This is a genomic window from Mesorhizobium sp. M0816, from assembly GCF_040320005.1.
GTDB lineage: Bacteria > Pseudomonadota > Alphaproteobacteria > Rhizobiales > Rhizobiaceae > Mesorhizobium.
The window spans coordinates 227,558-341,208 of the sequence record NZ_JAMYOT010000006.1 but is presented as its reverse complement, the minus strand read 5'-3'; the positions used below and the strand labels follow the sequence as shown (position 1 = coordinate 341,208).

The 113,651-nt window shown below is 62.4% G+C and carries 105 protein-coding genes, 2 tRNA genes and 3 pseudogenes (1 of these 110 cut by a window edge); 70 read left to right on the top strand and 40 right to left on the bottom strand.

Features of this window, described 5'->3' with window-relative positions:
• The 3 genes in view from NKI17_RS12140 to NKI17_RS12130 are tightly spaced (at most 3 nt apart) and all read left to right on the top strand, a layout consistent with a single transcriptional unit that may run on beyond the window.
• A protein-coding gene (locus NKI17_RS12140) for a DUF58 domain-containing protein (protein WP_352456454.1) crosses the window boundary here: on the top strand, positions 1-324 show its final stretch. 591 nt of this gene lie to the left of the window's left edge; only the last 324 of its 915 coding nucleotides appear in the window; the start codon falls outside the window, past its left edge; its stop codon occupies positions 322-324.
• Positions 321-3,143, top strand: a complete 2,823-nt coding sequence (locus tag NKI17_RS12135; protein WP_023679496.1) for a DUF4159 domain-containing protein — start codon at positions 321-323, stop codon at positions 3,141-3,143. The genes NKI17_RS12140 and NKI17_RS12135 overlap by 4 nt, the downstream gene beginning before the upstream one ends.
• A gap of 3 nt (positions 3,144-3,146) precedes the next feature.
• Positions 3,147-5,234 (top strand): hypothetical protein, encoded by a 2,088-nt coding sequence (locus tag NKI17_RS12130; protein ID WP_352690606.1) that lies wholly within the window; start codon positions 3,147-3,149, stop codon positions 5,232-5,234.
• Between the two features lie 172 nt (positions 5,235-5,406).
• On the opposite strand, the gene clpS is transcribed toward NKI17_RS12130, so the two are convergent.
• The 3 genes from clpS to NKI17_RS12115 form a co-directional block, all read right to left on the bottom strand.
• Positions 5,407-5,712 carry an ATP-dependent Clp protease adapter ClpS gene (gene clpS, locus NKI17_RS12125; RefSeq protein ID WP_023679498.1) on the bottom strand — a complete coding sequence of 102 codons (306 nt, stop codon included), beginning with the start codon at positions 5,710-5,712 and terminating at the stop codon, positions 5,407-5,409.
• Between the two features lie 257 nt (positions 5,713-5,969).
• Positions 5,970-6,185, bottom strand: coding sequence for a hypothetical protein (locus NKI17_RS12120; RefSeq protein ID WP_352450529.1), 216 nt, complete (start codon positions 6,183-6,185; stop codon positions 5,970-5,972).
• A gap of 36 nt (positions 6,186-6,221) precedes the next feature.
• The gene (locus NKI17_RS12115) at positions 6,222-6,566 is read right to left on the bottom strand and encodes a hypothetical protein (RefSeq protein ID WP_352469825.1); all 345 of its coding nucleotides are present in this window, start codon (positions 6,564-6,566) and stop codon (positions 6,222-6,224) included.
• Between the two features lie 237 nt (positions 6,567-6,803).
• On the opposite strand from NKI17_RS12115, the gene NKI17_RS12110 reads away from it, so the two are divergent.
• Both NKI17_RS12110 and NKI17_RS12105 read left to right on the top strand, forming a co-directional pair.
• Positions 6,804-7,520 carry a response regulator gene (locus NKI17_RS12110; RefSeq protein WP_352690602.1) on the top strand — a complete coding sequence of 239 codons (717 nt, stop codon included), beginning with the start codon at positions 6,804-6,806 and terminating at the stop codon, positions 7,518-7,520.
• Positions 7,517-8,926, top strand: a complete 1,410-nt coding sequence (locus NKI17_RS12105) for an ATP-binding protein (RefSeq protein ID WP_352575764.1) — start codon at positions 7,517-7,519, stop codon at positions 8,924-8,926. Before NKI17_RS12110 ends, NKI17_RS12105 begins: the two co-directional genes overlap by 4 nt.
• 236 nt (positions 8,927-9,162) lie before the next feature.
• On the opposite strand, the gene choV is transcribed toward NKI17_RS12105, so the two are convergent.
• The 3 genes from choV to NKI17_RS12090 form a co-directional block, all read right to left on the bottom strand.
• A complete protein-coding gene (gene choV, locus NKI17_RS12100) occupies positions 9,163-10,344 on the bottom strand; it encodes a choline ABC transporter ATP-binding protein (protein ID WP_023679503.1) in 1,182 nt (393 codons plus the stop codon).
• Positions 10,341-11,195 (bottom strand): choline ABC transporter permease subunit, encoded by an 855-nt coding sequence (gene choW / locus NKI17_RS12095; RefSeq protein ID WP_254819158.1) that lies wholly within the window; start codon positions 11,193-11,195, stop codon positions 10,341-10,343. The genes choV and choW overlap by 4 nt, the downstream gene beginning before the upstream one ends.
• Positions 11,196-11,313: 118 nt before the next feature.
• Complete coding sequence (locus NKI17_RS12090; RefSeq protein WP_023679505.1) at positions 11,314-12,249, bottom strand: choline ABC transporter substrate-binding protein; 936 nt, start codon at positions 12,247-12,249, stop codon at positions 11,314-11,316.
• 237 nt (positions 12,250-12,486) lie between these two features.
• Here NKI17_RS12090 and NKI17_RS12085 point away from each other — a divergent pair, with 237 nt between their 5' ends.
• The 8 genes from NKI17_RS12085 (at position 12,487) to NKI17_RS12050 (ending at position 22,659) form a co-directional block, all read left to right on the top strand.
• Positions 12,487-13,098 (top strand): thymidine kinase, encoded by a 612-nt coding sequence (locus tag NKI17_RS12085; protein WP_023679506.1) that lies wholly within the window; start codon positions 12,487-12,489, stop codon positions 13,096-13,098.
• Between the two features lie 127 nt (positions 13,099-13,225).
• Complete coding sequence (locus tag NKI17_RS12080; RefSeq protein ID WP_023679507.1) at positions 13,226-13,615, top strand: c-type cytochrome; 390 nt, start codon at positions 13,226-13,228, stop codon at positions 13,613-13,615.
• Positions 13,616-13,830: 215 nt separating this feature from the next.
• A complete protein-coding gene (locus tag NKI17_RS12075) occupies positions 13,831-14,919 on the top strand; it encodes a hypothetical protein (RefSeq protein ID WP_023679508.1) in 1,089 nt (362 codons plus the stop codon).
• Between the two features lie 35 nt (positions 14,920-14,954).
• A complete protein-coding gene (locus NKI17_RS12070) occupies positions 14,955-16,100 on the top strand; it encodes a hypothetical protein (protein WP_023679509.1) in 1,146 nt (381 codons plus the stop codon).
• 24 nt (positions 16,101-16,124) lie between these two features.
• A complete protein-coding gene (locus NKI17_RS12065) occupies positions 16,125-18,035 on the top strand; it encodes an AAA family ATPase (RefSeq protein WP_023679510.1) in 1,911 nt (636 codons plus the stop codon).
• 198 nt (positions 18,036-18,233) lie between these two features.
• On the top strand, positions 18,234-19,532 hold the full coding sequence (locus tag NKI17_RS12060) for a DUF6638 family protein (protein ID WP_031212593.1): 1,299 nt from the start codon (positions 18,234-18,236) through the stop codon (positions 19,530-19,532).
• Between the two features lie 15 nt (positions 19,533-19,547).
• Positions 19,548-20,672 carry a DUF2333 family protein gene (locus NKI17_RS12055; RefSeq protein WP_023679513.1) on the top strand — a complete coding sequence of 375 codons (1,125 nt, stop codon included), beginning with the start codon at positions 19,548-19,550 and terminating at the stop codon, positions 20,670-20,672.
• Positions 20,673-20,979: 307 nt separating this feature from the next.
• On the top strand, positions 20,980-22,659 hold the full coding sequence (locus NKI17_RS12050) for a formate--tetrahydrofolate ligase (RefSeq protein ID WP_352797240.1): 1,680 nt from the start codon (positions 20,980-20,982) through the stop codon (positions 22,657-22,659).
• Positions 22,660-22,736: 77 nt separating this feature from the next.
• Here the strand turns inward: NKI17_RS12050 and NKI17_RS12045 are convergent, their stop codons facing one another.
• Entirely contained in the window at positions 22,737-23,384 is a 648-nt protein-coding gene (locus tag NKI17_RS12045; protein WP_023679515.1) for a cysteine hydrolase family protein, read from the bottom strand.
• Between the two features lie 127 nt (positions 23,385-23,511).
• Between NKI17_RS12045 and NKI17_RS12040 the strand changes: the two genes are divergently transcribed.
• From NKI17_RS12040 to NKI17_RS12030, 3 genes are all read left to right on the top strand, one after another.
• Positions 23,512-24,501 carry a helix-turn-helix domain-containing protein gene (locus NKI17_RS12040; protein ID WP_352690594.1) on the top strand — a complete coding sequence of 330 codons (990 nt, stop codon included), beginning with the start codon at positions 23,512-23,514 and terminating at the stop codon, positions 24,499-24,501.
• A 187-nt stretch (positions 24,502-24,688) separates the two neighbouring features.
• Positions 24,689-25,168 (top strand): type II RES/Xre toxin-antitoxin system antitoxin, encoded by a 480-nt coding sequence (parS, locus tag NKI17_RS12035; RefSeq protein WP_352638288.1) that lies wholly within the window; start codon positions 24,689-24,691, stop codon positions 25,166-25,168.
• Positions 25,165-25,674: an RES family NAD+ phosphorylase gene (locus tag NKI17_RS12030; RefSeq protein ID WP_023679518.1), complete on the top strand. Its 510-nt coding sequence runs from the start codon at positions 25,165-25,167 to the stop codon at positions 25,672-25,674. The genes parS and NKI17_RS12030 overlap by 4 nt, the downstream gene beginning before the upstream one ends.
• Before the next feature lie 58 nt (positions 25,675-25,732).
• Here the strand turns inward: NKI17_RS12030 and NKI17_RS12025 are convergent, their stop codons facing one another.
• A complete protein-coding gene (locus NKI17_RS12025) occupies positions 25,733-26,290 on the bottom strand; it encodes a sugar O-acetyltransferase (protein WP_023679519.1) in 558 nt (185 codons plus the stop codon).
• A gap of 147 nt (positions 26,291-26,437) precedes the next feature.
• Between NKI17_RS12025 and NKI17_RS12020 the strand changes: the two genes are divergently transcribed.
• The 3 genes from NKI17_RS12020 (at position 26,438) to NKI17_RS12010 (ending at position 29,423) form a co-directional block, all read left to right on the top strand.
• The gene (locus NKI17_RS12020; protein WP_023679520.1) at positions 26,438-26,899 is read left to right on the top strand and encodes a membrane protein; all 462 of its coding nucleotides are present in this window, start codon (positions 26,438-26,440) and stop codon (positions 26,897-26,899) included.
• On the top strand, positions 26,896-28,272 hold the full coding sequence (locus NKI17_RS12015) for an FAD-containing oxidoreductase (RefSeq protein ID WP_352568029.1): 1,377 nt from the start codon (positions 26,896-26,898) through the stop codon (positions 28,270-28,272). Before NKI17_RS12020 ends, NKI17_RS12015 begins: the two co-directional genes overlap by 4 nt.
• Positions 28,273-28,373: 101 nt before the next feature.
• Positions 28,374-29,423: a M14 family metallopeptidase gene (locus tag NKI17_RS12010; protein WP_352568030.1), complete on the top strand. Its 1,050-nt coding sequence runs from the start codon at positions 28,374-28,376 to the stop codon at positions 29,421-29,423.
• Positions 29,424-29,437: 14 nt separating this feature from the next.
• On the opposite strand, the gene NKI17_RS12005 is transcribed toward NKI17_RS12010, so the two are convergent.
• Positions 29,438-30,208, bottom strand: a complete 771-nt coding sequence (locus NKI17_RS12005; RefSeq protein WP_352568032.1) for an isocitrate lyase/PEP mutase family protein — start codon at positions 30,206-30,208, stop codon at positions 29,438-29,440.
• 320 nt (positions 30,209-30,528) lie between these two features.
• Between NKI17_RS12005 and NKI17_RS12000 the strand changes: the two genes are divergently transcribed.
• On the top strand, positions 30,529-32,718 hold the full coding sequence (locus tag NKI17_RS12000) for an anthranilate synthase (RefSeq protein ID WP_352568033.1): 2,190 nt from the start codon (positions 30,529-30,531) through the stop codon (positions 32,716-32,718).
• Between the two features lie 32 nt (positions 32,719-32,750).
• A complete protein-coding gene (locus tag NKI17_RS11995; protein ID WP_502894484.1) occupies positions 32,751-33,680 on the top strand; it encodes a cation diffusion facilitator family transporter in 930 nt (309 codons plus the stop codon).
• A gap of 230 nt (positions 33,681-33,910) precedes the next feature.
• Here NKI17_RS11995 and NKI17_RS11990 read toward each other — a convergent pair whose 3' ends face one another.
• Complete coding sequence (locus NKI17_RS11990) at positions 33,911-34,993, bottom strand: hypothetical protein (protein WP_352568034.1); 1,083 nt, start codon at positions 34,991-34,993, stop codon at positions 33,911-33,913.
• Between the two features lie 101 nt (positions 34,994-35,094).
• Between NKI17_RS11990 and NKI17_RS11985 the strand changes: the two genes are divergently transcribed.
• The 6 genes from NKI17_RS11985 (at position 35,095) to NKI17_RS11960 (ending at position 41,729) form a co-directional block, all read left to right on the top strand.
• On the top strand, positions 35,095-35,553 hold the full coding sequence (locus NKI17_RS11985; RefSeq protein WP_352456435.1) for a DsrE family protein: 459 nt from the start codon (positions 35,095-35,097) through the stop codon (positions 35,551-35,553).
• A 171-nt stretch (positions 35,554-35,724) separates the two neighbouring features.
• A complete protein-coding gene (locus tag NKI17_RS11980) occupies positions 35,725-36,522 on the top strand; it encodes an SDR family NAD(P)-dependent oxidoreductase (RefSeq protein WP_352568035.1) in 798 nt (265 codons plus the stop codon).
• 49 nt (positions 36,523-36,571) lie between these two features.
• Complete coding sequence (locus NKI17_RS11975; protein ID WP_352450553.1) at positions 36,572-36,880, top strand: putative quinol monooxygenase; 309 nt, start codon at positions 36,572-36,574, stop codon at positions 36,878-36,880.
• A gap of 272 nt (positions 36,881-37,152) precedes the next feature.
• A complete protein-coding gene (locus NKI17_RS11970) occupies positions 37,153-38,241 on the top strand; it encodes an AbrB family transcriptional regulator (protein WP_352905996.1) in 1,089 nt (362 codons plus the stop codon).
• Positions 38,242-38,427: 186 nt separating this feature from the next.
• On the top strand, positions 38,428-40,515 hold the full coding sequence (locus tag NKI17_RS11965) for a TonB-dependent siderophore receptor (RefSeq protein WP_352568037.1): 2,088 nt from the start codon (positions 38,428-38,430) through the stop codon (positions 40,513-40,515).
• Positions 40,515-41,729, top strand: a complete 1,215-nt coding sequence (locus NKI17_RS11960; protein ID WP_352568038.1) for an MFS transporter — start codon at positions 40,515-40,517, stop codon at positions 41,727-41,729. The genes NKI17_RS11965 and NKI17_RS11960 overlap by 1 nt, the downstream gene beginning before the upstream one ends.
• A gap of 257 nt (positions 41,730-41,986) precedes the next feature.
• On the opposite strand, the gene NKI17_RS11955 is transcribed toward NKI17_RS11960, so the two are convergent.
• The gene (locus tag NKI17_RS11955) at positions 41,987-43,063 is read right to left on the bottom strand and encodes a siderophore-interacting protein (protein WP_352568039.1); all 1,077 of its coding nucleotides are present in this window, start codon (positions 43,061-43,063) and stop codon (positions 41,987-41,989) included.
• A gap of 204 nt (positions 43,064-43,267) precedes the next feature.
• Positions 43,268-43,353, bottom strand: a tRNA-OTHER gene (locus NKI17_RS11950).
• A gap of 78 nt (positions 43,354-43,431) precedes the next feature.
• Between NKI17_RS11950 and NKI17_RS11945 the strand changes: the two are divergent.
• Positions 43,432-43,551: pseudogene (locus NKI17_RS11945) on the top strand (IS5/IS1182 family transposase); the annotation flags it as partial.
• A 30-nt stretch (positions 43,552-43,581) separates the two neighbouring features.
• Here NKI17_RS11945 and NKI17_RS11940 read toward each other — a convergent pair.
• Both NKI17_RS11940 and NKI17_RS11935 read right to left on the bottom strand, forming a co-directional pair.
• Complete coding sequence (locus NKI17_RS11940) at positions 43,582-44,358, bottom strand: esterase family protein (protein ID WP_352568040.1); 777 nt, start codon at positions 44,356-44,358, stop codon at positions 43,582-43,584.
• A 4-nt stretch (positions 44,359-44,362) separates the two neighbouring features.
• Positions 44,363-45,529, bottom strand: a complete 1,167-nt coding sequence (locus NKI17_RS11935) for an ATP-grasp domain-containing protein (RefSeq protein WP_352905994.1) — start codon at positions 45,527-45,529, stop codon at positions 44,363-44,365.
• 810 nt (positions 45,530-46,339) lie between these two features.
• Here NKI17_RS11935 and leuA point away from each other — a divergent pair.
• The 4 genes from leuA (at position 46,340) to NKI17_RS11915 (ending at position 51,788) form a co-directional block, all read left to right on the top strand.
• Positions 46,340-48,076, top strand: a complete 1,737-nt coding sequence (gene leuA, locus NKI17_RS11930) for a 2-isopropylmalate synthase (RefSeq protein WP_352568042.1) — start codon at positions 46,340-46,342, stop codon at positions 48,074-48,076.
• A 142-nt stretch (positions 48,077-48,218) separates the two neighbouring features.
• A complete protein-coding gene (locus NKI17_RS11925) occupies positions 48,219-50,006 on the top strand; it encodes a tetratricopeptide repeat protein (RefSeq protein WP_352645101.1) in 1,788 nt (595 codons plus the stop codon).
• A 226-nt stretch (positions 50,007-50,232) separates the two neighbouring features.
• Entirely contained in the window at positions 50,233-51,036 is an 804-nt protein-coding gene (locus NKI17_RS11920) for an alpha/beta fold hydrolase (protein ID WP_352620486.1), read from the top strand.
• A 134-nt stretch (positions 51,037-51,170) separates the two neighbouring features.
• A complete protein-coding gene (locus NKI17_RS11915; RefSeq protein WP_352620484.1) occupies positions 51,171-51,788 on the top strand; it encodes a hypothetical protein in 618 nt (205 codons plus the stop codon).
• 76 nt (positions 51,789-51,864) lie between these two features.
• Here NKI17_RS11915 and NKI17_RS11910 read toward each other — a convergent pair whose 3' ends face one another.
• The gene (locus NKI17_RS11910; protein WP_352645246.1) at positions 51,865-52,809 is read right to left on the bottom strand and encodes a metallophosphoesterase family protein; all 945 of its coding nucleotides are present in this window, start codon (positions 52,807-52,809) and stop codon (positions 51,865-51,867) included.
• A gap of 53 nt (positions 52,810-52,862) precedes the next feature.
• Between NKI17_RS11910 and NKI17_RS11905 the strand changes: the two genes are divergently transcribed.
• Positions 52,863-53,363: an NUDIX domain-containing protein gene (locus tag NKI17_RS11905; RefSeq protein ID WP_352568046.1), complete on the top strand. Its 501-nt coding sequence runs from the start codon at positions 52,863-52,865 to the stop codon at positions 53,361-53,363.
• A gap of 91 nt (positions 53,364-53,454) precedes the next feature.
• Positions 53,455-53,928: a hypothetical protein gene (locus NKI17_RS11900; RefSeq protein ID WP_352645103.1), complete on the top strand. Its 474-nt coding sequence runs from the start codon at positions 53,455-53,457 to the stop codon at positions 53,926-53,928.
• A 10-nt stretch (positions 53,929-53,938) separates the two neighbouring features.
• Here NKI17_RS11900 and NKI17_RS11895 read toward each other — a convergent pair whose 3' ends face one another.
• A complete protein-coding gene (locus tag NKI17_RS11895) occupies positions 53,939-54,928 on the bottom strand; it encodes a glutathione S-transferase family protein (protein WP_352757403.1) in 990 nt (329 codons plus the stop codon).
• A gap of 280 nt (positions 54,929-55,208) precedes the next feature.
• Between NKI17_RS11895 and NKI17_RS11890 the strand changes: the two genes are divergently transcribed.
• From NKI17_RS11890 to NKI17_RS11875, 4 genes are all read left to right on the top strand, one after another.
• Positions 55,209-55,763, top strand: a complete 555-nt coding sequence (locus NKI17_RS11890; protein ID WP_352575718.1) for a GNAT family N-acetyltransferase — start codon at positions 55,209-55,211, stop codon at positions 55,761-55,763.
• A gap of 63 nt (positions 55,764-55,826) precedes the next feature.
• On the top strand, positions 55,827-56,588 hold the full coding sequence (locus NKI17_RS11885; protein WP_352645107.1) for an SDR family NAD(P)-dependent oxidoreductase: 762 nt from the start codon (positions 55,827-55,829) through the stop codon (positions 56,586-56,588).
• Between the two features lie 16 nt (positions 56,589-56,604).
• Entirely contained in the window at positions 56,605-57,366 is a 762-nt protein-coding gene (locus tag NKI17_RS11880) for a HugZ family pyridoxamine 5'-phosphate oxidase (protein WP_352645109.1), read from the top strand.
• 173 nt (positions 57,367-57,539) lie between these two features.
• The gene (locus NKI17_RS11875; RefSeq protein WP_023679553.1) at positions 57,540-57,878 is read left to right on the top strand and encodes an ArsR/SmtB family transcription factor; all 339 of its coding nucleotides are present in this window, start codon (positions 57,540-57,542) and stop codon (positions 57,876-57,878) included.
• Positions 57,879-57,949: 71 nt separating this feature from the next.
• On the opposite strand, the gene NKI17_RS11870 is transcribed toward NKI17_RS11875, so the two are convergent.
• Positions 57,950-58,954: a L,D-transpeptidase gene (locus NKI17_RS11870; RefSeq protein WP_352645111.1), complete on the bottom strand. Its 1,005-nt coding sequence runs from the start codon at positions 58,952-58,954 to the stop codon at positions 57,950-57,952.
• 311 nt (positions 58,955-59,265) lie between these two features.
• On the opposite strand from NKI17_RS11870, the gene NKI17_RS11865 reads away from it, so the two are divergent.
• Positions 59,266-60,063, top strand: a complete 798-nt coding sequence (locus NKI17_RS11865; protein ID WP_352568052.1) for a TrmH family RNA methyltransferase — start codon at positions 59,266-59,268, stop codon at positions 60,061-60,063.
• Between the two features lie 33 nt (positions 60,064-60,096).
• Here NKI17_RS11865 and NKI17_RS11860 read toward each other — a convergent pair whose 3' ends face one another.
• Entirely contained in the window at positions 60,097-61,260 is a 1,164-nt protein-coding gene (locus tag NKI17_RS11860; protein ID WP_352905991.1) for a coiled-coil domain-containing protein, read from the bottom strand.
• Positions 61,261-61,407: 147 nt separating this feature from the next.
• Complete coding sequence (locus NKI17_RS11855; protein WP_023679557.1) at positions 61,408-61,989, bottom strand: DUF1134 domain-containing protein; 582 nt, start codon at positions 61,987-61,989, stop codon at positions 61,408-61,410.
• Positions 61,990-62,328: 339 nt separating this feature from the next.
• Here NKI17_RS11855 and chpT point away from each other — a divergent pair, with 339 nt between their 5' ends.
• Entirely contained in the window at positions 62,329-62,958 is a 630-nt protein-coding gene (chpT, locus tag NKI17_RS11850) for a histidine phosphotransferase ChpT (protein ID WP_023679558.1), read from the top strand.
• A gap of 240 nt (positions 62,959-63,198) precedes the next feature.
• Positions 63,199-63,567: a response regulator gene (locus tag NKI17_RS11845; RefSeq protein ID WP_023679559.1), complete on the top strand. Its 369-nt coding sequence runs from the start codon at positions 63,199-63,201 to the stop codon at positions 63,565-63,567.
• Positions 63,568-63,671: 104 nt separating this feature from the next.
• Here NKI17_RS11845 and ctrA read toward each other — a convergent pair whose 3' ends face one another.
• Positions 63,672-64,367: a response regulator transcription factor CtrA gene (gene ctrA, locus NKI17_RS11840; protein ID WP_006203583.1), complete on the bottom strand. Its 696-nt coding sequence runs from the start codon at positions 64,365-64,367 to the stop codon at positions 63,672-63,674.
• Between the two features lie 451 nt (positions 64,368-64,818).
• Between ctrA and NKI17_RS11835 the strand changes: the two genes are divergently transcribed.
• Positions 64,819-65,196, top strand: a complete 378-nt coding sequence (locus tag NKI17_RS11835; protein ID WP_023719275.1) for a flagellar export protein FliJ — start codon at positions 64,819-64,821, stop codon at positions 65,194-65,196.
• Positions 65,197-65,258: 62 nt separating this feature from the next.
• Here the strand turns inward: NKI17_RS11835 and NKI17_RS11830 are convergent, their stop codons facing one another.
• The gene (locus NKI17_RS11830; RefSeq protein ID WP_352568054.1) at positions 65,259-65,654 is read right to left on the bottom strand and encodes a winged helix-turn-helix transcriptional regulator; all 396 of its coding nucleotides are present in this window, start codon (positions 65,652-65,654) and stop codon (positions 65,259-65,261) included.
• A 93-nt stretch (positions 65,655-65,747) separates the two neighbouring features.
• Here NKI17_RS11830 and NKI17_RS11825 point away from each other — a divergent pair, with 93 nt between their 5' ends.
• Positions 65,748-66,674 (top strand): NADP-dependent oxidoreductase, encoded by a 927-nt coding sequence (locus NKI17_RS11825; protein WP_352568055.1) that lies wholly within the window; start codon positions 65,748-65,750, stop codon positions 66,672-66,674.
• 57 nt (positions 66,675-66,731) lie between these two features.
• Here NKI17_RS11825 and sciP read toward each other — a convergent pair whose 3' ends face one another.
• A complete protein-coding gene (gene sciP / locus NKI17_RS11820) occupies positions 66,732-67,007 on the bottom strand; it encodes a CtrA inhibitor SciP (RefSeq protein ID WP_023679563.1) in 276 nt (91 codons plus the stop codon).
• 261 nt (positions 67,008-67,268) lie between these two features.
• Between sciP and mnmA the strand changes: the two genes are divergently transcribed.
• Positions 67,269-68,459: a tRNA 2-thiouridine(34) synthase MnmA gene (mnmA, locus tag NKI17_RS11815; RefSeq protein WP_023679564.1), complete on the top strand. Its 1,191-nt coding sequence runs from the start codon at positions 67,269-67,271 to the stop codon at positions 68,457-68,459.
• Positions 68,460-68,472: 13 nt separating this feature from the next.
• On the opposite strand, the gene NKI17_RS11810 is transcribed toward mnmA, so the two are convergent.
• Positions 68,473-69,447 carry a Gfo/Idh/MocA family protein gene (locus tag NKI17_RS11810; protein WP_352452922.1) on the bottom strand — a complete coding sequence of 325 codons (975 nt, stop codon included), beginning with the start codon at positions 69,445-69,447 and terminating at the stop codon, positions 68,473-68,475.
• Between the two features lie 236 nt (positions 69,448-69,683).
• On the opposite strand from NKI17_RS11810, the gene NKI17_RS11805 reads away from it, so the two are divergent.
• Positions 69,684-69,760, top strand: a tRNA-Met gene (locus NKI17_RS11805).
• Here the strand turns inward: NKI17_RS11805 and NKI17_RS11800 are convergent.
• Positions 69,755-70,225: a hypothetical protein gene (locus NKI17_RS11800; protein ID WP_352568056.1), complete on the bottom strand. Its 471-nt coding sequence runs from the start codon at positions 70,223-70,225 to the stop codon at positions 69,755-69,757. The two genes, NKI17_RS11805 and NKI17_RS11800, sit on opposite strands and share 6 nt — an antisense overlap.
• Positions 70,226-70,434: 209 nt before the next feature.
• On the opposite strand from NKI17_RS11800, the gene NKI17_RS11795 reads away from it, so the two are divergent.
• The 7 genes from NKI17_RS11795 to NKI17_RS11765 are packed head-to-tail and all read left to right on the top strand — an operon-like array spanning position 70,435 to position 77,912.
• On the top strand, positions 70,435-70,749 hold the full coding sequence (locus NKI17_RS11795; protein WP_023675522.1) for a helix-turn-helix domain-containing protein: 315 nt from the start codon (positions 70,435-70,437) through the stop codon (positions 70,747-70,749).
• Positions 70,746-72,767 (top strand): hydrogenase 4 subunit B, encoded by a 2,022-nt coding sequence (hyfB, locus tag NKI17_RS11790; RefSeq protein WP_502894482.1) that lies wholly within the window; start codon positions 70,746-70,748, stop codon positions 72,765-72,767. The genes NKI17_RS11795 and hyfB overlap by 4 nt, the downstream gene beginning before the upstream one ends.
• Positions 72,758-73,714 carry a respiratory chain complex I subunit 1 family protein gene (locus tag NKI17_RS11785; protein WP_352568057.1) on the top strand — a complete coding sequence of 319 codons (957 nt, stop codon included), beginning with the start codon at positions 72,758-72,760 and terminating at the stop codon, positions 73,712-73,714. Before hyfB ends, NKI17_RS11785 begins: the two co-directional genes overlap by 10 nt.
• A complete protein-coding gene (locus tag NKI17_RS11780; protein WP_023675519.1) occupies positions 73,714-74,376 on the top strand; it encodes a hydrogenase-4 component E in 663 nt (220 codons plus the stop codon). Before NKI17_RS11785 ends, NKI17_RS11780 begins: the two co-directional genes overlap by 1 nt.
• A complete protein-coding gene (locus tag NKI17_RS11775) occupies positions 74,373-75,824 on the top strand; it encodes a hydrogenase 4 subunit F (RefSeq protein ID WP_023675518.1) in 1,452 nt (483 codons plus the stop codon). Before NKI17_RS11780 ends, NKI17_RS11775 begins: the two co-directional genes overlap by 4 nt.
• 18 nt (positions 75,825-75,842) lie before the next feature.
• On the top strand, positions 75,843-77,360 hold the full coding sequence (locus NKI17_RS11770) for a hydrogenase large subunit (protein ID WP_352568058.1): 1,518 nt from the start codon (positions 75,843-75,845) through the stop codon (positions 77,358-77,360).
• Between the two features lie 12 nt (positions 77,361-77,372).
• The gene (locus tag NKI17_RS11765; protein ID WP_023675516.1) at positions 77,373-77,912 is read left to right on the top strand and encodes an NADH-quinone oxidoreductase subunit B family protein; all 540 of its coding nucleotides are present in this window, start codon (positions 77,373-77,375) and stop codon (positions 77,910-77,912) included.
• Here NKI17_RS11765 and NKI17_RS11760 read toward each other — a convergent pair whose 3' ends face one another.
• The 3 genes and pseudogenes from NKI17_RS11760 to NKI17_RS11750 form a co-directional block, all read right to left on the bottom strand.
• Positions 77,913-78,479: a hypothetical protein gene (locus NKI17_RS11760; protein WP_352754954.1), complete on the bottom strand. Its 567-nt coding sequence runs from the start codon at positions 78,477-78,479 to the stop codon at positions 77,913-77,915.
• A gap of 198 nt (positions 78,480-78,677) precedes the next feature.
• Positions 78,678-78,932, bottom strand: a pseudogene (locus NKI17_RS11755) (FAD-dependent oxidoreductase); the annotation flags it as partial.
• Positions 78,933-79,029: 97 nt separating this feature from the next.
• A complete protein-coding gene (locus tag NKI17_RS11750; RefSeq protein ID WP_352568060.1) occupies positions 79,030-80,361 on the bottom strand; it encodes a PQQ-dependent sugar dehydrogenase in 1,332 nt (443 codons plus the stop codon).
• 398 nt (positions 80,362-80,759) lie between these two features.
• Between NKI17_RS11750 and NKI17_RS11745 the strand changes: the two are divergent.
• A pseudogene (locus NKI17_RS11745) lies at positions 80,760-81,701 on the top strand (DMT family transporter); the annotation flags it as partial.
• 86 nt (positions 81,702-81,787) lie between these two features.
• Here NKI17_RS11745 and NKI17_RS11740 read toward each other — a convergent pair.
• A complete protein-coding gene (locus tag NKI17_RS11740) occupies positions 81,788-82,984 on the bottom strand; it encodes an ROK family transcriptional regulator (protein WP_352448122.1) in 1,197 nt (398 codons plus the stop codon).
• A 143-nt stretch (positions 82,985-83,127) separates the two neighbouring features.
• Here NKI17_RS11740 and NKI17_RS11735 point away from each other — a divergent pair, with 143 nt between their 5' ends.
• The 12 genes from NKI17_RS11735 to NKI17_RS11680 all read left to right on the top strand — a co-directional run bounded on the left by NKI17_RS11735 (position 83,128) and on the right by NKI17_RS11680 (position 95,668).
• Positions 83,128-84,393: an ABC transporter substrate-binding protein gene (locus tag NKI17_RS11735; RefSeq protein ID WP_023675509.1), complete on the top strand. Its 1,266-nt coding sequence runs from the start codon at positions 83,128-83,130 to the stop codon at positions 84,391-84,393.
• 57 nt (positions 84,394-84,450) lie between these two features.
• On the top strand, positions 84,451-85,389 hold the full coding sequence (locus NKI17_RS11730; protein WP_352586669.1) for a carbohydrate ABC transporter permease: 939 nt from the start codon (positions 84,451-84,453) through the stop codon (positions 85,387-85,389).
• Positions 85,382-86,284: a carbohydrate ABC transporter permease gene (locus NKI17_RS11725; protein WP_292660005.1), complete on the top strand. Its 903-nt coding sequence runs from the start codon at positions 85,382-85,384 to the stop codon at positions 86,282-86,284. Before NKI17_RS11730 ends, NKI17_RS11725 begins: the two co-directional genes overlap by 8 nt.
• A gap of 10 nt (positions 86,285-86,294) precedes the next feature.
• A complete protein-coding gene (locus NKI17_RS11720) occupies positions 86,295-87,392 on the top strand; it encodes an ABC transporter ATP-binding protein (protein ID WP_352454145.1) in 1,098 nt (365 codons plus the stop codon).
• A gap of 4 nt (positions 87,393-87,396) precedes the next feature.
• Positions 87,397-88,170: an SDR family NAD(P)-dependent oxidoreductase gene (locus NKI17_RS11715; protein WP_352454144.1), complete on the top strand. Its 774-nt coding sequence runs from the start codon at positions 87,397-87,399 to the stop codon at positions 88,168-88,170.
• A 37-nt stretch (positions 88,171-88,207) separates the two neighbouring features.
• A complete protein-coding gene (locus NKI17_RS11710) occupies positions 88,208-89,209 on the top strand; it encodes a sugar phosphate isomerase/epimerase family protein (RefSeq protein ID WP_352448127.1) in 1,002 nt (333 codons plus the stop codon).
• Positions 89,206-90,018, top strand: a complete 813-nt coding sequence (locus NKI17_RS11705; RefSeq protein ID WP_352448128.1) for an SDR family NAD(P)-dependent oxidoreductase — start codon at positions 89,206-89,208, stop codon at positions 90,016-90,018. The genes NKI17_RS11710 and NKI17_RS11705 overlap by 4 nt, the downstream gene beginning before the upstream one ends.
• Before the next feature lie 200 nt (positions 90,019-90,218).
• Complete coding sequence (locus NKI17_RS11700; protein ID WP_352577739.1) at positions 90,219-91,466, top strand: ABC transporter substrate-binding protein; 1,248 nt, start codon at positions 90,219-90,221, stop codon at positions 91,464-91,466.
• A 4-nt stretch (positions 91,467-91,470) separates the two neighbouring features.
• On the top strand, positions 91,471-92,424 hold the full coding sequence (locus NKI17_RS11695; RefSeq protein WP_352577740.1) for a carbohydrate ABC transporter permease: 954 nt from the start codon (positions 91,471-91,473) through the stop codon (positions 92,422-92,424).
• Between the two features lie 7 nt (positions 92,425-92,431).
• A complete protein-coding gene (locus NKI17_RS11690; RefSeq protein ID WP_352905988.1) occupies positions 92,432-93,247 on the top strand; it encodes a carbohydrate ABC transporter permease in 816 nt (271 codons plus the stop codon).
• Positions 93,248-93,269: 22 nt separating this feature from the next.
• Positions 93,270-94,604, top strand: a complete 1,335-nt coding sequence (locus NKI17_RS11685; RefSeq protein ID WP_352577742.1) for a sulfatase family protein — start codon at positions 93,270-93,272, stop codon at positions 94,602-94,604.
• Between the two features lie 68 nt (positions 94,605-94,672).
• Positions 94,673-95,668 (top strand): LacI family DNA-binding transcriptional regulator, encoded by a 996-nt coding sequence (locus tag NKI17_RS11680; protein ID WP_352577743.1) that lies wholly within the window; start codon positions 94,673-94,675, stop codon positions 95,666-95,668.
• A gap of 12 nt (positions 95,669-95,680) precedes the next feature.
• Here the strand turns inward: NKI17_RS11680 and NKI17_RS11675 are convergent, their stop codons facing one another.
• A complete protein-coding gene (locus NKI17_RS11675; RefSeq protein WP_352577744.1) occupies positions 95,681-96,121 on the bottom strand; it encodes a DUF2267 domain-containing protein in 441 nt (146 codons plus the stop codon).
• A gap of 120 nt (positions 96,122-96,241) precedes the next feature.
• Entirely contained in the window at positions 96,242-96,640 is a 399-nt protein-coding gene (locus NKI17_RS11670) for a hypothetical protein (protein ID WP_352577745.1), read from the bottom strand.
• Positions 96,641-96,813: 173 nt separating this feature from the next.
• On the opposite strand from NKI17_RS11670, the gene NKI17_RS11665 reads away from it, so the two are divergent.
• A complete protein-coding gene (locus NKI17_RS11665) occupies positions 96,814-97,239 on the top strand; it encodes a VOC family protein (protein WP_352577746.1) in 426 nt (141 codons plus the stop codon).
• Positions 97,240-97,315: 76 nt separating this feature from the next.
• Here NKI17_RS11665 and NKI17_RS11660 read toward each other — a convergent pair whose 3' ends face one another.
• The 5 genes from NKI17_RS11660 to NKI17_RS11640 form a co-directional block, all read right to left on the bottom strand.
• The gene (locus NKI17_RS11660) at positions 97,316-98,512 is read right to left on the bottom strand and encodes a glycoside hydrolase family 172 protein (RefSeq protein ID WP_352787015.1); all 1,197 of its coding nucleotides are present in this window, start codon (positions 98,510-98,512) and stop codon (positions 97,316-97,318) included.
• A 24-nt stretch (positions 98,513-98,536) separates the two neighbouring features.
• Positions 98,537-99,379, bottom strand: coding sequence for a carbohydrate ABC transporter permease (locus tag NKI17_RS11655; protein ID WP_352448136.1), 843 nt, complete (start codon positions 99,377-99,379; stop codon positions 98,537-98,539).
• Positions 99,372-100,298 (bottom strand): carbohydrate ABC transporter permease, encoded by a 927-nt coding sequence (locus NKI17_RS11650; protein ID WP_352577748.1) that lies wholly within the window; start codon positions 100,296-100,298, stop codon positions 99,372-99,374. Before NKI17_RS11650 ends, NKI17_RS11655 begins: the two co-directional genes overlap by 8 nt.
• A gap of 21 nt (positions 100,299-100,319) precedes the next feature.
• Positions 100,320-101,675, bottom strand: coding sequence for an ABC transporter substrate-binding protein (locus NKI17_RS11645; protein WP_352577749.1), 1,356 nt, complete (start codon positions 101,673-101,675; stop codon positions 100,320-100,322).
• A 73-nt stretch (positions 101,676-101,748) separates the two neighbouring features.
• Positions 101,749-102,753, bottom strand: coding sequence for a LacI family DNA-binding transcriptional regulator (locus tag NKI17_RS11640; RefSeq protein WP_352577750.1), 1,005 nt, complete (start codon positions 102,751-102,753; stop codon positions 101,749-101,751).
• Between the two features lie 894 nt (positions 102,754-103,647).
• Between NKI17_RS11640 and NKI17_RS11635 the strand changes: the two genes are divergently transcribed.
• On the top strand, positions 103,648-104,106 hold the full coding sequence (locus NKI17_RS11635; RefSeq protein ID WP_352586652.1) for a hypothetical protein: 459 nt from the start codon (positions 103,648-103,650) through the stop codon (positions 104,104-104,106).
• Between the two features lie 39 nt (positions 104,107-104,145).
• Here NKI17_RS11635 and NKI17_RS11630 read toward each other — a convergent pair whose 3' ends face one another.
• The 3 genes from NKI17_RS11630 to NKI17_RS11620 all read right to left on the bottom strand — a co-directional run bounded on the left by NKI17_RS11630 (position 104,146) and on the right by NKI17_RS11620 (position 107,925).
• The gene (locus tag NKI17_RS11630) at positions 104,146-104,820 is read right to left on the bottom strand and encodes a LuxR C-terminal-related transcriptional regulator (RefSeq protein WP_352448141.1); all 675 of its coding nucleotides are present in this window, start codon (positions 104,818-104,820) and stop codon (positions 104,146-104,148) included.
• A complete protein-coding gene (locus tag NKI17_RS11625) occupies positions 104,817-106,259 on the bottom strand; it encodes a sensor histidine kinase (protein ID WP_352644183.1) in 1,443 nt (480 codons plus the stop codon). Before NKI17_RS11625 ends, NKI17_RS11630 begins: the two co-directional genes overlap by 4 nt.
• Positions 106,260-106,407: 148 nt before the next feature.
• Complete coding sequence (locus tag NKI17_RS11620) at positions 106,408-107,925, bottom strand: S10 family peptidase (RefSeq protein ID WP_352568075.1); 1,518 nt, start codon at positions 107,923-107,925, stop codon at positions 106,408-106,410.
• A gap of 279 nt (positions 107,926-108,204) precedes the next feature.
• On the opposite strand from NKI17_RS11620, the gene NKI17_RS11615 reads away from it, so the two are divergent.
• The gene (locus NKI17_RS11615) at positions 108,205-108,702 is read left to right on the top strand and encodes a hypothetical protein (RefSeq protein WP_352469597.1); all 498 of its coding nucleotides are present in this window, start codon (positions 108,205-108,207) and stop codon (positions 108,700-108,702) included.
• A gap of 113 nt (positions 108,703-108,815) precedes the next feature.
• Here NKI17_RS11615 and NKI17_RS11610 read toward each other — a convergent pair whose 3' ends face one another.
• Both NKI17_RS11610 and oiaX read right to left on the bottom strand, forming a co-directional pair.
• A complete protein-coding gene (locus tag NKI17_RS11610) occupies positions 108,816-110,150 on the bottom strand; it encodes a four-carbon acid sugar kinase family protein (protein WP_352568076.1) in 1,335 nt (444 codons plus the stop codon).
• 4 nt (positions 110,151-110,154) lie between these two features.
• Positions 110,155-111,417 (bottom strand): 3-oxo-isoapionate-4-phosphate decarboxylase OiaX, encoded by a 1,263-nt coding sequence (oiaX, locus tag NKI17_RS11605; protein WP_352905985.1) that lies wholly within the window; start codon positions 111,415-111,417, stop codon positions 110,155-110,157.
• A gap of 182 nt (positions 111,418-111,599) precedes the next feature.
• Between oiaX and NKI17_RS11600 the strand changes: the two genes are divergently transcribed.
• Together NKI17_RS11600 and NKI17_RS11595 are read left to right on the top strand one after the other, a co-directional pair.
• The gene (locus tag NKI17_RS11600) at positions 111,600-112,313 is read left to right on the top strand and encodes a transcriptional regulator NanR (protein WP_352905983.1); all 714 of its coding nucleotides are present in this window, start codon (positions 111,600-111,602) and stop codon (positions 112,311-112,313) included.
• Positions 112,314-112,618: 305 nt separating this feature from the next.
• The gene (locus tag NKI17_RS11595) at positions 112,619-113,587 is read left to right on the top strand and encodes a GlxA family transcriptional regulator (RefSeq protein WP_352905982.1); all 969 of its coding nucleotides are present in this window, start codon (positions 112,619-112,621) and stop codon (positions 113,585-113,587) included.
• Positions 113,588-113,651: the final 64 nt, after the last annotated feature.

The following is a 113,651-nucleotide window of genomic DNA, read 5'->3' as shown; positions in this document are numbered from 1 at the left end:
CTGGACGTGCTCGCCCGCCACGGCGTGCGCGCCCATCTGGTCGAGGTCGCCGATCCGGCCGAGGAAAGCTTCCCCTATGCCGGGCGCACCGAATTCACCGATCCTGAGACCGGCGACAAGCTGACCGCCGGCCGCGCCGAAATGCTGGGCGAGGAATATCGCCTGCTTTATGCCGCCCGCCGCCAGGAACTGGCCGCCTGGTGCAAACGGCTTGGCTGGAGCTTTACCGTCAATCATACCGATCGCCTTGCCTCCGAGGCGCTGGTGCGCATCCACATGGCGATGACCGGCGAAGGCGCCTTTGCCGGGAGGGCCCGCGCATGAGTTGGCTGCCACTCTCCTTCGGGGCGCCGATGGTGCTGTGGGGCCTGCTGGCGCTGCCGGTGATCTGGTGGCTTCTGCGGCTGACCCCGCCCAGGCCGCAAACCGAGGTGTTTCCGCCGCTCAGGATTCTCGCCCGCGTGCTGAGGCGCGAAGAAACGCCGCAGCAGAGCCCTTGGTGGCTGACGCTGCTCAGGCTGCTGATGGCCGCGCTTGTCGTGGCAGCACTTGCCGAACCGGTCTTCAATCCGCGCGAAAAGCTGCCGGCCGAGGGCGCTGCCCTGGCGCTGGTGATCGACAATGACTGGGCAAGTGCCGCCGACTGGGGCAAGCGGGTCGCCACCGCCGAGCGGCTGATCGCCGATGCCAATTCGAACGGCGTGCCGGTGCTCATCGCTTTCACCGCCGAGAAGCCGAATGCCGAGATCGGTCCCTTCGATGCCGCTGCCGCGCTCGACCGGCTGCGCGCGGCAAAGCCGCGGCCGATCCCGACCGACCGCCCCGCCGTCTATGCCCGCGTCGCTTCAGCCTTGGAGTCGCTGCCTGGCGCCAGCGTCGCGGTGCTCGCCGATGGCTTGGCGGCGCAAGGCGACGAAGCCGCCTTCAACACGTTGTTGTCGAAGAACGCGGCACGTGTTGTCTGGGCCGTCTCCGACCGGCTGTCGCTGACCGGCCTGACCGGCGCCGACAACCAGGTCGACGGCTTCGCCCTGACCGCCATCCGCGCACCGGGCGATCCGGCACCTGCACAGGTGACGGCCGGCGCCTTCGACGACAAGGGGCGCCGCATTGCCGACGCGACGCTGACCTTTGCCCCGGGCGGAACCACCGCCACCGGCACGGTGGCGGTGCCGTTCGAACTGCGTAACGACTTCGCCTACATCGCGCTCGATGGCGAGCGCCAGGCCGGTGCCGTCCGCGTGCTCGATGAGAGCTCAAAACGCCGCCGCGTCGGGCTGTTGTCGCAGGCCGAGGCCGACCAGGCGCAACCGCTGCTGTCGCCGCTCTACTACATCCGCCGCGCCCTGCAGCCGTTCGCCGATCTGGTCGAGCCGTCGAGCGTCGATCTCGCCGACGCCATCCCGCAACTGCTCGACCAGAAGCCGGCGATGATCCTCATGGCCGATGTCGGCACCATTCCGGAACAAGCGCGGCAAAGGCTGGTTGACTGGGTCGACAAGGGCGGCACGCTGGTGCGTTTTGCCGGTTCGCGGCTGGCCGCTGCCGGCAATGACGACGACCTGCTGCCAGTTCGGCTGCGCACGGGCGAACGATCGCTTGGCGGCGCGCTGTCATGGACGGCGCCGCAGCCGGTCACCGAATTCCCGAAAACCGGTCCCTTCGCCGACCTCGCGCCGCCCACCGAGGTCACCGTCACCAGGCAGGTGCTGGCCGAACCGACGCCCGACATCGTCGAGCGCACCTGGGCCACGCTTGCCGACGGTACGCCGCTGGTGACCGGGATGAAGAAGGACAAGGGCACCCTCGTACTGTTCCACGTCACCCCCGAGGCGACGTGGTCCAACCTGCCGATCTCCGGCAGCTTCGTCGAGATGCTGCGGCGCATCGTGCAATTGTCGCGCAACCAGGGCGCGGCTGTCGCCAATGCCGAGGCCGCCGCCACGTCGCTGGCACCCTATCGTATGATCGCCGCCGACGGCACGCTGGTGCCGCCGACGCCGGATGCCAGGCCGCTGGTGCCCGGCGCCGGCCCGCTGCCGGTGACGCTGGAAAACCCGCCCGGCCTCTACGGCTCCGAGACTGGAGTGTTCGCTCACAATCTGCTCGGCGGCGACAGCGCATTCAGGCCGCTGGCCCGGCCTGAAATCACGGTGCCGGTCACCACCATCCAGTATGCCTTCGACGAGCAGCACAACCTCAAAGGTCCGCTTGTCACGGCCGCCCTGGTGCTGATGGTGCTCGACACGCTTGCCGTATTCTGGATGGGCGGCCTGTTGTCGCGCCGGCCGCGCCGTGCCGGCGCTGCGGCGACGGCAGCCGTCCTGCTGATTGCGCTCGGCGCCTTGATTGGCCACGCGGACGTCGCGCGTGCCGACGACGCCAAACCGGGAGATACCGAGGCGATCGGGGACATTTCAAAGACCCGGATCGCCTACGTGCTGACCGGCGAGCCGGGTGTCGATTCGATCAGCCGCGCCGGGCTCGAAGGCCTGACCCGCTTTCTTATCGAAAAAACCGCGCTCGAACCCGGAGCACCGGCCGGCGTCGACATCTCGAAGGACGAACTTTCCTTCTATCCGCTGATCTACTGGCCGATCGATCCCTCGGCCCCGCTGCCCAGCGAGGCCGCCATCGCCCGCATCGACGCCTACATGCAGCAGGGCGGAACGGTCTTGTTCGACACCCGCGACCAGTTCGCCAATGGTATTGGTGCGGATTCGACCAGCCCGGCGACGGAGCGGCTGCGCGACATCCTCGGCAACCTCAACGTGCCACCGCTGGAGCCGGTGCCGTCGGACCACGTGCTGACCAAATCCTTCTACATCCTTCCGGAGTTTCCTGGCCGTTTTGCCGGCAGCCCGCTTTGGGTCGAGGCATCGCTCGAAGCCAGCAACACCGAGAACCGCCCGGTGCGCACCGGCGACGGCGTTTCGCCGATCATGATCACCGCCAATGATTTCGCCGGCGCTTGGGCCGTCGACGAGAATGGCGACCCGCTATTGCCGACGGTGCCTTCGGATCCGATGCAGCGCATCTATGCGCTGCGCGCCGGCGTCAACATCATGATGTATATGCTGACCGGCAACTACAAATCCGACCAGGTGCACGTCCCGGTGCTGCTCGAACGGTTGGGGCAATAGACCATGAACTGGTCGCTCGCCTTCGAACCGCTCATCACCTGGCCGCTGCTCGCCGTGGTTCTGGTGCCGCTGCTGCTGCTGTCCCTCGCCGGCCTTTGGTTTCGCCAGCGCGGCGCGGTCTTCCGCCTGGCAGCCCTGATTGCGCTGGCTGCGGCGCTGCTCAATCCGGTGTTCCTCGACGAAGAGCGCGAGCCGCTGAAAAGCATCGTCGCCGTCGTCGTCGATCGCAGCCAGAGCCAGGATATAGGCGACCGCACCAAGCAGACCGACGCGGCATTGGCCGGGCTTCAGCAGCGTCTCGGCCGCTTCAAGCAGTTCGACGTCCGTGTCGTCGAGGCCGGCAAGTCCGAAGCCGCCGACGAGCGCACCGAGACGCGGTTGTTTTCCTCGCTCGAAAATGCTTTCCGCGACGTGCCGCCATCGCGCATCGCCGGCGCCATCATGATCACCGATGGCGAGGTGCATGACGCGCCGCTTGGCGCACCTGACTTCAATGCCCCGCTGCATGCGCTGATTACCGGCAACGAGCATGAGAAGGACCGCCGCATCCGCTTCGAGAATGCGCCGCGATTCGGGCTGGTCGGCAAGCCGCTCGAAATGACGTATCGCGTCATCGCCACCAACAACGAAACCGGCCCGGTCGATGTCCGCGTATCGGTCAACGGCGAGCAGGTATCGGTCGAGCACGCCAACATCGGCCAGGCGATGCCGCTGCAGGTGACCATTCCCAGCGCCGGGCGAAACATCGTCGAACTCGCCATCAACCACGAGCCGGGCGAACTCACCGACACCAACAACCGCGCCATCGCGCTGATCGACGGCATCCGCGAAAATCTGCGCGTGCTGCTTGTTTCCGGCGAACCGCATGCCGGCGAGCGCACCTGGCGCAATTTGCTGAAATCCGACGCTTCGGTCGACCTCGTGCACTTCACCATCCTGCGCCCGCCGGAAAAGCAGGACGGCACGCCGATCAACGAATTGTCGCTGATCGCCTTCCCGACGCGCGAGCTGTTCGTCGAGAAGATCAAGGATTTCGACCTGATCATCTTCGACCGCTATCAGCACCGCGACGTGCTGCCGATCCTCTATTACGACTACATCTCCGAGTATGTCGAAAAGGGCGGCGCGCTACTGATCGCGGCAGGCCCCGAATATGCCGGCGAAAGCTCGATCGCCCGCACGCCGCTGATGTCGGCGCTGCCGGCAATGCCGACCGGCGAGGTCATCGACAAGCCCTTCTATCCGCGCCTCACCGATACCGGCCAGCGTCATCCGGTAACGCGTGGGCTCGACGGCTCCGCGACCGAGCCGCCGCACTGGAGCCGCTGGTTCCGCACCATCGGCGTCGAGAACCCCGAGGGCGAGGTGGTGATGAAGGGCGCCGACAACCGGCCGCTGCTGCTGCTCGATCGCAAGGGCGAAGGCCGCGTCGGCATGCTTTTGTCCGATCAGGGCTGGCTGTGGGCGCGCGGCTTCGAGGGCGGTGGCCCGCACGTCCAGCTCTACCGGCGCATCGCCCACTGGCTGATGAAGGAGCCCGAACTCGAGGAAGAGCGGCTGACCGCCGACGGCCGCGGCATGGTGCTGGAAATCCGCCGCCAGACGATGAGCGACGACCCCGGCCCGGCGCAAGTCATCACGCCGTCCGGCAAGGCACTGATCGTCAGGCTCGAGAAATCCGAACCAGGCGTCTTCCTCGGCAGCGTCGAGACCAACGAAATCGGTCTCTATCAGGTCGGCAATGGCGACCTGACGGCATTGGCCCATGTCGGGCCGGTCAACGCGCCGGAATTCACCGACGTCGTCTCCACCGAGAACCGGCTGAAACCACCGGCTGAGGCAACCGGCGGCAGCGTTCGCCGGCTGGCGCCGGCATCGGCCATTGGCAGCCTGACCAGCACGGTCACGCTGCCATCCGTAGTCCCGGTCCGTTCCTCGGGCGCGGCTTCCGGCGATGACTGGATCGGCCTGCGCACCACCGACGACAGCGTACTCAAGGCCGTCTCGCGCGTGCCGCTGTTCGGTGGCTTCTTGGGGCTCGGCCTGCTGCTTCTGGCGATGGGCTCGATGTGGTACCGCGAAGGGCGGTAACGCGGTTTATCCTTCTCCCCTTGTGGGAGAAGGTGGATTGGCGCGCAGCGCCAAGACGGTTGAGGGGTGCTGGACGGAGTGCCGTCCTTGCCAAGCTGGAACACCCCTCATCCGACCGAGCTTCGCTCGGCCACCTTCTCCCACAAGGGGAGAAGGAAGAAAGCGAACCGCCCTACTCCTCCGGCTCCGTCGTGAACATCAGCGGGTAGCCCTTGGCCTTGCCGGCATCGGTTGCCCGCGCCGCCTTGGTCTCGGCGACATCCCTGGTGAAGACGGCGACAACGCAGACGCCGCGCCGGTGCGCGGTGATCATTATCCTGTGCGCCTGGTCTTCGCTGAGCTTGAACTCGGCCTTCAGCACCGTCACGACGAACTCGCGCGGCGTGAAATCGTCATTGACCAGGATGACCTTGTAGAGCTTCGGCCGTTCGACCTTCGGCTTCGTGCTGGTACGGGGTTTTGTCGTGATTTCAGGCATTGGACCGGCAATTGCGTACGACAGCTTTGCGGTTATTTTGACATGGGCAAAAGCGGTCGTCCATTCAACCGCGCGCGATCGGCTTGCCGGCAGGCGCAGTTCAAAAGTCCGTGCCTATGTGGGAACTGCCGTCTGGCGTTCAACCGGGGGTGTGGGCCGGGACTGGCCCTACTGTCCGCACGCAACAAAAAAGACGACCGCTCCAGGCAAATCGCAACTGGAGCGGTCTTCTCATAGGGTAGAAAGATGTCGCTTGATCAGGCCTTGGGAGCTGCCTTGACCGCGTGCTTCTTGTGCTTCTTGACGGTCTTCTTGGCAGCGACCTTCTTCACGGCCTTGGCCGGCGCAGCGGTCGTCGTTGTCGTCGCAGCCGGGGTGGTGGTCGCGGCATTGGCGCTGCTGGCGCCGAGAACCGGCATCGAGACGGCCAGCGCGATGGCGAGACCGAGGGCGGAGAGGAGGGACTTTTTCATGGCTTCACTTCCTTTTTGTGCAGATCGGATTGAGTGTCACTGAACGGGATCGATCGGTGTCACTCCAAGCAGCTTCAAAGCGTTCGCGAGCATCCGGATTCCCTGTGCCTGTTTCTTGTTGGCGCAGAACCGGTTTCCCTTTCTTTGAAGTGCTTTCGCCGCGGTGACCTGCGTTGCCGCGGCATGGGTTTCGAGGGCTTCGTCAAACTGGCGGTTCAGATCGATGCAACGCTCGCTGCGGGTGGTCGCCACCTTTGCATCGGCCGCCTTTGCATTGGCCACCTTCGCATCGGCCAGTTTTGCATCGGCATGTTCGACCGCGACCGTGACGAGCGAAATGGAAAGCAACGCACCCATCAGACTGATCGAGAACCTTTGCATTGGTCTGTCCGTAATCCCGTAACGCGTGTCGCAGCCGATGACCTGACCGCCACGGCACCACTTATGCCTTTGATTTTTTTCGGCAGTTTTTCCGGATTGTAGAATTTTGTTTCTGGATTGTTTCTGGGCAGCCCGGATCGGGCCGCCGATCTCCACTGGCCAACTTATGGCCTGAATTCTATCGTCTGGCTGACGGCCGAAGCAGCGCTTGGGCGATCCACAAATGACAGGTTCCCTGTGAAATCCGACCCCCACATACTGATCGTCGATGACGACAAGGGCATTCGCGACCTGCTTCAGGAATTCTTCCAGAAGCGAGGGCTGCATACGTCGGTCGCCGCCGACGGCACCGAGATGGAGACCATCCTGCGCCGCGCCCAGGTCGACCTGATCGTCCTGGACGTCATGCTGCCTGGCAAGAGCGGGCTGGAGCTCTGCCGCGAGTTGCGCGCCAATTATTCGACGCCGATCATCATGCTGACCGCGGTTACCGAAACTACCGACCGCGTGGTTGGGCTAGAGATGGGCGCCGACGACTACGTGCCGAAACCTTTCGATCCGCGCGAGTTGCTCGCACGCATTCGTGCCGTCTTGAGACGCAATGGCGCCGCCGAACCGCGACGCGCCGCCTCGCGGCAGATCTACCATTTCGCCGGCTGGACGATGGACTGTTCGCGCCGCCGGCTGATGGCGCCCGGCGACGTCAGGATCGAGCTGACGATGGCCGAATTCAATCTACTGCAGACCTTCGTCAAGAGCGCGCAGCGCGTACTGAGCCGCGAGCAGCTCATCGAGCTGTCCGGCGGCGACAGCGGCTACAGCTTCGATCGCAGCGTCGACATTCTGGTCAGCCGGCTGCGGCGCAAGATGGAGGATGACCCGAAAACGCCGAGGCTGATCTTGACTGTGCGCAGCGGCGGCTACCAGTTCCTGCCTGAGACGACCGCCGAATGAGACGCATTCTGCCGCAAACGCTGCCGGTCTGGGTGCTGCTCATCGTCATCGCCGGCCTGCTGATCAGCCAAATCGCGACCCTCTACATCGTTTCGCGCGACCGTGCCGCCGCCAATGACGTCGTCGATCTCTACCGGCTGAACGACCGCGCCTTCTCGCTGGTACAGCTGATGCATGACGCCACCCCCGAACAGCGCAAGGCGACGGCCTCCGGCCTGTTCAACGCCACTTATGCGCTCACCGTTTCCAACACGCCCGCCGTTACTTCCTCGATAGCCGGCGACGACGAGCTGGCCGAATTGGAGGACATATTGGTCGGCCGGCTATCGAAGTTCGGCATCACCGACGCGCGGGTCCGCCGCGACCCGGCAACGCACGAAGCCGACGCTCCCGGCGGGACGGTCGCCGGTCCCGATATTGGCCAGGTCGAGCGCGACCTGCTGGTGCTGGCCGCCGATTTCGCCCAGAGCGACAAGCTGACGGCTTCGCTTCGCTTTGCCGACGGCCAATGGCTGAACTTCACCGAGCCGAACACGCCGGCCGGGCCGATACTGAGCTTCGATAGCCTGCCGCTCTATGCCTTGATCGCCGGGCTGGTGGTGGCTTCCTCGATCTGGTCGCTGCGCCGGCTGACGGCGCCCTACCGGATGATGGAGACCGCGGTGAAGCGGATCGGCGAGGACCTGAAGAGCCCGCCGATCGCCGAGAGCGGCAGCCGCGAGGTGCGTACCGCGGCAAAGGCGGTCAATGCCATGCAGGCGAGGCTGCGCGCCTACGTCGAGGACCGCGAGCATCTTGCGGCCGCACTGGCGCACGACCTGCGCACGCCGCTGACCAGGATGCGGCTGCGCCTCGAACTGCTGAGGAATTCGTCCGTGCGCGCCGCACTGGCGCACGACCTCGCCGACATCGAAGGCATTGCCAGCTCGGTCATCGACTTCGCCACTTTCGAGGTGACCGAGGAGAAGAGCGAGAGGATCGATTTCTGGTCGCTGGTAGAATCGATCGCCGACGGCTTCGACGAGGTCTCCTTCGACAATGAGGACGCGCGCTCGCGCGGCCTGATCTGCGTCGCGCGGCCGGTCGCGCTACGGCGCTGTGTCACCAACCTCGTCCAGAACGCGGTGACCTATGGCAAGAGGGCGCATCTCAGCCTGCGTCAATCAGGCAAGACAATCACGCTGGCGATCCATGACGAGGGTCCGGGCATACCGCAAGCCGAGCTCGACGCCGTGTTCGGCTCGTTCGTGCGCCTGGAACAGTCGCGCAACCGTCAGACCGGCGGCCTCGGCCTCGGCTTGACCATCGCCCGCAACATCGCCCGTAGCGCCGGCGGCGAAGTCAGCCTGTCCAACCATCCCGATGGCGGCCTGATGACGGAGCTGCGCCTGCCGCTTGCGGTTTAGCTTGCGGTATCGGGCTAAGCCGGCGTTCCTTCGCGCCCCCTCTGTTCTGCTGGACACCTCCTCCACAGGTGGGAAGATTGGCCGTCGTCGCCGATTTCGCCAATTACAAACGTTGGAATGTGAGAGCCGTCCGCGAAACCGCCGATCTCCCCCAAGTAGGAGAGATGTCCGACAGAACAGAGGGGGGCGCGACAGAACTCGGCGTTTGGTCTTGGTTCTCTCCCCAAGGAGAAAAACTACCTTCTCAACACCGCGCTCAGCACATCCCTGACGCCGATGGCGCCGACAAAGCGCGACTGGTCGTCGAACAGCGCCACCGGTGCCGTCTGCGAGCGATGCATGGCCAGCATCACGGTCTTCAGCGAGGTGCCGGGATTGGCCCAGAACACCTGCGCCGTCTCCTCCGGCTGGGCTTCGACATCGGCGCAGGACACCCATACCGCGGGCTTGCCGTCGCGCTCGGCCGCCGCCACCAGCCCATGCTCGTCGATCTTGAAACGCGTCGTCCTGCGCCGGTCGAGCCACACCCAGCCGTTCTCGCCGTGTTCGAGGTCGCGGCGGTCGCGCATGACGTTCCACGCGGTCAGCACCGAGAGCGGGTTCACATTGGCGATGAAGTCGCGGACATAGTCGTTGGCGGGCCGCAGCACGATGTCTTCCGGCGCGCCGGTTTGCACGATGCGCCCGCCTTCCATGATGGTGATATGGGTGCCGATCTTCAGCGCCTCCTCGAGGTCGTGGCTGACGAAGATGATGGTCTTCTTCAGCTCGGCCTGGAGCTGCAGCAACTCGTCCTGCAGCTTGGTCCGGATCAGCGGATCGAGCGCCGAGAACGGCTCGTCCATGAGCAGGATCGGCGCCTCGGTGGCAAAGGCGCGCGCCAGGCCGACGCGCTGCTGCATGCCGCCGGAAAGCTCATGCGCATATTTCTTCGACCACTGGTCGAGATGAACCAGCTTCAGTTGCCTGTTCACCCGCTCCTTGCGCTCGGCTTCGGGTACGCCGGCGAGCTCGAGGCCAAGGCCGACATTCTCCTCCACCGTGCGCCACGGCAGCAGCCCGAACTGCTGGAACACCATCGCCACCTGCTTCTGCCGCAGCCGCCGAAGCGTCGCCTCGTCGCAGGTGACGACGTCGACCGTACCGTCGCCGTCCTTGACCAGCACCTGGCCGCGCGAGACGACGTTCAGCCGGTTGACGGCTCTGAGCAGCGTCGATTTGCCGGAGCCGGAAAGCCCCATCAGCACCGAGATCTCGCCCTCGTTCACGGTGAGGCTGGCGCCGGCGCAGCCCAGTACGTTGCCGGTCTGTTCGAGGATCTCGGCTCGGGTGGCACCACTGTCGATCAGCGCCAGCGAGCCTGCCTGGTCGGCGCCGAAGACGATGTCGACATTCCTGAAATCGACGGCGACGGTCATTTCTTGCCTCCCACGCCGATGCGCGTCATCCGGTCGAGCACGATGGCGAGCACGACGATCGCCAGCCCTGCCTCAAGCCCGAGGTCGATCCTGCGCGAACCGAGCGCCCGGTTGATTTCCGTACCGAGGCCGCCGGCGCCGATCAGGGCGGCGAACACCACCATCGACAGCGACAGCATGATCGACTGGGTCAGCCCAGCCATGATGGTCGGCAGCGCCGAAGGCAGCTCGACCTTCCACAGCAGCTGGCGCTTGGTGGCGCCGAACGCCTCGCCCGCCTCGACGATCGATTTCGGCACCGAGGTGACGCCGAGATGGGTGAGCCGAACCGAGGTCGGGATGACGAAGATGATGGTGACGATCAGGCCGGGCGCGTTGCCGAGGCCGAACAGGGTCAGCACCGGGATCAGGTAGACGAAGGTCGGCAATGTCTGCATCAGGTCGAGCACCGGCAGCATGACGCGATACACCTTCGGCTTGTGCGCGGCCCAGATGCCGAGCGGCACGCCGATGGCCATCGACACGGCGGCGGCGGCGACCACCAGCACCAGCGTCTCCACCGTCTGCTTCCACAGGTTCTGGTTGAGGATGAACAGCAATCCGATGAATACCGCCAAAGCCAGGCCTTTCGAGCGCTGCAGGAAATAGGCGAGCAGAGCGATCAGCGCGATCAGCAGAACCGGCGGCAGCAACAGCAGCCCGTCGACGATGCCGTCGAGCAGGAAGTTGAGGCTGTTGGAAAAAGCCCTGAAGATGGTGTCGAAATTGTCGGTGAGAAAGCCGAAAAACGCCTTCCCCCATGCCCCGATGGGAATCTTGTAACTGACCAGGAATTTGGAGATCGGATCCATCTAGCCCCTCTTCTACCGGCGCCGTCCTTCGCCGGACGGTCATCTTGTCACAGGATATGAAAAAGGGCAGCCATTTCTACCGTGGCTGCCCCTTGTCTCGTCATGCCAGATGGTCGGGTCAGCTTCCGAGCGCCGTTTTCACCGCAGCCGCCGCATCGCCGCCGTCGAAGGTGGTGACGCCGGCGATCCAGGGAGCGACCGCGTCCGGGTGCTTCTTCAGCCAGTCGGTCGCGACCGTATTGGCGTCGCCGCCCTTCAGGATCGCGTCCATCATCTCGCCTTCCATGTCCAGGTTGAACTTCAGATTGGCGATGAACTTGCCGGCGTTCGGACATTCGCTCATGTAGCCCTTGCGTACATTGGTATGCACGGTGGCAGCACCAAAGCCGCTATCTCCCATCCCCTCGAGATAGGTGATCTTCATGGCGCCCATCACCGGATGCGGCGTCCAGCCGAGGAAGGCGATCCATTCATTGTTCTTCATCGACTGGTCGGCCTGGGTGAGCATGCCGGCCTCGGAAGATTCGACCAGTTCGAAGCCTTCGAGATTGGTCTTCGGATCCTTGATCATGTCGAGGATGATGCGGTTGCCGTCATTGCCGGCCTCGATGCCGTAGATCTTGCCGTCGAACTTGTCCTTGAATTTGCCGAGATCGGTCAGCGTCTTGACACCGGCATCGGCGACATAGGTCGGAACGACGATGCCGTAGCCGGCACCGCTGAGATTTTCACTGACGGTCTCGACCGAGCCTTCGGCGGCATAGTCCTTGATGTCGTTGGTCATCGACGGCATCCAGTTTCCGAGGAACACGTCGAGATCTTTGTTCTTCAGGGACGCATAGGTCACCGGCACCGAAAGCTGGATCACCTGCGGCTCGTAGCCGAGCGCCGTGAGCAGCACCGAGGCGACGCCGGTGGTCGCCTGGATGTCGGTCCAGCCGACATCGGACAGACGCACCGTCTTGCAGCTTTCCGGATCGCCGGCGAAGGCCCCAGTCGTGGATAGAAAAGCCGCCAGGCCGAGGCCGGCGACGAATGAACTCATACGCGACATGAAAATTCTCCCATTTCAGTTCTCGGTGAAGCGAAGCGACGGTTTTATCTCCGCCTTTGTTCCGTCAGCCAAACATCATTCTGCTGCGGTTTCAAGCACTAAGGCAATCACGAACAACGGCGCAGGCTGGCCGATCAGCGACACGCCCGCCGCTTTCCGGATGGAAGTCGCCTTTTCCCGGTGGAATGTAGGCGCTCCCCCTCCCCGCTTTGTTGCAACTCGGCTTAAAAGGACGGCATGGCCAAGCTGTACTTCCATTATGCGACGATGAATGCCGGCAAGACGACGATGCTGTTGCAGGCCTCGTATAATTACCGCGAGCGCGGCATGACGACGATGCTGTTCATCGCCGGCCACTACCGCAAGGGCGATACCGGGCTGATCTCGTCGCGCATCGGCCTGGAGACGGAAGCCGAGATGTTCCGCGACGGCGACGATCTGTTTGCCCGGGTCGCCGAGCATCACGACCACGCCACGGTCCATTGCGTCTTCGTCGATGAGGCGCAGTTCCTCGAAGAGGAGCAGGTCTGGCAACTCGCCCGCATCGCCGACCGGCTGAACATCCCGGTCATGTGCTACGGCCTGCGCACCGATTTCCAAGGCAAGCTGTTTTCCGGATCGCGCACCCTGCTGGCAATCGCCGACGACCTGCGCGAGGTGCGCACCATCTGCCGTTGCGGCCGCAAGGCGACGATGGTGGTGCGCCTCGGCGCCGACGGCAAGGTGGCGAAACAGGGCGAACAGGTGGCGATCGGCAAGGATGTCTATGTCTCGCTCTGCCGCCGCCATTGGGAAGAAGAAATGGGCCGCGCCGTGCCCGACGATTTCATCGGCTTCACCAAAACCTGACCAGCGCTATTGCTTTCATCCGACCTCCCGGCCGACATTCGTTCACCAATCGCGCCATCGTGCGGCGCTTGTTTAAGGCCTGCTTGCTATTTCAGAACCTCTCAGCCAGAGCCGTCGGGGAGTTCCCATGCTTCGAGCCATTTCGTCTGCCGCTGCTTTCCTCATCGCCGGCGCTCTTGCCGCGCATGCCGACGGCGATGCCGCTCTCGGCAAGAAAGTCTTCAACAGATGCATGGCCTGTCATGAGGCCACGAGCGACCACGACAAGGTCGGCCCGCATCTGCTGGGTGTCGTCGGCCGCACCGCCGGCACCGCGGACAGTTATCTCAGCCGCTACTCGCAGGGGATGAAGGACGCCGGCGCCGCCGGCCTGGTCTGGGACGAAGCAAACCTCGCCGAATACCTGCGGGCGCCGCGGCAGAAGGTCCCCGGCAACAAAATGGCCTTCTCCGGCCTGACCAGCGACGACGACATCGCCAATGTCATCGCCTACCTCAAGGCCGATCCCAAGCCCTGAGCGTCGCTCCCGACCTAAAGTCCAGCCGCGGTTGAAGCGGTGTCTGACCGGACGGCAGTTACACCGTAATCATTGCCTGACTATCCTGCGGTCGGCCTCCTGAAATTCTTTTGTTTTCCTGTAATCCCATGTCTTCCGTCTTTCATTCGCCAAACCCGGCACATATATTCGCGGCGGTTTGCGAAACGAAACCGATGCCGAAGCGGGAGGCCCCAATGGCGACATTGCAGAATTTCGATGCCGAGATTGCCAAGACCAAGCAGGTCGTAGAGGACATGCGCACCAAGATCGAGCAGTCCGGTACTGTGCTCGACACGCTCGCCACCGCCGACAAGAAGATCGGCGACGCCAATTTCGACATCGAGAATGCCCGCATCGAGGACGTGCTGAAGCAGCAGAAGGTGATGGAAGGCAATATCGCCGACCTGATTATCGGCCTCGAGGACGCCACCAACGTCTTCGGCGCCGAATTCGAGAGCATGAAGAACTACACCGGCTGGGAAAATTTCGTCGGTGTCTTCTCCAGCCAGCGCAAGCAGCGCCTGCGCACCGACCGCGTCCGCAACATGTCGCTGGCCGGCAATCTGCAGGAGCTGCTGGCGAAATCCGACACCATCGTCGGCATCCTCAAGGCTCAGAAGCAGGTTCTCGACACGCGCTACAAGACCTCCGAGGCCAGCCTGTCGCAGGTGATCGAGCGCCGCAAGACCACCATGTCCAATCTCGAGACCGTGCAGAAGCGCATCGAGGAGCTCAACCCGATGCTGCTCGACATCGAGAACAAGATCGCCGCCTCGACCAGCCAGAAGGTGCGCACGCAGCTGGAAGGCGAACGCTCGAAACTGGCCACGGAATACAACGAGAAGCAGGCCAAGGAGCAGGAATTGCTGGCCGAAAGCCAGACGCTGGAGCGCTACACCTCGATGTTCCAGACCTTCGTCGATTCGCTCAACAACCAGATCGCGGCGCAATCGACGCTGATCAACAAGCTGACCATCGATACCGAGCAGCGCATCGTTCTGTACAAGGCGCTGGAAGATTCGCTGAAGACCGCCGCCCAACAGGATGTCGCCCACAAGATCAACACGCTGGGCAGCCAGGTCGACAACACCGCCGAAGAGACCATGGCCGGCATTGGTGCCGCCTCGCAAAAGCACATCGGCGATCTGCTTGAAATGCACGAGAAGAACATGGTCGCCACCGCCGACATCCAGCGCCGCAAGAAGCTCGCCGACGATGCCTTCGCCCGCCGCTTCGACGATGTGATGAAGAAGCACAATTCGGCAAATTACGTGCAATCGTAATTGCTGCACGTGCACTGCTCCCAAGGGCTGGCAGCATGACCCCCGAAAACGAAGCTGCGGCGCGCTATTTCTCGGCGATCACGGCGGCACTTGGCGGCCTCGAAGTGTTCATGCGCGACGATCGCTCGCCGCTCTATCGGCACGGCATCGTCGCCAAGGTCGTCGCCGAATATATTGCGCGGCTCGACAAGTCGTTCTCGTGCTGGCGCAACCGGCTGGGCTTCACCGAGACGTTCCGCATCTCGCGCGCCGAAAGCGGTTTTCCGGTCTTCCAGAACCTGCTCGAGTTGGAGAACGACCGGCTCCAGGCCGATGCGCGCCTCGCCAACCTTCCGCTGGCCGATGAGCTGCGCGAGGAAATGGCGGACTTCATCCTGCGCCACAAGGAATTTCCCGAAGCGCTGCAGAAGTCGATGGCCGAGCGGCTTTACCTCGAGGACGTCAAGAGCGAGACCACCTTCGGCCCGTTCACGCTGGCCCAGACGGTCAAGGTGTCGGTCAATCCGAAGACGTTGCGCCCCTATTATCTGGTCCACTGGGCCTGCTTCGACGGCAGCGCCAACCTGCCGCTTGTGTATATGGTGACGGTCGAGGATTCCTCGGACGACATGATCCGGCAGCTTGTCGACTCCAGTGGCAAACTTAATGAGAGGGTCGACATTCCGCTGCCGGTCGACGGCTTGCTCAATCCCGAGCTTGCCCACCGTTTCGACGATTTCACCGAGAAGAATTCCGCCTACGCGCTGTCGCCGGCGACCATCGCGGTCAACCTCGACAAGGATTTCGAGCCGCTGCATCCCAAGCAACTGCGTCGCGTCGTGCTCGGCCCGTTCTATTCTGCAGGGATTACCGACAACAATTCGACGGTGAGCGAAGTGCTGGCCAAGGTGCGCAAGCCGGAAAACGCCTGGCTGCTGACCTGGACCATCCAGGAGGTCTTTTCCAAGGCCGAAAAGCCAGGCCGCAAGGGGCTGTTTTCGAGCGAAAAGACGACGCAGGAATTCTTCATCAATACCGACGATCTCGAGGCCGCGCGGCAAGGCGTGTCGAGCTATGAGAACCATGCGTTGATTCCGCACGAGGCCTATCAGGCGCTCTATGCCGCCGGCGAGGCGCAGAAGATCTTTTCGGGCTACAAGGTCCACATCCTGTCCAAAGGGCAGGTCATCAGCGACGTCTGACCATCAAATCGCGGAGCATCCTCCATGGACACCGGCCTGACCACCATCCCGGAAGCGGCAATTGAAAAGCACCGTGCCACTGCGCAAAGTTTCATCACTCGCATCGTCGTGCTGGAGGACCCATCGCGCGAGTCCGGCACCGCGCTTGCCGGCACCAACCGCCGCTTCGTCTCTACCGTCTCGGTCGGCTCGGTGCGCCGCACGCGCGAGGTCGAGCTCTCCAAAACCGTCGCCGCCGTCCATTCCGACGACCAGTTGCTGACTATCCCGCAGCACACGCTGTTGTTTCGCGCCCGGCGCGGCACAGCGATAGCGCTGGCCATATCGGATGTCTTCGCCGAGGGCTCGGACCTCGAAAGTCTGCAGGCGAAAAACGCCCGCGCGCCGCTCGAAGGCGATGAAGCTGCCACCTTCAAGAAGCTGCTGTCGGCCTCTGCCTACATCTCCGCCTTCAGCCTTGCCTCCTATTTGTTCCAGCTGATCGACAGCGACGGCGAGGCGCCGAACGACACGCCCGAGCCGGACTTTCTGTTCGACACGCCACAGGATGCGGTGAAGTCGATCGTGGCCGGGCTCGACAGGGCGATAGCGGGTTCGAAGGACGATGCCGACCTGATGACCCGCGCCCGCGCCTTTGCCCGCGTCGCCATCGACGGGCTGTTGGCGCGAAAGGGTCGCTTCGACGGCATCGGTCCGTTCGAGAACGCGCATATCCGCATCGACGTCGACGATTTTACCCTTGACGGCTTCGACGTCGCGCCGGGTAAGCGGGCAAAGCCGCTGGTGATGACCTTCAAAAAACCGGAAGAGGTCGTCGGCAACCACATCGCCAAATACCAGTCGGTCAAGCTTGCCAAGATGCTGATGGCCTATGACTTCGAGCGCGAGCTGAACCCGTTCGTCGAGCTCGGCGGCTTCCTGTTCACTTTTATCGGCGATGGCGCGCCCGGCACCGGCAAGACAACCTTGATCCAGATGATCGCCGGTCTTCTCAATGGTTATTGCCAGGTCGCCGGTTATCCCTTCGCCTACGAGAATTTCGGCGTCGACCAGATCTCCTCCTACCAGGGCAAGTCCGGCCAGAACTGCCGCCAGTTCATCAACAATGTGCTGAACCCGCGCGTCATCGGCTTCGGCACCATCGACGATATCGACCAGGTGGCGGCACGCCGGTCCGACGACCGCGCCTCGGCCGGCCAGCAGGAAATCACCGGCGTCCTGATGGACGCCTTTGGAGGTGCGGCGACCGTGGTGCGCGGCAACTGCTCGTTCGGCATGTTCTCCAACTATCCCGAAAACGTCGACGACGCGCTACGCCAGCGCGCCGGCGCGCGCTGGCTGGTCGACGGCCCGCAGAGCCGCGACGACTACATCGACATCTTCGTTCTGCTCGCCGGCAAGAACCACAAGATCCCGCTCGGCGACCACAAGCTCTATGTGGCGCAAGAGATCCAGCGCGCGGTGATGGAAGCTTACGAGGAGCATGAGAAGCCACAGGAAGACGGGTTGATGAAGGTCTATGAGCGCTACATGAAGGAGAATGGCGCGCCAAAGACGATGGCCGACATCGGCACTTATCTGCATATGATCAAGGATGCCGAGCCGCGCTTTACCGGTCGCGCCATCAAGAACGTCACCGATGCCATCAAGATGCGCGCCATGGACATCGAATTGCCGGACGAGTGGTTCGAAAAGCCGGAAGCCTTCATGCACAAGGGTTACGACGACAAGAAAGCCATGATCGAGGAGCTGCGCGGGCCATTCTCGATGGACATGGTCATGCAGGAGATCAACCGCTACGCGGATTCCGAGTTCCGCTATTCCGACAAGTCCGATGATGCGGCGGTGACCAAGATGATCCGCGACACCCGTCTGCGGGAGCGTGCCGTCCGCGAGATCGAGGATATGAAGAAAAAGGGGCTGTGGAATGCGTGAGATGCGCCGACGCCCCCTTCTCCCCTTGTGGGAGAAGGGGTCGCCGAAGGCGACGGATGAGGGGTATTCGTCAAGCTGGAACACCCCTCATCCGACCGAGCTTCGCTCGGCCACCTTCTCCCACAAGGGGAGAAGGAGCGTTCGCGCCCCTCATCCGCCCTTCGGGCACCTTCTCCCCGTGAACGGGGAGAAGGAATAATGGCCAAGAAACCCGATCTGTTGCGCGACAACGAGCTGATCTACGGCCGGCTGCTGACGATCGACGAGCCGCACCTGATCCAGCGCTACAACAAGGCGATGGTCGCGTTCGGCTTGAAGCCGACCAAGTTGAAAAGCTTCGAGATCGATCGCACTGGCTTCTCGCCGCAGGTCGCCGAGGAATGCGGCGACTACAGCTACCTCGATCCGAACGAGGTCAACCGTCGCTTCATCATCCTGACGCCGTCGCAGATCGACCTGCCGGTGGTGCACACGGCGTTCTCCAACACTTCGCTGCTGATGTACGAGTTCATGTCCAAGAACCAGCGCGCCATCGATGCGCTGACGATCAAGGACGTCATCTACGGCGAGATCGAGGATTCGGTCCCCAAGGTCGACGACATCGAGGACCTGCTGTCGATCAATCAGGTCGAATTCAAGGTGCTGTCGGCCGAGGATGTGCTCGGCAAGGCCGCTGAACTCGGCAAGCTGGTCGACCGGCTGAAGCAGGAACCGGATGCCTGGCGCGACAACGCCATGCTTGCCCACATGGTCGAGCTGGCGAAGATCTGCGGCGACATCCGCGAGAATGCGCTGGTGCCGGACCAGGTGATCTTCCGCCACAATGCCTATTGGACCAGCCATTTCGGCGGACTTTATGTGTTCGTCGATCCCGACGTGACGACGGTGATCAGCGACCCGGCAGCGCCGGGCTTCCGCCGCTCGCGGCCATGGCAGGTGAGCTACCTTTCGATCCACGACGCCGACAAGGTATTCAAGTTCCTCGCCTCGACCGGCCGCCTCGAGTTGCCGCGCGCCTCATGGATCGAAACCTCCGGTTATCTCGAGCATCGCGCCGAAATGGTGGTGCGCGCGCTGATCCGCGACGCCGATCCCGACCGCAATCTGACCGACGTCGACAAGGTCTGGCTGCAGACCTGGATCCACGGCCATACCGATCTGATCACCAGGGACGGCAATTTTCCCTTCCTCAACGCCGCCAAGCGCGAGATCGCCCAGCTCGGCCATCTCAAGATCGAGGACGTGTTCCCGCAGCAGCGCTTCCTGGTCATCCGCGCCAAGCCGGACCATCCCGACGCCTGGCTGACCAACCAGCTGATCTCGGACTTCGTGCCGCAGGACTTCGTTTCGCGTTACGTCTTCAACAAGCCGGGCTTCTACAGGGACTATGAAGGCTTCAGCGACGCCTGGCGATCGCATGTTGTGGACGTTCTGAAAACCACATATCTGAAGGACAAGGTGGCGTTTCGCACACGCCTCTACGGCTTGACTGACTGAGGGGGTGACATCGCCATGCTTGATCCGATCGTGAATTTCTTCACCCGGATTTTCCAGTGGATTGGCCGCGGCATCGGCCTGCTCATCGGCGCGATCCTGTGGCCGTTCCTGTGGGCGGGGCGCTGGTACACGCAACGCGGCTGGATCCTGAAGGCGGTGCTCGGCCTGGCTGTGCTCGTGCTGATCGGTCTCTATGTCAACTTCTTCTACGCCACCCAGTGGTGGAACAATTTCGACCCGAATTACGTCGACAAATACACGTTCGAAAAACGCAACAGCTCCGCCGGTGAACAGGTTTCCGCCGGCGCCGGCACCGACACGGCCAAGACCTGCGGAAATTCAGCCATTGCCCAGGTCGCTGCCGACCTGACCGACTTCAACGTCAACCAGAATGCCTGGGTGTCGTCGATGATCCTCTACAAGCTCGGCCTGTTCGGCATCGACTGGGACCACACGCCGTTCATGGACAACAAGGCGTCGTTCCAGCGCGGCATCAACCAGGCGGTGCGGCGCACGGCGACCGAGCTTGCCGACAATCTCGGCCGCGTCCGCACCACCTCGCAGATCGACGCCGACCTGCAGGACGCCCGCGGCAATCTGCAGTTCGATGAGGAAACCTGGTATTTCGGCTTGAACCCGTTCGGGCCCAAGACGCCGACGCCGAGCTACTATCGCGACGCGGTGCGCAAGCTGCGTTCCTTCAACGCCCGCCTCGCAGCCTGCCAGGCGACATTCGATGCCCGCGCCGACAATCTCAAGCAGTATATCGACCGCATTTCGTCCGATATCGGTTCCACCTCGGCGATCCTCAAGGAGCGTGCCGAAAACCACAATAATGGCTGGTTCGACACACGCGCCGACGACCGCTTCTGGTTCGCCTATGGCCAGCTCTATGCCTATTACGGGCTGATGAAGGGCGCACAGGCCGACTTCGAGGACGTCATCAAGGAAAAGCACCTGCAGAACCTGTGGGATACGATGGACGCGCAATTCGTCTCGGCGCTGCGCATCCAGCCCTTCATCATCGCCAATGGCCGCGAGGACGGCTGGCTGTTGCCGACACATCTGACGACGATGGGGTTTTACATACTCAGGGTGCGCTCGAACATGGTCGAGATCAGCAACGTGCTGACGCAGTAGCGGATCGTCCCGCACAGCCGGCGCTGGTGAATTTGCGCCGTTGCTTCTGTCGCTTTTCGCGTATTACGCGGCTGTTTTGAGACGGCGGAACCGCGCCTGCTCTGGCTTCTATACGGCGCGGCAACCGGCGCGAAAAGAACCTGTAGCAGGGCAGCCGGCCGCAGAGGCATTTTCTTCGTAGGAAACATAGTTGCATGAAAGTTGACGCCGCGGCAGCGACAGGGGTAGAACATGCCCGCGCCTGCAATGCCGGGCTATTCTTGCGACCACACTAGTCAAATCCGTCCAATTCAGAGGGAAGTCGTCCATGGCCGAAGTGAAGTCCGACATCGAGATCGCGCGCGGCGCCAGGAAGAAGCAGATCCAGGAGATCGGCCAGAAGATCGGCATTCCGAGCGAACATCTTCTGCCCTACGGCCACGACAAGGCGAAGATCTCGGCCGAGTTCATCAAGTCGGTGAAGGGCAACAAGCATGGCAAGCTGATCCTCGTCACCGCCATCAACCCGACACCGGCCGGCGAAGGCAAGACGACGACGACGGTGGGCTTGGGCGATGGCCTCAACCGCCTCGGCAAGAAGGCCATCGTCTGCATCCGTGAGGCTTCGCTCGGACCGAATTTCGGCGTCAAGGGCGGTGCCGCCGGCGGTGGCTACGCGCAGGTCGTGCCGATGGAGGACATGAACCTCCACTTCACCGGCGATTTCCACGCCATCACCACCGCGCATAATCTGCTGTCGGCGCTGATCGACAACCACATCTATTGGGGCAACGAGCTCGGCATCGACACCCGCCGTGTCGTCTGGCGCCGCGTTATGGACATGAACGACCGGTCGCTGCGCGAGATCATCTGTTCGCTCGGCGGCGTCGCCAACGGTTTCCCGCGCGAGGCCGGTTTCGACATCACAGTCGCCTCGGAAGTCATGGCCATCCTGTGCCTGTCGACCGACCTGAAGGACCTGGAAAAGCGCCTCGGCGACATCATCGTCGCCTATCGTCGCGACAAGTCGGCCGTCTATGCGCGCGACCTCAAGGCCGACGGCGCCATGGCCGTACTCTTGAAGGATGCCATGCAGCCCAATCTCGTGCAGACGCTGGAGAACAACCCGGCGTTCGTGCATGGCGGCCCCTTCGCCAACATCGCGCATGGCTGCAACTCCGTCGTTGCCACGACGACGGCGCTGAAGCTTGCCGACTACGTCGTCACCGAAGCCGGTTTCGGCGCCGATCTCGGTGCCGAAAAGTTCTTCGACATCAAATGCCGCAAGGCCGGCCTGAGGCCCGCCGCGGCGGTCATCGTCGCCACGGTTCGCGCCATGAAGATGAATGGCGGCGTCAAGAAGGAGGACCTCGGCAAGGAGAACGTCGAGGCGGTCAAGAAGGGCTGCGCCAATCTCGGCCGCCACATCGAGAACATCCGTCAGTTCGGTGTGCCGGCTGTGGTCGCCATCAACCATTTCTACTCCGACACAGAGGCCGAGATCCAGGCGATGAAGGACTACGTTGCCTCGATGGGCGAAGAGGCGATCCTGTGCAAGCACTGGGCTCAGGGATCGGCCGGCATCGAGGAACTGGCCAAAAGAGTCGTGGCGTTGGCCGAATCCGGCGCGTCGCAATTCGCCCCGCTCTATCCCGACGCCATGCCGCTGTTCGAGAAGATCAACACCATCGTCCAGCGCATCTATCGCGGTTCCGAAGCGATCGCCGACAAATCGGTGCGCGACCAACTCCACGCCTGGGAGCACGCCGGCTACGGTCATTTGCCGGTCTGCATGGCCAAGACGCAATATTCCTTCTCCACCGATCCGAATCTGCGCGGCGCGCCGACCGGCCACACCGTACCGGTGCGCGAGGTCAGGCTGTCTGCCGGCGCCGGCTTCGTCGTCATCATCTGCGGCGAGGTGATGACCATGCCCGGCCTGCCCAAAGCGCCATCCTCGGAAAAGATTTTCCTGAACGAAATGGGCCAGATCGAAGGCCTGTTTTAGGGATAATCAACGCTTGAACGGCAAAGGGCGCCGCAACGCTGCGGCGCCCTTTTGGCGACTTCGCGACGAGCTCGTCCCTAAGCCGCGCTTCGCGCCAGCGCGCGCTGGTTGGAGGCATAGGGTGTGTCGTGCTGGGGTACCACGCCGGTCTTCAGACAATCGATCCACTCGGCGGTCTTGAGAACGGCCGCGAAGCGCGACTGCAGGACGATCGTCACCACGCGATGGATTTCCTCCCCCGAAGCGTAGCCGGCGCTGTTGGCGTACGGCAATGACCCCGTTGCGTCCGACAGGAACTCGACCTCAAAACCCATATGCACGGCGTGGATGACCGTCGACAGGTCGCAATTATGCGTCATGTAGCCGATGACCGTGATCGTATCGATAGAGTTGGCGCGCAGCCACTCCTCGAGGTCCGTGCCGGTGAAGGCGCTGGGCAAGTTCTTTTCGATGTAGTGGTCACGGTTTCGCCTGGCGATTTCCGGGTGCAACTCGGCGCCATGGCTGCCCTTGGCGAAGACCGGTGAGGTTTCCGGCGCCAACTGTTTGATGACCACCACCTTGACGCCTGCCTCGGTGGCCGCATCCATCGCTCGCGCCACATTGACGACGCTGTCGCGGAAGGGCGGATGCTGGATGGCGAGATTGCCGCCGTCATAGTCGTTTTGAACATCGATGACGATGAGGGCGCGGCGTGGAGCTTTGCCTTTGGCTGGTTGCGACATGGGGTTTCCTTTCCCGTTGGACATTGATGGGTGGACGATAAGCTCGGCACCGGATTGCAAAAAGTGTCCCGATTGACATTATTCGAAAGAATTGGGACAATCGGCCTCACCCGTTGCTGGAGCTCCCATGACCGATCCTGCCGTTGCCGCCATCGCCTTCGATGGCATCAGCCCGTTTCATCTCTCCGTGCCGTGTCTCGTGTTCGGCGCGGATCGCACGGAGCTCGGCCTGCCGCGCTTCGACTTCCGGGTCTGCGCGATTGAGGACGGGCCGATCCGCACCGATGCCAGGCTGACCATCAGCGTCCCGCACGGGCTTTCCGCGCTCGATGACGCCGACATCGTCATCGTGCCAAGCTGGAAAGATCTCGGGAGCTCGCCTCCAGCGGCATTGATCGACGCGTTGCTTGGCGCGCACGAGCGCGGCGCGCTGATCGTCGGACTGTGCTTGGGAACGTTCGCTGTTGCGGCGACCGGACTGCTTTCGGGGCGGCGAGCGGCGACGCACTGGGCCTACGCGGATCAGCTGCAGGAACTCTATCCCGACATTCTCGTCGAACCGGAAGTGCTCTACATCGACAATGGCGATGTCGTGACATCCGCCGGCGTCGCCGCCGGGCTCGACTGCTGCCTGCACGTCGTACGGGCTCGTTACGGCGCGGAGGCGGCACTTCGCCTTGCCCGGCAGATCGTGCTTTCTCCGCACAGGCAGGGCGGGCAGGCGCAATTCATCGAACGTCCCATCGCCAGGACCGGCAATGCGGACCGCTTCACCCAAGCTCTCGAAGCGGTGCGCAAAACCCTGGGTGAGCCGCACAGTCTGGACAGCGTTGCCGGTCACGCCGGCCTCACCCGCCGGACGTTCACGCGCCGTTTCCAGAAAACGATCGGCACCAGTTTCGGCGACTGGCTGACCGACCAGCGCGTCCAGCTGGCGCAACGGCTGCTGGAAGCAACGGAAAAATCGATGGACACGGTTGCCTTCGAGGCCGGCTTCGGCAGCGCTACCTCGCTGCGCCAGCATTTCGCAGCGCGCCTCAGAACCTCGCCGGCGCAGTACCGGCGCGAATTCTCGAAGAGTGCTCAGGAGGAGCGCGTGGCGCACATGCCGAGGTGAAATTCGGCTCGCGCTCGATTCCAGGGCAATCGCTTCAGTGCCGACGTTGGACTGCCATCTGGCCCGAGTAGGCTATCTTTTCTCTCGAAGCGATTGCCCTGCTCTCGATCCTGTCGTGCTTGAAAGGCTCTGCGTCATCTGTCATATATTAAAGCGACAGATGACGCGAAGAGGGCTCGCCGTGGCGATGGCATTGGAAAAGGCTGCGCCAGCAGCAAAAAACAATGAACTTCAGAAGGTGGCGAAATTGCTAGGCGGCAGCCGCATTCTGGCAAGGCGCCTCAGCAGCGCTTTGGATGCCCACGAGTTGCTTCTGCACGGCCTGCCGGCTTCAGCGCTGGACCATCTTATCGGGCAACTCGTCTTCATCCAGAAGACCGATTCGCTGGAGAAGGCCGTCGGCATGAGCCTGCGCACCTACCAGCGCCGCAAGGATGCTCCGTCCAAGCCTCTCAGTCAGGACCAGAGCGGACGCACCTGGAAGTTCGCGGAGATCCTGTCGAAAGCGACCGACGTGTTCGGTTCGCAGGCGGAGGCAGAGCAATGGCTGGAGCGCCCGGCGATTGGGCTCGACCAGCGTCGTCCAATCGACCTTCTGGCGACGCCGGCGGGGATCGAGCTTGTAGAAGACTATCTGGAACGGCTTGAATATGGCGTTTATGCATGACGCCGCTGCCGGCGGCGCTTGGTGGCTCCGACCTCATCGGATGGCGCCTCGATCAAGCCGCGTTTGCGCCTACATGGGACAGTGGCGAGGGCGCATACAGGGTGGGCGGACGCTGGAACAGCAAGGGCGTGCGCGCCGTCTACTGCTCGATCGATCCGTCGACTGCGATCCTCGAGGTTGCGGTTCATAAGGGCTTCAGGGCGCTCGACACGATAGCGCATGTCATGACGGCAGCGATCGTCAGCGATGTCGCGGATGTGCATATCGTCGACCCCGCCGCCGTGCCCAACCCCAACTGGTTGCGCCCGGGCATTCCGAGCTCCGGGCAACAGGCGTTTGGCGACGATCTTCTGCAACGGCACCGGTTCGTGGTGATTCCGAGCGCGGTATCGCAGCGTAGCTGGAACCTGATCTTCGACGCGAGCCTCGCCAGAGGGGCATACGCCATGAAGACCCAGGAGGCGTTTGCGCTCGACACACGGTTGCATCCACCTCCGGCCAAGTGACATAGCCGCCCCCATGTCCATCAGAACGAGGACGTGACCGGCGACAGAAGCACGGTGCTCAGTTGTTGCTGATTACCCGTGCCGGATTGCCGACCACCGTGGTGTTCGCCGCCACGTCGCGCGTCACCACAGCACCGGCGCCGACGATGGCGCCATCGCCGATCCTGACTCCGCCGAGGATGACGGCACTGCCGCCGATCCAGGCATTGTCGCCGATCTCGACCGGCTTGGCGATCTCCAGCCCTGTCCGTCGCCCGGCAGCCTCCTTGTGGTGCTCGGCGCAATAGATCTGCACATTCGGGCCGAGCAGCGTTCCCTTGCCGATGCGCACTGGCGCCGTGTCGAGAATGATGCAGCCGGCATTGAGAAAAACGCGGTCGCCGAGAAAGATGTTGAAGCCATAGGCGCAGTGGAACTGCGCCTCGATCCGGGCGCCCTCGCCCGCAGCGCCGAGCAGCGTCCGCAATCCAGGCCCGATATCGCCACGCTGCCGGGGTGGCAGGCTGTTGTGCTCGAACACCGCGTCTCGCGCCGTGATGCGCAACGCCTCCAGTTCCGGATCGAGGCAGCAATACCACTCGCCCGCCGCCATTTTCATGCGTTCGCTTCCGGCCATGGCTGCAACTCCAGTTTCAACTTTGCCAAAGCACAAGTGGTGAAAAAACGGAAGCGCCGGCGGCGACACCACCTCTGGTCAAATACCGGACCTATGGTAGCTTGCCCTCTCGGACCTGTCCCAAGCCGGCCATCGAGGGGATCAATCATGCTGTACATTTTTGCACTCCTGATTGGCATCGTTGCCGGGCTTCGCGCCATGACCGCGCCCGCCGCCGTCGCCTGGGGCGCCTGGCTTGGCTGGTTGCCGGTCGCGGACACCTGGGCGAGCTTCATGGGCCACTGGATCGCCGTCGGCATCTTCACCATCCTGGCCATCGCCGAACTGGTCACCGACCAGCTGCCCTCGGCGCCGAGCCGCAAGGTGCCGCAGCAATTCGGCACGCGTATCGTCTTGGGCGCTTTCACCGGCGCGGTGATCGGCGCCACCGGTGGCGCCATCATCGGCGGCCTGATCGCCGGCGCCGTTGGCGCGGTGATCGGCACGCTGGGCGGCGCCGAGGCGCGTAAACGCCTGGCCGCCGCCTTCGGCAAGGACCCGCCGGCCGCCTTCATCGAGGACGCTGTGGCGATCGTCGGCGGGCTTCTGATCGTGGCGGCGGTGGCATGACGGCAAAGACATTCGACGCCATTATCGTCGGTGCCGGGCAGGCCGGCCCACCGCTCGCCGGCAGGCTGAATGCGGCCGGCATGAGCGTGGCGCTGATCGAGCGAAAGCTGGTCGGCGGCACTTGCGTCAACACCGGCTGCACGCCGACCAAAACGATGGTGGCAAGCGCTTATGCCGCGCATCTCGCCCGCTCCGCCGCGGATTACGGGGTGACGCTATCCGGTCCCGTCGGCGTAAACTACAAGGCGATCAAGGCGCGCAAGGACAAGGTCTCCAACGACGCCCGCGGCAATCTCGAAGACTGGATTGCCGGCATGGACAAATGCACGCTCTATCGCGGCCATGCGCGCTTCGTAAGCGCCAACACGGTGCGCGTCGGCGACGATCTGCTGAGCGCCGAAAAGATATTCCTCAACACCGGCGGCCGCGCCTCGGTGCCCGACCTGCCCGGCATCGACGGCATTTCTTACCTGACCAATTCCTCGATGATGGATCTCGACGTGCTGCCGCGCCATCTCATCGTTGTCGGCGGCAGCTATGTCTCGCTCGAATTCGCGCAGATGTTCCGCCGCTTCGGTTCCGAAGTCACGGTCATCGAAAAAAGCCCGCGTCTGATCGGTCGCGAGGACGAGGATGTCTCGGACGCCATTTTGTCGATCCTCGAAAACGAAGCCATTGCCGTCCATCTCGGCGCCGACGACATCCGCTTCGCCAGGCGAGGCAACGAAATCGCCGTGACCTTCTCGCCAGGCAAGGCGGCTGCGGTCGGCTCGCATGTGCTGCTGGCGCTCGGCCGCACGCCAAACACCGACGATCTCGGCCTCGACAAAGCCGGCGTCGAGGTCGACAAACGCGGCTTCATCGTCGTCGACGACCAGTTGCGCACCAGCGTGCCCGGCATCTGGGCGATGGGCGACTGCAACGGCAAGGGCGCCTTCACCCACACCTCGTACAACGATTACGAGATCGTCGCCGCCAACCTGCTCGACAACGATCCGCGCAAGGTCAGCGACCGCATCGAGGCCTATGCGCTCTATATCGACCCACCACTCGGCCGCTGCGGCATGACCGAAGCCGCGGTAAGGAAATCCGGCCGCCGCGCCTTGGTCGGCCAGCGGCCAATGACCCGCGTCAGCCGTGCAGTCGAAAAAGGTGAGACGCAAGGCTTCATGAAGATCCTGGTCGATGCCGACACCAACGAGATCCTCGGCTGTTCGGTGCTCGGCCCGGGCGGCGACGAGGCGGTGCACTGCGTGCTCGACCTGATGTATGCCAAGGCGCCGGTCAGCACGCTGGCGCGCGCCGTGCACATCCACCCGAATGTCTCGGAGCTTCTGCCGACCATCGCCCAGGAACTCAAGCCGCTGGTGTGACGGCCGGGTAGAATCGTGCGCCCATGGCGGCGCCGGCTGGACCAATCGACAGCCCAGCGGCAAAAGGGCATGTGTTCCGCCTCTTCTCCCGGAGGCATCCCATGCAGAAGTCCATCGAACGCGTCGCCGGCGACAGCGAAGGCGTTTCCTACGAATTCCCCGTCTTCCGCTTCGCCGGAACGGACAAGACGGCGCCTTCCGTCTATCTGCAGGCGGCACTTCATGCCGGCGAATTGCCGGGCGTCGTCGCCATCGACACGCTGATGCCGATGCTCAGCAAGGCGGAAGCCGAAGGCCGCATCACCGGCAATATGACCATCGTGCCCTGGGCTAATCCGATCGGCCGCGCGCAATATCTTTACGGCGACCATCAGGGCCGCTTTCATCTAGGCACGCGCACCAATTTCAATCGCGGCTTTCCGCGGCTCGCCGCGCCCGACCTCACGCTGCTGCCGGCGCACGGCACGGTCGACCAGCGGCTGAAAACGCGGCTGCTGCAGCTCTCCATCGGCCACGACATCGTGCTCGACCTGCATTGCGACGATGAGGGCCTCGCCTATCTTTACGTCCACACCAGCCTGTGGCCGGCCATGGCGGATTGTGCAGCGGCCATGGGCGTCGATGCGGTGATGCTGTGGGACGAAGACCCCGACGGCACCTTCGAAGGCGCCTCGATCATGCCGTATCAGAACGTTCCCGCCGACGTCGCGTGCCTCGACCGGCGCGTCGCCACCACCGTCGAATATCGCGGCATACTCGATGTCGACGGCGCCCACGCCGGCGCCGATGCCGAAGGGCTCTACCGGCTGCTGGTGGCGCGCGGCGTCATCCAGGACCAGGCGCTGCCCGCGCCTGGCAGCTTCGTTGGGCTCGTCGCGCCGCTCGAAAACATCGAGATGATGCCGGCGCCCCGCTCGGGCGCGATCCTTTACGACGTGAAGCCGGGCGACCGCGTCGCCAAGGGTGCGCGCCTTGCCACCATCGTCCACGCGCCCGGCGAGCCCGACGGCCGCACGGAAGTGTTGGCGCCGCAGGCTGGCCTCATCCTGACGCGGCGTTCCCGCCGCATCATCCGCGCCGGCGAAGACCTCTTGAAGCTGGTCGGCGACGGGACGAGCGCCGATGCAAGGTCGGGAACGCTGGACGACTGACGCACCCCGCCAGGCTACCCCGAAATCGCCTGTCGCGCCTTGGCCTCCAGCCATTCGGCCATCTGCCGGTACGGCACCGGACCATGGCTCACGCGGGCGACGCCGAGTTCGGCAAGCCTCTGGCGCGGCGGCACATGCGCCAGGGCAATGATGTTGACCGGCAATGCCGTTGCCTCGCAGAGCGCCTCGATCAGGCCTTCATCGGCAAGCCCAGGCGCAAAGAAGCCATGCGCTCCGGCCCTTTCGTAGGCGTGCGCCCGCTCGATCGCCTGATCGAGAAGAGCCTTGTCGTGCGCACTCGGTTTAGTCTTCAGGAAAATGTCGGTTCGGGTGTTAATGAAGGCCGGAATACCCGACGTCTTCACCGCCGCTGCAGCCGCTTCGATCCGCCTCACCTGTATGGCGATGTCGTGCAGCCCACTGCCGCCGACGATCTGATCCTCGAAATTAAAGCCGACGGCTCCAGCCTGCACGGCGAGCGTCACGCTGCGGGCGACAACCTCCGGAGCGACCCCGTAACCCCCCTCGAGGTCCATGGTTACCGGCACATCCACCGCCGCAACGATGCGTTTGATGTTTTCGAGCGCCAGTTCCAACGGGATTTTCTCGCCATCGGCGAATCCGAAAGCGGCCGCGACCGGCCAGCTTCCGGTGGCGATGGCCTTGGCCCCTGCTTTCTCGATGATCTTGGCGGAGCCTGGGTCCCAGGCATTGTAGAGGACAATCGGGTTTCCCTTGACATGGAGGGAATGGAACGTCCGTGCGCGGTCGAACTGCTGGGTCATTTGATGTTTTCCCGTCTTCCTGCTGTTTGATGCAGAGTCTAGGCAGGACTGCCGGTCTTGGCCATGTGCCATGGGTTGCGAAAGCGGCAGCCACCCCACAGACTTTCAAACCTGTTGCGCATACCGCTTTTCGCGGCTATGGATTTCGCCATGAATATGCGTTCGATCAAGACCATTTGGTGGTGGGCTCGCTGACAGCGGCCTGTTCGAACGCGTTCGCGTGACAATAGAGGGTGGCCGCAGCGGAATGTCCGGGCGGCCATTTGTTTTTTCAAGCCATTCCCGGGTCCGTTGCCCCAAAGACGCTGATGGAGACGGCAATGACGACGAAAATTCTGGAGAATGGCGCCGAGCGCTTCGTCACGGCGGGTGGCGTGGCGATTACCCGCCAGCGCCATGACCGGCCTTACGAGGGGGCGATCGACGGCTATGTCGATGGCCTGAATTCGCGCCGCGGCGCCGTGTTCTCCTCGAATTACGAATATCCTGGCCGCTATACGCGCTGGGATACCGCCATCATCGATCCGCCGCTGGTGATCTCGGCACGCGGCCGCGCCATGCGCATCGAGGCGCTGAACCGCCGCGGCGAGGTGCTTTTGCCGGTGATCGGCACGGTGCTTGCCGGCCTTGACGATGTCACGATCGCCGAGACGTCGAATAAACTCATCCGCCTCGAGGTCGCCAGGCCCGGCCGTGTCTTCACCGAAGAGGAACGCAGCCGCGTTCCCTCCGTCTTCACCGTGCTGCGCGCCATCACCGCTTTGTTCAAGACCGAGGAAGACGCCAATCTCGGCCTCTATGGCGCCTTCGGCTACGATCTCGCCTTCCAGTTCGATCCGGTCGACTACAAGCTCGAGCGCAAGCCAAGCCAGCGCGACCTCGTGCTGTTCCTGCCCGACGAGATCCTCGTCGTCGACCATTATTCGACCAAGGCCTGGACCGACCGCTACGACTATTCCGGCGATGGCTTCTCGACCGAAGGCCTGCCGCGCGACGAAATCGTCGAGCCGTTCAGGACCGCCGACCGCATCCCGCCGCGCGGCGACCACGAGCCCGGCGAATATGCCAAGCTGGTGCGCAAGGCGATGAAGAGCTTCGAGCGCGGCGACCTGTTCGAAGTGGTGCCGGGGCAGATGTTCTACGAACGCTGCGAAACCCAGCCCTCCGAGATTTCCCGCAAGCTGAAGAGCATCAACCCTTCGCCCTATTCCTTCTTCATCAATCTCGGCGAGGGCGAATATCTGATCGGCGCCTCGCCGGAAATGTTCGTGCGCGTCAACGGCCGCCGCGTCGAGACCTGCCCGATCTCCGGTACCATCAAGCGCGGCGACGACGCCATCTCCGACAGCGAGCAGATCCTGAAGCTGCTCAATTCGAAGAAGGACGAATCCGAACTCACCATGTGCTCGGACGTCGACCGCAACGACAAGTCGAGGGTCTGCGAGCCGGGCTCGGTGCGCGTCATCGGCCGCCGCCAGATCGAAATGTACTCCCGCCTGATCCACACCGTCGACCACATCGAGGGGCGGCTGCGCGAAGGCATGGACGCCTTCGACGCCTTTCTGTCGCATGCCTGGGCGGTCACCGTCACCGGCGCGCCGAAATTATGGGCCATGCGCTTCATCGAGCAGAACGAGAAGAGCCCGCGCGCCTGGTATGGCGGGGCGATCGGCATGGTCAATTTCAACGGTGACATGAACACCGGCCTGACGCTTCGCACCATTCGCATCAAGGACGGCATCGCCGAGGTGCGCGCCGGCGCCACGCTGCTCTTCGACAGCATTCCCGAGGAAGAAGAAGCCGAAACCGAACTGAAGGCATCCGCCATGCTCTCCGCCATCCGCGACGCCAAATCAGGCAATGCCGCCAGCACCGAACGCAGCACCGCGCGTGTCGGCGACGGCGTCAACATCCTGCTGGTCGACCACGAGGACAGTTTCGTCCATACGCTCGCCAACTATTTCCGCCAGACCGGCGCCAACGTCTCGACGGTGCGCACGCCGGTGCCGGACGAGATCTTCGACCGGCTGAAGCCAAACCTGGTCGTGCTGTCGCCCGGCCCCGGCACGCCGAAGGACTTCGACTGCGCCGCCACCATCAAGCGGGCCCGTGCGCGCGACCTGCCGATCTTCGGCGTCTGCCTCGGGCTGCAGGCGCTGGCCGAGGCCTATGGCGGCGAGCTGCGCCAACTGCACATCCCGATGCATGGCAAGCCGTCGCGCATCCGCGTGTCGAAGCCGGGCATCATCTTCTCCGGCCTGCCCAAGGAGGTGACGGTCGGCCGCTATCATTCGATCTTTGCAGATCCGGTGCGGCTGCCCGATGGTTTTGTCGTCACCGCCGAGACCGAGGACGGCATCATCATGGCCTTCGAGCACCGCAAGGAGCCGATCGCCGCAGTGCAGTTCCACCCGGAGTCGATCATGACGCTCGGCCACAATGCCGGCATGCGCATCATCGAGAACATTGTCGCGCACCTGCCGCGCAAGGCCAAGGAAAAGGCCGCTTAATTCGAGGGCTCAGCGTTGGGATCTTTTCCCCAGTGACCGCGGCAGAAATCAAAGCCGCCGCCAGGCAGAAGGTCGCCAGCCTCGCCTTCTGGTCGATCGTCGTCGCCTGCGTCGTGCTCGGCCTGAAGCTGGTGGCCTGGTACGTCACCGGTTCGGTCGCGCTTTATTCGGACGCGCTGGAATCGATCGTCAACGTCATTGCCTCGGCCGCCGCCTATTGGGCGATCCAGGTCAGCTACAAGCCAGCCGACCAGGACCATCCGTTCGGCCACCACAAGGCCGAGTATTTCTCGGCCGTCCTCGAAGGCGTGCTGATCGTGCTTGCCGCCTTGCTGATCCTCAATGAGGTCTGGTGGTCCTGGCAGCATCCTGCGCCGCTGGAACAGCCATGGACCGGCCTTGCCGTCAATGGCGTCGCAACGGTCATCAACGCCGTCTGGGCCTTGACGCTGATCCGCACCGGCCGAAGCGAAAAATCGCCGGCTCTCGTTGCCGACGGCAGGCACATCATGACCGACGTGGCGACCTCGGTCGGTGTGTTCATCGGCCTGGTCGGCGCCGTACTGACCGGCTGGCAGGTTCTCGATCCAGCTCTTGCGGTGATCGTGGCGCTGAACATTCTGTGGCAGGGCTGGCACGTCATCGGCTCGTCGATGAACGGGCTGATGGACCGCGCCGTCGACACCCAGGAACATATCCGCATACGCGACATCATCTCGGCCAATTGCAAGGGCGCGCTCGAGGTCCACGACCTGAAGACGCGCATCGCCGGCCGCGCCACCTTCATCGAGTTCCACCTGGTCGTCGACGCCGACATGTCGGTCGGCGCCAGCCACGTCATCTGCGACCGCATCGAGGACGCGCTGCAGGCAGAGATCCCTTCCGTCCGCGTCATCATCCATGTCGAGCCCGACGACGAGGCGAAACTGCCCAAGGGCACGACGGCCGTGCCCTTTGCGTGAGGTGGCGGCGGGACGCCGCCATCCAAAACCTTGAGATCGGCGGGACAGCACCCCCCTCTGTCCTGCCGGACATCTCCCCCTCAAGGGTGGAGATTGGATGTCGCTTTGGCTTTCGCCAATCTTCAAAGAAGAACGCTGTCGGTGAAGCTGCCGATCTCCCCCCTTGAGGGGGAGATGTCCGGCAGGACAGAGGGGGGGTGCTGTCTCGCCGGCATCGCGTCTCTGAACTGCTAAAGCCCGCAGGCAGCCTGCGGCATCGGCTCCAGCCGGTAGACCTTGTCGTCGGAGCTGGTGTCGTCCTCCGCCGAGCACAAATCGATGATCGGCAGGCCGCTGTTCGGGTTGGCCAGCATCATCGTGCCGTTGGCGCCGCGGCGAAGGAAGACCTCCTTTTGCGCGATATCGCAGGAGGCAGCACCCGTCTTCGCGCTCGCCGCGCAGCGCCATTGGTCGCCCTCGCCCTGGCAGTTGTAGACCTGCGTGACCTTGGCCGATTTCTGCCGCGTGGTAACCGAAACGGCGATATCGGCGCCGCTTGGCCAATTGGCCGGATCGCCCTCCTTGGCGAAAGACGCCAGCTCGACCGGTCCGCGGAACACCCTGATCGACTGGGTCAGTTGGTCTGGATGCGAGCCGAGATGCGCGGCGTCGTAGTCGCGTCCGTAGCAGAAGGGCTGGTCCGGCTTCAGCCGCTCGCGCAATGGCGGGCCAAGGGCCGGGTCGATCGGGTCGATGCGCGCGAACTCCGCCTTGCAGGTGGCGGCCGGCATCGGGTCGAGCCTGAAGCCGTTGTCGTCCTTGCCCAGCGCCTGCCTTTCGTACTCCGCCTTGCCGAGCTCGTCTTCCGATCCGGCGTCGAGATAGAGGTCGGGCTGCACGTCCGAGACGATCAGCCGGCCTTTGTCGTCGACCTTCAGCGAAGCCATGGTGCGATCGCAGTCCATGCCGCAGCGGATCGGGCCGGTCTTGCCGTCCTCCGACTCATGACTGCACCAGCCGCCGAGCCATTCAGGCGCCTCGGCGCCGCGCACCGTCGTCGCCATGAAGCCATTGTAGGAGGAATCGATGCCGGCGCTTGGCTCCTCGTTTGGCCGGCTGACCGGATCGCGGCCGTAATAGAAGAAGATGCGCGTCACCTTCTGCTGCGGATGCGACTTGAGATGCGCGGCGTCATAGACGCGGCCGAAGCAAGCGTCCTTGCCGTCGGGGCTGAGCTCGGTGAGTTTGAGCGTGTCGTCGGCGAAAGCAGCACCGGCGACGGCGGCAAGCAAGGCAACCCCAACTCCGGCGCCCATCACGGTCCTTGATATCATGCTGGCTCCCCCTGCCCCGACAAGACGTGGCTTCAATTTATGCTAGGATTGAGGCCGAGGCCACGCAATTTGCGCCGGCCGGATAAATGGGAGATGAAGCCATGCGACGCCGCGATATTTTCCGCGTCGGTCTTGCCGGGGCCGCCGGGCTTTTCGGGCTGCGCCCCATCAAGGCCGCAGCTAGTGAAGTCAAGCCGGCGGCTGCCGAAGAGGAAAGGCAAAAGGTCGCCTATCATCTCAGCGACCTCGACAAGGTCAATTTCGTGCTCGGCAACATCAAGAACCACTTCGAAGGCACCGACGGCAAGGTCGACATCGCGCTTGTCGTGCACGGCCCAGCACTTGCCGCCTTCAAGTCGAAGGGCATATCGGCCGCCATTTCCGGGCGGTTCGCCGGCCTTGTCCAGGATGGGCTTAGCCCGCACGCTTGCGCCAACACCATGCACGGCATGGATATCGGCCTGGCCGACCTGCTCGACGGCTTCCATGCAGCCGACAGGGGCGGCGTCGTCAAGCTCGCCGAATTGCAACGCCAGGGCTACGCCTATCTCAGGCCATAAGGCAATTCCAGGAAAAGTGTGAAACGGTTTTCCGTCCGGAATTGCGTCAAGACAAAGAGGGAGCGGTTCGCCGTTTCCGTGAAACGGTGAACCGCTCTAAACTTTTACGGACTTGAACGCGAGGACTGCGAGGGCCTACGAAGAGCAGGCAGAGTCCCCGGAGGAATAGACGTGCCAGCCACCACCACCCTTGTCAGCCCCTCTCTGGTCATCCCCGACCTTGCCGGAAAGGCGGTCCTGGTCACCGGCGCCTCGACGGGCATCGGCGCGGCGCTCGCACTCGCCTACGCCGCGCAGAAATGCCGCGTCGCGCTGCATTACAATTCGAGCCGCGCGGCTGCCGAAAACCTGGCCGCGACCATTCGCAACGGCGGCGGCGACGTGTTCCTCGCCCAGGGCGATTTCTCGATCCCCGCCGATGTCGAGCGCGTCGTCGAGGACAGTGCGCAACATTTCGGCCGGCTCGACGGCCTCGTCAACAATGCCGGCGGCATGCTCGGCCGCGTGCCCTATGCCGGGCAGACCGAGGCGCATTACGACGCGGTGATGGACCTCAACGCGCGTTCCGTGCTGACAGCTTCGCGCAAAGCAATCCCATGGCTGAAGCGGCAGGGCGGCTTCATCGTCAACACCTCCTCGATCGCCGCGCGCAACGGCGCCGGTGGCGGCGCCGGCCTTTACGGCTCGGCCAAGGCCTTCGTCTCCAACGTCACGCGCGGTATGGCCAAGGAGCTGATCGGTTTCAACATCCGCGTCAACGCGGTGGCGCCCGGCACGATCGCGACACCTTTCCACGAGCGCTACTCGACCGACGACCAGATGAAAGGCATGATCGCCACCATCCCGCAGGGCCGCGCCGGCACCGCCGAGGACTGCGTCGGCGCCTATCTGTTCCTCTCCTCCGATCTGTTGAGCGGCTACATCATCGGCCAGGTGATCGAGGTCAATGGCGGCCAGTTGATGCCGTAGGCGACGAACTGCATACTCCTGGTTGCGTCATCTCAACGGAGCAAAGCGAATGTACGGACTGATCGGCAAGATGCGGGCGATGCGCGGCCAGCGTGACGCAATGATGGATATCCTGCTCGCCAGCACCGGCGCCATGCCCGGCTGCCTGAACTACATCATCGCCACCGACCCGGCCGATGCCGACGCGATCTGGGTGACCGAAGTGTGGACCGACGCCGAAAGCCACAAGGCTTCGCTGCAGCTGCCCGAAGTCCAGGCGGCAATCGCCAAGGCACGGCCGATCATCGCCGGCTTCGAGTTCCAGGTGGAGACGCATCCTGTTGGCGGGTTCGGGTTGCCGGCGGTGAAGGCGGGATAGAGGGAGAGGCCGGCAGGACAGCGCCCCCCTCTGGCCTGCCGGCCATCTCCCCCTCAAGTGGGGAGATTGAATGTCACTTCGGCCTTCGCCAATCTTCAAAGAAGAGCGCTGTCGACGAAGCTGCCAATCTCCCCACTCGAGGGGGAGATGTCCGGCAGGACAGAGGGGGGCGCGAAGGATCGCTACGGATGGTTGGTGCCATTACCACCCAAGCCCTTTTCCGCGCAAAAAGGGGTTCGCATTTTTTCGCCACCGGTCTAAGAGCCCCATCTATGGATTCTTCCCCGAACCCGCCGGCCATCGAGCACCTGGCGCGGATCCACAGGGCCTGGCAGTGGCCGGTCCTGGTGGTGGTCTCGGTGCTGTTTGCCGGCGCGCTGGAACTCGCTGCCCTGCCCGCCGCGCTCTTGATCGGACCGATGCTGGCGGCCATCGCTGCCGGCACCAACGGCGCCACGGTGCGCGTGCCGCGGGTTCTGTTCGGCTCAGCCCAGGCGGTCGTCGGCTGCTTGGTCGCCAGTTCCATCTCGGCCGATATCTTTCCCGTCTTCTACAAGGAATGGCCGCAGTTCCTTGGCGTCGTGATGGCGACGGTCGCGGCATCCAGCCTGCTCGGCTGGCTGATTAGCCGCTGGCGCATCCTGCCCGGCACCACCGCGGTCTGGGGCTCGTCGCCGGGCGCCGCCACCGCCATGGTGCTGATGGCCGGTGCCTTCGGCGCCGACCAGCGCCTCGTCGCCTTCATGCTGTATCTGCGCGTCATCTGCGTCTCGATGACGGCAGCCCTGGTGGCCAAGCTTTGGGTCGACACCTCAGGCATCGAGGTGCCGGCCATCGTCTGGTTCCCGCCGGTCGATCCGCAGAGCTTGGCCGCAACATTCGGCGTGGCGCTGGTCGGCGGCCTCGCCGGAAAGCTTTTCCGGCTGCCGTCGCCGTTTTTCCTCGGCACCTTCATTTTCGGCACCGTGATCCATCTCGGGCTCGGCGTGACCATGCAGTTGCCACCCTGGCTGCTTGCCTTGAGCTATACGATGATCGGCTGGAGCATCGGCCTGAATTTCACCAGGGCCATTTTGCGCCACGCGGCCCGCGCGCTGCCGCAGATCGTCGGCTCGATCATTGCCCTGATCGTCTTTTGCGGCGGCCTCGCCTTCCTGATCAGCCGCCTCCTCGGCATCGATCCGCTGACCGCCTATCTGGCAACCAGCCCCGGCGGCATGGACAGCGTCGCCATCATCGCCGCCGCCGCGCAGCATGTCGACATCTCCTTCGTCATGGCGCTGCAATCGGCACGCTTCCTGATCGTGCTTCTGGTCGGCCCAAGCGTGGCGCGGCTGGTGGCGAGAAGCCTCAAACCATAGCAGCTTGCCTCTCCTTGATTCGCAGCCGGTTTTCCTGAAACCGGTCGCACTTTGCTGCCGCCGACCGTATCGGGCCAGCACGCGCACGAGCTCAAAAAATAACTTGACTCAAATACTCAGATTTGAGAGCCCCCTTCCGTCAATGTTGTACGGAAGAGTGGAGACGAGTTGATGCGGATACGGACGATGACATGGCTCCTGGGGATATCATTGCCGGGCAGCATGACCCTGCTCGGCCTGTCCGCGCCGGCTCACGCCCAGGACCAGGGCGGCGTCACCGTTCTCAACAAGATCGAGGTCGATGCCGAGAGCGACGAGATCCTCGTGCAAGACGGCTACGTCGCCAAGAAGGACCGCATCGGCACCAAGACCGACACGCCGATAGTCAAGATTCCGCAAGCGGTTTCGGTTGTGACGCAAAAGCAGATCGAGGACCAGAAGCCACGCACGCTGAACGAATCGCTCGGCTATGTCGCCAGCGCCAATCCGAACAGCTTCGGCTTCGACACCCGCTATGATGCCTTCTTCCTGCGCGGCTTCCAGGCCTTTTACAACGGTATGTTCCGCGACGGGCTGCGCCAGTACAACGGCCCCTCGGCCTGGTTCAAGACCGAGCCCTACGGCATCGAAGGCGTCACCATCCTGAAGGGTCCGGCCTCCTCGCTTTACGGCATCAGCGGTCCGGGCGGCATCGTCAATCTGGTCACCAAGCGCCCCAAGGAAGAACAGTTCCGCGAAGTCGAAATGCTGCTCGGCGCACACAATCGCTTCCAGGCCGCACTCGACGCTTCCGGCCCGGTGAACGAAGACGGCAGCATCCTCTATCGCTTCACCAGCCTCGGCCGCACCAGCGATACCGACCTGCCCGGTTATCCCGACGACAAGATCTATCTGGCGCCGGCAGTCACCTTCAAGCCGGATGAGGACACCAAGCTGACCATCCTCGGGGAATATTCGAAATCCGTCACCGGCGGCACCGCTGCCTTCTACAATTCAGGTGGCGCTCTAACGAACCTCTACGAGGGCGATCCCGCCTGGAACGACTTCGACCAGACCCAGGGCCGTATCGGTTACGAGTTCGAGCACCGTTTCAACGACGTGCTGACCGTCCGGCAGAACCTTCGCTACAGCGCCGTCGACAGCGACATCGAGTACAGCGGCCATTACCCGGACGGCCCGGATCTGAAACGCTACTGGGGCCACTACACCGAGACCATGAAGAACTTCGTCGTCGACAACATGGCGCAGTTCGAATTCGATACCGGCCAAGTCAGGCACACGGCGGTAGCCGGCATCGACTACGCCTGGTCCAATTATGACGCCGGCAGCGGTATCTCCTATGTCTCCGTCGACGACATCAAGGCTGCTCCGGTTCCTTACTATGGCGGGCAGGAGATGAACCAGCTCGGCGCCTACCTGCATGACCAGATGGAGTGGAACGATTTCACCCTGTTCGCCAGCGGTCGCTACGACTGGGCCGACACCACCTCGACCGCCGCCGACTTCACCAAGTCCAAGCAGGACGACAGTGCCTTGTCCGGCCGGCTCGGCCTGTCTTACCAGACCGAATGGGGCATCACGCCCTATATCAACTATTCGACGTCGTTCTCGCCCAATATCGGCTTCGTCTATGACGATGTCAGCAGCCCTGTCGGTCGCGTCGCCCGTCCGACCATTGCGACGCAGAAGGAAATCGGCGTCAAATACGAATTTGCCGACTATAACGCCGCCGTCAGCGCCGCTCTGTTCGACATCGACCAGAAGGATGGCGTCGTCTTCGACGCCTCGACCGGTATTAACAAGCAGCGCCAGCTCGACCTGAACTCGCGCGGCGTCGAGCTGGAAGCCAGCGCTTCGCTCGACAACGGTCTCAGCATACTCGCCTCCTACACCTATCTGCGCGTGAAAATCGAACGCGGCGCCACGGGAACCGCAGGCAAGGAACTGTCGGCGACGCCAAATCACATCCTGTCGCTCTGGGGGCAGTACCAGTTCGAGGACGGCACGCTGCAGGGGCTCGGGCTGGGCAGCGGCGTTCGCGTCGCCGGCTCGAGCTATGGCGATGACACCAACACCTTCAAGAACGACGCGCGCGCCTTCGTCGACGCCTCGCTCTCCTACGATTTCGGCTACCGCAATCCCAAACTCGAGGGCGTGAAGCTGCAGGTGAACGCCAAGAACCTGTTCGACACTCAAAAATCCATCTGCTCGGCCGGCTATTGCTACCGCGACGAGGGCCGCTCGCTGTTCGCTAGCCTGCGCTACCGCTTCTGATGTCGATCGCCGTTTCCAGCCGGGCATCGACGCCTGTCGCGATCGTCCTGGCGATCGGCGGGCTCTATGTCGCGCAGAGCGTGATCGGCGGCATCACCTGGGCGGGCCTGCCGGCGGTGATGCGCGACCAGGGCCTGCCGCTCGACCGGATCGGCCTGGTCTCGCTGATCGCGCTGCCATGGGCGCTCAAGTTTCTATGGGCGCCGGCCGTCGAGCGCTATCGGCTGCCGCCGGTCGGCAAGAACCGCACCGGCACGATCGTAGCCGCCGGTGGGCTCGTGTCCATCGCCGGGCTGTGGGCCGTCGGCGCGCTCGGCCCGGAGGCCTGGTGGCCGGTTCTGGCCTGCCTGACCATCGTCGCCTTCGCCGCCTCGACGGTCGACATTGCCTGCGATGGTTTCGCCGTGCAGAGCCTGGCTAAGGAAAACCACGGCTGGGGCAATGCCGCGCAGGTCGGCGGCGCCTATCTCGGCTCGGCCATCGGCGCCGGCCTGTTTCTGTTTCTGGTCGACGCTTATGGCTGGCGCATCGCCGTTTGGGCGATGGCTTTGCTGCTCCTGCCGCTCGGCCTGCCCTTCCTGCTTGGCGTGGCCAACCGCGCGCGCGAGGAGACGCGCGAGCATGTTCCCAGCCTCCTCGACGCGTTGAAGCGTCACGAAATTCGGCGCGGCCTGGCAGCGTCGGCCATCTATGTCCTGGCCCAGAAGGCGGCACTCGCCATGCTCGGACCATTCCTGATCGACGCCGGGCTCGACCTCTCGATGGTCGGACTTGTCAACGGCGTCGGCAGCATGTTCGTCGGCCTGGCTGCCGCACTCGCCGGCGGCGCTCTCGTCAAATGGTTCGGCCCGCGCAACGTGCTCGTCCTGGCGCTTTTCCTGCAGGCCGGATCGCTGTTCTTCTTTTCGGTCTTCGATTTTCTTGGTGGCTTCTCGACCACCGCTTTGATGGCCATCGCGGTGCTCAGTTCGTCCGGCTTCATGGCTCTCGGTTTCGTCGCGCTTTACGCGCAGTTCATGCGCTGGTCAGATCCAAGACAGGCGGGCGTCGACTTCACGCTGTTCCAGTGCATGGACGCACTGGTGAGCATGGCCGGCGGGATCGCGGCCGGCTACGCCGCGCAGTATTTCGGCTATGGCGCGTTCTTCGCAGGCGCCGGCCTCGTCGCGCTTCTGGCCGCCCCGGCGATCGCCTTCGTATCCGACCGCCGGTGACCCCGCCCGCCCTTGTGCAGCAGGGGAATCGCATATGGAAGTTTGGGGCATTTGCCAGGCCGCGTACCCCCACCCCTAACCCCTCCCCACAAGGGGGTGGGGGACGATGCCGCTGCTGTTTCGGCTAGAATCGTCGAAGTTTGCCGCTGAGTGGCGCTGCCGCAAAAGTTCCCCTCCCCCTTGTGGGGAGGGGTTAGGGGTGGGGGTCTTCTTCGCAAGAATCCATATGCGATCCTCTGCCCCCGAGGGGCGGTGCACTATTCTTCGCCGCCGTCCGCCGCTTGCGTCCCGCGGCGCCAGTAGGCGGTGACCAGATGCCGGTCGCGCGGCACACACCATTCCTTGCGGACGATCCTGCGGATCTCGCGGAAATCGCCGAACTCGCATCCGGCCCAGACATAGAGATTGTCGGCAAGCGAGGTCCGGCTCCGCTGCCGCAGCACCGCCGGCAACAGGCTGGCTGTGCCAGCCTCGCGCCCATGCCGATATAGCCAGGTGACGGCAACGGTCTCGCCCGCGGCCAGCGCGATCCGGTCGTCCGGGCCGTCGACCTCAATGAACGCTTCGGCGCGGGTTGACGGCGAAAGCTGCTCCAGCATCCTGCCGATCGCCGGAAGCGCGGTGTCGTCGCCGAGCAGCAGCAGGTTTTGCGCCTCGGGCACGCCGCCCCCACCCGGTCCGATCATGCCGATGACCTCGCCGGCAACCGCCTTTTCGGCGAAAGCGGCCGCCGGCGTATCCATACCGGGGTGGAGGACGAAATCGACATCCAGCCAGCCACTTGCGGCGTCCAGCGCCCGGATCGTGTAGACGCGAACGACAAGCGCGTCCTCGCCCGACGGCCAGACCATCAGGCCGTCGGCGCCCATCGACGGCCACACCGGCAGCCTGCCGCGCGGCGGCAGCAGCAGCCGCACATGCAGGCCGCCACGGCCAAAGCGGCCGAGATCGTTGCCGGTGAAGCGGACGCGCTGCATATGCGGAGAAATCCGCGTCGAGGACAGCACCGTGATCTCGCGGAAGAACACCGGCGTGCCGGCATCACTGCCGTCGCCCTGCCAGGCGATGCCCCTGGTCGTGCCGAGATGTTGCGAAAAATGGCCGGCGACCGCCATCTTCATGTAGGACAGGCAGGTTTCATCCTCGGCCGCGACGCGGATCAGCACGTTGTCGTCACCGAGCGTCGCTTTCAACGAGCCGTAGTGCGTGCGAAATTCCCAATGATCGGCAAGGCCGGTATCGATCTCGGATTCGCCGTGCTCGGCGCGCAGCCTGTCCATCACCGACCGGATGACGGCACCGCTGATCCGGGTTTGCGCACTCAATTGCTCCATCGCTCAGCCTTTCGGTGCCATTTGAACCCGAGCTCGCCATACGGCGTCCTCGCCACGCCGGAATGCCACAGCCGGCCCGCTGTTTCCACTAAAAGATGATAAGTATAGTCATGTTTTGAAATCAGGCTGAAGGGAAGTCCATTTGCAGGCCGCATCACCTAAATATCGACATGCTCTAGGTCGTGAACTCGTAAAGCGGGGCGTCGCCAGCGGCAGGGATCGAACCCGCACCTGAGCCAAGAGGCTCAGGATCACTGTGGTGATACGTTTACCAATTCCGTCACGCTGGCACCTGCCTCGTAGCGCAAATTTGCGCGGATCGCCATTCGAGGCTTCTCTTGTGGCGTCCGAGCCGATTCAGCGTCGGCATGAGCCGATACGACCTGCCCGACTTCGAGTGGCGCGTGATCGAGCCGCTCCTGCCCAACAAGCCGCCAGGCGTGCCGCGTGTGGATGACCGCCGCGTGCTGAACGACATCTTCTCAAGGCGACTGTGGCTGCGCTTATGAGTCTACGGCCTAATCCAGCCGGTGCATCAGATCGTCGTCCAGCCAGCGGGCGAAGAAATAGACCAGTTGCTTGTGCCACCACGGCCATTCATGGGCGACATCGCCGCCCCAATAGTCGACCCAGGCCGGAATCGACTTGTCACGCAGGATCTGTTCCAGCGCCTGCGTATCGGCCAGCATCCGTTCCTCCCAGGCACCCTGCCCGCAGCAGAAGATCAGCCGCAGCGCCTTCAGCCTGACGAGCAGCCCCGGATCGACGATACCGGGCAGGTAGTCGAGCGGCGAGTTGAAGAAAATCTGTCCGTCGAGCGCGCTGCCGAAGAAATCGTGGGTCGAGTAAACCCCCGACAGCGCGATGACGCCGCTGGCCAGCTCCGGAAAGCGGAAGACGAAATTCGACGAATGATATCCGCCCATCGAGCAGCCGCAAAACAGCGGCTTCAGCGTACGCCCGCCATTGGCCTCGGCCGCGACAGACAGGAGTTCCGGCAGCGCCTCTTCGCGCACATAGCGGAAATACGCTTCATGCCGGGCGATTCGATGGGCCGGCTCGGCATGGCGGTCGAAGAAGGATTCCGCATCGATGCCGTCCAGCGTGAACAACTGGATGCGACCGGTGTCGACGAACTCGGCGAGAGCCGAGACCGCGCCGGAATCCTCGAACTGGTAGAACCGCCCTTGCGAAGTCGGGAACACAACCACGGGTCGGCCGGCATGGCCGTAGCGCTTGTATTCCATGTCGCGGCCGAGGTTGCGGCCAAAACCCTTGTGGTAGGAAACGTCCATCGCCTCACGCCTTTTCCGCATGGATGTAGTCGACCGCCCGGCGCAGCGCCTTCGGGTCGGTGGAGCGCAGCTGATAGGCGTAGTTTCCCATGGCGCGGCTGAAAACCTCCTCAATGGCGTGATGATGGACGATCATGCCGCCATGGGCGGCCAGCACGTCGGCATGGCTGTGCATATAGTTGAGGTGCCGCTTGCGGCTGGCATAGGCGGTGAAATACTTGCCCCTGTAAGGGCCGCCGGCGGCGTCCTTGACCACCATGTCGGCCCAGGCGGCATAGACATCGATATCGAAGGTGTAATTGATGGCATCGGTCATCCAGGCGCCAGGCGGCCGCATGTTGACCTCCAGCGCGATGACCCGGTCGTCCCTGGTTTCGAACAGCTCGATGTGGAAGAAGCGCTCGCGCACGTCGAACGCCTTGAGGATTTTCCTGCCGGCCTCCTCGACCGCCCGGCTGATCTCGGGAAAACAGACATAGCTCATATGGCGGTCGCGGTTGACCACCTCCATGACGCTCTGGTCGTAGCGGTGGCTGGCGGCCAGCACCACCTCGCCGTCGCGGTTGACCAGCCCGTCATAGGTCACCACCAGCCCTTCGATGAATTGCTCCATGACGAAGCTGACGCCTTCCGGCTTGTCCCTGAAGAAGCTGTCGAGTTCGCCGGCGTTGGAGATTTTGAAAGTGTTCGAGGCGCCGGAGCCGGAATCCGGCTTCACCACCACGGGATAGCCGACACGGCGGATGAAGGTCATGGCGCCGGCGCGGTCGGAGCACTTGCGTTGCGGGATGGTTTCGACGCCGCTCTTGCGGAAGAACGCCCGCATGCGGCTCTTGCGTTTCAAATTCTTCACGAAGTCGAGCTTGGTGCCGAAGATGTTGAAGTCGGTGCGGATATTGGCTTCCAGCTCCAGCCAATGCTCGTTGAGCGATTCGAACCGGTCGACGCGGCCCCATTTGTGGATGAAATGGCCGATCGCCCGGAACACCGGCTCGTACTCCTCCATGTCGTCGATGCGGTAATATTCCGAAAGGGCTGCCTTCAATTTGCCGTCCAGCGCATCGAACGGCGCATCGCCAATGCCGAGCACGGTGGCGCCGGCCTTCTTCAGCCCGTCGCAGAAATCGGCGCCATTGGCTGGAAAATGCGGCGAGAAGAACACGAAGTTCATGGACGATCCCTCCCGGCGGCGAGCCATTGCACCCCCGCCGACAATCGACTCTGGCGCATTTGCCGGGCTCGGGGAAGAGCAACTGGATCAGGTGAGCGGCTGGGTCCGCGAAAGGTGACGCCAAAACCGTGAAATAAAAAACCCGCCTCGACGGCGGGTCCTCGGCGCCAGTCAGCACCATACCCAAATTAGTAGCATAGCTGCCGGCACAAAGCAAGAACAAAGTTGCTGTAATCAGGAAAAATCGCTTCATGTCGGCGCCGCGCCTTCATTGCAGCTTGGGTTCCTCGCCCCACGAAAGTGGGGAGAGGTGGCTCGGCGAAGCCGAGACGGAGAGGGGACTGCGCCCTACGAACGCCCCCTCTCCGGCCGCGGAGCCTGTCCTCGGGCTTGCCGAAGGCAAGACCCGTGGGCGGCCACCTCTCCCCCGCTTCGCGGGGCGAGGAACCCAGGTCTTGAGAGGCTGGATCGGCAGCTTCACCCACCTCCAATGCTCCCACTTGCCTCGCTTTGCCCGCTCCTGTATGAAATCCGCCATGAGCCCGCGCGCCACCTCTTTTGCGTCCCGTCCGACCGGCATTGCCGGCCAGACCGTCCGCGCGCTCGCCTCGACCCTGCTGCTTCTCGGCCTTATCGGCGATCGCCGGGTTCGCTGAAGGAGCGCCCGGCGGTCGAATTGCCGCTCACGCGCACGCTCCTTGGCCAGTCACAAATTGGCACGTCACATCAAGCGAACGAAATTCTGGTAAAGGCGCCGCTCGCCACCAATCTGCCTGAAGCTGGATCCGCGAGCCGCCGGGAGAAAAGACGATGAACGCACGAGAAGATATCCGTCTGAATGTAGAGGAAACCGCCAGGCCCGCGAGGGGCATGCCGGACGCTGCCCGCAAATACCAACCCTATCCGACCGTCGGCCTTGCCGATCGCACCTGGCCTTCGAAAGTGATCGACAAGGCGCCGATCTGGTGCTCGGTCGACCTGCGCGACGGCAACCAGGCGCTGATCGATCCGATGGGCCAGGAACGCAAGGCGCGCATGTTCGCCCTGCTGCTCGACATGGGCTTCAAGGAGATCGAGATCGGCTTTCCGTCGGCCTCGCAGACCGACTTCGATTTCGCCCGCTGGTGCATCGAACAGGGCAACGTGCCCGCCGACGTCTCGCTGCAGGTGCTGGTGCAGTGCCGGCCGGAACTGATCACCCGCACCTTCGAGGCGCTGAAGGGCGCCACCAACCCGATCGTCCATTTCTACAACTCGACCAGCGAATTGCAGCGCCGCGTCGTCTTCGAGAAGGACGTCGCCGGGATCAAGCGCATCGCCACAGATGCGGCCAAGATGATCACCGACATGGCGGCGAAAGCCGGCGGCGGCTACCGTTTCGAATATTCGCCGGAGAGCTTTACCGGCACCGAGCTCGAAGTGGCGCTGGAGATCTGCAACGCCGTCACCGAGATCGTCAAGCCGACGGCGGAAAACAAGCTGATCATCAACCTGCCCTCTACGGTCGAGATGTCGACGCCCAACATCTATGCCGACCGCATCGAATGGATGTGCCGCAACCTCGACGATCGCGAGAACCTGTTGATCTCGCTGCATCCGCACAATGACCGCGGCACCGGCATCGCCACCACCGAACTCGGCCTGATGGCAGGCGCCGACCGCGTCGAAGGCACGCTGTTCGGCAATGGCGAGCGCACCGGCAATGTCGACATCGTCACGCTGGCGCTCAACATGTACACGCAAGGTGTCGATCCCGGGCTCGACTGCTCCGACATCAACCGCATGAAGGACGTCTACGAATACTCCAACCAGCTGAAGATCCCGGAGCGCCACCCTTATGTCGGCGAGCTCGTCTACACCGCCTTTTCCGGCTCGCACCAGGATGCCATCAACAAGGGCATGAAGGCGCTGCGCAAGGCCAACACGCCGCATTGGGAGGTGCCCTATCTGCCGATCGACCCGGCCGATGTCGGCCGCAGCTACGAAGCCATCATCCGCATCAACTCGCAGTCCGGTAAGGGCGGCATCGCCTATGTGCTGCATGCGGATTACGGCCTCAACCTGCCGCGCAACCTGCAGATCGAGTTCAGCCAGGCTATCCAGGCGATCACCGACGCCGAAGGCAAGGAGGTGCCGGTCAAGCGCATCTACGAGCGCTTTCTCGACACCTATGTCGACCAGCCCGGCGCGCGGCTGAAGTTCCTCGACCACCACACCTATCCCGACACCGAGGTCAAGGGCCGGCGCGTGGTCGAAGCGGTGATCCTCGACAAAGGCAAGGAGGTGACCATATCAGGCACCGGCACCGGCCCGATCGACGGCTTCGTCGATGCGCTGTCGCGCCATGTCGGGGTGCCGATGTCGGTGCTGGATTATTCCGAGCATTCCATGCAGCGCGGCTCGAATGCCTCGGCCATTTCCTATGTCGAGATGGAACATCCGGGCGGCAAGCTGTTCGGCGCCGGCATCAACACCAACATCGTCGCCGCCTCGCTAGAAGCCGTGGTTTCTGCCGCCAACCGCATCGTCGGCCGAAAGCGCGGCTAGCCGAAACGGTCAGGCTCCCGCCATCGGCCCACCGGAATTTATCCGGTGGGTACGCTATCGCACCATAAGCACATGCTTGTAAGGCGCCGCCAGCGCGATATGATTGTACCTCAACCTGTGCCGAATTCGAAGGGATCGACACTTGCAGCATACCACGCCTGCCGCCCCCGCAGTGCGCGAAACGTTGGAGCGATTGCTTGCCAGCGAAACGTTCGGACGATCCGAGCGCGCGCGCAAGCTGCTCCGCTACCTGGTCGAGCGCGAGCAGGCAGGCGAAGCCGACAGGCTCAAGGGCTTCTCCATAGCGATGGACGTCTTCGGCAAGGACGGCGATTTCGATCCGTCGACCGATGCGGTGGTGCGGGTGCAGGCCGGCAGGCTGCGCGAGCTTCTGCAGCAGTATTTCGCCAATGAGGGCGTTGCCGAACCGGTCCGCATCGCCATTCCGCGCGGCGGCTATGTTCCGTCCTACGAACTCAACGCCATTCGCTTGCCGGCAGAGGCTGAGGCAGAGAACAAGCCGCAGCCGGCGACAGAGGAGGCGGCGACCGCCCCGCCCGGATCGCCGGAAGATGCCCGCAACCGGGCACATCCGGCTGCATTGCTGAGCGTTCCAGCCGTCGCCCCTGCTGCTCCTTCGCTGCAGCGGCATTTGCAGTTCTTCTGGCTGGCGATCGCGCTGGTCATTCTCATGCTGGGTGTGCTGATCCTTCGCCAGGGTAGCGTGGTGTTGCTGACCGGCGGCGACACGGCGGTCGAGACCGCGGTGGCTACCGGCAGCATTGCAGCGCCTCCGGTTGAAAACCTCCCCCAGGTCTACATCGCCATCAAGGCCGACAGCGACCTGGCTCGCCGTGTCGCCGCATCGCTGCGCGCCGGCCTCAGCGGCTTCGATACCATCAATTTCATCGGCCGTGATGCCGACAGCCCGCCCGATCCAGTGACCGACGCCGCCAGCTTCGTATTCGATGTCCTGCCCGGGCCGCGTAGCGGTGATATCATGCTCGAGCTGCAAAGCGTGGCGACCGGCCGCGTGCTGCTCTCACGCAACCTGACCGCCGGCGACAGCGCGAACACCGCCATCGAGGACCAGATCTCCGGCATTTTGAGCTCGGCTCTTCCCGCCTCGGGCACGATCTACAACTACATCGAGCAGAGCGGCATCCAGACCGGGCTGACGGCGTGTCTGGTGCTCAACGGCAAATATTATCTCGACCAGAACGCCCAGACGCACGAAGCCGCTTACCGCTGCCTCGAAGATCTTGCCAACCGGGAGGCGAAGTCGTCGCTCGTCTATTCGGAACTCGCTTCCTTGCATCTCGAAGCGGTCACCGACCACTATCCCTACCCCGCCGACGCGACGATCGACAAAGCCATGACGTTTGCCCATCGCGCCATCCAGATGGGCCCGACCAGCCCCTATGCGCACCGCGCCCTTGGTTATCTCAATTCGCGCATGGGCGATTCCGCGGAATCGATCCGCTGGATGCGCAAGGCCTATGAGCTCAATCCCTACGATCTCGCAATGGCCGCCGCCTATGGCTACGGGCTGGTTTTCGCCGGCAGGTACAGCGAGGGCACCCCGATCATCGCTCACGCGGTGGACATCGCCAGCGCCCATCCGACATGGTGGGATTACGGGCTGTTCGCCGGAGAGTTCATGATGGGCGACATGAACAAGGCCACGCTCGCCAGCGACGGCTTGCGAACGACGGAAATGAAATCGCATTATCTGGCGGCGCGGCTGATCGGCGCCAAGGCTGCCGGCCGCGAGAAGCTGGCGAGCAGGCTGCTGCAGGAACTGACCGCCAAATTCCCGAAATTCGCAGCCGATCCGCGCGCAACTTTCGTCGAACGAAGATATCCCGCCGATCTGACCAACCGGCTGGTGGAAGCCCTGCGCGCCGCCGGCCTTGGCGGCGCCAGCTGACGTCTCCCGGCGCGTGCACGACGTCAGGTGATCGCGAAGATTTTACTGGCCATCCGGACGGCCAAAGCGCAATTCAGACACAATTTGAACCGGCCAATCTGATCCCACATAGGTCTGATCCCGCATAAGACTGATCTCCGCATAAGTCTGACCTCCCGCAAGACTGATCCGCATAAGACCGCCCCCGGCATCCTGACTGATCCCGGCACCAAGCCATAAAGTTTGCATGACCCCATCCCTTTACGCTGCCGAACGGGGCACCGGCCCGACAACGATTGCCTTCCTGCATGGTTTCGGTGGCTGCCACGACGACTGGCGCGATGTGGCCGAGTCTCTGGCGCCCGGCGCGCGGACCCTGGCCTATGATCTGCCGGGACATGGGCTGTCGCTCGATTTTCCGGGCGGCGGTCCGGCCAGGATTGCAGCCAGTGCCGTCCTTGCCGATCTTTCCGCTCGCGGGATAAAGCGGGCTCATCTCGTCGGTCATTCGATGGGTGGCGCCGTGGCCGCCTTGATGGCATTGAGCGAGCCCGAAAGAATGGCGTCGCTGACGCTGCTGGCGCCGGGCGGTTTCGGTCCTGAGATCAATGGTCCGCTGCTGCGTCGCTACGCCGCCGCTGCCGGCACGGATGAAATCCGCGCCTGTCTTGCCGCCATGTCGGGACCGCAAAGCCGGCTGCCGCAGCATAGGGTCGAACTCGTCAACGAGATGCGCCAGCGTCCCGGCCAGTTGCGGACACTTGTCGAGCTCGCAGCCGCCATGACCAGGGATGATCGGCAAGGCGTCATCCCGAACGAGGGGCTGGAAACGCTGAATATGCCAATCATGGTGGTTTGGGGAACCGACGACGCGATGCTGCCCGTCAGCCAGGCGGACGGCGTGCCGAAGCATTTTCATCTGCACCACGTGCTGGAAGCCGGCCATATGCTGGTCGAGGAAGCGCCCGGCCTGATCGTCGAGGCCGTCCGTCGCAATATGCGACGCCGCAGCAGGCGGCTTCGTCCGGGATTCGCCGCTGCGGCGAGCTGATCGGTCTTCGCGCAGGCACGGCGGCGGCACTGGTGCTGCTCCAGCGAATCCTTGCCCGCTCATCGATCTCGCAAGTGCAATTTGCCGGCCGCTGTGTTAATTCGGTGTTAACCAAACCCCGCGAGGCAACGCCGATGAAGGACGCAGGCGAGAACATCACCCAGATCGATCAGTCGCGAAAACTGTCCGATGCCATTCGCGACGTCAAGAACGCCTTCGCCGACCGCGACGACGTCGTCGTCGAGATGCGCGAAGCGCATCGCATGCGGCTCGATCTGCTTGCCGCCGAACTCGCGCCGGTCTTCGGCGACGTACCCACCGATATGGACAGTTTCGACTTCGCCGTCTCGTCCGGCCTGCAGCCACGGCTGTGGATCGACGCGATCAGCCATGTCGCCATGGGACGCGACCGCCGCACCTATCGCTTTCTCAAGGACACGCGCATCGGCCGCGTCGTGCTCGCCGAGTCGACAGAGATGAAGGTCGTTGCCGACCAGGTGACGCGCTATGTCGCCGAGCGCGTCGTCGAACGCCAGAGGATGATGGAAGGCGGCATCGAGCAAGCCGTCGCCGGCCTTAAACGCGCCCTGGTGGCGGAGGCTGAGCCGCCGCTGCATGTCCCTGGGCGCAGCAACGGCTGGTCGGCGTTCTTCTCGGGCCTCGGCCTGATCGCCGCCGGCGCCCTGGTCGGCCTGGCGATTTCGCTCGTGTTGTTCTGGGACCGCATCGTTGCAATGAAAATCAGCTTCTAGTGCGGTTCAGCGTTTCACGGAAACGCTGAACCGCACTATCTCTTTGTTTTGACGCAATTCCGGACGGAAAACCGTTTCACACTTTTCCTGGAATTGCTCTAGCCATCGACGCCTCGGCCTCGACGCCAAGCTCCATTGTCTGCAGGTCGCTGGGCGGCAATGCCGGCCCGGTCAGGCCGCGGCGCGTCAGCCTGATCCGCCAATTGTCCTTATCACCGTCGATGTCGAGCAGATTGTATTGCGCCGGCGCATGCGAACTGCCGGGCGCCTGCCCGGCGGCGGCGACCCCGACCACCGGGATTTTGGCCTTGCGGGCGCCGATGAAGAAGAGCGACGGCACATGCGAATGGCCGTGCAGCACAAGCTCGGCGCCGTGCCGGTGAAGAACCTTGTGGAAGCGCGAGATGCCGAACAGCCGCTTGTTCTGCGAAACGGCGCCGCGCACCGGCGGGTGGTGGATCATGATCACCCGGAACAGGCCGCGCTTGCCTGTGGCGTCGAGCATGTCGCGCAGCCGTTCCGCCTGGCCCTCCAGAAAGAAGCCGTTGGCCATGAATGGAGCCGTGGCGCGCGCCGTCGTGACGCCGACCAGCGCAACATTGCCGCGTACGCGCAAATAGGGAAAGGTGTTGCGGTCGACCGGCGTATTGACGCCGTCGCCGGTCATCCACGCCGCCCACGACCGGCAGGTCTTGTCGAAGGCGCCCGGCACATAGGCGTCATGGTTTCCCGGCACGACCGACACGTCGTTGGGCGAGCCCAGCGTCTCCAGCCAGTGCTTGGTCATCTCGATCTCACCATCGAGCGCCAGATTGACAAGATCACCGGTGATGGCGAGATGGTCCGGCCCGCTGGCCTTCATGTCGGCGACGATGGTGTCGATGACTGCATCATGCATGTAGCGGCGGCGGTTGCGCTGCCAATTGACGTAACCGACCACGCGCTTGGAGGCGAGATCGCGATAGGTTACATCGGGAAGCGGCCCCAGATGGACATCGGAAATATGCGCGAGCCTGAACATCTTTTCTTCATAGGCGAGGCGCGCGCGGCTTTCCACTCACGGTTTCGCGGACGATGACGACGCCGGATCCGGAGCAAGCCCTGCGCCAGACCGGCTGGCCGGGCTTCAGGGCAAGGCTGTTTCACCTGTACTTCGTACTGCGCCGGCCGATGACGCTCGGCGTGCGCGGCTTGATCCACGACCGCCGCTCCAATTCCGTCTTCCTCATCCGCCACACCTATGTCCCGGGCTGGCACCTGCCCGGCGGTGGCGTCGAGTTGGGCGAGACGATGATCGAAGCGCTGACGCGCGAACTGTTCGAGGAAGGCAACATCGCGCTGACCGGACCGCCGGTGCTGAAATCCCTGCATTTCAACCACCGCGCCAGCCGGCGCGACCATGTCGGCCTCTATCTGGTCGAGGAGTTCGACCAGCCAGCACCCAAGCTGCCCGACCGCGAGATCGCCGAAGCCGGCTTCTTCCCGCTCGACCGCTTGCCGGAAGGCACGACACCGGCGACGCTGCGGCGGATTGCCGAAGTTTTTGAGGGGAATTCGGCATCGCCTTACTGGTAGATCATCTCTTCAACAGCTTTGGCTGCGTCGGTATAGACCGGCAGCATCCATTGTTCTCAGAGAGATAAATGCTGAGCGATGAGGAGAAAAAATGCCACACAGCCAAAACGATAGATTTAGAATCGCGCTCTATGTATCACTGTACACGGGAATTTATGTGATAACATTTTCTGTGGTAGCCTTAATTTCTACAATAGTTCTTGCGATAGATCCATATATGTTAGCAAAAATTGGAAGATTTATCCAATTCTCAATACAATTAGTTGCGGCATTCGTGACATATTTGGTTTTTATAAAGCGACATGCTCAGCTTTTTACTCGCACTGAATTCTGGAAAATGGTCGGCTTCTCAACCCTGATAGAAATGATTTTGGGAATGGCTGTGCTTCTGCCGTCGGGATTGTTACGCGCAATCCCGCCCCAGACGTCGGTCCTGGCCGTCATGATCGGCGGCATCGTTGCGTTCCTTGCAACGTCGCTCGGCTACTCCAATCGATTTGGAAATACCATATTGAAAGCTGAACTCGTTAGAAGGGCAAAGATGGACTCCGAAACCTTCCGCTAGGTCGCCGGTCTCACGCAGCCTTCCTGAAGCGCGCGCGGTCGTGCGGCGCGGAATAGTCGAGCTCTGGCCCGACCGGCACGATGCGCGTCGGGTTGATCGTCTCGTGGCTGCCGTAATAATGCGACTTGATGTGGTGCAAATTCACCGTGCCGGCGACGCCCGGCACCTGGTAGAGATCGCGCAGGTAATTCGACAGGTTCGGATAGTCGGCGATGCGGCGCAGATTGCACTTGAAATGGCCGACATAGACCGGGTCGAAGCGGACCAGTGTCGTGAACAGCCGCCAGTCCGCCTCGGTGATGCGGCCGCCGATGAGATAGCGCTGCCTTGACAGACGGTCCTCCAGCATGTCGAGCGCCGAGAACAATTCGCCGAACGCCTCCTCGTAGGCCGCCTGCGTGGTGGCGAAGCCGGCACGGTAAACGCCGTTGTTGACCGCGGGATAGACCAGCGCGTTGACCGCATCGATCTCACCGCGCAGCGGTTGCGGATAGAAATCGAGCCTGGCATCTCCCCATTCGTCGAACGCCGAATTGAGCATGCGGACAATCTCGGCGGATTCGTTGGAAACGATGGTCTGCTCGCGTTTGTCCCACAGCACGGGAACGGTGACCCGGCCCGAATAGCCGGGATCGGCCCTGGTGTAGATCTGGTGCAGGAAATCAAGGCCGTAGAGCGTGTCGCCGGTGGCGCCGTCCTCGGCCAGGAACGTCCAGCCGTCGGCGCCCATGAAATGATGGACGACCGAGACGGAAATCACGTCCTCGAGTTTTTTGAGCACGCGAAAGATCAGCGTCCGATGCGCCCACGGGCAGGCGAGCGAGACATAGAGGTGATAGCGGCCGGGCTCGGCCTTGAAGCCGCGTTTTCGCCCTTCGGCCGGCGCGCCGTCGCGGGTCACCCAGTCGCGCCACTGCGACTGCGCGCGCACGAACTTGCCGCCGCTCTCCCCGCTATCGTACCGGCGGTCCTGCCATTGGCCTTCGACTAGCAATCCCATGCAATATCCTTTCGAGTTCCTACCCGATGTAGGGCACCAAGCGGCGCCGCGGAAATCCCCGACGCTGAACAGATCGTCAACGGCTGCGTCGTCGAGTGCGGTCGGCTGCGCCGGCCGATTGCGGCGGCTGAAAATTGGTGCTAGCGGACATCCGCATGTTCGACTTTGCCATGATCCGGTTCGACCGACGACGAAAGAGCGCCCGCGCTTGATGAAGCGCTGACTGGCGAACGCTGCCGCTTGCAGCAAACCTTTCCTCGCATACCGGAACGCAAAGAGCATGAGCCTTGCCGACTTGAAATACCTGGCCGACGTGAAATACCTGCCGGAAACTCCGGCGCACGATCCTGAAATCGAAGCCATCAATGACGAGGCCTTCGGGCCGGGCCGTTTCGTGCTTGCCGCCTACAAGATCCGCCAAGGTGGCCCGCATGAGCGGGCTTTGTCCTTCGTGGCTGTCGACGGCGCAATCGTCGTCGCCTCGGTACGGATGACGCGCATCGCCGCCGGTGCCGGCCGCGCGCTGATGCTCGGGCCGCTCGCTGTGCGGCCGGCCTTCAAAAATCTCGGCATCGGCCGCCGGCTGGTGGCAATCGCGCTGGAAGCCGCCGCCAAGGCCGGCGCGCCGGCCGTGACGCTGGTCGGCGACGAACCCTATTACGGCCCGCTCGGCTTCAAAAGGCTCCCGCGCGGGCAGATCTCGATGCCGCGTCCGGTCGACCCCGACCGGCTTTTGGCGCACGAGATCGTGCCGGGCGCGGTGGCGAGGCTGGCGGGCGAGGTTTGCCACGCCGACCAGGCAAGGATTGCCGCGCACATCGCCGCGATGGCGTGACCATGCCGGTGCTGTCGCACGGTGGCTTGGCGGCATAGTCTGGGCACGGAGGAGGACGTCGAGATGAACCCGAACGGCCAGATTGTGATCGTCACCGGTGGCGGCTCCGGCCTTGGCGAGGCGACGGCGCGCGCACTTGCCGCCGGCGGCGCCAGGGTTGCCGTCCTCGATCTCGGTATCGAGCGTGCGGCCAAGGTGGCGGCTGACATCGGCGGCATCGCCGTCCGATGCGATGTGAGCGACGCCGAGAGCGGTGCCGCCGCAGTCGCGGAAGCGGCAGAGACGCTCGGCGCACCGCGCATCCTGGTCAATTGCGCCGGCATCGTTATCGGCATGAAGACGATCGGCAAGGACGGACCGCATCCGCTCGATCAATACCGCAAGGTGATCGAGGTCAATCTGGTCGGCACCTTCAACATGATTCGCCTGGTTGCCGACCGGATCGCCAGGCTCGAGCCGCTGCAGGGCGGCGAGCGCGGCGTCATCGTCAACACCGCGTCGGTCGCAGCCTATGACGGCCAGATCGGCCAGGCCGCCTATTCCGCCTCCAAGGCCGGCGTCGTCGGCATGACGCTGCCGGTGGCGCGCGATCTCGCCCGCTCCGGCATTCGCGTCTGCACCATCGCGCCCGGCATCTTCAGGACGCCGATGATGGCCGGCATGCCGCAGGAGGTGCAGGATTCGCTCGGCGCCGCTGTGCCCTTCCCTTCCCGTTTGGGCGAGCCTTCGGAATACGCGGCACTTGCCTTGCACATCATCGAGAACCAGATGCTCAACGGCGAGACCATTCGCCTCGACGGCGCCATCCGCATGGCGCCGAAATAAATGCGACGGTGATGCCTTGGACGAACCCAGGAAAGACGTGATCCGCGCGACCGATACCGAGGCGATCAGGCTGGCAAAGACGCTGATCCGCAGCGCCCGTTTCGGCGCGTTGGCAGTGCTCGAACCGGGAACCGGTTCGCCGCTGGCCAGCCGGGTCGGCGTCGCCACAGACATCGACGGCACGCCGTTGATCCTGGTATCGATGCTGTCCGCCCATACCGGCGCCATCCTTGCCGACCCGCGCTGCTCGTTGCTCGTCGGCGAACCCGGCAAGGGCGATCCGCTGGCGCATCCGCGATTGACGCTCGTCTGCCGCGCCCTGCGGCTCGAACGCGGCTCGAACGAGCACGCCCGCGCCGAGCGGCGCTACCTCAACCGCAATCCCAAGGCAAAACTCTATGCCGGGCTCGGCGACTTCTCGATCTTCCGGCTCGAACCGGAGCGCGCCAGCCTGAACGGCGGCTTCGGCAAGGCCTATCTGCTCGACCGCACCGATCTGGTCGCGACGGGAGCGATCGTCGAAGAGCTTGCCGCCGGCGAGCAATCGGCGCTCGACCACATGAACGCCGACCATCTCGATGCGATTGCCCTCTACGCAAGTCATTTCGGCGGGGCCGAGAGTGACGGCTGGATCGTCACCGGGTTCGACGCCGACGGGATGGATCTCGTATCGGGCGACAATGTCTGTCGGGTTTTCTTCCCCGAGCCGCTGAGAGCGGCGCGCGACCTCAGGCCTGTCCTGATTGACATGGCAAAGGCTGCCCGATCGGCAAATTAATCACAGCCGCACAGTTAATCGGCTTGCATGGAAAGCAAGCCTTGAGATTTGAGCGAAATGTTCTACCTTTGCGAGTGACGCTGAATCGCTGGCGTGCATCTATAGGGAAAGTCTATGGAATCCGACGCTATTGCCCCCATAGCGGCGGATGAGCAAGAAGGCACGGGGGATCTATGGTCTCGAACAAGCTAGTCGCCAACGCCGGAACCGCGGCTGCGTTTCTGACGCTGATGGGCAACGAAAAACGTTTGTTGATCATGAGCTATCTGGCCGAGGGCGAAATGTCGGTCGGCGCCATAGCCGAGAAGGTGTCGCTCAGCCAGTCCGCCCTGTCGCAGCATCTGGCCAAGCTCAGGGCTTCCGACCTTGTCGAGACCCGCCGCGACCGGCAAATGATCTATTATTCCTGCAAGTCCGCGGCGGTGCGCGAATTGCTGCACATGCTGGACGGCATTTTCGGCGAAGGTGAACTCTCGCAGATGGCTCACCGGCTGCGTCGCGCCGGGACCTGAGTAGCCGCGCGGAGAACGCCCCGCCAAATCCGCTTTGCTGCCAAGTCCGCTTTGCTGCCAAGTCCGCCTTGCTATTGAACGCGCTCGTCGGCGGCCTGCGCAATCTCGTCCTTGAACTCGACATTCGTGCCCGGTTGCACCATGGAGGCAAGGTCTTCGGCATCCCAATTGGTCAACCGGATGCAGCCATGCGAAAAGGTCGTGCCGATCTTGCCCGGTTCGGGCGTGCCGTGGATGCCGTAGCTTTCGATGGAGAGATCGATCCAGACCGATCCCACGGGATTGTTCGGCCCGGCAGCGATGGTGAAGGGCCGCTTGGTCTTGACCCCCTTGAAAGCGAAGTCCGGATCGTAGTGATAGGTAGGGTTGTGCACCACGCGCCTGACCTCCGCCATGCCGCTTGGCGCCGGCTTCTCCTCGCTCCCAATCGAGGCGGGGTAGACCGCCAGCCATTTGCCGGCACGGTCGAGCACACGCACCAGGCGGGCGCCCTTGTCGACCTCGACGACGGCAACGCCGGCGGGAGGGTCGCCCCTGCTGACATCAGGCACCACCAACGTCCTGCCTGGTTTCCTGAGGCTGGTGCCCGGATTGAGCATTCGCAGCAATTGTTCGCTGACGTGGAAGCGCTCAGCCAACCTCTCCACCGCATTGCGATAGCCGAGCCGCCGCAAGCGGGCCATCCTCTCCAAGCGAGCCGGAATACGCCTGGTGAAAGGTCCGCGCACATCCTTGCGCATCACCTCATAGGTCACCAGCACCGGCTTGGCGGAGGTTGCGATGAGTTTGCTCCAGGTTTGTGGACTGAGCTTGCCATCGGGCGGAAGTCCGTTTGCCGCCTGAAACGCGGCGACGGCTTTGGCGAAGTTCTGGGAAAGGCGACCGTCGATGAGGCCCGGCGAGAAGCGGGCGCGATCCAGAAGGATCTGCGCCTTCAGCAGCATCGGATCGACACCCTTCGGTTCGCCGATAGTGAATTGGGCCTGATTGACGGTGGCTGGATCAAGCTTGGCCGCGCGAGCCACGCCGCATGCGAGGGCAAGCGTGGCGGCAAAGACGAGGAGGAGCCTGATCATCGATGTCCTCCCAGGACCGCAGCAGGAGCCCGCCTCTATGACGCGGCATGGCGCTGTGTGGTTCCTTCGCCCATCGAAATTCTGCATTGAAGCGGCTTGGCCAAAGAGCCGTGCCGCGGAAATCAAATATCGCCGTGCCGCCAGGAGGCCAGGCAGGGCGTCTCCGCCCGGCGCCTAGTGATTGGATTTGACCGTTAGAACGGCGTGCATCCATTTGGACGCTGAGATATATCAGAGCTTCGGATCCGGCATCGTGCCTTCCGAATCCGAATCCCGATTCGCGGCCGACGCCAGGGTCCGCCGAGGAAGCCATGAATCCGATCCGCATAGACGACCCGCAGGATCCTCGCGTCGCCGCCTATCTCGACATCCGGGAACGCGATCTTGCCGGCCGGCAGGGCCGTTTCGTCGCCGAAGGCAAGGTGGTGCTCGACACGCTGCTTGCCGCCCGTCGCTTCGAGGCAGAATCGGTGCTGGTGCTCGAGAACCGGCTGGCCGGCCTCGATGACGTCCTGCGCAAGGCGCCTGCCGGGCTTCCGATCTATGTCGCATCCGGCGAAGTCATCGACAGGATTGCCGGATTCCACATGCATCGCGGCATATTGGCGATCGGCCGCAAGGGCGCGGCCGTCTCCGCTGAAGCTTTGCTCGGCGCACTGCCCGCCCGCGCGCTGATCGTGGTGCTGGTCGGCATCGCCAATCATGACAATATCGGCTCAATCTTCCGCAATGCCGCCGCCTTTGGCGCGGATGCCGTGCTTCTCGATCCAACCTGCTGCGATCCGCTGTACCGCAAGGCAATCCGCGTCTCGGTCGGCGCCGCCTTGAAAATTCCCTTCGCCTCCTTTGCCGACGCCGCCGGCTGCACCGCAATGCTCGACCGGCAAGGCTTCAGCCAATTCGCCTTGTCGCCGCGCGGGCAGACCGACATTCGCGACGCCAAGAGAAACGGCCGGCTGGCGCTCTATCTCGGCACCGAGGGCGAAGGGCTGCCGGAAAGCCTGCTTGCCCGCCTGCAGACGCTGCGGATCGGCATGGCGCAAGGTTTCGACAGCCTGAACGTCGCCGCCGCGTCAGCCATCGCACTTCATCATTTTTCCGGAATTTGAGAGTCGGGCATTTTGCGGCCAAGTGGCGGCATCTCAGTCGGTCGAAGCGGTCTTCTGCAGCGCCCGCACCCGATCGGCAAGGCTGCGTCCGCCGCTCCCCGGCCGCGGATCCTCAGGCGCTGCAAGCGCCCGGGCGATCGGTGAATCCGGCCCGTCGAGCTTTGCCGTCAAGGCCACGACTTGCGCCGCCAGATCGTTCATCTCTTCGCGCAATGCGGCGCTGGCGCTGCCGGTATCGTCTCCGGTCCGCGATTTCGATGTTTCGACGGCAGCAAGATCTGTCTTCAGCCGCCTGTTCTCGCGTGCCAGCGACGTCAGCCTGGCCTCCAGCCGCTCGCGGTCGGCATCGAGCTTGGCAGTTGTCTGTTCGATGTCGCCGTTGGCGGCCACATTGACCTGACTGCCTGACACGCCGGCAAGACCCACCGCAGGCGTCCTTTCAGCGCCTTTCGGCTTTTCGCGAAGGCGCACCAGTTCCTTCTCGCGGCGCTCCAGCCTGTCCTCGCGATCGGCCAGCGAGGCGAGCAGGCGTTCGACCTTCTTTTCCAGGTCGCCGGTTCTTTTCTTCTCGGCCTTCAACGCGTCCCGCAAAACCTTGCTTTCGGCTGCCAATTCCTGGCTGCGCCTGTCCGCCTCCTTGCGCTGGCCACGCAGCAGCGAAATGTCGCTCGCCAACTTCTGCAGCTCGGACTCGCGCGCCACCAGTTCGATCTGCCGGCTGCTGGATGAAAAACTGGCGTCGTCATACATGTGCTCCAGTTTCCGCAGTTCGAGCCCGCGCTTTTCGAGGGCGCGCTCGGTCTCCGCAAGCCGTTCCGACAGCTGCTGCAGCTGCTCATCGCGCTTGCGAAGCTCCTCGCCGCTGGCTGTAAGATCGGCGACGACCCGGTTCTTGTCCTGTCGCTCGGCCGCCAATTCCTTCAGGGCTTCGCGGTCGCGGCCGATCTCGACCAGCTGTTCGGCGGCCTTCTCGCGCAATGATTTGGCGGTCATTTCAAGCCGGCGCACCGAAACGGCGAACTCGGCGCGAATGCGATCCTTGTCCGCCTGGATCTCGGCCAGCGTCAACGGCATCGAGCCCTCGACGCGCTTGCGCGTCAGCGCCACCGCCCGCCGCCATACGGCCGGAGCAATCATCAGCGCCAGAAAGCCCGCGCAGAGAAAGCCGAGGACAAAGAACAGGATCGACTGGACCAAGATGACTATCCGTTGTGCATGGCAACCGCCAAAGGTCGACTTTGCCATCTTCGCATGACGGAAATCCGGCGCCACGGCAAGAGTATGCCGCGGCAAAGCTCAGACCGTGGGATCACAGGGCCAATCGCAGTGGCGCCATCATGCAGGTCAGAACGGATTCCAGGTCGCGCGCTGGGTGAGCTTGAGGTAGCCGAGATTGACGCCGAGACGAGCGCCGACGCCGGTACGGATCGGCACGAGCAGCACATTGTTGTTCTTCAGCACGTTGAAGCCGACGCCGGCGACGACATAGGCGGAGCCGGCGACGCCGCCAAAACGATTATAGAGGCTGCTCACATCGTCGAGATTGTAGACCAGCATCATGACGCGCGAGCCCTCGCCGCCGAAATCCCAGCCGAGCGACGGGCCTTGCCAGAACACTTTGTGGTCGCCGGCATTCTTGGTGTAGAGCGTGCCTTCGCCATAGGTCAGGCCACCGATCAGCGCCCCGGACCCCTCTTCGCCGAGCAGATAGCCGTTCGGCAGGCCATAGGTGGCGAAAATCTTCTCGACGACGGTGGCGAGCCCGCCCGATGTAGCGCCGAAGAATTTATGACCGGAATCGACGATCTCCTGCGCGGTGTATTCCTGCGCCCGCGCGGCCGATGCCGAAAAGGCGACAAGGCCGATGAGGGCGATCGTCATTGAGATGACACGGAAAAAAGTCCGGTCGTAGAATCGGGAAACCATGCTTCCAATCTCCGTCAGGGAGCACTTTCGCCGACGCCTCGCACCCGTACGGCTCTTTGGCGGCCGTTAAGGATGACTGTTAGGGGCAAACTATGCCGTAATCCTTTTTCAACCATTAAACTCCCACATGAAGATGGCGGTTCGAAGGCTGTTTCACATCGCCCGCGCAGCACCCTGCTGCGTGAACACGCCATTTTCGACAATCATGATTTCGGATTTGTTGCTGCACGCACAAGCGCTGTGTATTCAGAATGCTTGGGAGAGAGCGTGATTCGTGTGGACAGGCGTGATCATGATCGCCCGGTCATTGTGTTGTGAAATTTGCAGGGATTTTTGCCGATGGCCGAGCTTTTCACCCTTTCCGCACCCGATCTGGCAGCGCTGCTGTGCAGCCGGGTCTGCCACGACATCATTTCGCCGGTCGGCGCCATAAACAACGGGCTTGAGCTGCTCGACGAAGGCGGCGCCGACGAAGACGCCATGAAGCTGATCCGCCAAAGCGCCAAAAACGCCTCCGCCCGCCTGCAATTCGCCCGCATCGCCTTCGGCGCTGCCGGTTCCGCCGGCATGCTGATCGACACCGGGGACGCCGAGGCCGTGGCCATCGCCTTCCTGAAGAACGAGAAGCCGGAACTGATCTGGAACGGAACCCGCGCACTGTTGCCCAAGAACAAGGTCAAGCTGCTGCTCAATCTCATCCTCGTCGCTAACGCCGCCATTCCGCGCGGCGGCAGGCTGGTGGTCACGCTGGAGAACCTGGAGACCGAGCCGCGCTTTGCGCTCGCGGCGAGCGGCCCGATGCTCCGCGTGCCGCCCAAATTCCTGGAATTGCATTCCGGCCACAGGCCGGAAGAGCCGATCGACGCGCATTCGGTGCAGCCCTATTACACGCTGCTCCTGGCCCGCGAAGCCAACATGACGATTTCGATCCATGCGACCGCCGACGAGATCGTCCTTTCTGCAGTCTGAAGTTCTGCTAAGAGCCGGAAAAGTATTTTTCTCCAAATCATATTTGCGGCGTCGTCTTAACATCTGTGAGACCGGCTTGCAGATTGATTGCGTGAAGCATTGCGAAAGAATATTTCACTAAAAAACACCTTCAGGAAAATTTTACCTAACGGCTTTTCGGCTTCTTTACCAGATCGGCCTATGTTCCCCGGCAGATGCCACGACGCTGTCGGTTTGCCGCATGGCAAAGAGGGTCCGGGAATGAAACGCTGCATGTTCGTCGACAATTCGAGCGTCATCAGGAAGGTTGCAAGGCGTATCCTGGGCGGTTCCGGCATGATGGTGATCGAAGCCGCCAGCGGCCATGAGGCGATCGAGATGTGCGCGGTCGACATGCCTGATATCATCGTCGTCGACGGCGCCTTGCCGGACATGCAGGCGCAGGACCTCATCCGCCGCGTGCGCGCCATGGAAAGCCCGGTAGTGCCGCAAGTTTTGATTTCGCTGGTCGAGGTCGACGTCGGGGCGATCATGCGGGCAAAGCGCGCCGGCGCCCAGGGCTACCTGCTGAAGCCGTTCAACCGGCCGCAACTGCTCGAGTGCTTCCGCGCCTTGAAGATTGCCGCCTGATCAGAGCCTGTTCCATTCCGACGAAAATCGGATGAGCTCTATCTCGTTGTTTTACCAGGTTGTTTTCCGAAAGCCGGCGCCCATTTTGGGATCATGCCCTTGCTTCAGGCGCTGACCCGGATATCTTCAGGCTCACGCAGCACATAGCCGCGGCCCCAGACGGTCTCGATGTAATTCTGCCCGCCAGACGCGGCGTCGAGCTTCTTGCGCAGCTTGCAGATGAAGACGTCGATGATCTTCAGCTCCGGCTCATCCATGCCGCCATAGAGATGGTTGAGGAACATTTCCTTGGTCAGCGTGGTGCCCTTGCGCAGCGAGAGCAGTTCCAGCATCTGATATTCCTTGCCGGTCAGATGGACGCGCTGGCCACCGACTTCAACGGTCTTGGCATCGAGATTGACCACCAGGTCGCCGGTGGTGATGACCGACTGGGCATGGCCCTTGGAACGCCGCACGATGGCATGGATGCGGGCGACCAGTTCGTCCTTGTGGAAGGGCTTGGTCATGTAATCGTCGGCGCCGAAGCCGAGGCCGCGCACCTTGTCCTCGATGCCGGCCATGCCGGAGAGGATGAGGATCGGCGTCTTCACCTTGGAAAGGCGGAGTGTTCTCAACACTTCGTAGCCCGACATGTCGGGGAGGTTGAGGTCGAGGAGAATGATGTCGTAATCATAAAGCTTGCCTAGATCGACACCCTCTTCGCCAAGGTCGGTCGTATAGACATTGAAACTTTCTGATTTCAGCATCAGCTCGATGCTTTGTGCGGTTGCACTGTCGTCTTCTATCAGCAGAACGCGCATTTCATTCCCCTTTTCTGCTGCCGGACCATTTCACGACCCGTCCAGGACCGGAGCAGTGATTGCCCTGAGCAGAGGCTGCCATCGAATGGTTAATAAAACCTAATTCCCCGTCCGTGACGGTATCAGATTTTTTAACCCCTTTCTACACCTTGTTGAATCCAATAACGAATCACAGACCCAAACCGTTAATGCGGCACATTAATAAGCCAGACTAAGTGACTCTTCGGACTCGTTGGCCAGGTTTCGCGACGAGAAGCAGAATTTTTACCCGCCCTTAAGTCCTGAGCCGTATGATTAACAATGCCCGTAAACGAATGGTTACCGCCGGCAAAAAACTTTAGGAGTTTGTTTCCCATAGTTCGGGGAAAGCCGGTGGAAACGGGTCAAGCCTGGGCCTTGCCGGGTGAATTGGACGATATGTGCAGGTGTGCGTTTCCGGGAGTACCGAATCATGAAGTCACGTGAAAACCTCGTTCGGCTGAAGCAATTTCAGGTGAGCGAGAAGCGGCGGCAACTGCTGCAGCTCGACATGATGATCGCCGAATTCGAGCGCATGGCCGTCGAGCTGGAACTTCAGATCGCCGCCGAAGAGAAGAAGGCCGGCATCACCGACATCAATCATTTTGCTTATCCGACCTTCGCCAAGGCGGCACGCCTGCGCCGCGACAACCTTAGAAATTCGCAAAGCGACCTCGCCCAGCAGCGAAATGTCGCCGAATCATTGTTGAGCGAAGCCGAAGCGGAGCTTTCCAAGGCCGAGATGCTGGAATCGCGCGACACCAAGGCGCGCGACACGGAAGCCGGCGGCCGCAGCGCCATGATCGGCTGAAAACAAGACTTTAACGCGCGTCGCGCTTGCGCGCTATTGCTGCGCACCGAACTGTGCCCGCCTCAGGCATCCAGATCTTCTTGCTGTTCCGCCGCCCGTGCGCGCGCATTTTTGATGTCGGGCACATGCTGCTCCGACCAGGCTCTGATCTGATTGAGCAGTCCTGCCAGGTTCTGGCCAAGTTCGGTCAGCTCGTATTCGACCCGCGGCGGAATGACCGGGAAGATTTCGCGCCGCACAAGGCCGTCGCGTTCGAGGATACGCAGCGTCTGCGCCAGCATTTTCGGCGTGATGCCTTCGAGCTTGCGCGCCAATTCGCCGTTGCGGAGCCGGCCGCGGCGCAGCGCACAGATCACCAGGTAGACCCATTTGCTGGCGAGCGTCTCGAGCACGGCGTGTGACGGGCACGACCGCCGAAAGGCGTCATAGCCGAAAGGGGAAACATCTTCACTATCCATGAGGTGCGTATATATCAAAAAGGTACATACTAGACAAGAGAATGTAACTATCCAAATGATAGTGGTACATCAAAACCAGCAGGAGAGCCTTCCATGCGTGCCATTATCCAGAATTCCTTCGGCGGACCCGACGTCCTCGTCATTGCCGATCGCCCCGCGCCATCACCCGAGGCCGGCGAAGTGCTCGTCCGCATCGAGGCGGCCGGCATCAATCCGGTCGATGGTGCGGTGCGCGGCGGCCACTATCCGCTGCTCGGCGAGCCGCCTTTTGTCCTTGGCTGGGACGTTTCGGGAGTTGTCGAGGCGCTGGGCTCCGGCGTCTCCGGCCTCAAGGTCGGCGATGCCGTGTTCGGCATGACGCGCTTTCCCAAACAGGCGGCAGCCTACGCCGAACTCGCCGCTGTCCCGGCTGATGAGCTTGCGCCGAAACCTGAAGGCATAGATCACGCGCAAGCCGCCGCGCTGCCGCTGGCCGGCCTGACGGCCTGGCAAGGCCTTGTCCGCCATGGCCGGCTCGATTCTGGCAAGCGCGTGCTGATCCACGCCGGAGCCGGCGGCGTCGGCCATCTGGCGGTGCAGATCGCCAAGGCGCACGACGCTCACGTCGTCGCGACCGCCAGCCCGGAAAAGCTCGATTTCGTCCGCTCGCTCGGCGCCGACGAGGTGATCGACTACACAAGGGATGATTTCACCGGGAAGGCCCGCGACATCGATCTGGTTCTGGACCCGTTCGGCGGCGTGCATGCGGAGCAATCACTGAAAGTGCTCACGGCCGGCGGCGTTCTGGTGTCGCTGCTCGATGTCAGCGATGCCACCAAGGCAAAGGCCAGGACGCGAGGCATCCGCGTCGAGCGCATGTCCGTAGTGCCCGACCGTGCCGCTCTGGTGGAGCTCGGCAAATTGATCGACGCGAAAAAGCTGGCCGTCCACGTGGCAAAGGCGTTTCCGCTCGAACAGGCCGGTGCCGCCCATGCCTTTCTCGCCACCAGGCCGATCGGCAAGGTGGTGCTGACGGTCTGAAATTGCAGATCGTCGCCCCTCGCAAACGTAAGGGCGCTGATCAGCGCCCTTATCGGCCTAATGCCGGTATTGCTGGATGCGCGTGGTGCGCAGGCCGGCAAGGCCGTATTCGTCGATCGACGCTTGCCAGGACAGGAATTCCTCGGTGGTGAGCTTGTAGCGCTGGCATGCCTCTTCGAGGCTCAAAAGCCCGCCACGCACCGCCGCCACCACTTCCGCCTTGCGCCGGATAACCCAGCGACGTGTGTTTGTCGGCGGCAGATCGGCGATGGTAAGTGGGCTGCCGTCTGGCCCGATAACATATTTGACTCGCGGTCTAATTAGATCGGTCATCGTACTCTCTACAAAAAACTCAAAGACCCAATCCCCACCACATTACCGCCACAGCTTTAAAATTTGCCTAAGCAGACCCTAATGGTTAGGTAAGGATCATGAACGCGGCGTTAGCCTTTTCATCGGCATTTGAAACATCTGCCGGCAAGCGCATTGAACCCGGCAGGAAAAATGAGCCGGTCCGGCAAAGCTGGCGCAGCCGAGACGCTTGACCTATATTCCGGCCATTGGCATTGAAGCGCCGCGCAGAACGAAAGAACCATGAACAGCCTCGATCTTCCCGGACGCCCCGAAAACACCCGCGTCGTCGTCGCCATGTCGGGCGGTGTCGATTCGTCGGTCGTTGCCGGCCTCCTGAAGCGCGAGGGCTACGACGTCGTCGGCGTCACGCTGCAGCTTTATGACCACGGCGCGGCGACGCACCGGGCCGGCTCATGCTGCGCCGGCCAGGACATCGACGATGCCCGCCGCGTCTCCGAGACGCTCGGCATCCCGCATTACGTCCTCGATTACGAGGAGCGCTTCCGCAAGGCGGTGATCGACCCGTTCGCCGAGAGCTATGTCGCCGGCGAAACGCCGATCCCTTGCGTTTCCTGCAATCAGACGGTGAAATTCGCCGACCTTCTTGCGACCGCCAAGGAACTCGGCGCCGACGCGCTGGCGACCGGCCACTACATCCGTTCCGGCGCCAATGGCGCCCACCGCGCGCTTTACCGGCCGGTCGACGCCGACCGCGACCAGAGCTACTTCCTGTTCGCCACCACCCAGGCGCAGATCGACTATCTGCGTTTTCCGCTCGGCGGCCTGTCGAAGCCTGAGGTTCGCGCCATCGCCGAGGAGATGGGACTGACGGTTGCGGCCAAGCAGGACAGCCAGGACATCTGCTTCGTGCCGCAGGGCAAATATTCCGACATCATCGCCAAGCTGAAGCCGGCTGCCGCCAATCCGGGCGACATCGTCCATATAGACGGGCGCGTGCTTGGCCGCCACGAGGGCATTTTGCGCTACACCGTCGGTCAGCGCCGCGGCATCGGCATCGCCTCGGGCGAGCCGCTCTACGTCGTTCATCTCGACGCCGACCGGGCCCGCGTCGTCGTCGGCCCGCGCGAGGCGCTGGAGACCCACAAGATCTTCTTGCGCAACATGAACTGGCTGGGCGATGGCCCGCTGACCGCTATCCCGGCGGCCGGGCTTGAGCTTTTCGCCAAGGTGCGCTCGACGCGGCCGCCGCGCCCGGCCGTGCTGCATCACCGCGCCGGTGTCACTTCGGTGGAACTGGTCGACGGCGAATCCGGCATCGCGCCCGGTCAGGCTTGCGTGCTCTATTCCGACGATGGCAACGAGGCGCGCGTGTTCGGCGGCGGCTTCATCGAGCGCTCCGAGCGCGGCGCCGAGGCCGAGGCGATGCTGACGCGGCTTGCCGTCCAGCCGGCGCGGGTTCCCGCCGAATAGACGGCGTTTTCTTTTAGGGCCTTGTATGGGCGGGCCTTGTATGGGCGACGGTGCCGGCGGTCAGGATGCGCAGCACGCGGATGGCCTCCTCGCCGCTGGTGCGCGGTTCGGCCCGCGTCTCGATGCAGTGGATGAAATGCTCCAGCTCGCGCGTCAGCGGCATGCCCTCACCGACCGCGACATAGGACGGCTCGTTGGCGGTGAACGCCCATTGGCCGCTGTCCTGCCACACCGCGTGGCGATAGACGGCAAGCTTGCGCTCCCACGGCTCGACATCGTCGAACACCGCCATCGCCTTGGTGCCGACAACGGTCAGCCGCCGTTCGCGGTAAGGGTTGAGCCGCGAGGCGAACAGATGGCCGCGCAGGCCGTTGGGAAAGCGCATGTGCAGATGCGCAAAGTCGCTGAGATTGTCGAGAAGAGCAGCGCCTTCGCCGCGCACTTCGACCGGTTCGGTGCCGGTGATGGCCAGGATCATCGACAGATCGTGCGGCGCCAGATCCCATAGCGCGTCGTTTTCGGTGTGGAACTTGCCGAGGCCGAGCCGATGCGAATGGATGTAGCGGACTTCGCCGAGTTCGCCATTGTCGATCAGCGCCTTCAGCGTCTCGAAGGCGGGATGAAAGCGCAGCACGTGGCCGACCATGAAGACACGGCCATTATCGGCGGCCGCCTGCACCGAGCGTTCGGCATCGGCCACCGTCAGCGCGATCGGCTTCTCCACCAGCACGTCCTTGCCGCCGAGCACGGCGCGCACCGCCATGTCGGCATGGAACTGCGGCGGCAGCGCCATGACAATGGCGTCGACATCGTCGCGGGCAAACAGCGCCTCCGGCTCTATCGCCAGGCAATCCTGCTCGCTGGCAAAACCCTCCGCACGCGCGGGGTTGACGTCCGAAACCGCATGCAGCGCGCCGAGCGCCTTTAGGGTGCGGATGTGGTTGCTGCCCCAGTATCCGCAACCGAGGACTGCAATGCGCGGTTTCATCAATTCATGACCATGGCTTTCGTGGCCGAGACATAGCGACGTGCCTCGCTGAACTCAACCCCGGCCTGTGCGCCCAAATGTCTGCCCGGCAAAGCTTTAGGCGCCAGCAATATGCCGGCGCGGCAGCCACTTCGATGCTTGACAGGCTTGGCCTCGCAACCTTATATCCGCGCGACCTTGGCGAACGCGCCGATATGCCTGCCGATTTAAGCTGGATTTCGGGCCTTCGCCGCCTTGGCGGGGTAGCTCAGTTGGTTAGAGCACGGGAATCATAATCCTGGGGTCGGGGGTTCAAGTCCCTCTCCCGCTACCAAATTCCAAGAAAAATCAGATACATAGAGATGTACGGTGCCAGTCGTCTCATGTAGCGGGTCGCGCGATTTTGCAATTTTGACACCCGGTTTTGCAGCAGGGCGCTTCTCTCAAGACAGGGCGATCCGATAGCTGCGAGGGCCATGACGTTTCGGTGCTCTAGATTGCACTCCCGTACAAGCCTCGAGACAACATCCCATCGCAGCGGTGGCTCTCCTACGCTTTCTTCAGAAATTCCGTCCGCAGAACCAGATTGCCTTTGTGCATTCAGCCCGTTGAGGAGATCGGCGAGTTCCTCGGGATCGTGCTGGTTCATTCCAACGATGGTTCGGCTGCCCATCTCGGCGGGCCGCCCGGTACGAGCATCATTGACGGTCCAGGTGCCGGTCGGATCCTGAAAAGGCCTGTAGCCCGCGGCGGCTCCAATCGAGTGGCCGGCCGAGATAAGGCCCATCGCCGGCGCCATCACGCGCAATCCGAGACGGCTGGCGACAAGACTGGCAGTGACGGGAACGGCCGCATGGCTTTGGTTCGAGGCGCAGGGCGTATCGCCCGGTTTTCTACAGCCTCAAGACAGATGCGCCACGCATCACTAATTGAATGCGCCGCATTTTAATATATGCTGCAAGACGTAGAGATAATATCTCAAAGCTGATCAAAAAGGGGGATGCGACCGTGATAACTGCTCCACAGTTGCGTGCCGCGAGGGCGCTCCTTGGCATCGACCAGCGCAGGCTTGCCGAATTGTCCGGTCTTTCCGTGCCGACAATTCAACGCATGGAAGCCAGCGAGTCGATTATTCGGGGTAACGTCGATTCTCTCATGAAGCTGATCGGGGCACTTGACCTCGCCGGCGTGGAATTGATCGCTGAAGGCGCCTCCAGCCAAATCGGCGGGCGCGGCGTGCGACTGAAAGCGGATTTTGACCCCGCCAAAATCCTTGGCGGGGTCGATACGGATGCCAAACTCCCCGTGAGGAGCGTGGCGTGATTTCGGGGGCCGCGGTCCTCCTGTGGGGCGTCGCTGCGCTCCTGGGGACTGCGGTGCTTGCGATTGCGGAAAGCCGCAGATCCGACTCGGGAACACGCCTGATCTACGGCTTGACGCTAGGTATATCGGCGGCCGTGCTCATGGTTCTCGCGAGCCGCATCGCCGACAATCCCGTCACCCCGTCGACTGTGGTGTTGCCTCTTGGATTGCCATGGATTGGCGCTCATTTCCGTTTGGATGCGCTCTCGACTTTCTTCCTCATCGTCGTCAACTTCGGCGGCTCCATGGCCAGCCTTTATGGCCTCGGCTACGGCAGGCATGAGTCTGCGCCGCATCGGGTGCTGCCGTTCTTCCCGGCTTTCCTAGCCGGAATGAACCTTGTCGTGGTGGCCGACGACGCCTTCACTTTCCTGCTTTCTTGGGAATTCATGTCGCTCGCCTCCTGGGCGCTCGTCATGGCGCACCATCGCGAGCAGGACAATGCGCGGGCGGGCTACATCTATCTCGTGATGGCGAGCTTCGGCACACTCGCGCTGCTGCTTGCGTTCGGCCTGCTCGCCGGATCCGATGGAACCTACACATTCGACGCGATGCGAGCCGCCGACCCGACCCCGTTCGCCGCTGCTTTCGTCCTGGTTCTCATGCTGCTGGGCGCCGGCTCCAAGGCTGGACTCGTCCCGCTTCACGTTTGGCTGCCACTCGCTCATCCGGCCGCGCCAAGCCACGTCTCGGCTCTCATGAGCGGCGTGATGACCAAGGTCGCAGTCTATGGCTTCATACGCGTTATTTTCGATCTGCTCGGTGAGCCGGCATGGTGGTCGGGCGTTGCCGTGCTTTTCCTTGGCGGCCTGACGGCGGTTCTCGGCATCCTCTACGCGCTGATGGAAAAGGACCTGAAGCGACTGCTTGCCTATAGCACCATTGAAAACATCGGCGTCATCTTCGTAAGCCTTGGTCTCGCGCTCGCTTTCAAGGCGAACGCCATGCCATCGGCTGCAGCGCTGGCCCTCACCGCCGCGCTGTTCCACGTCCTCAACCATTCCTTTTTCAAGAGCCTGCTGTTTTTCGGCGCGGGCGCCGTTCTGACGGCAACCGGAGAGCGGGATATGGAGAAGCTGGGCGGTCTCATCCACCGCATGCCCTTTACAAGTTTTGCCTTTCTCGTCGGTTGCGTCGCGATCTCGGCACTTCCACCCTTCAACGGCTTCGTCTCCGAATGGCTGGCCTTTCAGGCCATATTGCAGAGCCCCGATCTGCCACAATGGGGACTGAAGGTCATGGTGCCCGCCGTTGGCGGTCTGCTGGCGCTGTCAGCGGCACTGGCCGCGGCCTGCTTTGTAAAGGCGTTCGGGATTCCATTCCTCGGCCGGCCACGCTCGGCCGCGGTGGAACTGGCGCATGAGGTCGACCGCTACTCGCTGGCGGCATTGTTCATTCTCGCTGCCCTTTGTCTCCTGGCCGGCATTCTGCCCGGTCTTGTGATAGACGGCCTCTCATCGGTGACACTGCCACTGATCGGCAGTCGGATGCCTGTGCAGATGGCCCAGCCCTGGCTGTCTATCGTGCCGATTGCAGCGAGCCGCAGTTCCTACAACGGCCTGTTGGTGTTCCTGTTCATCGCCTTTTCCGCATCCGCTGCGGCATATGTGATCCATCGCTTTGCATCACATGCACTCCGTCGGGGTCCCGCCTGGGGTTGTGGCTTCCCGGATGTGGTCCCGAGCTCGCAGTACACGGCCGTCAGCTTCGCGCAGCCTATCCGCCGCGTCTTCGGCACGTTCGTATTCCGTGCAAGGGAAACCGTCGAAATGCCGGCACCTGGCGAGACCGGTCCGGCTCGTCTGAATGTCGAAATGCATGATGTGATCTGGGAGACGCTGTACCTGCCTATCGGCCGGGCCCTCGACTTTGCGACCGACCACCTCAACCATCTGCAGTTCCTGACGATCAGGCGCTACCTGACCCTCGTCTTTCTCTTTCTCATTGTCCTGCTCCTGGTGCTCGCACTATGGCCGTGATTCTCGAGTTGGCCGTTCAAGGCGCGCAGATGGCGCTGGTGCTTTTGCTGGCGCCGCTCCTGACCGGATTCGTGCGCAAGGTGAAGGCACGGCTCTTGCGCCGCCAGGGTCCTTCCCTGATCCAACCTTACCGCGATCTCTTGCGGCTGATGCGCAAGGAAGTCGTTCTGGCGGACAACGCATCCTGGCTGTTTCGCGTGACGCCCTATCTGATCTTTGCCACCACCTGGGTCGGCGCGGCGCTCATCCCGACATTCGCCGCCGGCCTTACATTCAGTTGGACCGCCGATCTCATAGCCATTGTCGCACTGCTGGGAAGCGCCCGGTTCTTCCTGGCGCTGGCAGGCATGGACGTCGGCACGAGCTTCGGCGGCATCGGCTCGAGCCGCGAGGTGATGATCGCTTCGCTGGCCGAACCCGCCATGCTGCTCATCGTGTTCAGCCTGGCGCTCGTCGCGGGTGCTACGCAACTCTCAACGGTCGCCGCCTTCATGGGGTCACCGGAGGTTGGCTTGCGGGTGTCGCTCGGGATGTCGCTCATCGCCCTCGTGATGGTGGCGATCGCCGAAAACGCCCGCATACCCGTGGACAACCCATCGACCCATCTGGAACTCACCATGGTTCATGAGGCGATGGTGCTGGAATATTCCGGTCGCCATCTGGCGATGATCGAGTTTGCCGCCTTCCTCAAGCTTCTGCTCTATGTGTCGCTGATTTCCTGCGTCTTCCTACCTTGGGGCCTGGCGAGCGCCGGGGCAGGACTGGAATCCCTTGCTCCGGGTGTCGTCGCCTATTTTGGCAAGCTTGCCGTATGTGGCGTTCTCCTCGCCGTGTTTGAGACTGCCATCGCCAAGATGCGCGTCTTCCGCGTCCCGGATTTCCTCGGGGCAGCGCTGATGCTGGCCCTGCTTGGCACGCTCCTGCTGTTCGTCTCGCGGAGCCTCTGATGAACGGCCTCACCTTCGACATCGCTCACCTGCTCGCCGGCGGCCTAGTGCTGGTCAGTTTCATGATGCTGTATCAGGATCGCCTCTTTGCTCTGATCAACGTTTTTGCGCTTCATGCAATCGTGCTGGCCCTGTCCGTAGCTTGGCAGGCATACATTCAGGACGCGCATCATCTCTACGTCACGGCGGCGATCGCCCTCGTCTTCAAGGCGATCGTCATTCCTGTCGGGCTTCATCGCATCATTCAGCGGCTCGGCATCCATCGTGACGTCGAGACCGCCGTCGGCATCGGTACGACGATGCTTGCGGGGATAGGCCTGGTGACCCTGTCCATGGTCCTGATGCTGCGCGTCACTCCCGAGGCTGATCCCCTCGCCCGCGAGGACCTGGCTTTCGCGCTGTCCATCATTTTGCTGGGGCTGCTGGTGATGGTCACCCGCCGCAACGCCGTCAGCCAAGTTGTCGGATTCATGTCGCTCGAGAACGGTCTGGTCCTCGCCGCCACGGGGGCCAAGGGCATGCCTCTGGTCGTCGAGATCAGTGTCGCCTTCTCGATCCTTATCGCCTTCATCGTCATCGGAGTCTTCCTGTTCCGCATCCGCGAGAGGTTCGACTCGGTGGATGTCGGCGCGCTCGACGACTACAGGGGAGAACACCGTTGACCGCGTTTTCCCTCGATGCGGTGGCCGCCATTTTGCTGATACCGGTCTTCGCGGCCGCACTTCTGGCGGCGCTGCCGAAATACCGGATATCGGCGGGCGTCAATGTCGCTGCGAGCTTGCTGACCTTGCTCGCCGCCCTGTCGCTTCTTGTCACCGACCGCCCGCAGCCTGGGCAGTATCTGCTCGTCGACGATCTCAATATCGTCTTCATCGTGCTCAACACATTCGTCGGCTTCACCACCAGCGTCTTCAGCGCTTCCTACATTGCCCACGAACTGGAGAGCGGGCGGCTGACAGTCCCGAACTTGCGGTTTTATCACGCAATGTACCAGGTCATGATGTTCGGCATGAACCTGGCGTTCGTGTCGAACAATATTGGCTTGATGTGGGTGGCGGTGGAGCTTGCCACGCTGACCACCGTGCTCATGGTCGGCATCTACCGCACGCACGAAGCGCTGGAGGCAGCCTGGAAATATTTCATTCTGGGCAGCGTCGGCATCGCGCTCGCACTGTTCGGCACCATCCTCGTCTACATGGCTGCACAGCCGGTTGTTGGCGAGGGGACCAATGCGATGGTCTGGACGGTGCTCATCGCTCACGCCGCGCGCTTCGATCCGGCTCTGCTCAATGTCGCCTTCATCTTTCTGCTGCTCGGCTACGGGACAAAGGTCGGCCTTGCGCCCTTACATGCCTGGCTGCCAGACGCGCATGCTGAGGGTCCAACGCCGATTTCCGCAGTGCTGTCGGGCTTGCTGTTAAACGTCGCGCTCTATGCCGTGCTGCGCTTCAAGCTATTGCTCGCGGCAAGCCCGGAAGCGATCGCACCTGGGCCATTGATGATCACGATGGGACTGACGTCGCTTGTCTTCGCGGCCTTCATGCTCTACCGCCGCCGCGACATCAAACGCCTGTTCGCGTACTCCTCGATCGAGCACATGGGCATCATCGTGTTCGCCTTCGGCATAGGAGGCCCGCTCGCCAATTTTGCCGGGCTGCTGCACATGGTCATGCACAGCCTGACCAAGTCGGCGATCTTTTTCACGGTCGGCCACATTGCCCAGGTCAAGGGGACACAGAACATCGCCGAAATCCGGGGACTGACGGAAACACATCCTGCCCTTGGCTGGGCGCTCGTCATCGGCGTCGTTGCCATTGCCGGCCTCCCTCCGCTCGGTATCTTCATGAGCGAATTCCTGGTCGTGAGTTCGACATTTGCAAGACACCCTCTTTTGGCGATGCCGTTGGTTTTCGGGATTCTGCTCGCTTTCGGCGCCCTGCTGCTTCGACTGACCGGCGTCGCTTTCGGCGAACCGCGCGGCAGCACTGCACCCGCCGAGGCGTCCTACATTCCGATGTATTCCCACTTGGCGTTGGTGTTTGCCGCCGGCATCTATCTGCCGCCACCGCTGGTCACATGGTTCCAGCACGTCGCAAGTATCCTGGGGTGAGCAGAGGAGAGAAAGAGCATGCCCGGGCTGATCGACCTCATCCTTGCTGGCCAACGTGTCGAAAATCATTTCCCGTGGTCGCGCGCCGTGGTGACTCCGAAAAAATGGGGCTTTGCCGTCGAGCAACTGGCCGAGGGCCACTGGAGCTTGCTCGGCCTATGGGGTGAGCCAGGCGCCGTCCACATGGCACTTCTCGATGAAAGCGCCGGGGACATTGGCGTCGTCAGCCTGGAATGCCCCAGTGGCCGCTACCCATCGGTCGGCCGGCTGCATCCGCCCGCATTGCGCCTGGAACGTGCGGCCGCTGACCTGTTCGGGCTCCTACCACAAGGTGCGCCTGATACACGACAGTGGCTTGATCATGGCCACTGGGGTGTCAGCTATCCGTTGAGTACCCGCGTCCGGACGTCTGCTGCGACTGCCTTCCCGTACAGTTTCCTGCCTGCAGAGGGGGAGAGCCTGCATCAGATCCCGGTCGGGCCCGTGCATGCCGGCATCATCGAGCCGGGCCATTTCCGGTTCACGGCGAGCGGTGAAACGGTCGTCCGGCTGGAGCAGCGCCTCGGATACGCGCACAAAGGTATAGAAGGCCTGATGGCGGGGTCCGACATCGACCGTGCGGCCAAATTGGCGGGCAGAACCTCTGGCGACAGTACCGTGGCATACTCCCTCGCTTTTGCCCGCGCGGTCGAGGCGGCGCTGGGTGTCCAGGTTCCCCCACGCGCGGTCTGGCTGCGAGCGCTCATGGCCGAGTTGGAGCGCCTGGCCAATCATCTGGGCGACATCGGCGCTATCTGCAATGATGCCGCCTTCGCGCTCATGCATGCCCACTGTGGGGTGCTGCGTGAGCGCGTATTGCGGGCAAGCGATGCTGCCTTCGGTCATCGTTTGATGCGCGACTGCATCGTGCCCGGAGGCGTGGCAAGCTTCCTGAGCGATGAGGGCACGACAGCGCTCAGGTCCCTGATCGCAGAGATCAGGCAGCGGTTTCCCGCGCTGGTCGAGCTCTACGACAACACGGCGTCGCTGCAGGATCGGACTGTCGCGACTGGCCGGCTGAAGGTGGAACTCGCTCGTCAATATCGCGCCGGAGGCTACGTTGGCCGGGCCTCCGGTCGGGACTTCGATGCCCGACGCAATCTCGCTTATCCACCCTATGGCGAACTCGCCTTCGATGTACCTCTCCTCCAGGAAGGCGATGTGAACGCCCGTGTATGGATTCGTATCCACGAGGTCGAACAGAGCCTGTCCCTGATCGAACAAGTCCTGCGACAACTGCCAGACGGGCCGATCCGCGTCGATTTCGCGCAGACAAACCGATCGCATGAAGGCATGGCGCTCGTCGAAGGTTTCCGCGGCGACATTCTGGCCTGGCTGCGCATTGGCAAGGGCGGCTTGGTCGAGCGCTGTCACCTCCGTGATCCGTCATGGTTTCAATGGCCGCTCCTTGAAGCGGCGATCGAAGGAAACATCGTTGCCGACTTTCCGCTGTGCAACAAATCGTTCAACTGCTCTTATTCGGGCCATGATCTCTGAAGGCACGCTGTCATGCGCAAGCTTCTTTTTGAAAGCCTGATACGCCCCCCTCTCACCGAGCGTCCGCCGTTGGCAAGCAGCACGGCAGTCGACGAACTCGCACGCGCGCTCGATGGGGCTGCTCACAAACGATTGGGGCGAAGCCTGTCGATCCGGGCGGTCGATGCCGGTTCCTGCAACGGCTGCGAACTTGAGATGCACGCGCTGAACAACGCCTTCTATGACATCGAGCGTTTTGGGATCCGGTTCGTCGCATCACCGCGCCATGCCGATGTACTGCTCGTCACCGGGCCGGTCACAAAAAACATGCGCGAGGCATTGAAGCTGACCTACGACGCAACACCCAACCCAAAATGGGTGGTCGCACTGGGAGATTGCGCAGGCAATGGCGGCTGTTTCGCCGGCAGCTATGCGGTGGTGCGCGGAGTGTCCGAGGCCTTGCCTGTCGATCTGCACATTCCAGGTTGTCCGCCGCCGCCAATCGAAATTCTGAAAGGCCTGCTCGCCTTGCTTGAGGGCGTGAATTCCAAGACTGGTGCTGCCCGAAGGTGACTATGTAGAGGCTTTGCCAAGGTTGGCCTTGTCGCTGCATAGATCCAACCAATGCGTAGCCGTGAGTTTAAGGGCATCAGCCAACCTCTGTCCCAAAACTGGAAGGCGCTCGGCGGCGAGAACGGCTAAAACGCCTGCTTTTTCGCCGGCAGCCCAGCGCTTTCGATCGAAGGGGAACCCGTTCCCTAGTCCGAAATGGTTACTTGCGCTGCAGCTAATGTAGTTACAATCTTGTGCAGTCGGAAGCTGCATGGGCCGGCCAGGCGCGAATACCGCCTTCGCCGGCGTCTCAAAGCAGCCGACCACACGTTTGCGGTGCTCTAAGGGGGAATCAATGAGATTGACGATTGTTTGCGCGGCAATTGTGATGGCCGTATCCACCGCCGCCGTTGCGCACGAGAAAAAGAGAGTGGTCAGTACAGAAGTAACGTCGGCCTGCGCCGACCTGTCGGGCAGCACGATCAAGAAAAACAGGGAAACAAAATTGGATAGCAGTTCAACCGGAACTGTCTCCAGCGCGATTTCGAAAGACAAATCGGAGCCGCGCCTGGGATATGAAACGGTCAATCCTGCAATCATATCGATCTATTAGCTGAGGAAATAGCAGGCAGGTCTATCGGCGCTCAGGCTTCGGGAGCAGGGCATGGACCGACTCGCGGCCATTGCCTACGGAACATATTCAAGATCGATCAAGTCGGACGCCGCCGCGAAATCAGCCGTTAATCGCTTGGTGGCGGCGCTCGGCCTCATTGCGCATGCCTGCGCTCAATGTTTGATGCGGTCACGCATTGCGTACCAAAGCATGCCGAGCACATAGAGCGGGCCGCGCAGCGCCGTGCCGCCGGGGAACGGCAGCGGGCTTAGGGTCGAAAACAGATCGAGCCGCGAAGCATCACCGGTGATCGCCTCAGCGAGCAGCTTGCCCGACAGCGTCGACAGGATCACCCCCTTGCCCGAATAGCCATGCGCAAAATAGACGTCGCCATAGCGACCGACATGCGGCAGGCGCGATGTCGTCACCTGGCATTTGCATCGAAATCGCAGCCGAATGCAGCCATATCGGGCGTGGCGCTGTAGCCGAAGGCTGTGAGGTCGGAATCAGAAAGGCCACCTGCGCTCAACGGCCATTCGCTCGGCGGACCCGCCAGATGACATTACCGACGTCGTCGGCGACGAGCAGTGCGCCAGTCTGATCGATAGCGACGCCGACCGGCCGGCCCATCGCCTCGCCATTACGCCCGATGAAGCCAGTGAGCACATCTTCCGGAGGACCGCTCGGTTTGCCACCATGGAACGGCACGAAGATGACCTTGTAGCCGCTGTGCACGCTTCTATTCCACGAGCCGTGCTGGCCGACGAAGGCGCCGTTGCCGTAGGCCGAACCGAGCCGCGCGCCTTTGGAGAAGGTCAGTCCCAGCGAGGCGGTATGAGAGCCCAGGGCGTAATCGGGCTTGATCGCTGCCGCCACGAGATCGGGGCGCTGCGGCTTGGCACGTTCGTCGACGTTCTGTCCGTAGTAGCTGTAGGGCCAGCCGTAGAAAGCGCCGTCACGAACCGAGGTCATGTAATCCGGCACAAGGTCGTCGCCGATCTCGTCACGCTCGTTCACGGCGACCCAAAGCTGGCCAGTCTCAGGATTCCAGGAGAGCCCGTTCGGGTTGCGCAGGCCCGAGGCGAAGACCCGAGTGCGGCGGGTAGACCGATCCACTTCAAGGACAGCAGCGCGGTTCTTCTCCGCGGCTATGCCGTTTTCTCCAACGTTGCTGTTGGAACCAACGGTGACATAGAGCTTGCGTCCATCCGGAGTTGCGATCACGTCCTTGGTCCAATGATGGTTGAGGTCCCCGGCCGGCAAGTCGATGATCTTTTCCGGCGACGTGCTGACTCGGGTCTGGCCATTGGAGTAGGGGAAAGCGACGAGCGCGTCGGTATTCGCGACAAAGAGTTTGCCTTTGGACAGCGTCATGCCGAAGGGCGAATTGAGGCCTTCCGCGAACGTCGTGCGCACATCCGCAATGCCGTCGCCATCGGTGTCGCGCAGGAGCGTGATGCGGTTGGCGCTTTTGGTCGCGGCGCCAGCCCGCTTCATAGCTAGGTCCATGAAGACCTTTCTAAGACTGAAGCCTTCGTCATGCTTGGCAGGGGCATTGGTTTCAGCAACCAGCACATCGCCGTTCGGAAGCACATGTAGCCAGCGCGGATGGTCGAGGCCGGTGGCGAAGGCGTTCACTGTCAGCCCCTTCGCCGGGGTCGGCATACCTTCTTTCTGCCAGCCTTTCGCCTCGGCGATGTTAACAGTCGGGATCAGCGTCGGTCTTGGTTTCGGTAAAGTGGGGTTGGGGCCATAGCCGGATATTGCCCCGGTTTTTTGCGCCGGAATGCCAGCGCAGCTTGCCATGACGGTGCCCAACACCGCTACGAGTACGCTTCCTGGGAAGCCGGCATGCATCGGACGTCCTCCGCATGGATTTGTGTCGCGCTCTTTGTGCAAACGGAAGTCAGTGGCTTATTCTTCCAATTGCTTCGAAACAGCGGCGCTCGTAATCCGAGGGCCAGGAATTCGCGACAGATCTGCGCTCGGTAGAAATATGGCGCGAGAAGATTGTGGCAACCGCGCGAATATCTGTCGCGCAATATAAATCTCACATTTGTATCGCGCGAAATCGGTACGGCTTGCGCTTTTCGGTATCGAGTTGCTCATGGGCCAACATGCGTTCGAATGGAAGGAGACCGTGAACGGCGGGACCCACAATGACCCACCGATTGCACCAGCTGGTGAAACAGCTGTTGTTGCTGCTTAGCAAGACGCCGCAAATCTGCTAAAGTCTGCGGTGGGAGGAGACGGATATCCAATCGCTGCCGATAGCACATCCAAGTGTAGCGAAGGCGACACCCGGCGCATCACTTCCGCTCGCCTATTCCCTCGCGACGCTCTGCTGGCTCCTGTCGGCCGGCGTCTATATCGCCGCCAAGTGGGTTGCCCCCGAGATGCCGCCTTGGGCGCTCTGCTTCTGGCGGCTGACGCTCGCGTGCGCGATCCTGCTGCCTATCGTCCATCGTCATCACGGGGCGATGCTCGTGCTGATCCAATCCCGGGTGATCGAGGTGCTGGTCATCGGCACTATCGGGCTAACCTTGTGTCAGGGCATGATCTACACGGGCCTCAACTACACCAACGCGACAACCGCCGGCATCATCATGGCGCTGTCGCCGATCATGACCATGGTGCTTGCCCGCTTCGTGCTCGGCGAGCCCCTCGGTATCTGGAAAGCGCTTGGAGCGCTGGTCGCTCTGGCCGGGATGGTGGTGATCGTGGCGCGCGGCGACCTTGCCGCGCTGATGCAGCTGCAGTTCAATCCCGGCGAGTTGTGGATCGTCGGCAGCGCGTTTTGTTGGGGCCTCTACACCGTGCTGCTGCGTCGCGCCAAATTCGCTATCGAGCTTCTGCCGATGGTGGTCCTGCTGCTGGGAGCCGGCGCGCTGGCCGCACTGCCCTTCTATCTCTGGGAATTGTTTTCCGGGGATCGTTCGGCGCTGCATGCGAACGGCCTTCTGGCTCTCGCCTATGTTGCCGGCCCCGGCGGCGCTCTGATGTACTATCTCTACAACCGTAGCGTCGAGACGCTTGGTGCGGGGCGCGCCAGCATGCTGCTCTATCTCCAGACCGCCTTCGTCGCCGTTCTCGCTTATCTGGTCCTTGGCGAAAGCTTGCACGACTACGATCTCGCCGGCGCCGCCTTTATCATCGCCGGCCTGCTGCTCGCCACCGCGATCAAGCCGAGGCAGCGCACGGTGCGTGTCGCGTACGCAAACATCAGTTCCGCTGCTTCGGCGAGCAGCTCGCAAAATCAGAGCGCCACCCGAAGCAAGCCGGGTCACTGAAGCCGGCTGTTGTGGCGCAGCACGAGGCCGACCGCGCCGAGCAATGCATCGTTCTCCGTGTGCTTGCCAACGATTATCCGCGTGCGCAGCGCAGGCGCCACATCGCGGGACTTGATGAGCGTGTGGCGTTCATATGATGCGATCAGTGGCGCCAGGAGAATGTCGCCCGCCAAGGCCATGCGGCCGCTGATGATGATGAGCGGCGGATTGAGAACCGAACCGATCAGGCCAAGGCCACGGCCGGCGAACTCGGCGGTGTCCTCGATCATCCGCAGCGCCCTCACGTCGCCCTCCTCGGCCATCATGATCACGTCGTCCATCGTGACCGGCCGCCGCACGATGCGCGAAATCTGCTCGAGCGGTCCGGCAAAGCTGGCATAGAGCTCCAGGCATCCTCGATTGCCGCACCGGCAAAGGTCGCCGCCGGGATCGATGCTAATGTGCCCGAATTCGCCGGCGCCGCCGGCGATGCCGCTCACCAGCCGACCGTGCTGGACAATGGCCCCGCCGACGCCCAGATCGACCTTGAACAGCACGAAATCGTCCTGGCCGACGGCAGCACCCCACATCAGCTCGGCAATGGCCGAGCAGTTGCTCTCATTGTCGGCGAAGATCGGCTGTTCAAGGACCGGCCCGAACACATCGCGGATGTTGACCCCGGCCCAGGTCGGAACGATACTCGCGCGCAGCACCACTCCTTCGCGGCTGACTGGGCCCGAGACGGAGACCCCAACCCCCAGGAGCCCCGCCATCGGCAGACCGTTCTCTTCGTAGCATCGGGCAATTACTGACTTGGCGAGCTGGGCCGCCTGTTGCGGCTGGTAGTCCAGACCCATGGGGATAGTTTGTTCGGCAACGAAAGAATGCGAGACGTCAGCGACGACACACCGCATCTCGTCGAGGCCCAGATGGATGCCGACGCAGGTGCCCGCAGCGGGATTGAGCGTCAATGTCGTGGCAGGCCTGCCGATACCCCTCGCCGCGTCATGATGGGCCGAGGATTCGATCACCATCCCAGATTTTCTCAAGCCGTTGAGCGCGGTTGAAACCGTCGACCGCGCCAAACCGGTAATGCGGGTAATTTGCGACGCAGAAAGCACGCCGCGCTCGCGCAAGCATCGGACGATCAGGCTCTCCGGCGACGCGGACGGCCTGTCGATCAGCCAATTTCTAAGCGAAGGTTTGTTCATGATGGGCACAAAGCACGTTGACTGATAGCCCAAATATGTCATCTTGGAAAGAACGGAGATTACTGAATCTCGCCGGCCACGACCTCAAATCGCGGGCCACAAGCGGTCGATACGAACCGTGCATCACATATGGGAGTGAAACGATGAAATACCTGAGGACGGCCTTTGCGGCCGCTACCGCCTTCACCTTGATTACCGGAACAGCCCTCGCGGAGCCGAAGACCAACCTCTTGCATCAATGGGCCACCGGATCGGACGCCCAGGCTATCGCCAAGCTCGGCGAGATGTTTACCGCCAAGGGTGGCACCTGGCAGCAGACCTCCATCGCAGGCCATACGGCCAATACCCTGGCCAAACTGCGTGCTGATGTGATCGCCGGCAACGCACCTCCCGCTGTGCAGCTCAAAGGCCCCGAGATCGCCGAATGGAACGAGACGGGCATGACAGCCAATCTCGACGACCTGGCGAAGGCGGAAAATTGGGAGAAGGTCGTCGCTCCCGAATTGCTGCCGGTGATGAAGCCGACCGGGAATTGGGTGGCCGCGCCGATGAACATCCACCGCATCAACTGGCTGTGGGCATCGCCGAAGGTCATGAAGGACGCGGGCGTCACCGAGATGCCGAAGACATGGGCGGAATTCAACGCCGCCTGCGACAAGATCGTGGCCAGCGGCAAGATCTGCATTTCGCACTCGACCGCCGACTGGACCGACTCGACCGTCTTCGAAGTGGTCGTGTACGGTCAGGACCTCGATCTCTACAAGAAAGCTTTCGTCGAGGGCGACGTCGATGCCATGCGCAGCGACGGCATGGTCAAGGCCTTCGAGCAGTTTCGCACCATGACCTCGAAGTACATGGACCCCGGCATGAACGGGCGTGACTGGGATACCATGTCGCATCTCGTCGGCCGCGGCGAGGCCGCCTTCCACATCATGGGCGACTGGACGATCGGCCTGCTGACGGCCGGCGGCTTCAAGGAGGGCACCGACTATGTCTGCGCCCAGGCGCCGACCGATTGGGGCAAGCCCGGTTTCATCTTGAATTCAGACTCGGTCGTGTTCTTCAAGCAGAAGGATCCGGACTATATCGAGGGACAGAAGCTGCTTGCCAGCATCATCCTGTCGCCCGAATTCCAGACCATTTTCAATCAGACCAAAGGGTCCATTCCGGCCCGCCTCGACGTCGATCTTTCGAACGGCTTCAATCCCTGCCAGCAGCTCTCGCAAAAGGATCTGCAAGCCTCGATCGCCGCCGGCACGCTCGTGCGTTCGATGGCGCACAACATGACGGTTCCGCAAAAGGTCCGCGGCGCAATAATGGATAGCATCACGGAGTTTGTAGCAACGCCGGATATGAGTGCGCAGGACGCGGCCAATGCGATGGCGGATGCGGCCGAAGCGCAGAAGTGACGCTGCCGATGATGGCCGGGGGCGAAGCTCCCGGCCAGACCTCGCCGGAGCAGCCCGATGTCCACCCATGATCTGATTGTACCAGCCGCAGCTGCCGCGGCCCCTCCGTGGCGCGAGCGCCTGGGCACGATGGTGCCCATTCTGGTGCTGGCGCCGTCGATAGCGGCGAGTTTCATCTATGTTTTCGTCTTCACGCTCTGGACGCTCTACATCTCGCTGTCCAATTCGTCGCTGTTGCCGACCTATGGGTTCGTCGGCCTGGACAATTACGCTTCGCTCTGGGCAAACCGGCGCTGGAACATCGCCTATACCAATCTCTTCCTGTTCAGCGGCTTCTATATCGTTGGCTCGATGGCCGTTGGCCTGCTGCTCGCGATCGCGATCGACCAGCGCGTCCGCGGCGAGGCGGTTTGGCGCACCATCTTTCTCTACCCGTTGGCGGTGTCCTTCATCGTCACCGGTACGGTGTGGAGTTGGCTCTATAATCCTGTCGACGGTATCCAGGCCTTCGTTCGCGGGCTTGGCTGGACCGACTTCAGCTTCGCCCTGACGGCCAACCGCAACACTGCGATCTATGCGGTGATCATAACCGGTATCTGGCAGTCGTCCGGCTTCGCAATGGCACTTTTCCTGGCCGGTCTGCGGTCGGTCGATCCGGATCTCGTCAAAGCCGCGCAAATCGACGGCGCGTCGGTTTTCCGGACCTATCGGAGGGTCATCCTGCCAACCATCGCTCCGATATTCCTGGCGGTGGCGGTCATTCAGATACAATTCGCCATCAAGACCTTCGACCTGGTGGCGGCGTTGACGCGAGGCGGCCCAGGTGTGTCCACCACCTTCCCCGCCATCTATGTCTACGACCTGATGTTCCAGCGCGGCCAAATCGGCGAGGGTGCCGCCGCGGCGATGATGATGCTCGCGGCGGTCGCGGTGGTGCTGGTGCCGTACTCCTTGTGGATCGTCTGGCGCCGGCGGGCGGAGGGCCGCAATGGCTGAAATTGCCCCTAATGCCCGTTTTGATCCGGAAGAAGCCGCTGCCACGCGCCGGCATTTCTGGAGTCGCTTCCTTGTCTATGCCGTGCTGACGCTTTTCGCGGTCGTCTATCTCGTGCCATTGCTGGTGGTGATCTTCAACTCATTGCGCGAGCAGTCGGAGATTGCCCGCAACGGCCTCATCTCCGTACCGCGCAGCTTCCGGTTCGATGCGTGGGCGCAGGCCTGGGGATCCTACTGCGTCAGCGGTACCTGCGAGGGCATGAAGCGCAATTTCTTCAACTCGCTGGCGATGACGATCCCCGCCACCATCATCTCGACCATTCTCGGCGCCATGAACGGCTACATCCTCTCCAAATGGCGCTTCAGGGGTTCCGAACTGATCTTCAATCTGATGCTGCTCGGCGTATTCATGCCCGGCCAGATTTCGTTGATGCCGTGGGCGTTCCTGCTCGGCAAGCTCGGCCTGACCAATTCCACATACGGGCTGGTGTTGATCCACGTCGTCCAGGGCATCTCGTTCACCACCCTGTTCTGCCGCAATTTCTACGTCAGCATACCGGACGACCTGATCAAGGCGGCACGCATCGACGGCGCCGGCTTCTGGCGGATCTTCCGCAAGATCATCCTGCCCCTGTCGCCGCCGATTCTGATTGTCACCGTCATCTGGCAGTTCACCGGCATCTGGAACGAGTATTTGTTCGGCGTCGTCTTCACATCGGGCCAGCAGCAGCCGATTACGGCGGCGTTGGTCGCGCTCACGGCCGGCGGCACGACCGCGCGTGCTTACGATGTGATGAGCGCAGCCGTGCTGATCGGCGCGTTGCCTCCGCTGCTGATCTATCTGTTTGGTGGAAAATACTTCGTGCGCGGCCTCACCCAGGGCGCCATAAAATGAGGCGTCGCCGATGTCCGCGTTGATGATCCGCAACCTTCACAAGAGCTACGGCTCGCTCGAGATTCTTGCCGGCATCGATCTCGAGGCTAAGACCGGAGAATTCGTCGCCCTTGTCGGCCCGTCGGGTTGCGGCAAGTCAACCTTGCTCGCCATGATCGCCGGACTGGAAACCGTCACGTCGGGCGAGATATGGATCGGCGACCGGCTGGTGAACTCGGTGCAACCCAAGGACCGCGATATTGCGATGGTGTTCCAGTCATACGCCCTCTATCCCACCATGACGGTGCGCCAGAACATCACCTTCGGCATGGAGAGCCGCGGCGTGCCAAAAGCGGCGCAGGCGGAAGCTGTCCAGCGGGTTGCCGCACTCCTGCAGATCGAACAGCTGCTTAAACGCAAGCCCGGCCAGCTCTCGGGGGGCCAGCGGCAGCGCGTTGCGATGGGGCGTGCCCTCGTGCGCGACCCGAAGCTGTTTTTGTTCGACGAGCCCTTGTCCAACCTCGACGCCAAGCTGCGCGTCGACATGCGTACCGAAATCAAGAAGCTTCACCATCGCGTCGGCAAGACCACGGTGTATGTCACCCACGATCAGGTCGAGGCGATGACGCTTGCATCCCGCATTGCGGTGATGAACCAGGGCTCGGTACAGCAGTTCGACACGCCGAAGCGGATCTACGACCGGCCGACCAACATGTTCGTTGCCGGTTTCATGGGATCGCCGGCGATGAATTTCATTCCCGCCCGGCTTACGGGCTCGACCAGCATCTCGGTACGCGCCGCTGACGGCAGCGACGCCAGCCTCGCCCTTGCCGCGCCGATGCCCGCCGGTGCGCCACAGGACGTCGTGCTCGGTATCCGGCCGGAACACATCTACCGTTTCACGACCGATCTGAAGTCGCGCAAACCTGCTGTGGCGTCCATGCAGGCGCCGGTCGAATTGGTCGAGCCTACCGGGGCCGAGACGCTTGCCGTGCTCAGGCTGGGTGACCTGGAGATCACCGGCCGTTTCGAGCCGGATGACGCTCCCGTCATGGGCGAGACGATAACGCTCGGCATCGACATGTCGCGTGCCTGTCTGTTCGATCCAACAACCAAGGCGCTTCTGTAGTTTGATGTCCGTACAATTCGCGACTTATCCGAGCTTGACCGATCGGGTCGTGCTGATCTCCGGCGGCGCCTCCGGCATTGGCGCCGATATGGTCCGCGCCTTCGTGGCGAACGGCGCCCGGATAGCCTTTCTCGATGTGCAGGACGAACCAGCGGAGGCGTTGGTGCGCGAGCTCGCTGGTGCCGCCGGGCAGGCTCCGTTATATCTCCATTGCGATGTGACCGACGTCGATGCGCTAAAGGCGTCGGTAGCAGGCGTGCGCGCGCGGCTTGGTCCGGTCGCCGTCCTGGTGAATAACGCAGCCAATGATCAGCGCCATCCCATCGACGCGGTAACGGCCGACTATTGGGACCGCAGCTTCGACGTCAATCTGAGGCATCACTTCTTCGCCGCGCAGGCAGTGCATCCGCATATGAAGGAACTCGGCTTCGGCTCGATCATAAACTTCTCCTCCATTGCCTGGCGGTTCGGAGCGGACCAGATGGTGGCCTATGCCACCGCCAAGGGGGCCGTGGTGGCGCTGACGCGTGCGTTGGCGCGGTCGTTCGGACCGGATAACATCCGCGTCAATGCGATCGAACCCGGCGCCGTCATGACCGAGCGGCAGCGCGAGCTGTGGTTCAAGACGCAGGAGGCAGTCGACCAGACGGTGCAGCGGCAATTGATTCGCCGCGTCCTGCTGGGCGAGGAGATTGCACGCACCGTGCTCTTCCTGGCGGCCGACGACAGCCGCATGATCACCAAACAGTCCATAACCGTCGATGCCGGTCTGCGCTAGTGACGCCTCTCCGCTCTCCATTGGAACCGCCAAGCTGATGTTTCGTCTCGGCCTCAACCCTTACGGACTGACCTACTATCTCGGCCTGCAGGGCCGCGGCACGCCGCGGCACAATCCGGACGGCGTGGGGCTGGAAGGCTTCATCACGCTGGCGCAGGAACTGGGCGCACGCACGCTCGAGATCTACGAACCCTGGTTGACCGACTTGACTGACGCCGAAATCGTCGCCCTGCGCAGGCGTCTTGCCGCGCTGGACATCGTCCCGGTGGTGAGCGGCGGACTTCTAGTGGCAGGTCCGCTGGACAACGCCTTTCGGGCTGCGCGCCTGCTCGAGGCGACGACGATCCGTATCGCACTGACGCCTGTCCTGTGCGGCGACCGCAATGCGTGGGGTCCGAAATGGAGCGAGTTCAACGCAACGATTCGCGCTGCCTTGACGGAATGGGGGCCGCGTGCGGCGGCCGAGGGACGCGTGCTCGGCATCGAGAACCATCAGGACTTCGGCAGCGACGAACTGGTTGCGTTCTGCGAACTCGGCGGGCCGGGTGTCGGCATCACCTACGACACCGGCAACACCTTTCCTGTCGGCGAGGCGCCGCTTGCCTTCACGCGCCGGATCGCGCCCCATGTCCGCCACGTTCACCTCAAGGACTATCGCGTCCAGTTCACGGATGAGGGCTACCGCCTGGTCCGCTGCGCGATCGGCGACGGCGCCGTGCCTTTCGCCGAACTGGCAGCCATCCTTGGCGAGCACCACGACACGCTGACGGCGGTGCTTGAGCCCGGCGCGCTGGAGGCCCGTCACGTTCGCTGTCTCACCGACGACTGGTGGAACGGATATGCGCCGAAGACCGCCCGCGAATTCGCGGCCTGCCTGAGTGCTGCGCGCCTGAACCGCCTTGCGGACGACGCCGACTACCGCACGCCATGGGAGCGCGATGATGACGGTGCGCTCGTTTCGTACGAGCTCGACATGATCCGGCGCAGCGCCGCCAACATGATGAAATTCGATTTCATTGCAATGGAGAAATCAGCATGACTGCCCGAGAACTCAGCGGCCTGACCGCCTTCGTCACCGGCTCGGGACGCGGCCTCGGCCGCGTGATGGCCGACCGCTTGGCCGAACTTGGCGCAAACGTCGCGGTCCACGACCTCGATTGGGCCCGGCCATCTCAATATGGCGAATTCGCGGACCTCGGCGACTCTGCCAGGGGCTTGGAGAAGCATGGGACGCGCATCACCGCGGTCACCGGCAACATCGGCGACAAGCAAGCTGTCGCGGAAATGAAGAGGAAGATCGAGGCGGAGCTCGGCGACGTGCACGTCTTGGTAAACTGCGCCGGCGGCGACATCGGCGCCAAGGGCGTCAAGCCCAATCCCAACAACGCACTGGACATCGACTACGAAGACATCAAGGTTCTAACCGAGAACAACCTCATCGGCACGATGCTGGTCTGCCAGGCGTTCGTTCCGCCGATGGTCAAGCGTGGCTCAGGCTCGGTGATCAACATCGCCTCGGCGGCAGCGCATATCGGATGCTCGCCCGAGGTGGTCTACTCGACGCTCAAGGCGGCTGTCGTCCATTATACGCGCTGCCTCGCCAAGGAACTGATCGACGATGGCGTACGCGTCAATGCGGTGAGCCCCGGCGCCACCAAGACGGCACGGTTCCAGGCGAGCCGTGTGGTCGATCCGCAGCGCATGGATTCGAGCAAGAAATCGCTGAACCGGTATGCGGAGCCTGAAGAGATCGCCGAAGCGGTGGCCTTCCTCGCCGGTCCGCGCGCGCGCTTCATCAACGGGCAGGTAATCCGCGTCGATGGCGGTTTCACGATCTTTCCAGGTTAGGCCGCGATCGTCCATACCGGGTACCGGAAGCAACTTCGCCATCGCGCGCTGTAGATAGCTCCGCCCGAGTTCGGCCAGAACTATGCACTGCATTACAGTCGGAGCTTGACAAAAACTGCGGTATAGCGGGTATATTAATCGAATAATATGACGCCATCCATTGTGAGGAAGGCGGGTGGCAAACCAGGGAGGAGACCAAGATGAGCCGCTACAAGTCAGTCGGATTCCTGCACGGCATGGTTTTGGGCGTGGCCCTGACGACCGCGACTGCGGCCCATGCCGAGACCTTGACGCTCTATTGGAACGCCGGCCACGCCTATCAAGCTTATGCCGATGCAATAGCGAAGTTCGAGGCCGATCATACCGGATGGTCGGTGCAGTGGGAGAAATTCCAGTGGCCGGATATGCGCACCAAGCTGGTGGCGGATTTTGCGGCGAAGAACGCGCCCGATCTCGTCGCCGAACCCGGCGGCTGGGTGCAGGAATTTGGCCAGCGGAATCTGCTGCGGCCGCTGAACGACTTCATCCAACAAGACGGCAAGGCGATCGGCTATCCCGACGACTGGCAAGCCTATTCCGTCGAGCGCAACAAACTCGGCGACCAGTACTATGGCGTCCAGATCCACCTCACCTGCGCCACCCTCGTGTACAACGTCGATATGCTTAAGCAGGCGGGCTTCGACGCGCCGCCTGCGACCTGGGAGGAGTTCCTGAAGGTTGCCAAGGCGACGACGACCGGCGCCCGCTTCGGCTTCGCTCCCAACCCCAGCATCGGATATTATTCGTCGTGGCTACTGCAGAACGGCGTAAGCTATTACGATCCCAAGACAAACAAGGTCAATCTCGACAGTCCTGAGGCGATCGAAGCGATCCAGTTCCTCGCCGACCTGATCCACAAGGAAAAAGCAGCGACCAAGCCGGCGGCGGGTGCTGACTATGAGGGTCCGCAAAAGCTGTTCACGGCCAACCGGGTCGCAATGATCATAACCGGTCCGTGGGACGTGAAGCCGATCCGCTCGGGCAACCCGAAGCTCAACTGGGCGGTTGCGCCATCACTCAAGCACAAGGTGCAGGCGACGTTCGCGGGCGGCGTCAGTGTGATGATCCCTAAGGACGCCAAGCACCCGAAGGAGGCCTGGGACTTGTTGAAGCGGCTCGTCGCGCTCGACACGGAACTAGCGGCTACCAAGGAAGCGGGCATGACGATGCCGCGCAAATCCTGGGCCGAAAACGCCGAGGTTCAGGCCGATCCGGTCATCGGCAGCTTCAGCAAATGCCTGCCTTACGCGCAAGACGTCACCGCCGAGCTGCGCCTCACCGGCAAGCACGCGCGAATCGAGAAGCTTCTGCAGAGTGCGCTCGAGGATATCATCTACAATCAGAAACCAGCAGCCGAGATCATGCCGAAATTCGCGGCCGAGGCCAACGTCATCCTGGCCAACAACTAGGCCGATGTTTATCAGCGGCAGCACCGATACGGCCGATACGGACATTGGCGTCGGCGCGATGTCGACCCGGCGAGCTGGCCGCTTCAGCCGGCGCACCAGACAAACGCTTCTCGCTTACCTGCTGCTGTCGCCAGCAATCCTCTATTTCTCGGTCTATTTCTTCTATCCGATAGGACTGGAGTTTTGGGCGAGCCTGTACAGTGGCCAGCCGCTGATCGGCGAGAGCCGATTCGCCGGACTGGACAACTACGTTGCTGCCCTCGGCGACGCGCGCGTTCGGCAGTCGCTCTTCGTGACGCTGGCCTTCGCGATAGGCGTCACCGCGGCCAGCATCGCCATTGGCCTCGGACTGGCGGTCGTGCTCAACCGGCCGATCCCGGGGCGCACTCTGATCCGCGCAATCATCTTCTTTCCCTACATCACCTCCTTCGTGATCGTCGCGTTGATGTGGCAGGCAATTCTCGATCCCTACACTGGCATCTTGAACAGCTTCCTTGCCGAGCTTGGGCTGCCCACCCAGAATTGGCTCGGCGACACCTCGACCGCGCTGCCGACCCTCATCGCCATCACGGTCTGGAAGGATGTCGGCTATGCCATGCTGATCTACCTCTCCGCGTTGCAGTCGATCCCGTCCGACTTCTATGATGCCGCATCCATCGACGGCGCCACGCCGACGCAGCAATTCCGCTATCTGACCTGGCCGTTGTTGACGCCGACCACGCTGTTCATCGCGGTCGTCAGCACGATCAGCCAGCTGCAGGAGCTGGCGCCGGCCTACCTGATAACCAAGGGCGGACCGGCCGACGCGACGCGGTTCTTCAGCCTGCACGTGTTCGAGGCAGCCTTCTTCGAGCTCAACATCGGCTACGCCTCGGCGCTGTCTTTCCTGATGTTCCTGCTGATCCTGGCCATCACCTTCGTTCAGTTCCGCCTGCTCAACCGCGAAACCACCTATTGAGGTTGGCATGACATTCGCAAAAACGCTCCCGTCCTACCTACTGCTGCTCTTCTGCGTGGCGCTGTCGATCTTTCCGTTCCTCTACATGCTTTCGCTGTCGCTGCAGAGCGATGCCGACGTCTTCAGCGGCATTCCGATTCTGATCCCCGAGACGTGGCAATTCACGAATTACATCGACATCTGGCAGAAGGCGCCGTTCGCGCGTTTCACGCTCAACAGCTTCATCATCGCCGGCGGGATTACCTTCCTCCATCTGATCTTCGATCCGTTGATCGGCTACGTCTTCGCGAAGATGGAATTCGCCGGTAAGCGCGTCATGTTTGTCGCGGTGCTGTCGACGCTGATGATCCCATTCTTCATCCGCATGATCTCGCTCTATGTGCTCACCGCGCGGATGGGATGGCTCAACACCTATCAGGGCCTTATCCTTCCATTCGCCATGAGCGCCTACGGAATCTTCCTGATGCGGCAGTTCATCCGTCCGATTCCCGACGAGTTGCTTGACGCTGCACGGATGGACGGCTGCTCGGAACTCGGCCTTTACTGGCGCATCGTGCTGCCGCAGGTCCGTCCGGCACTGGCGACGCTGGCCCTCCTCACCTTCGTGTTCCAGTGGAACGAATTCCTCTGGCCGCTGGTCGCCGTCAACACCACCGAAATGCGGCCGATCACGACGGGACTGACGCTTTTCAACCAGGAATTCTTCACCCAGTGGAACCTGACGGCGACGGGCGGGATCATTCTCTTCATCCCGAGCCTGCTGCTGTTCCTCTTCACGCAGCGCTACTTCGTCCGCAGCGTGATGCTGGCAGGCATGAAATGACCATTCGGAGGCATTGCACCCTATGACGTCCCGCCGACCGAACGTGATCGTCTTCTTCACCGACCAGCAGCGTTGGGACACCGTTGGTGTCCATGGCAATCCGCTCGAGCTTACGCCAAATTTCGACCGCCTCGCCGGGACCGGCACGTTCTTGGCGAATTCGTTTACATGCCAGCCCGTTTGCGGCCCCGCCCGCTCCGTCTTTCAGACGGGGCGGTACCCGACTACGACCGGCTGCTACCGTAACGATATCCCACTGCCTAAGAGCGAGCGCACGCTCGCGCATCATTTCGTCGCGGCAGGTTATGACACCGCCTACATCGGCAAGTGGCACCTGGGGTCCGCCGAGCCGGTCACCCAGGAAGAACGCGGCGGCTATCGCTACTGGCTGGCCTCCAACATCCTGGAGTTCACTTCCGGCCCCTTCGACACCGTCGTCCACGACAATGACGGCAAGGCGGTGAAGCTGCCGGGATACCGCGTCGATGCCCTCACCGACGCTGCAATCCGCTATGTCGCCTCGAGCGAAGCCGAGCCCTTCTTTTTATTCCTGTCCTTCCTCGAGCCGCATCACCAGAACCAGACGGACAACTACCCTGCCCCGCTCGGATACGAGGAGAGGATCCGCAAGAAGCTCGCCATTCCCGGCGATCTCGCAGCACTTGGCGGCACGACAGCCGAACATTTCCCTGGCTATCTGGGCATGGTCGCACGCCTCGACGAGGCGTTTGGACGGCTGATCGAGGCGCTCTACAGCCTTGGCCGGCTTGACGACACGATCATCCTCTTCACCTCCGACCATGGCTGTCACTTCAAGACCCGCAACAACGAATACAAGCGTTCCTGTCATGAGGCGTCGATCCGCGTGCCGACGCTATTCCACGGCCCCGGCTTCCAGCGCATCGGCACATATGAAGGCCTGGTCAGCCTCGTCGATCTCGCGCCGACCCTGCTCGCCGCGGCCGGCCTGAAAGTGCCCAATTCGATGCAGGGCGTCTCGCTGCTCGACGCGCTGCAGGGCGAACGGCCGCCGCGCGACGAGATATTCATTCAAATCAGCGAGCACCATGTCGGCCGCGCCTTGCGCACCAGACGGTGGAAATATGAGGTCGAGGCACCGGGAAAAGACGGCTGGCGGGATTCCGGCAGCGATTTCTATGTCGAGGCGAGGCTCTACGACCTCGATGCCGATCCAAACGAACTAACCAATCTCATAGCTTCGCCCGATCACGCAGAGACGCGTGCATGGCTGCGAGGCCGCATCGTTGCCCTGATGGAGGAGGCCGGCGAGGCAAGGCCCGAGATCCTTGCCGCCGGGCATGGAAGCTGGAATGAAATCCGGCTGAGCGACAGCTGATCATGTCACGTCGCGCAGCGGATCCAACAATGCACGAGAGAAATTCCGATCGCAGAAAGGCGCCGACCATGGCCGATGTCGCCCGGCGCGCCAATGTATCGACCGCTGCCGTGTCGTACCTGCTCAGCGGCGACAGCACGCGCCTGAAGTTCGTCGGCAAGGAGGCGCGGCAGCGCATCCTTGAGGCCGTCGCTGAGCTCAACTACGTGCAAAACCGCACCGCGCGGCAGCTGCGCCGCCAGCAGGCCGAGCGAATCTGCCTTGTACTGCCTCGTCTCGGCGTGCCGTTCAGCGACCGGATCGCGCAGGATATCCAATCTGGAGCGGCGCTGAGGGGATTTTCGACGATTATCACCGCGGGAGACACCTTCGAGCGAACCGACCGGATCGTGAGGGAAATCGAGAGCGGGCTGGCAGACGGCATTATCGCCGACTGGCAGCATCTCTCCGAGCCCGAGGTGATGCTCTTGGCCGCGCGCCTGGCGGCCGCGGGCCGGCCAGCGGTGATCTTCCATCCGACCATCGAGCCGGCAGGCTTCTCGGTTGTGCGCCAGCATACCGGCAGGGCCGTCTTCGAGGCACTCGACTACCTCTACCGAGCCGGCCATCGCTGCATCGCCTATATGGTGCATGAGCAAGCGGTGGACGCGAGCCGTCTCGCCGCCTATCGCAGCTTCCTGCAAGCACGCGGCCTTCCGCTGCGAGACGACCTGGTGATCGGCGGTGCAGAGGCGCGCAAGGCTGCGTTTGCCAATGCTACGGCGCTGGCCGCCCGCAAGGATCGGCCGACCGCGCTTTTCGTCGAATCCGATCTTGCCGCCGTGACCGCCCTGCACGCATTCGAGGAGGCCGGCCTCTCCGTGCCCGGCGACATTGCAGTCATCGGCTGCGGCAATATCGACGAGGGCGAATTCAGTCATCCGGCATTGACGACAATCGGCCCCGAAACTGCCCACTACGACCATCTTGCCGATCATCTGATCTCATTGATCTCGGCAACACCGGGCGCAATACCTACCCTTTTCAGCGTTTCGTGGCAGCTGGTCCGTCGCGCGTCCGCATGAGCAGGATCGCCGCTATTTGACGCCCACGCTTTCAGGCCAGAGGACCTGGATTTCCTTTGGCAGCGCATCCCGCACCTTTGCCGACTGGCCAAGGTCGATATGCCGTGCAAGCACACGCAGCACTGAGCGTGCCGCATCCTCGGCATCGACAGGACGGGTCGATTTCAATTCATCGGCGATGTGTTGCAGGAACTTCTCGAGCGAGCGTGTCTTGTCGGGCATGTCGGCGGGCCGATAGCGATCATAGTAGGCGCCGCGCACGAGCAGCGGCAGTTCCGCTCCCAAGTTGGCCGCCAGTCCGATCTGCAGCCTGTCCCGAAGGGTTCGCAGAACGGCGCCCAATGTATGCCAGGCGACGTGTCGATCCGGACCAAGATCCGCCATGATCTCGTCAAGCCAGATGTTTGTTATTTGCAGCGTTTTGTCAAAAACGTCCAAGCCGGTTGCGCTCATCGTCGCCTCCTCGAAAGGTTCTGCGGGCGAAACGGCGACCGGAGATTATTGTTTCGTGGTCCTGTGAAAATCGTCCTGGCAAAGCGGCGGAAACCGGTTCGGTCGGAGAGCCTGTCGGCGTCAGGTCTGCTCGACACTCTGCATCTGCTGGATTTCGGCGATCTGTCGGAAGCGGCCGTTTTCCACCCCGTTGAGTGCGGTCACAGCGGCCAGATTGTCGCCCTTTTCATCCCACCGCACCGGCTCGCGATAGGCGATTCCCCTGAAACGGATATCGCGCACCGCCGCCAGAACGTCGCGCCGGCTCGGATACCCTTGGATACAGTGCTGGCGTCTTTGATCGCGGCAAGGAGAAGGCAGGCCGAATCGTAGGCATTCACGGCATAATTGCGCTTCGGCTTCGCCGTCCGACGATCTCGCCAGCTTCGGCGAGCGTCGCTTCCAAGCAATCCCTTCGCGCGTCAACGACGCCCGTTCAACCTTCCCACAGTTGTATTCGGCGCCCTGCGTTCCGATCATTAAAGTCGTCCTTGCTGATCCGAAAGGTGGTTGTCCTCCGCCTAACTGAGCTTGTGCTCATCGGTTCCGAACGCCGTCTCAGCAATGAGACCAGTCCTCACGTTGCCCGAGCCCGGGTATCTCTTGACTGACTGAGCGGCCCGCGCCGACAATGGCATTGGGAAGATGGCGGGATGGCGCCCACGGTGTTCGGCACCACTTGGCGATCAAGCTGCGAAAGGGCTGTCATGGATTGGAAGCTGGAACTAGTCCCGGTCCCCGTATCGGACGTCGATAGAGCAATTGCCTTTTATGTTGAGAAGGTCGGCTTTCATCTCGATCACGACCACACCGTAAGCGACGAGATACGTTTCGTGCAATTGACGCCGCCCGGTTCGGCCTGTTCGATTGCCATGGGCAAGGGCCTCGTCGACAGCCCCCCGGGATCCATAAGGGGCCTGCAACTGGTCGTGCCCGATGTCGATGAGGCACACCGGCACCTGGCCGCTCAAGGTATCGAGGTCAGCGATATCAAGGATTTTCCCTGGGGCAGATTTGTCTTCTTTGAGGATCCCGACGGCAACACCTGGTCTGTCCAGCAACTTCCACCTCGCAGCTGAGGTGGCGCGCTGCGGCACGGTCGTGCCCCGACACAGATAGCGCGGGATGCACGGTTCAATTCGAACGCGTCCCGGCCTAACGCCTCTTCTCGTCGAAGGCGGCATTCCAATTGTGATAAGGCGCGCGATAGGTGGGGATGCGGTCCTCGACATCGGCAAGCGCTTCGAACGGTTTGTGCGGTTCGGCCTGATACCAGAAGGCGACCGACGAAATGTCGTCCGAGCGGCGATTGGCGTGACCGTGCTCGATGGTCACCCGGATCCGTTTGTGGAAGATGACCGGGTCCTCTATGTGCCAGCGATAGAGCGTAACCGGCTCGGTCCAGTTCGGCCCGCCGGCGGCGATGATGCCGTGATAGGGCGCGCTGTAGTCCTGTGTCGGGCACCATGCCGTGTTGAAATAGTCCTCGGTGCCGGTGCCGTGCAGTGTTGGCGGCCAGGCATCGTTGGCGCCGGGGCTGGTCTCGCCGCGATCGCCGATCAGTTCGGCCTTCGGTCCGATGCGCGGATCGGGCTTGCGCACCGTATCCGGCACGGAAATGCCCGGCTCGCCGTCGACGAAGATCATGTCGTCGCCCTCGCCATACCAGTCCCATAGTGCGGAACGCCGCCGCGAATAGACCGAATAGAGCACGCCGACATAGTGGCCGTGACCTTCCGCCTCCAGAATGGTGTAGTTGCCGTTCCCGTCGGTATTTTCACCGCCAAACAGGAACTGCTCGTTGGCCAGCCCCGCCTGGTCGATGCCGTCAGGTCGCTGCTGCCTGTATTGGGCGTGGAAGCGGCCCAGGCCTTCCTCGAGTTCCTCATGCAGTTCGAAATCGACATAGTAATAGAAAAGCAGGTCGTCCTCGGCCTCATTGGTGACGGTGAAGCGCATGTGGCTGGCAAACGGCATCGGAAAGTAGCAGTTGAAGGCCTTGCCATCCTCTGGACTTGCCTGCACCGGCAGGCTGGCAAAATTGCGCGTGCGGGCATGGCCCATGCCGAAGAAATCGCCGATCGGCGTTTCGATGCTCGGATGTGCCTCACCATCCCAATAGGCGCGCAATACGATCTTGCGCAGGAACGCCTCGCTCTCGCAGGCGAGCGTCGCCCAGATATGCGTGACGATGCCGGCACCGTCATGCTCGGCAATCACCACCGTCTGGCCGGGTTCAATGTGCAGCCGGTCGTCATTGCCGCCGGTGCGGTCGTAGCTTGAGAACCGGCGGGTTTTGGCGTCGCGCAATTTGGCGAGCCCGCGAAGCGGCGACAGGCCGGCATTATCCATGTGTTTCTCCTCTTGCTTCAGCGGTTATTTCAGGCCGCTTGTCTTGATGGATTCCATGATCTGGCGCTGGAAGATCACGAAGAGGACCAGCATCGGCACGGCGACGATGGTCGAGGCGGCCATGACGTAATTCCAGGCGGCGGCGTACTGGCTCTTGAAGTTCGCAATGGCTACCTGCACCACCCAGAGGTTGAGGTCCGATGTGATCGTCAACGGCCACAGGAAAGCGTTCCAGTTGGCGAGGAAGAACAGGATCGCCAGTGCCGACAGGATCGGCCGGCTGAGCGGCAGGATGATGCTCCAATAGATGCGCCAGTAGCCGGCGCCATCCATGATCGCCGCTTCTTCCAACTCCCTGGGCAGCGACAGGTAATATTGCCTGAGCAGAAAGATGCCGAACGCGTTGAAGATCGCAGGAATGATCAGCCCGGCATAGCTGTCCAGCATATGCAGCGTCCGCGTCAAAATGAACAGCGGCACGATGATTACCGGCAGCGACACCAGGAAGGTCGAGAACATGGCGAGGAACAGAATGTCGCGGCCCGGAAAACGCAGCCGTGCGAGCGAATAGCCGGCCATCGAATGGAAGAACAGCGCAGCGACGGTTACTGTGGCCGACACAAAGAACGAATTGAAGAGATAGCGCAGGAACGGCACCTCGGTCAGCACATAGAGGAAATTGCCGAGCGTCGGGCGTTCCGGAATGAGGCTCGGCGTGAAGACGTCGCTCGCCGGCTTGAGCGAGATGACCAGCATCCAGACCAGCGGGAACACCGTCATCAGGCCGAGCGCCGCAGTCGCCAGCATCCAGGCAAGCCTCGCCGCTCGTATCTGCGAACGGCCGGAAGGAGTTCGGCCGTCAGTCATGCTCGAAGCGTCCGCCGCGCGTCAGCACGAAGAAGAAGACCGTGACCAGCATCAGCGCCAGCACCAGCAGCGATGCCATTGCCGATGCATAGCCGAACGCGCCGAACTGGAATGCCTGCTTGTAGATGTAGATGATCAGCACCGAGGTCGAATTGACCGGACCGCCTTTGGTCATCACATAGATCAGGTCGAAGACCTGGCCGCCGGCGACAGCCGCGACGAGCGAGACCAGGAGGACGAAGAAGCTGGTCGGCTTGAGCAAGGGCAAAGTAATGTACCAGAAGCTTGTCACCGGCCCGGCACCGTCGATCTTTGCGGCTTCGTAGTACTCTGCCGGGATGTCCTGGAGTCCGCCGAGGAAGATCAGCATGTAGAAACCCATCAGGAACCAGACGCTGACCAGCACCAGCGTGAACAGCGCCAGATTTGGATCGCCGAGCAGCGAAATTCCGCCGAGGCCGACGAGCGGCGCCAGCCGGCTGACGATGCCGACCTTTTCGACCAGCATGAGCTGCCACACGAGCGCCACCACGACCAGGCTGACCATCTGCGGCGCAAAGAACATCGAGCGCATGACCGCGTTGAAGCGGTTGGTCTTCTGCACCAGAAGCGCCAGTCCCAGTCCGGCGGCGTAGAGCGCCGGCACCAGCATGACGGCATAGGCTACCGTCACCTTCACGGACGACCAGAACAGCGGGTCGCCCCACATGCGCCTGTAATTGCCGAACCCGACGAACCTGTAGCCGCCGAAGCCGTTGACCTCGAAGAACCCGACGGCGAGCGACAGCAGCATCGGCACGCCGACGAACACCAGCAGGCCAAGCGCATCGGGCAGGACGAACAGCCATGCGGCGCAGCGCTCCCTTTGCTTGGCGGTGAGGCCGCGGGCGGAATTCGCGCCCGCGGCTGGCGGTTTCATCTGATCCATGCTGGAAAGGGCCTAAAGGATCGGCGCGCCGGAATAGGAAGCGAGGAACGCATCGAGTTGCTGACTGGCCGTCGTCGCCGCCTGCTGGGCATCAACCCCGCCAAGCTGTGCCGACTGGATGGCGTCAGAGATGATCTTGTAGGCCTCCGGCGGAACCCGCGGCTCGGCGCGCGTCCCCGGATGGATCTCCTTGGCGAAGGTGCCGAACTTGCCGGTGCTGAAGACATCGGCGCCGGCCTTCAGCGCGCTGTTGCGCGGCGGCATGTCGCTCTTGGCGACAGTGCACCAGTTGACGACCCGGTCGATCGATGCCGGATCCATTGAGGCCAGCGCCCAGGCGCAGAACTGGGCGGAAGCATCCGGGTTCTTGCCTCCGGCATTGGCGACAAAGGCCCAGCCACCGCCGACGGTGACGTATTTGCCATTGGCCGGTGTCGGCAATTTGAAGATGCCGTAGGGCACGTCCTTGGCGTTGTTGTCCATCGCCGAAATGCCCCAGATGCCGCAGTTCTGCATGGCGCACAGCCCTGCCCCGAGATTGGCGACTATGTCGAAGCCGCCGCCGACCACCTGACGCGGCGCCACGCCGGTATTGATGGCATCCTGCCAGAGTTTCAGCGCCTGGACGGTGGCCGGCGAATCGAAGGCGCTCTTGCCGTCCTTGCCCTGGAACTCGCCGCCGCCCTGCCACAGGAACGGATACCAGGTGAAGTTCTGGTAATAGCCGGGAGTCGTTTCGAACAGCACGCCGTAGCGACTGGGCGTCGTCAGCTTTTTGGCGACCGCCAACAGCTCGTCCCAGGTCTTCGGCACGTCGTTCTCGTTGAGCTTTGCATCCTCGAACGCTTTGACCGAATAGTAGAAGGCCATCGGCTCGACTTCCATTGGCACACCGTAGATCTTGCCGTCCACCATGCGGTTGGCGATGACGCTTTCCGGGAAATCGGCTTTGGCGGCATCCTCGATATGCGGCGTCAGGTCGGCAAGCACGCCGCCATTGTAATAACGCAGGAAATCGCCGGGGCTGATGAGGAAGATGTCAGGGCCCTCGCCCGACGCGAAGGCCGTTGCCAGCTTGGAACCGGAGATGTACTCGCTGTTGACGACATATTCGAGCTCGACCTTCTGGTCGTGGCCGTTGTTCCAGTCGGCCACCAGCTTTTCGAACCACTGGACCTGCGGCTTCACGTCTCCGCCAGGCGCATAGAACTGCCAGAATTTCAGCGGCGCTTCCTGAGCGCGCACGGCCATCCTGTTGATGAACGGGAAGCCTGTAAGGCCGGCGGCAGCGAAAGTGGCGCCGCCCTGGATCAGCCGACGGCGGTTCAGGCTGGCCAATGGCCGGTCGCGGGTCGTTTTGTCAGTCATCAATTCCTCCCTTGGATGTTGTTCGGTCGAACGTTGGCGAAGGGACCTCCGTTCCCTTTGCCGGCATCTGGCGTCACGCGCTGTCGAATGGGCTCAACGCGCATGGGATCACTTCGGTGCGCGGCGCGCCCTCGACTTTGCCACCCAGCCGTTCGAGCAGCATTTCCGTGGCGCGCTTGGCAAGCATTGTCGGACTGTTGCCGACATGGGTCAGCTTCGGCCTGACATATTCCAGTTGAGGCAGGTCATCGAAGACTGCGATGGCGATATCTTGAGGGATATTGATCCCATGGTCGTAGAATTCGGTCAGCGCACCGGAGGCCATCAGATAATTGGCGAAGAACATCGCCGACGGCAGGTTTCCGCCGTGCTTCTCGCTGAGCCAGGTGACCGCATCCCGCCCTGACGGGGCAAGATAGCTTCCCTCGAACCGCAGATCGACGGAGATTGGCACGCCATTGTCGGCGAGCCCTTTTTCGAAGCCGGCGGCACGCGCCATCGCCTCCTTGAAAAAGGATGGCCCGGTGACATGGGCGACGCGGCGATGGCCCCTCTTCGCCAGATACTCGCCCATCAGATAGCCGCCGCCGAAATCGTCCAGCTGGACGCTGTCGACAGCATGGTTCGGCAGATGGCCGATGAAGACGGCGGGCAGATCGAGGCTGAGCAGTTCGCTGTGCATGCCGTGCAGCGCGAAGTCGGCAACGATGACGCCGTCGACCCGCTTGCGCCCTATCTGGCGCAAATACTCGCGGCCGTGATCCTGTGAATGTCCGCCCGGCACGTCGGTGTTGAAGATCAGCATGTCGAGGCCGACCACTTCGAGCGTCGACTGCGCCGTTTTCACCAGCTCCGGATAGAACGGGTTGCGGATGTCCGGGATCAGCATCGCGATAATGTTGGTGCGGCCGGTGCGTAGGCTCTGCGCCTGCGGGTTCGGCGTGTAGCCGAGTTCGTCGATCGCCGCTTGTACGCGCTCACGTAGCGATTTCGATACCCGGTCCGCATGGTTGATGACATGCGACACGGTCGTGCGCGACACGCCCGCTCGCGTGGCAACTTTGGAAATCGTGCTCATGGTGACAAGTTATGGGCACATGAATGCATTTGCAAATCGATTTTACCAATGTCTCGCAAATTAGGGCCGTCAGGCGGATTACACAAATGCCAAAAGAAAAGGCCGGGTTGTTAAGCCCGGCCAAGTGTGAAGGTCTATAACCTCCAGAGGGGAACGCGCCGGACGCAATGGGAGGAGACATCCGACGCAATTCGCATATGGGTCTGTATTGGTGGCGTTTCAACGATGCGGCAGTAGACCAACGGCGTTGCTGCCATAGAGCCAGAAACGCAAAGCATTCGAAGAGGGCGGTGGATCGCAGCTGCCAGTTGGACACAAAGGTCGCCGAATGCAGGGCGGCTCCTGGCATAGGGACTTCAGTCTGTAGGCCTATCGACCAAGGACCCGCACGGCCAAACTTTGGTCCGAGGCTGCTATCGCAAAAGCCCGAAATGCGAGAGTTTCAGGAACTGAGTTCCGAGGAGCCCCGTTGCGATGCCGACTGTTACAGGAGGCCGCCATGGACCCGAGCATTCACCAGGCACGTTGGCTGCTTTTTCCGTTATTTGGCCTGTGCTTCGGGGTCGCGGCCATTGGATTTATTGTTGGCTGACGGTGGAAGTCGGCGCTACCGCGGAGAGACGCAACCACGGGAAGGCAAAAGACTTGCGCAGTAAATAGTCCCTTCCTGCGCTAGCGAGACCCACCAGTTACCATCGTGGGACTGGTGGGTCTTGACGTTCCGGACGCAAACCATTGTTTTAAGCATCACACGAATTCGAACAGGAGGCAGTACGACAGAGCCGTATGATTAAGGGGAGTTCCGACATGCGACTGGCAAGTTCATTGATGACGACCCGGAAACGAAGGACCGGATCTTCACGAGGACGTCATGTCGGCATTTCTGTAGTCGTCTTGACCTTCATTCTCGTCGTGAGCCCCTATCGCGTCGTGGTCGATGGATCATCGCAGCCGCTCGGCCCGCAGGCTGCCTGGGCCAAAGATGGCGGGAACGGCAATGGCGGGAACGGGAACGGGAATGGGAACGGCAATTCGGGCAATTCGGGTGGAAACTCCGGCAATTCGAACTCGAACGCTGGTGCCGGCAAGGGCAAAGCAAAGTCGCAGGACGACAATCTCCCTGATCCCGCCCCTGCGGTAAACCCCGATAGCAAGCCAAAACTCTTTGTCAACGCATCCACAGGAGACCGGGTCGAGGTGAGCGGCCCGAGCATTGGCGTGGTGCATTCGAACGGACTCAGTGAGCGCATCGACAGCGACCAATATGAAATGCGGGATGCCGAGGGCCGCATCATCATTCGGCGCCTGGCGACGCGTTCCGATCGGGACAGGTTGCTTGGAATGATCAACTGAGGGCCAGTTCACATGGCCGCGCAGTGCGGCAATTTCGGCTCAAGCATGATCGCGAACAGGCGGATGGCGGCGCTCAGTCGCGTCGCGCAAGGTCATGGCGGCTTCGGTCCTGTTGCTGACGTTGAGCTTGGCCAGGATTCGCGTCATGTGGTGCTTTATCGTCTTTTCATGCAGGTTCAGCCGAAGCCCGATCCGCTTGTTGCTCAGTCCCGCGGCAACCAGCGTCAGGATCTCCCTTTCGCGGCTGGTGAGGTCGGCAAGTCCGTCAGCTTTCGCCGGCTCTTTTGATTGAGCCGAGAGATCGGCCAACAGGCGCGCCGACAATTGTGGACAGACATATCGTTCGCCCGACGCTACCGTGCGCAGGATCGCAGCCAACGTCCTCGACCCGACCCCCTTCAGAACATAGCCCCTTGCCCCGCTCTGCAACGCGGTCATCACGTGCTGGTTTTCTTCCGAAACGGTCAGCATCACAATTTTCAGTGCCGGATGCCGCTCAAGGGCCGGTCCGATCACGCCAAGGCCACCTCCAGGAACCGAGATGTCCATCAGCAGAATGTCGGGCCGCTGGTCTTCGATTATCCGCAGGGCATCGTCTCTGCTGCTTCCTTCACCGACGATCTCGAACCCGCCGATCTGATCGAGCGTGCGCACAACGCCTTCCCTGAACAGCGGGTGGTCGTCGACGATGGCGAGCTTGATGGCTACTGTCATGTCTGCCCCATTTCAACGATGTTGAGGGCCATTCTTACGACTGTGCCACTCTGTGAGGAAGTCACGGTAAACTGGCCCCCGAGGCTTTCCACCCGCTCGCGCAGCCCAACGAGTCCCAGCCTCTCGGGACGCACGATTTGCGGGTCAAAGCCAGCGCCGGCGTCGGCCACTTCGATACAAACGCGCTCGCCGTCGAAATGTTTCTCGACCGACTGACCTTCACCTCCGGCATGACGGAATCCATTGTTCAGCGCCTCCTGGACGAAGCGGAAGATGCAAATCTTGGCCGCCGGCGACAACGGCGCATGGCCGCCGGTCATCGATAATCTCACTTTGACGCCGGTTCGTTCTTCGTGCGCCTGTACGGCTAGCTGGAGAATTTCACCCAGTTCGGCATGCTCGATATGCGGCAGGACAAGGCCCTTGCTGATGCTCCTGATCTCGCGCATGGCATCGTCCAGATGTGCTTTGATGGCCAGCAATTCCTGTGCGCGCTTCGATTGCGGCGTAGCGGGATCGGCAATGACGGGGCTGTCGATCCCCAGCGCCGCGAGAGCAACCAATTGCGCGGGGCCATCGTGCAAGTCCGCACCGATGCGCCTGAGATAGCGTTCGTTAAGTGCGGTGGCACGCTGCGAGGCACGCTGCACCCGCAGCCTCAACAGTCTGTTTTGCGCAAGCAGATCGGAAAGCTCGGCAATGCGCTGCTTCAACGAGCGGCTCTGCGAACTGATCATGCGGCTGCCACGGAACACGATTGCCGACAGCCCGAGAAAGAAGGCCGCTGTGACGGCGGCAACGTCCAGCCAGGTTCGAATGAGCGCCTGATGCAGGTTTCTTTCAAAATCAGTGGCGACCTCGTAGAATTCCGAAACGGCCACCACTTCCCCCGACCATGGCTGCAGCACCGGATTGTAGATCTCGAGGAGATGCAAGCCGCTGGCTCTTTCGGCCTCGCTGTCCGGATCGTCGAGCTTGTCGAACTCCGAGACCATTTGGCCTGCGAATGCCGCCCGGAGATTGTCGCTGGGTTCGAAGCGCTTGCCGATCAATGTCTTGTCGGTCGAATACAGGATGGTTCCGTCGCGACGCCAGAGCTTGAAGGATTCGAGCCTTGTGCCGAGTGCCCCTTGTCCCAGCGTTTCATCGAGCGCATGGGCGACGCTCTCGTCGAGCACTTCGCTCTTGCGCATATCCGGAAGCAGCGGCGCGATAACGCTGTCCACGTAAAGAGCCGTCGCGGAAGCCGAATTCTGCGTGACCACGGTTTCTATATGGTTCGTGACGGAAATCCCCACCACCACCATGGCTGACAGGGAAAATAGACCGCCCGCGAGCAGGAACTGCGTTGCCAGCGACAGCGCATTCCAACGGTCAACAAGGCTTGTCAGCCTGTGTGGCTTGGTGTTCCGAATGGCCCGCTCGGCAGCACGCCGCACCAGTGGCGCGATTCTGGAGAGCCGGCTAATCCGTTGTCGAACGTCGCTGAAAGACGCCATCCTAGGTGTGTAACCGATCAATCGCGATGGAACTAGGGCCTGATGAGAGGGCGAACAGCGTATCCGGCGCTTTTTTGGGCAAACCGTCTCATTGCGTCGTTCGGTAAAGCTCGGACGCGGCCTGCTTCAGTGCCGCCCGTCCATCCGGCCTCAGATACATCATGTGCCCGCCCTCCAGCACCTCGGTGCGAATGGGCTTTGCGCCGGCAAGCGAAGGAATTTGACCAAGCAGGTAGCGCGAGCCCATGTACGGCGTCACTAGGTCGCTGTAGCCGTTGACGATCAGCACGCCGAGGCTGGGGTTTAGCACGCGCGCCTGTTGAAGGTCGTCCATGACACCCGCATAGCCCTGACGCGTCGCGCTCGTCCCATAGTCCCAATTGCCGCTGACTTCACGGTTGAGAAGCCGATAGCTGATATCCGTGCGGAAGTTCAATTCATCACGCACATAGCCGACGAAAGCGGAGGTGAGCGCCGGCACGCTTCGGTCGAGCACCGGATCGGGACCCTCGACTCCCAGGCTCTCTGGCGCCACGTCCGCTGTCGCGATGTTGCCGTCATAGGCGCTGAGAACATTGCCCTTTGCCCGTGCAAACTCCTTGGCGAACAGCCCTATGGGAATGCGTGCAAAGTGCCGCTGGACGAGATCGAGTGGCAGACCGGTGATTGCGGCGACACGCTGGCTCGCCAGGCGCCCACCCTGCTCCAGCCCACCTGCCAGCGCGGCCAGATAATCGCCGAGCGCATAGCGTTCGACTTCCGCCAGCCGCTCCTGCAGGGCCGGGCCGGAAACGCCTTCGCTGTGTAGGCGCACTGCCGCCAGCGACGGCAGTTCCAGCGCCCAGTGGAGCGGCTGGAACTCGTCCGGGCGCACCAGCGTGAATTCGAGCGCCGGCGAAATCAGCACGACGCCACTCGGGCTGATGCCGATGTCTTCCTGAAGCTTCCTGGCGAGCAATGCTGCTCGAAAGCCGCCATAGCTTTCGCCAGCCAGGAAGACAGGCGATACCGTACGGTTCGTCTGCGCCAGATAGAGCCGGATAAACGCGCCTATCGACGCGGCGTCCTGGCTGACGCCCCAGAAGCTGTGTGCTTCCGTGCCGGGCGCTTCACGGCTGTAACCGGTTCCAACAGGGTCCACAAAGACCAAGTCGGTCATGTCGAGCCAAGTGTCGGGGTTGTCGAACAGCCTCTGCGGCGGCGGCAAGAAACTTCCATCGGCCGCCGTCGCCAGGACCCGCGGACCGAGCGCGCCGAGATGAAGATAAGCGGAAGCTGCTCCCGGACCGCCATTGAACACGAAGGTGATCGGGCGCCGCGGATCCGGTCCCGTTTCTTTCCCGGAATGCAGTGCATAGGCGACGTAGAAAATCTCGGCGGTGATATCGCCTTTGCCGGACGGCAATGACAGCGTGCCGGCCTTGGCCTCGTAATCGAGCGTGCGTCCGGCAATGACGATCGAATGATCGGAAGTCTGCGGCGGTGGCAGGAGCGAGAGAACCCCGCCTGTGGGCGGCGGCCGCTGGGCCGTCTCCGCGTGACCCACCCCAGTTCCGGCAACCAACAGCAGAAGAGCGAGGGCGATTTCTTGCAGCTTGATAGGCATGACGTCTCCGGAGCAATTGGCTGAAACTAGCACACCGTCGGCCGAACCAAAGTCACAGCACCGTGCGCCAGTACGTCTGACAAGAAGGGATCGGTTTGGGAAATCCGATGCCCAGGCGGAAGATAGGGCGCGAGGGTCACGGCGGCAGCCTCAACCTCTTCCAGCAGATGCGTGCGGCGGAATGGCGGACCAAACGACTTCGTGAATTTTCTGCCGGTTGACTCGATTGGCCCACTTCCTAGGTTGGCATTCGGGGCTCCCGTGCAATCCGAAGTTGGTATGACATCTTTCCACACCCGAAAGCTTGCCCTTCTCCTTCTATCGGCAAGCGCCGCCATCCTGTCTTCCTGCGTCATGCCCGATGACACGTCGAGCACTGCGAAGGAAGACGCCACGGCGGCGGCAGCCCGCAGGGAGATGGTCGGCCTTAGCGAGGCGGACGTTCGAATGTGCGCCGGCTTTCCGACCGCCACTGCCGATGTCGGCAAATCCGGCCAGATCTGGACCTATCAGCGCGTCGTTCAACGCGGCAATCTCAACATTGTCGTTCCGACCGTGGCCATTGGCCCCGTCCCGGCGCTGGGAGGTTCCGTCAACGTCGCCCCCGGCGGCTATTGCAACACGCAAATTCGAATGGTTGACGGTCATGTTGCCGAGGTTGCCTACGCCGGCGACAACAACCTGCCGAATAACCGCGATGCGCTCTGTGTCAGCACGGTAGACGCCTGTGTCGCCTACGCCCGTCAGTATCATCCAGGCAGGACAATGGGCAGATAGCGGGATGAGTGGCATTGCCGCTGATCTGAACGCCTGAGATTTCTGGTTTGCCGGCTAGTGACTATCCTCGATCCCGATCGAGCATCACCGATTTGACCTGACATTCCCCGCTCTCAACCGCCGACCCCATCGCGAATAGTGGAGAAATAGCGGTCGGTTCCGACCTGCCCGCCCTTGAGGGCAATTTCCAGCCCATCGATCGCCTTAATGCTTGAATGCGCCACACAAAGTGGCGAGCCCGGCGATGCCGGCAGCGGCATTCGCACAGTCAGCGCGTCGACGCCCATCTGGCCAAGTGCATGGCTCGACGTGTCGCCGCCGGCAATGACCACGCGCAGTAGCTTCTCTTGAAGCGTCAGTTCGCGGAGAACCTCGCCAAGGCCGCGGCCGAGCTTATGGCGGGCGCCTTCCCGGAGATCGATTTCTGCACCGCGGTCGGCCGCAGGTCCGAGCGCGGTGTAGAGGATGACGCTGCGCCCGGCCCGTAGGCTGGAGCGGCCGGTCGCCACCGCGCGCGCAATCGCATCGTTCGAAGCCTCAGAAACCAGTTCGACGGGGTCGAGCTCGATCCCGTCGAAGCCGTCGGCCAGAGCATGACGGATCTGTCGTTCCGTCGTCGGCGAGCAGCTCCCCGAGACCACGGCGATCCTGTCGGCAGCCCCCGGCGGCGAAAAGGCGGATTTGGTATGCACGATCCGGTTCGATGCCCATTCGACCAGCAAGGCATATTCGATGCCTGAAGAGCCGACGACGAAATAACCGCCCGGCTTGCGAGCGCGCCAAATCTCCTTGCCGGCAAGTGCCTGGGTTTCCAGGCTATCGACATCGACAAGCACGATACCTGAGCCATTCTCCACAAGCCGGTCGAATGCTTTCGACCGCGACGCAGACTGCAGCGTCGCCAGGTCGACCAGGCCCGAGGCGAGGCTGGTCTGGCGCGACAGATGGATCAGTAGGTCGGATTCGTCCATCGGCGTGGTCGGATGGCGGCTCATCACGGGATGGCGGTCGATGCGGAAATATTTTTCGCGATAGGCCGCGAACAGATGACCGAAGGCGGTGTAGCGCTTCAGCTGCGGCGCGCCGACCACCAGCGGCACGCCGTCTTGCCGGAAAACCGAGCGGCCGATTTCGATCGCCCGGCCGATGCTGCCGATTGCCGGGCTGGAATCGAAGGTCGAGCAGACCTTGTAGTGGCAGATCTCGGCGTTGACGGTCTTCAGCCAGGCGAAGGCATCTCGCAGATGCGTGTCCATCCACTGCGGCGTCTCGCTGCGGCTGGTGCCGGCCAGCCCAAGGGCGCGGCAATGCGCAAATTGCGAAAGCAGCGCCTCGTCCGGCTGGCGCATGAACAGGACGGTCGGCACGCCGCCGAGCTCGAGCGCCTCCATAACGTCGGTCGAGCCGGTCAGGTCGTCGCCATAGTAACTCAGAAGCAGGTTTTGCATGGCGTCAGGCCGCCTCGCCGCCGCCGAACTTCTCGATCGACCGCGCCAGCTCGACATGGCTCAAGGCATAATCCGCCAACGGAATGTCCTGGACCGCCGCCTGCCAGGCCTGCTGCACGGCGCGCACGCCGGCGCCCGGCCCGTCCGGGTGGCTGACGATGCCACCGCCGCAGAGATAGAGAAGATCGACCGTCCGGCCGGTTCGCTGGAAGGTTTCAGGCGCCTGCCCGCCCCACTGGCCGGAGCCGGCGACCGGCAATGCGCAATCGGCCGGCGAAAAGATCGGCGTGGTCACCGCCTTGAAGGATTCGACGAAGGACCAGTCGGGTTCCCAGTATTTCGAGGCGATGCCGTTGATCTGGAACTGGTCGACGCCGAGCAACCGCCAGAACTGCTGCCAGACCTTGAAATCCATGCCGAGGCCGGGATGGCGGGTGAGAATGTCCCAGCCATTGCGGTGGGCATGGAGCACCAGGCTAGAGCGCTTTCGGAGGTAAGCCATGCCACCAAAGCCGATCGAATTGATGTTGACCACCGCGCAATTGCCACCGGCCTTTGCCACCAGATCGTGGTTTCGCATCATCTCGTCGGGATCGGCATGTGAAATGCCGAAGGCATACATGACCTTCTTACCGGTCTTCTGCTCGTGGTCGAGGATCAGCGGCATGATTGCCCTCACTCGCTCCGACAGCGGTGAATAGGCCGGGCTCATCAGCTTCTCGTCGTCCTTGATGAAGTCGACGCCGGCGGCAATCAGCTCTTGCACCATTGCGGCCGTCTCGAACGGGCGGAGTCCCAGCGCCGGCTTGACGATGGTCCCGATGATCGGACGATCCGCGACACCGGTCAGCCTGCGGCTGCCCGTGACGCCGAATTGCGGGCCCGGATGCGCGCCCCGGTACTCTTCGGGTAGCCTCATGTCGACGACCCGGATACCGGACAGGCCCTTGATCGAAAAGGTGCCGCCGATGGTGATGGTCATCAACGCCGACAAGTCGGTACCGATGGCGTCTAGCGGAAACGCGATGTCGACGTCGGCGCGCTTGACCGGGCCGTTGCGCGCTTCGGGACCGGTTTCGGGAAGAGACGGCCGATCCGCATCCGGCAGATTCCGTATCGCCAGGACTCGCGCCGCGACCCTGGCCTTGAGCTCTTCGGTCTCGCCGGCCAGCGCGACGAAGGTTCCGGTCGACTGGTCGCTTGCGATCTTGGCCGCCAGCGCCTCGATATTGCCCGGCGTTTCGATGCGATAGGTGAGAACAATCATATTCGCGCGGCCTGCCGGGGTGGTTCGAAAAAGGTTCCTTGGCCCTTGAAATCTGGTATAATGAGTACATAAGCTTTGCAAGCCCTATCCGGCTTGGCGGTAAGGGCGAGCCGGCAGCAGGCGTTCCGGAATTCACGGCGGAAATGCTAGATAGGGGCCGGTCAAAGGAGTGATTCGCGACGATGAACCGTTCGGAGCCGATCGTCCGGCGCAAGCTTTCCGACGAAGTATTCCTGAGACTGAAGCGCCTGATCACCAGCGGCGAATTGCTGCCGGGTGACGACATGCCGTCGGAGCGCGAATTGATGGAGCGCTTCGAGGTCGGCAGGCCGGCGATCCGCGAGGCAATGCAGGCGTTGAGCAATATGGGCCTCGTCGCGATCTCGCATGGCGAGCGGGCGAAAGTGCTGCAGCTGACCGCCAAGTCGATCATCAAACAGGTCGACGGCGCAGCCAAGATCATCCTGTCGTCATCGAAGGACACGCTCGAGCACCTCAAGAACGCGCGCATCTTCTTCGAGCGCGGCATGGTCAAGGAAGCTGCAGAAAAGGCCACAGCCGAGGACGTGCAGCGGCTGCGGGAAACGGTCGCCGAGCAGCGCAGCCATCGTGGCGACTCGGAAGCCTTTATATCCGCCGACATGAAATTCCACACCCAGATCGCGGCAATATCCGGCAACCCGATCTATGTCGCAGTCAGCGAGGCAATGCTTGGCTGGCTAAAGGAATACCACACCGAAATGCTGATCTGGACCGGCAAGGAAAAGTTCACGCTGACCGAGCACGAAGAGATCATCGGACGCATCGAGGCCAAGGATGCGGATGGCGCCGAGAAGGCGATGATCAAGCACCTCGAACGCTCGCGTGCGCTTTACGTGATGAATTCCGGCAGCTGAAAATCAAGAGCAAGGTCCCGAAGCGGTCGGACCTTGTTCTCGGCCTACTGGCTGACCACAGATCAGCCTGAGCCCGGACCGACGCAGTTTTATGTTGCCGTCTGAATCCGGTGTATGTGCCGCGTTGTTTTCATTCAGCGATTTCAGCATTTGCATCTTCCCAGCCATGGATTTCCGCCGCCCGCTTTCGTCAGCAGGCCCGCATAGGCCCGTCTTGGAGGCGCCTGCTTCTTCTTGAATTGGCAATTCTTGCAAAGACTATGCTAGATTTGCCGCTCGGCGAGAACGACACCGGGAGAACCGCAATGGCTGACAGGAGCCTCCACGTCGTGATCTGGCTGCCGTCGAATTTCTATTCGGCCGTCGTCTCGACGCTCGTGGAAATGTTTCAGCTTGTGAATGACGTCTGCCGGTCACAGGTTCTCTCCTGTGAATTCGTTTCAAGGGGCGCGCCGTCGACATCAAGCACAGGAATTTTCTTCCCGACGAAGGCTCAACCATCCCGGAAAATGGATGTCCTGATTCTCATTGCGATGCCGGGTGTCGAGATTCCGGAGCTTCTGCGCTCGCTCGACGAGGAGAGTGAACATTCAAAACCGCTGATCGCGCTCGCGCAACAGCAGGACGCAATCATCGCAGCACATTGCGGCGCGTGTTATCTGCTCGCCAATTCGGGATTATTGGACGGTAAACGCGCAACGATATCCTGGTGGCTGAAAGCCGAGGCAAGCCGCCGGTTTCCGCAAGTGCGATGGGACGCTTCCCGCCTGCTCATTCGCCAGGACCGCCTTTACACATGCGGAGGCGGGTTTTCCGGACTCGAACTCGCCAGGGCTTTGCTGATCGATCTGGGCTTCTCGAAGGAGGAGCGGATCATTCGAAAACTTCTGGTTCTTCCTCCGCCGCGCAAATTCCAGAGTCCCTACGAATTTTCTCTCGACGAAATTTCGAACGAGGCCAGCCCATTCGAGAACAAGCTGCGCGAGCTCTCGAACGACAAGATGTCGGAAATCGATCTGAAATTTCTGGCAACCGAATTGGGCATGTCTTCGCGAACCCTGTCTCGCAGATTTTTCGACGAACTCCAGACAACGCCGGGAAAATGGATCCAGGAAAGGCGGCTGGAGTTGGCAAAATCCATGCTTGAGGAAACGAAACTGAGCGTTTCAGAAATTTGCTATCGGGTGGGATATCAGGACGTCGCCTCGTTCAGCCGTCTTTTTTCCAGGACAACTGGAATGGCACCAGGCGAGTTTCGAAAGCAGATCCGGTGACAAGTCGGCAACGGAAGTGCTGCCGCTACGGGCAACCGCTGCCGAAGTGCGGCTATCCAAGAGC

Excerpts from the sequence above, each read along its gene's own strand:
- NKI17_RS12135 (WP_023679496.1), top strand. The coding sequence starts at position 321 with ATGAGTTGGCTGCCACTCTCCTTCGGGGCGCCGATGGTGCTGTGGGGC.
- NKI17_RS12130 (WP_352690606.1), top strand. The coding sequence starts at position 3,147 with ATGAACTGGTCGCTCGCCTTCGAACCGCTCATCACCTGGCCGCTGCTC.
- clpS (WP_023679498.1), bottom strand. The coding sequence starts at position 5,712 with ATGCCTGAAATCACGACAAAACCCCGTACCAGCACGAAGCCGAAGGTC.
- NKI17_RS12120 (WP_352450529.1), bottom strand. The coding sequence starts at position 6,185 with ATGAAAAAGTCCCTCCTCTCCGCCCTCGGTCTCGCCATCGCGCTGGCC.
- NKI17_RS12115 (WP_352469825.1), bottom strand. The coding sequence starts at position 6,566 with ATGCAAAGGTTCTCGATCAGTCTGATGGGTGCGTTGCTTTCCATTTCG.
- NKI17_RS12105 (WP_352575764.1), top strand. The coding sequence starts at position 7,517 with ATGAGACGCATTCTGCCGCAAACGCTGCCGGTCTGGGTGCTGCTCATC.
- choV (WP_023679503.1), bottom strand. The coding sequence starts at position 10,344 with ATGACCGTCGCCGTCGATTTCAGGAATGTCGACATCGTCTTCGGCGCC.
- choW (WP_254819158.1), bottom strand. The coding sequence starts at position 11,195 with ATGGATCCGATCTCCAAATTCCTGGTCAGTTACAAGATTCCCATCGGG.
- NKI17_RS12090 (WP_023679505.1), bottom strand. The coding sequence starts at position 12,249 with ATGTCGCGTATGAGTTCATTCGTCGCCGGCCTCGGCCTGGCGGCTTTT.
- NKI17_RS12085 (WP_023679506.1), top strand. The coding sequence starts at position 12,487 with ATGGCCAAGCTGTACTTCCATTATGCGACGATGAATGCCGGCAAGACG.
- NKI17_RS12080 (WP_023679507.1), top strand. The coding sequence starts at position 13,226 with ATGCTTCGAGCCATTTCGTCTGCCGCTGCTTTCCTCATCGCCGGCGCT.
- NKI17_RS12075 (WP_023679508.1), top strand. The coding sequence starts at position 13,831 with ATGGCGACATTGCAGAATTTCGATGCCGAGATTGCCAAGACCAAGCAG.
- NKI17_RS12070 (WP_023679509.1), top strand. The coding sequence starts at position 14,955 with ATGACCCCCGAAAACGAAGCTGCGGCGCGCTATTTCTCGGCGATCACG.
- NKI17_RS12065 (WP_023679510.1), top strand. The coding sequence starts at position 16,125 with ATGGACACCGGCCTGACCACCATCCCGGAAGCGGCAATTGAAAAGCAC.
- NKI17_RS12060 (WP_031212593.1), top strand. The coding sequence starts at position 18,234 with ATGGCCAAGAAACCCGATCTGTTGCGCGACAACGAGCTGATCTACGGC.
- NKI17_RS12055 (WP_023679513.1), top strand. The coding sequence starts at position 19,548 with ATGCTTGATCCGATCGTGAATTTCTTCACCCGGATTTTCCAGTGGATT.
- NKI17_RS12050 (WP_352797240.1), top strand. The coding sequence starts at position 20,980 with ATGGCCGAAGTGAAGTCCGACATCGAGATCGCGCGCGGCGCCAGGAAG.
- NKI17_RS12045 (WP_023679515.1), bottom strand. The coding sequence starts at position 23,384 with ATGTCGCAACCAGCCAAAGGCAAAGCTCCACGCCGCGCCCTCATCGTC.
- NKI17_RS12040 (WP_352690594.1), top strand. The coding sequence starts at position 23,512 with ATGACCGATCCTGCCGTTGCCGCCATCGCCTTCGATGGCATCAGCCCG.
- parS (WP_352638288.1), top strand. The coding sequence starts at position 24,689 with ATGGCATTGGAAAAGGCTGCGCCAGCAGCAAAAAACAATGAACTTCAG.
- NKI17_RS12030 (WP_023679518.1), top strand. The coding sequence starts at position 25,165 with ATGACGCCGCTGCCGGCGGCGCTTGGTGGCTCCGACCTCATCGGATGG.
- NKI17_RS12025 (WP_023679519.1), bottom strand. The coding sequence starts at position 26,290 with ATGGCCGGAAGCGAACGCATGAAAATGGCGGCGGGCGAGTGGTATTGC.
- NKI17_RS12020 (WP_023679520.1), top strand. The coding sequence starts at position 26,438 with ATGCTGTACATTTTTGCACTCCTGATTGGCATCGTTGCCGGGCTTCGC.
- NKI17_RS12015 (WP_352568029.1), top strand. The coding sequence starts at position 26,896 with ATGACGGCAAAGACATTCGACGCCATTATCGTCGGTGCCGGGCAGGCC.
- NKI17_RS12010 (WP_352568030.1), top strand. The coding sequence starts at position 28,374 with ATGCAGAAGTCCATCGAACGCGTCGCCGGCGACAGCGAAGGCGTTTCC.
- NKI17_RS12005 (WP_352568032.1), bottom strand. The coding sequence starts at position 30,208 with ATGACCCAGCAGTTCGACCGCGCACGGACGTTCCATTCCCTCCATGTC.
- NKI17_RS12000 (WP_352568033.1), top strand. The coding sequence starts at position 30,529 with ATGACGACGAAAATTCTGGAGAATGGCGCCGAGCGCTTCGTCACGGCG.
- NKI17_RS11990 (WP_352568034.1), bottom strand. The coding sequence starts at position 34,993 with ATGATATCAAGGACCGTGATGGGCGCCGGAGTTGGGGTTGCCTTGCTT.
- NKI17_RS11985 (WP_352456435.1), top strand. The coding sequence starts at position 35,095 with ATGCGACGCCGCGATATTTTCCGCGTCGGTCTTGCCGGGGCCGCCGGG.
- NKI17_RS11975 (WP_352450553.1), top strand. The coding sequence starts at position 36,572 with ATGTACGGACTGATCGGCAAGATGCGGGCGATGCGCGGCCAGCGTGAC.
- NKI17_RS11970 (WP_352905996.1), top strand. The coding sequence starts at position 37,153 with ATGGATTCTTCCCCGAACCCGCCGGCCATCGAGCACCTGGCGCGGATC.
- NKI17_RS11965 (WP_352568037.1), top strand. The coding sequence starts at position 38,428 with ATGACATGGCTCCTGGGGATATCATTGCCGGGCAGCATGACCCTGCTC.
- NKI17_RS11960 (WP_352568038.1), top strand. The coding sequence starts at position 40,515 with ATGTCGATCGCCGTTTCCAGCCGGGCATCGACGCCTGTCGCGATCGTC.
- NKI17_RS11955 (WP_352568039.1), bottom strand. The coding sequence starts at position 43,063 with ATGGAGCAATTGAGTGCGCAAACCCGGATCAGCGGTGCCGTCATCCGG.
- NKI17_RS11940 (WP_352568040.1), bottom strand. The coding sequence starts at position 44,358 with ATGGACGTTTCCTACCACAAGGGTTTTGGCCGCAACCTCGGCCGCGAC.
- NKI17_RS11935 (WP_352905994.1), bottom strand. The coding sequence starts at position 45,529 with ATGAACTTCGTGTTCTTCTCGCCGCATTTTCCAGCCAATGGCGCCGAT.
- leuA (WP_352568042.1), top strand. The coding sequence starts at position 46,340 with ATGAACGCACGAGAAGATATCCGTCTGAATGTAGAGGAAACCGCCAGG.
- NKI17_RS11920 (WP_352620486.1), top strand. The coding sequence starts at position 50,233 with ATGACCCCATCCCTTTACGCTGCCGAACGGGGCACCGGCCCGACAACG.
- NKI17_RS11915 (WP_352620484.1), top strand. The coding sequence starts at position 51,171 with ATGAAGGACGCAGGCGAGAACATCACCCAGATCGATCAGTCGCGAAAA.
- NKI17_RS11910 (WP_352645246.1), bottom strand. The coding sequence starts at position 52,809 with ATGTTCAGGCTCGCGCATATTTCCGATGTCCATCTGGGGCCGCTTCCC.
- NKI17_RS11905 (WP_352568046.1), top strand. The coding sequence starts at position 52,863 with ATGACGACGCCGGATCCGGAGCAAGCCCTGCGCCAGACCGGCTGGCCG.
- NKI17_RS11900 (WP_352645103.1), top strand. The coding sequence starts at position 53,455 with ATGCCACACAGCCAAAACGATAGATTTAGAATCGCGCTCTATGTATCA.
- NKI17_RS11895 (WP_352757403.1), bottom strand. The coding sequence starts at position 54,928 with ATGGGATTGCTAGTCGAAGGCCAATGGCAGGACCGCCGGTACGATAGC.
- NKI17_RS11890 (WP_352575718.1), top strand. The coding sequence starts at position 55,209 with ATGAGCCTTGCCGACTTGAAATACCTGGCCGACGTGAAATACCTGCCG.
- NKI17_RS11885 (WP_352645107.1), top strand. The coding sequence starts at position 55,827 with ATGAACCCGAACGGCCAGATTGTGATCGTCACCGGTGGCGGCTCCGGC.
- NKI17_RS11875 (WP_023679553.1), top strand. The coding sequence starts at position 57,540 with ATGGTCTCGAACAAGCTAGTCGCCAACGCCGGAACCGCGGCTGCGTTT.
- NKI17_RS11870 (WP_352645111.1), bottom strand. The coding sequence starts at position 58,954 with ATGATCAGGCTCCTCCTCGTCTTTGCCGCCACGCTTGCCCTCGCATGC.
- NKI17_RS11865 (WP_352568052.1), top strand. The coding sequence starts at position 59,266 with ATGAATCCGATCCGCATAGACGACCCGCAGGATCCTCGCGTCGCCGCC.
- NKI17_RS11855 (WP_023679557.1), bottom strand. The coding sequence starts at position 61,989 with ATGGTTTCCCGATTCTACGACCGGACTTTTTTCCGTGTCATCTCAATG.
- chpT (WP_023679558.1), top strand. The coding sequence starts at position 62,329 with ATGGCCGAGCTTTTCACCCTTTCCGCACCCGATCTGGCAGCGCTGCTG.
- NKI17_RS11845 (WP_023679559.1), top strand. The coding sequence starts at position 63,199 with ATGAAACGCTGCATGTTCGTCGACAATTCGAGCGTCATCAGGAAGGTT.
- ctrA (WP_006203583.1), bottom strand. The coding sequence starts at position 64,367 with ATGCGCGTTCTGCTGATAGAAGACGACAGTGCAACCGCACAAAGCATC.
- NKI17_RS11835 (WP_023719275.1), top strand. The coding sequence starts at position 64,819 with ATGAAGTCACGTGAAAACCTCGTTCGGCTGAAGCAATTTCAGGTGAGC.
- NKI17_RS11830 (WP_352568054.1), bottom strand. The coding sequence starts at position 65,654 with ATGGATAGTGAAGATGTTTCCCCTTTCGGCTATGACGCCTTTCGGCGG.
- NKI17_RS11825 (WP_352568055.1), top strand. The coding sequence starts at position 65,748 with ATGCGTGCCATTATCCAGAATTCCTTCGGCGGACCCGACGTCCTCGTC.
- sciP (WP_023679563.1), bottom strand. The coding sequence starts at position 67,007 with ATGACCGATCTAATTAGACCGCGAGTCAAATATGTTATCGGGCCAGAC.
- mnmA (WP_023679564.1), top strand. The coding sequence starts at position 67,269 with ATGAACAGCCTCGATCTTCCCGGACGCCCCGAAAACACCCGCGTCGTC.
- NKI17_RS11810 (WP_352452922.1), bottom strand. The coding sequence starts at position 69,447 with ATGAAACCGCGCATTGCAGTCCTCGGTTGCGGATACTGGGGCAGCAAC.
- NKI17_RS11800 (WP_352568056.1), bottom strand. The coding sequence starts at position 70,225 with ATGGCGCCGGCGATGGGCCTTATCTCGGCCGGCCACTCGATTGGAGCC.
- NKI17_RS11785 (WP_352568057.1), top strand. The coding sequence starts at position 72,758 with ATGGCCGTGATTCTCGAGTTGGCCGTTCAAGGCGCGCAGATGGCGCTG.
- NKI17_RS11780 (WP_023675519.1), top strand. The coding sequence starts at position 73,714 with ATGAACGGCCTCACCTTCGACATCGCTCACCTGCTCGCCGGCGGCCTA.
- NKI17_RS11770 (WP_352568058.1), top strand. The coding sequence starts at position 75,843 with ATGCCCGGGCTGATCGACCTCATCCTTGCTGGCCAACGTGTCGAAAAT.
- NKI17_RS11765 (WP_023675516.1), top strand. The coding sequence starts at position 77,373 with ATGCGCAAGCTTCTTTTTGAAAGCCTGATACGCCCCCCTCTCACCGAG.
- NKI17_RS11750 (WP_352568060.1), bottom strand. The coding sequence starts at position 80,361 with ATGCATGCCGGCTTCCCAGGAAGCGTACTCGTAGCGGTGTTGGGCACC.
- NKI17_RS11740 (WP_352448122.1), bottom strand. The coding sequence starts at position 82,984 with ATGAACAAACCTTCGCTTAGAAATTGGCTGATCGACAGGCCGTCCGCG.
- NKI17_RS11735 (WP_023675509.1), top strand. The coding sequence starts at position 83,128 with ATGAAATACCTGAGGACGGCCTTTGCGGCCGCTACCGCCTTCACCTTG.
- NKI17_RS11730 (WP_352586669.1), top strand. The coding sequence starts at position 84,451 with ATGTCCACCCATGATCTGATTGTACCAGCCGCAGCTGCCGCGGCCCCT.
- NKI17_RS11725 (WP_292660005.1), top strand. The coding sequence starts at position 85,382 with ATGGCTGAAATTGCCCCTAATGCCCGTTTTGATCCGGAAGAAGCCGCT.
- NKI17_RS11720 (WP_352454145.1), top strand. The coding sequence starts at position 86,295 with ATGTCCGCGTTGATGATCCGCAACCTTCACAAGAGCTACGGCTCGCTC.
- NKI17_RS11715 (WP_352454144.1), top strand. The coding sequence starts at position 87,397 with ATGTCCGTACAATTCGCGACTTATCCGAGCTTGACCGATCGGGTCGTG.
- NKI17_RS11710 (WP_352448127.1), top strand. The coding sequence starts at position 88,208 with ATGTTTCGTCTCGGCCTCAACCCTTACGGACTGACCTACTATCTCGGC.
- NKI17_RS11705 (WP_352448128.1), top strand. The coding sequence starts at position 89,206 with ATGACTGCCCGAGAACTCAGCGGCCTGACCGCCTTCGTCACCGGCTCG.
- NKI17_RS11700 (WP_352577739.1), top strand. The coding sequence starts at position 90,219 with ATGAGCCGCTACAAGTCAGTCGGATTCCTGCACGGCATGGTTTTGGGC.
- NKI17_RS11695 (WP_352577740.1), top strand. The coding sequence starts at position 91,471 with ATGTTTATCAGCGGCAGCACCGATACGGCCGATACGGACATTGGCGTC.
- NKI17_RS11690 (WP_352905988.1), top strand. The coding sequence starts at position 92,432 with ATGACATTCGCAAAAACGCTCCCGTCCTACCTACTGCTGCTCTTCTGC.
- NKI17_RS11685 (WP_352577742.1), top strand. The coding sequence starts at position 93,270 with ATGACGTCCCGCCGACCGAACGTGATCGTCTTCTTCACCGACCAGCAG.
- NKI17_RS11680 (WP_352577743.1), top strand. The coding sequence starts at position 94,673 with ATGGCCGATGTCGCCCGGCGCGCCAATGTATCGACCGCTGCCGTGTCG.
- NKI17_RS11675 (WP_352577744.1), bottom strand. The coding sequence starts at position 96,121 with ATGAGCGCAACCGGCTTGGACGTTTTTGACAAAACGCTGCAAATAACA.
- NKI17_RS11670 (WP_352577745.1), bottom strand. The coding sequence starts at position 96,640 with ATGATCGGAACGCAGGGCGCCGAATACAACTGTGGGAAGGTTGAACGG.
- NKI17_RS11665 (WP_352577746.1), top strand. The coding sequence starts at position 96,814 with ATGGCGCCCACGGTGTTCGGCACCACTTGGCGATCAAGCTGCGAAAGG.
- NKI17_RS11660 (WP_352787015.1), bottom strand. The coding sequence starts at position 98,512 with ATGGATAATGCCGGCCTGTCGCCGCTTCGCGGGCTCGCCAAATTGCGC.
- NKI17_RS11655 (WP_352448136.1), bottom strand. The coding sequence starts at position 99,379 with ATGACTGACGGCCGAACTCCTTCCGGCCGTTCGCAGATACGAGCGGCG.
- NKI17_RS11650 (WP_352577748.1), bottom strand. The coding sequence starts at position 100,298 with ATGAAACCGCCAGCCGCGGGCGCGAATTCCGCCCGCGGCCTCACCGCC.
- NKI17_RS11645 (WP_352577749.1), bottom strand. The coding sequence starts at position 101,675 with ATGACTGACAAAACGACCCGCGACCGGCCATTGGCCAGCCTGAACCGC.
- NKI17_RS11640 (WP_352577750.1), bottom strand. The coding sequence starts at position 102,753 with ATGAGCACGATTTCCAAAGTTGCCACGCGAGCGGGCGTGTCGCGCACG.
- NKI17_RS11630 (WP_352448141.1), bottom strand. The coding sequence starts at position 104,820 with ATGACAGTAGCCATCAAGCTCGCCATCGTCGACGACCACCCGCTGTTC.
- NKI17_RS11620 (WP_352568075.1), bottom strand. The coding sequence starts at position 107,925 with ATGCCTATCAAGCTGCAAGAAATCGCCCTCGCTCTTCTGCTGTTGGTT.
- NKI17_RS11615 (WP_352469597.1), top strand. The coding sequence starts at position 108,205 with ATGACATCTTTCCACACCCGAAAGCTTGCCCTTCTCCTTCTATCGGCA.
- NKI17_RS11610 (WP_352568076.1), bottom strand. The coding sequence starts at position 110,150 with ATGCAAAACCTGCTTCTGAGTTACTATGGCGACGACCTGACCGGCTCG.
- oiaX (WP_352905985.1), bottom strand. The coding sequence starts at position 111,417 with ATGATTGTTCTCACCTATCGCATCGAAACGCCGGGCAATATCGAGGCG.
- NKI17_RS11600 (WP_352905983.1), top strand. The coding sequence starts at position 111,600 with ATGAACCGTTCGGAGCCGATCGTCCGGCGCAAGCTTTCCGACGAAGTA.
- NKI17_RS11595 (WP_352905982.1), top strand. The coding sequence starts at position 112,619 with ATGGCTGACAGGAGCCTCCACGTCGTGATCTGGCTGCCGTCGAATTTC.